This window comes from Pseudomonas sp. PWP3-1b2 (assembly GCF_049896045.1).
Taxonomy (GTDB): Bacteria; Pseudomonadota; Gammaproteobacteria; order Pseudomonadales; family Pseudomonadaceae; genus Aquipseudomonas; species Aquipseudomonas antarctica_B.
The window spans coordinates 74,584-186,809 of record NZ_JAFCTN010000004.1 but is presented as its reverse complement, the minus strand read 5'-3'; the positions used below and the strand labels follow the sequence as shown (position 1 = coordinate 186,809).

The 112,226-nt window shown below is 60.6% G+C and carries 113 protein-coding genes and 2 tRNA genes (2 of these 115 only partly in view); 68 read left to right on the top strand and 47 right to left on the bottom strand.

What is annotated here, in order from left to right:
• Positions 1-675 carry the 3' portion of a YoaK family protein gene (locus ACP7A2_RS04470; protein WP_426133256.1) on the top strand. Its footprint begins 30 nt before the window's first position, so the window shows 675 of its 705 coding nt (coding positions 31-705); its start codon lies off the left edge, out of view; the stop codon is at positions 673-675.
• A 145-nt stretch (positions 676-820) separates the two neighbouring features.
• Here ACP7A2_RS04470 and ACP7A2_RS04465 read toward each other — a convergent pair whose 3' ends face one another.
• From ACP7A2_RS04465 to ACP7A2_RS04450, 4 genes are all read right to left on the bottom strand, one after another.
• Positions 821-1,174, bottom strand: coding sequence for a hypothetical protein (locus ACP7A2_RS04465; RefSeq protein ID WP_426133255.1), 354 nt, complete (start codon positions 1,172-1,174; stop codon positions 821-823).
• Positions 1,175-1,346: 172 nt separating this feature from the next.
• Positions 1,347-1,658 carry an AzlD domain-containing protein gene (locus ACP7A2_RS04460; RefSeq protein ID WP_348058277.1) on the bottom strand — a complete coding sequence of 104 codons (312 nt, stop codon included), beginning with the start codon at positions 1,656-1,658 and terminating at the stop codon, positions 1,347-1,349.
• A complete protein-coding gene (locus ACP7A2_RS04455; protein ID WP_426133254.1) occupies positions 1,655-2,350 on the bottom strand; it encodes an AzlC family ABC transporter permease in 696 nt (231 codons plus the stop codon). The genes ACP7A2_RS04460 and ACP7A2_RS04455 overlap by 4 nt, the downstream gene beginning before the upstream one ends.
• Positions 2,351-2,421: 71 nt before the next feature.
• Complete coding sequence (locus ACP7A2_RS04450; protein WP_348058285.1) at positions 2,422-2,637, bottom strand: hypothetical protein; 216 nt, start codon at positions 2,635-2,637, stop codon at positions 2,422-2,424.
• A 176-nt stretch (positions 2,638-2,813) separates the two neighbouring features.
• On the opposite strand from ACP7A2_RS04450, the gene ACP7A2_RS04445 reads away from it, so the two are divergent.
• The 10 genes from ACP7A2_RS04445 (at position 2,814) to ACP7A2_RS04400 (ending at position 11,757) form a co-directional block, all read left to right on the top strand.
• Positions 2,814-3,170, top strand: coding sequence for a metalloregulator ArsR/SmtB family transcription factor (locus ACP7A2_RS04445; protein ID WP_426133253.1), 357 nt, complete (start codon positions 2,814-2,816; stop codon positions 3,168-3,170).
• A gap of 19 nt (positions 3,171-3,189) precedes the next feature.
• Entirely contained in the window at positions 3,190-4,473 is a 1,284-nt protein-coding gene (locus ACP7A2_RS04440; RefSeq protein ID WP_426133252.1) for an arsenic transporter, read from the top strand.
• Positions 4,474-4,486: 13 nt separating this feature from the next.
• Positions 4,487-4,957: an arsenate reductase ArsC gene (locus tag ACP7A2_RS04435; protein ID WP_426133251.1), complete on the top strand. Its 471-nt coding sequence runs from the start codon at positions 4,487-4,489 to the stop codon at positions 4,955-4,957.
• A gap of 9 nt (positions 4,958-4,966) precedes the next feature.
• Positions 4,967-5,656 (top strand): arsenical resistance protein ArsH, encoded by a 690-nt coding sequence (gene arsH / locus ACP7A2_RS04430; RefSeq protein WP_426133298.1) that lies wholly within the window; start codon positions 4,967-4,969, stop codon positions 5,654-5,656.
• A gap of 48 nt (positions 5,657-5,704) precedes the next feature.
• Positions 5,705-6,316: a LysE family transporter gene (locus ACP7A2_RS04425; RefSeq protein ID WP_426133250.1), complete on the top strand. Its 612-nt coding sequence runs from the start codon at positions 5,705-5,707 to the stop codon at positions 6,314-6,316.
• A 320-nt stretch (positions 6,317-6,636) separates the two neighbouring features.
• A complete protein-coding gene (locus tag ACP7A2_RS04420; RefSeq protein WP_348060593.1) occupies positions 6,637-6,930 on the top strand; it encodes a hypothetical protein in 294 nt (97 codons plus the stop codon).
• A 235-nt stretch (positions 6,931-7,165) separates the two neighbouring features.
• Positions 7,166-9,880, top strand: coding sequence for a magnesium-translocating P-type ATPase (gene mgtA, locus ACP7A2_RS04415; protein WP_426133249.1), 2,715 nt, complete (start codon positions 7,166-7,168; stop codon positions 9,878-9,880).
• Between the two features lie 65 nt (positions 9,881-9,945).
• Complete coding sequence (locus tag ACP7A2_RS04410; protein WP_375064600.1) at positions 9,946-10,293, top strand: DUF2493 domain-containing protein; 348 nt, start codon at positions 9,946-9,948, stop codon at positions 10,291-10,293.
• An 18-nt stretch (positions 10,294-10,311) separates the two neighbouring features.
• Positions 10,312-11,133: a hypothetical protein gene (locus ACP7A2_RS04405; RefSeq protein ID WP_426133248.1), complete on the top strand. Its 822-nt coding sequence runs from the start codon at positions 10,312-10,314 to the stop codon at positions 11,131-11,133.
• 96 nt (positions 11,134-11,229) lie between these two features.
• A complete protein-coding gene (locus tag ACP7A2_RS04400; RefSeq protein ID WP_426133247.1) occupies positions 11,230-11,757 on the top strand; it encodes a DinB family protein in 528 nt (175 codons plus the stop codon).
• Between the two features lie 284 nt (positions 11,758-12,041).
• Here the strand turns inward: ACP7A2_RS04400 and ACP7A2_RS04395 are convergent, their stop codons facing one another.
• Complete coding sequence (locus ACP7A2_RS04395; RefSeq protein ID WP_426133246.1) at positions 12,042-12,611, bottom strand: hypothetical protein; 570 nt, start codon at positions 12,609-12,611, stop codon at positions 12,042-12,044.
• 222 nt (positions 12,612-12,833) lie between these two features.
• On the opposite strand from ACP7A2_RS04395, the gene ACP7A2_RS04390 reads away from it, so the two are divergent.
• Both ACP7A2_RS04390 and ACP7A2_RS04385 read left to right on the top strand, forming a co-directional pair.
• Positions 12,834-12,920, top strand: a tRNA-Leu gene (locus ACP7A2_RS04390).
• 18 nt (positions 12,921-12,938) lie between these two features.
• A complete protein-coding gene (locus ACP7A2_RS04385; protein ID WP_426133245.1) occupies positions 12,939-13,541 on the top strand; it encodes a glycine zipper domain-containing protein in 603 nt (200 codons plus the stop codon).
• A gap of 322 nt (positions 13,542-13,863) precedes the next feature.
• Here ACP7A2_RS04385 and trpC read toward each other — a convergent pair whose 3' ends face one another.
• The 3 genes from trpC to ACP7A2_RS04370 form a co-directional block, all read right to left on the bottom strand.
• On the bottom strand, positions 13,864-14,661 hold the full coding sequence (gene trpC / locus ACP7A2_RS04380) for an indole-3-glycerol phosphate synthase TrpC (protein ID WP_426133244.1): 798 nt from the start codon (positions 14,659-14,661) through the stop codon (positions 13,864-13,866).
• A 146-nt stretch (positions 14,662-14,807) separates the two neighbouring features.
• The gene (gene treS, locus ACP7A2_RS04375; RefSeq protein ID WP_426133243.1) at positions 14,808-16,874 is read right to left on the bottom strand and encodes a maltose alpha-D-glucosyltransferase; all 2,067 of its coding nucleotides are present in this window, start codon (positions 16,872-16,874) and stop codon (positions 14,808-14,810) included.
• Positions 16,875-16,932: 58 nt separating this feature from the next.
• Positions 16,933-17,967 carry a helix-turn-helix domain-containing protein gene (locus tag ACP7A2_RS04370; protein ID WP_426133242.1) on the bottom strand — a complete coding sequence of 345 codons (1,035 nt, stop codon included), beginning with the start codon at positions 17,965-17,967 and terminating at the stop codon, positions 16,933-16,935.
• Between the two features lie 76 nt (positions 17,968-18,043).
• Between ACP7A2_RS04370 and ACP7A2_RS04365 the strand changes: the two genes are divergently transcribed.
• Positions 18,044-18,796, top strand: coding sequence for an SDR family NAD(P)-dependent oxidoreductase (locus tag ACP7A2_RS04365; protein WP_426133241.1), 753 nt, complete (start codon positions 18,044-18,046; stop codon positions 18,794-18,796).
• A 5-nt stretch (positions 18,797-18,801) separates the two neighbouring features.
• On the opposite strand, the gene ACP7A2_RS04360 is transcribed toward ACP7A2_RS04365, so the two are convergent.
• Entirely contained in the window at positions 18,802-19,593 is a 792-nt protein-coding gene (locus ACP7A2_RS04360; protein WP_426133240.1) for a helix-turn-helix domain-containing protein, read from the bottom strand.
• Positions 19,594-19,803: 210 nt separating this feature from the next.
• Here ACP7A2_RS04360 and ACP7A2_RS04355 point away from each other — a divergent pair, with 210 nt between their 5' ends.
• Genes ACP7A2_RS04355 through ACP7A2_RS04345 form a run of 3 tightly spaced genes read left to right on the top strand, consistent with a single transcriptional unit; the run spans position 19,804 to position 23,021 of the window.
• On the top strand, positions 19,804-20,730 hold the full coding sequence (locus ACP7A2_RS04355) for a 4-hydroxyproline epimerase (protein WP_426133239.1): 927 nt from the start codon (positions 19,804-19,806) through the stop codon (positions 20,728-20,730).
• A gap of 34 nt (positions 20,731-20,764) precedes the next feature.
• On the top strand, positions 20,765-21,712 hold the full coding sequence (locus ACP7A2_RS04350) for a dihydrodipicolinate synthase family protein (protein ID WP_426133238.1): 948 nt from the start codon (positions 20,765-20,767) through the stop codon (positions 21,710-21,712).
• A 49-nt stretch (positions 21,713-21,761) separates the two neighbouring features.
• Positions 21,762-23,021: an NAD(P)/FAD-dependent oxidoreductase gene (locus tag ACP7A2_RS04345; protein ID WP_426133237.1), complete on the top strand. Its 1,260-nt coding sequence runs from the start codon at positions 21,762-21,764 to the stop codon at positions 23,019-23,021.
• Between the two features lie 44 nt (positions 23,022-23,065).
• On the opposite strand, the gene ACP7A2_RS04340 is transcribed toward ACP7A2_RS04345, so the two are convergent.
• The 4 genes from ACP7A2_RS04340 to ACP7A2_RS04325 form a co-directional block, all read right to left on the bottom strand.
• The gene (locus ACP7A2_RS04340; protein WP_426133236.1) at positions 23,066-23,980 is read right to left on the bottom strand and encodes an ADP-ribosylglycohydrolase family protein; all 915 of its coding nucleotides are present in this window, start codon (positions 23,978-23,980) and stop codon (positions 23,066-23,068) included.
• Between the two features lie 42 nt (positions 23,981-24,022).
• Positions 24,023-25,006, bottom strand: coding sequence for a GlxA family transcriptional regulator (locus tag ACP7A2_RS04335; protein ID WP_426133297.1), 984 nt, complete (start codon positions 25,004-25,006; stop codon positions 24,023-24,025).
• Positions 25,007-25,676: 670 nt separating this feature from the next.
• On the bottom strand, positions 25,677-26,285 hold the full coding sequence (locus tag ACP7A2_RS04330) for a LysE family translocator (protein ID WP_426133235.1): 609 nt from the start codon (positions 26,283-26,285) through the stop codon (positions 25,677-25,679).
• A gap of 268 nt (positions 26,286-26,553) precedes the next feature.
• Positions 26,554-27,018 carry a hypothetical protein gene (locus ACP7A2_RS04325; protein ID WP_426133299.1) on the bottom strand — a complete coding sequence of 155 codons (465 nt, stop codon included), beginning with the start codon at positions 27,016-27,018 and terminating at the stop codon, positions 26,554-26,556.
• Positions 27,019-27,330: 312 nt separating this feature from the next.
• On the opposite strand from ACP7A2_RS04325, the gene ACP7A2_RS04320 reads away from it, so the two are divergent.
• Positions 27,331-27,591 (top strand): hypothetical protein, encoded by a 261-nt coding sequence (locus tag ACP7A2_RS04320; protein ID WP_426133234.1) that lies wholly within the window; start codon positions 27,331-27,333, stop codon positions 27,589-27,591.
• A 219-nt stretch (positions 27,592-27,810) separates the two neighbouring features.
• On the opposite strand, the gene ACP7A2_RS04315 is transcribed toward ACP7A2_RS04320, so the two are convergent.
• A complete protein-coding gene (locus tag ACP7A2_RS04315; protein WP_426133233.1) occupies positions 27,811-28,152 on the bottom strand; it encodes a hypothetical protein in 342 nt (113 codons plus the stop codon).
• Between the two features lie 504 nt (positions 28,153-28,656).
• On the opposite strand from ACP7A2_RS04315, the gene ACP7A2_RS04310 reads away from it, so the two are divergent.
• Positions 28,657-28,905 carry a DUF6124 family protein gene (locus ACP7A2_RS04310; protein ID WP_426133232.1) on the top strand — a complete coding sequence of 83 codons (249 nt, stop codon included), beginning with the start codon at positions 28,657-28,659 and terminating at the stop codon, positions 28,903-28,905.
• A 108-nt stretch (positions 28,906-29,013) separates the two neighbouring features.
• Here ACP7A2_RS04310 and ACP7A2_RS04305 read toward each other — a convergent pair whose 3' ends face one another.
• The 4 genes from ACP7A2_RS04305 to ACP7A2_RS04290 form a co-directional block, all read right to left on the bottom strand.
• Positions 29,014-29,820 (bottom strand): hypothetical protein, encoded by an 807-nt coding sequence (locus ACP7A2_RS04305; protein ID WP_426133231.1) that lies wholly within the window; start codon positions 29,818-29,820, stop codon positions 29,014-29,016.
• Positions 29,817-31,121, bottom strand: a complete 1,305-nt coding sequence (locus tag ACP7A2_RS04300) for an AAA family ATPase (RefSeq protein WP_426133230.1) — start codon at positions 31,119-31,121, stop codon at positions 29,817-29,819. The genes ACP7A2_RS04305 and ACP7A2_RS04300 overlap by 4 nt, the downstream gene beginning before the upstream one ends.
• A 287-nt stretch (positions 31,122-31,408) precedes the next feature.
• Positions 31,409-31,482, bottom strand: a tRNA-Cys gene (locus ACP7A2_RS04295).
• A 212-nt stretch (positions 31,483-31,694) separates the two neighbouring features.
• Positions 31,695-33,974, bottom strand: a complete 2,280-nt coding sequence (locus tag ACP7A2_RS04290; RefSeq protein ID WP_426133229.1) for an acylase — start codon at positions 33,972-33,974, stop codon at positions 31,695-31,697.
• 238 nt (positions 33,975-34,212) lie between these two features.
• Between ACP7A2_RS04290 and ACP7A2_RS04285 the strand changes: the two genes are divergently transcribed.
• Complete coding sequence (locus ACP7A2_RS04285) at positions 34,213-34,593, top strand: fe2+ zn2+ uptake regulation protein (protein WP_426133228.1); 381 nt, start codon at positions 34,213-34,215, stop codon at positions 34,591-34,593.
• 15 nt (positions 34,594-34,608) lie between these two features.
• Here ACP7A2_RS04285 and ACP7A2_RS04280 read toward each other — a convergent pair whose 3' ends face one another.
• A complete protein-coding gene (locus ACP7A2_RS04280; protein WP_348056680.1) occupies positions 34,609-34,803 on the bottom strand; it encodes a hypothetical protein in 195 nt (64 codons plus the stop codon).
• 186 nt (positions 34,804-34,989) lie between these two features.
• Between ACP7A2_RS04280 and ACP7A2_RS04275 the strand changes: the two genes are divergently transcribed.
• Positions 34,990-35,127, top strand: coding sequence for a hypothetical protein (locus tag ACP7A2_RS04275; RefSeq protein WP_176159829.1), 138 nt, complete (start codon positions 34,990-34,992; stop codon positions 35,125-35,127).
• 111 nt (positions 35,128-35,238) lie between these two features.
• Here ACP7A2_RS04275 and ACP7A2_RS04270 read toward each other — a convergent pair whose 3' ends face one another.
• Genes ACP7A2_RS04270 through ACP7A2_RS04250 form a run of 5 tightly spaced genes read right to left on the bottom strand, consistent with a single transcriptional unit; the run spans position 35,239 to position 39,654 of the window.
• Positions 35,239-35,985, bottom strand: a complete 747-nt coding sequence (locus ACP7A2_RS04270) for an ABC transporter permease (protein WP_375064849.1) — start codon at positions 35,983-35,985, stop codon at positions 35,239-35,241.
• Positions 35,986-36,005: 20 nt separating this feature from the next.
• Positions 36,006-37,205, bottom strand: a complete 1,200-nt coding sequence (locus ACP7A2_RS04265; protein WP_348056675.1) for an ABC transporter substrate-binding protein — start codon at positions 37,203-37,205, stop codon at positions 36,006-36,008.
• Complete coding sequence (locus tag ACP7A2_RS04260; RefSeq protein WP_426133227.1) at positions 37,192-37,995, bottom strand: ABC transporter ATP-binding protein; 804 nt, start codon at positions 37,993-37,995, stop codon at positions 37,192-37,194. The genes ACP7A2_RS04265 and ACP7A2_RS04260 overlap by 14 nt, the downstream gene beginning before the upstream one ends.
• Entirely contained in the window at positions 37,992-39,053 is a 1,062-nt protein-coding gene (locus ACP7A2_RS04255) for an acyl-CoA dehydrogenase family protein (RefSeq protein WP_426133226.1), read from the bottom strand. Before ACP7A2_RS04255 ends, ACP7A2_RS04260 begins: the two co-directional genes overlap by 4 nt.
• 40 nt (positions 39,054-39,093) lie before the next feature.
• Entirely contained in the window at positions 39,094-39,654 is a 561-nt protein-coding gene (locus tag ACP7A2_RS04250) for a carboxymuconolactone decarboxylase family protein (RefSeq protein WP_426133225.1), read from the bottom strand.
• Positions 39,655-39,756: 102 nt separating this feature from the next.
• Here ACP7A2_RS04250 and ACP7A2_RS04245 point away from each other — a divergent pair, with 102 nt between their 5' ends.
• The gene (locus ACP7A2_RS04245; protein WP_426133224.1) at positions 39,757-40,662 is read left to right on the top strand and encodes an AraC family transcriptional regulator; all 906 of its coding nucleotides are present in this window, start codon (positions 39,757-39,759) and stop codon (positions 40,660-40,662) included.
• Here ACP7A2_RS04245 and ACP7A2_RS04240 read toward each other — a convergent pair.
• Positions 40,659-41,570 carry a LysR family transcriptional regulator gene (locus tag ACP7A2_RS04240; RefSeq protein WP_426133223.1) on the bottom strand — a complete coding sequence of 304 codons (912 nt, stop codon included), beginning with the start codon at positions 41,568-41,570 and terminating at the stop codon, positions 40,659-40,661. The genes ACP7A2_RS04245 and ACP7A2_RS04240 overlap by 4 nt on opposite strands.
• Positions 41,571-41,688: 118 nt before the next feature.
• On the opposite strand from ACP7A2_RS04240, the gene ACP7A2_RS04235 reads away from it, so the two are divergent.
• The 20 genes from ACP7A2_RS04235 to ACP7A2_RS04140 all read left to right on the top strand — a co-directional run bounded on the left by ACP7A2_RS04235 (position 41,689) and on the right by ACP7A2_RS04140 (position 67,884).
• A complete protein-coding gene (locus tag ACP7A2_RS04235; protein ID WP_426133222.1) occupies positions 41,689-42,684 on the top strand; it encodes an aldo/keto reductase in 996 nt (331 codons plus the stop codon).
• A 141-nt stretch (positions 42,685-42,825) separates the two neighbouring features.
• Positions 42,826-44,820, top strand: coding sequence for a methyl-accepting chemotaxis protein (locus ACP7A2_RS04230; RefSeq protein WP_426133221.1), 1,995 nt, complete (start codon positions 42,826-42,828; stop codon positions 44,818-44,820).
• A gap of 90 nt (positions 44,821-44,910) precedes the next feature.
• On the top strand, positions 44,911-45,369 hold the full coding sequence (locus tag ACP7A2_RS04225; RefSeq protein WP_426133220.1) for an SRPBCC family protein: 459 nt from the start codon (positions 44,911-44,913) through the stop codon (positions 45,367-45,369).
• 99 nt (positions 45,370-45,468) lie between these two features.
• A complete protein-coding gene (locus tag ACP7A2_RS04220; RefSeq protein WP_426133219.1) occupies positions 45,469-45,915 on the top strand; it encodes a DUF411 domain-containing protein in 447 nt (148 codons plus the stop codon).
• Between the two features lie 3 nt (positions 45,916-45,918).
• Complete coding sequence (locus ACP7A2_RS04215) at positions 45,919-46,362, top strand: YqaA family protein (RefSeq protein ID WP_426133218.1); 444 nt, start codon at positions 45,919-45,921, stop codon at positions 46,360-46,362.
• A 44-nt stretch (positions 46,363-46,406) separates the two neighbouring features.
• On the top strand, positions 46,407-47,408 hold the full coding sequence (locus ACP7A2_RS04210; RefSeq protein WP_426133217.1) for an alpha/beta fold hydrolase: 1,002 nt from the start codon (positions 46,407-46,409) through the stop codon (positions 47,406-47,408).
• A 26-nt stretch (positions 47,409-47,434) separates the two neighbouring features.
• A complete protein-coding gene (locus ACP7A2_RS04205; protein ID WP_426133216.1) occupies positions 47,435-48,388 on the top strand; it encodes a D-2-hydroxyacid dehydrogenase family protein in 954 nt (317 codons plus the stop codon).
• 600 nt (positions 48,389-48,988) lie between these two features.
• On the top strand, positions 48,989-50,545 hold the full coding sequence (gene glgA, locus ACP7A2_RS04200) for a glycogen synthase GlgA (protein ID WP_426133215.1): 1,557 nt from the start codon (positions 48,989-48,991) through the stop codon (positions 50,543-50,545).
• A gap of 20 nt (positions 50,546-50,565) precedes the next feature.
• Positions 50,566-52,311 (top strand): malto-oligosyltrehalose trehalohydrolase, encoded by a 1,746-nt coding sequence (gene treZ / locus ACP7A2_RS04195; protein WP_426133214.1) that lies wholly within the window; start codon positions 50,566-50,568, stop codon positions 52,309-52,311.
• The gene (gene malQ / locus ACP7A2_RS04190; RefSeq protein WP_426133213.1) at positions 52,308-54,392 is read left to right on the top strand and encodes a 4-alpha-glucanotransferase; all 2,085 of its coding nucleotides are present in this window, start codon (positions 52,308-52,310) and stop codon (positions 54,390-54,392) included. Before treZ ends, malQ begins: the two co-directional genes overlap by 4 nt.
• Positions 54,389-57,133 (top strand): malto-oligosyltrehalose synthase, encoded by a 2,745-nt coding sequence (locus ACP7A2_RS04185; RefSeq protein WP_426133212.1) that lies wholly within the window; start codon positions 54,389-54,391, stop codon positions 57,131-57,133. Before malQ ends, ACP7A2_RS04185 begins: the two co-directional genes overlap by 4 nt.
• A 23-nt stretch (positions 57,134-57,156) precedes the next feature.
• Positions 57,157-57,411, top strand: a complete 255-nt coding sequence (locus ACP7A2_RS04180) for a DUF2934 domain-containing protein (protein WP_426133211.1) — start codon at positions 57,157-57,159, stop codon at positions 57,409-57,411.
• A 176-nt stretch (positions 57,412-57,587) separates the two neighbouring features.
• Positions 57,588-59,747 carry a glycogen debranching protein GlgX gene (glgX, locus tag ACP7A2_RS04175; RefSeq protein WP_426133210.1) on the top strand — a complete coding sequence of 720 codons (2,160 nt, stop codon included), beginning with the start codon at positions 57,588-57,590 and terminating at the stop codon, positions 59,745-59,747.
• Position 59,748: 1 nt separating this feature from the next.
• Complete coding sequence (locus ACP7A2_RS04170) at positions 59,749-60,747, top strand: acyl-CoA dehydrogenase family protein (protein ID WP_426133209.1); 999 nt, start codon at positions 59,749-59,751, stop codon at positions 60,745-60,747.
• A complete protein-coding gene (locus ACP7A2_RS04165) occupies positions 60,744-61,502 on the top strand; it encodes a PIG-L deacetylase family protein (RefSeq protein WP_426133208.1) in 759 nt (252 codons plus the stop codon). Before ACP7A2_RS04170 ends, ACP7A2_RS04165 begins: the two co-directional genes overlap by 4 nt.
• Positions 61,499-62,098 (top strand): SAM-dependent methyltransferase, encoded by a 600-nt coding sequence (locus ACP7A2_RS04160; protein ID WP_426133207.1) that lies wholly within the window; start codon positions 61,499-61,501, stop codon positions 62,096-62,098. The genes ACP7A2_RS04165 and ACP7A2_RS04160 overlap by 4 nt, the downstream gene beginning before the upstream one ends.
• Positions 62,095-62,754 carry a glycosyltransferase gene (locus tag ACP7A2_RS04155; RefSeq protein ID WP_426133206.1) on the top strand — a complete coding sequence of 220 codons (660 nt, stop codon included), beginning with the start codon at positions 62,095-62,097 and terminating at the stop codon, positions 62,752-62,754. The genes ACP7A2_RS04160 and ACP7A2_RS04155 overlap by 4 nt, the downstream gene beginning before the upstream one ends.
• A 175-nt stretch (positions 62,755-62,929) precedes the next feature.
• A complete protein-coding gene (locus ACP7A2_RS04150; protein WP_426133205.1) occupies positions 62,930-63,691 on the top strand; it encodes a PIG-L deacetylase family protein in 762 nt (253 codons plus the stop codon).
• Positions 63,692-64,007: 316 nt separating this feature from the next.
• Positions 64,008-65,501, top strand: coding sequence for a methyl-accepting chemotaxis protein (locus ACP7A2_RS04145; RefSeq protein WP_426133204.1), 1,494 nt, complete (start codon positions 64,008-64,010; stop codon positions 65,499-65,501).
• Positions 65,502-65,727: 226 nt separating this feature from the next.
• Positions 65,728-67,884, top strand: a complete 2,157-nt coding sequence (locus tag ACP7A2_RS04140; protein WP_426133203.1) for a TonB-dependent siderophore receptor — start codon at positions 65,728-65,730, stop codon at positions 67,882-67,884.
• Positions 67,885-68,029: 145 nt separating this feature from the next.
• On the opposite strand, the gene ACP7A2_RS04135 is transcribed toward ACP7A2_RS04140, so the two are convergent.
• The gene (locus ACP7A2_RS04135) at positions 68,030-68,278 is read right to left on the bottom strand and encodes a hypothetical protein (RefSeq protein ID WP_426133202.1); all 249 of its coding nucleotides are present in this window, start codon (positions 68,276-68,278) and stop codon (positions 68,030-68,032) included.
• 108 nt (positions 68,279-68,386) lie between these two features.
• On the opposite strand from ACP7A2_RS04135, the gene ACP7A2_RS04130 reads away from it, so the two are divergent.
• From ACP7A2_RS04130 to ACP7A2_RS04120, 3 genes are all read left to right on the top strand, one after another.
• Positions 68,387-68,701: an ester cyclase gene (locus ACP7A2_RS04130; protein WP_426133296.1), complete on the top strand. Its 315-nt coding sequence runs from the start codon at positions 68,387-68,389 to the stop codon at positions 68,699-68,701.
• Between the two features lie 246 nt (positions 68,702-68,947).
• On the top strand, positions 68,948-70,324 hold the full coding sequence (locus tag ACP7A2_RS04125) for a pyridoxal-phosphate dependent enzyme (protein ID WP_426133201.1): 1,377 nt from the start codon (positions 68,948-68,950) through the stop codon (positions 70,322-70,324).
• Positions 70,321-71,487: a cystathionine gamma-synthase gene (locus ACP7A2_RS04120; RefSeq protein ID WP_426133200.1), complete on the top strand. Its 1,167-nt coding sequence runs from the start codon at positions 70,321-70,323 to the stop codon at positions 71,485-71,487. The genes ACP7A2_RS04125 and ACP7A2_RS04120 overlap by 4 nt, the downstream gene beginning before the upstream one ends.
• Before the next feature lie 192 nt (positions 71,488-71,679).
• On the opposite strand, the gene ACP7A2_RS04115 is transcribed toward ACP7A2_RS04120, so the two are convergent.
• Positions 71,680-73,878 (bottom strand): OsmC domain/YcaO domain-containing protein, encoded by a 2,199-nt coding sequence (locus ACP7A2_RS04115; RefSeq protein ID WP_426133199.1) that lies wholly within the window; start codon positions 73,876-73,878, stop codon positions 71,680-71,682.
• A gap of 608 nt (positions 73,879-74,486) precedes the next feature.
• Here ACP7A2_RS04115 and ACP7A2_RS04110 point away from each other — a divergent pair.
• On the top strand, positions 74,487-75,041 hold the full coding sequence (locus ACP7A2_RS04110) for a cysteine hydrolase family protein (protein ID WP_426133198.1): 555 nt from the start codon (positions 74,487-74,489) through the stop codon (positions 75,039-75,041).
• A gap of 9 nt (positions 75,042-75,050) precedes the next feature.
• Here ACP7A2_RS04110 and ACP7A2_RS04105 read toward each other — a convergent pair whose 3' ends face one another.
• Together ACP7A2_RS04105 and ACP7A2_RS04100 are read right to left on the bottom strand one after the other, a co-directional pair.
• Positions 75,051-75,512, bottom strand: coding sequence for an NUDIX hydrolase (locus ACP7A2_RS04105; protein WP_426133197.1), 462 nt, complete (start codon positions 75,510-75,512; stop codon positions 75,051-75,053).
• Positions 75,513-75,539: 27 nt separating this feature from the next.
• A complete protein-coding gene (locus ACP7A2_RS04100) occupies positions 75,540-76,169 on the bottom strand; it encodes a TetR/AcrR family transcriptional regulator (RefSeq protein ID WP_426133196.1) in 630 nt (209 codons plus the stop codon).
• A gap of 71 nt (positions 76,170-76,240) precedes the next feature.
• Here ACP7A2_RS04100 and ACP7A2_RS04095 point away from each other — a divergent pair, with 71 nt between their 5' ends.
• Positions 76,241-77,107, top strand: coding sequence for an aldo/keto reductase family oxidoreductase (locus ACP7A2_RS04095; RefSeq protein ID WP_426133195.1), 867 nt, complete (start codon positions 76,241-76,243; stop codon positions 77,105-77,107).
• 43 nt (positions 77,108-77,150) lie between these two features.
• Here the strand turns inward: ACP7A2_RS04095 and ACP7A2_RS04090 are convergent, their stop codons facing one another.
• Complete coding sequence (locus ACP7A2_RS04090; RefSeq protein WP_426133194.1) at positions 77,151-77,579, bottom strand: bleomycin resistance protein; 429 nt, start codon at positions 77,577-77,579, stop codon at positions 77,151-77,153.
• The gene (locus ACP7A2_RS04085; protein ID WP_426133193.1) at positions 77,576-78,019 is read right to left on the bottom strand and encodes an HIT family protein; all 444 of its coding nucleotides are present in this window, start codon (positions 78,017-78,019) and stop codon (positions 77,576-77,578) included. The genes ACP7A2_RS04090 and ACP7A2_RS04085 overlap by 4 nt, the downstream gene beginning before the upstream one ends.
• Positions 78,020-78,165: 146 nt before the next feature.
• Here ACP7A2_RS04085 and ACP7A2_RS04080 point away from each other — a divergent pair, with 146 nt between their 5' ends.
• The gene (locus ACP7A2_RS04080) at positions 78,166-79,518 is read left to right on the top strand and encodes a PBS lyase (RefSeq protein ID WP_426133192.1); all 1,353 of its coding nucleotides are present in this window, start codon (positions 78,166-78,168) and stop codon (positions 79,516-79,518) included.
• Between the two features lie 15 nt (positions 79,519-79,533).
• The gene (locus tag ACP7A2_RS04075; protein WP_426133191.1) at positions 79,534-80,178 is read left to right on the top strand and encodes an aspartate/glutamate racemase family protein; all 645 of its coding nucleotides are present in this window, start codon (positions 79,534-79,536) and stop codon (positions 80,176-80,178) included.
• Between the two features lie 17 nt (positions 80,179-80,195).
• Here the strand turns inward: ACP7A2_RS04075 and ACP7A2_RS04070 are convergent, their stop codons facing one another.
• The gene (locus tag ACP7A2_RS04070; RefSeq protein WP_426133190.1) at positions 80,196-80,906 is read right to left on the bottom strand and encodes a glutathione S-transferase; all 711 of its coding nucleotides are present in this window, start codon (positions 80,904-80,906) and stop codon (positions 80,196-80,198) included.
• 142 nt (positions 80,907-81,048) lie between these two features.
• Between ACP7A2_RS04070 and ACP7A2_RS04065 the strand changes: the two genes are divergently transcribed.
• Positions 81,049-81,612 carry a TetR/AcrR family transcriptional regulator gene (locus ACP7A2_RS04065; RefSeq protein WP_426133189.1) on the top strand — a complete coding sequence of 188 codons (564 nt, stop codon included), beginning with the start codon at positions 81,049-81,051 and terminating at the stop codon, positions 81,610-81,612.
• On the opposite strand, the gene ACP7A2_RS04060 is transcribed toward ACP7A2_RS04065, so the two are convergent.
• Complete coding sequence (locus ACP7A2_RS04060; RefSeq protein ID WP_426133188.1) at positions 81,599-83,107, bottom strand: FAD-dependent oxidoreductase; 1,509 nt, start codon at positions 83,105-83,107, stop codon at positions 81,599-81,601. The genes ACP7A2_RS04065 and ACP7A2_RS04060 overlap by 14 nt on opposite strands.
• Before the next feature lie 64 nt (positions 83,108-83,171).
• Here ACP7A2_RS04060 and ACP7A2_RS04055 point away from each other — a divergent pair, with 64 nt between their 5' ends.
• The gene (locus ACP7A2_RS04055; protein ID WP_426133187.1) at positions 83,172-83,639 is read left to right on the top strand and encodes a MarR family winged helix-turn-helix transcriptional regulator; all 468 of its coding nucleotides are present in this window, start codon (positions 83,172-83,174) and stop codon (positions 83,637-83,639) included.
• Between the two features lie 187 nt (positions 83,640-83,826).
• Here the strand turns inward: ACP7A2_RS04055 and ACP7A2_RS04050 are convergent, their stop codons facing one another.
• Both ACP7A2_RS04050 and ACP7A2_RS04045 read right to left on the bottom strand, forming a co-directional pair.
• On the bottom strand, positions 83,827-84,603 hold the full coding sequence (locus ACP7A2_RS04050; RefSeq protein ID WP_426133186.1) for a nucleotidyltransferase domain-containing protein: 777 nt from the start codon (positions 84,601-84,603) through the stop codon (positions 83,827-83,829).
• Complete coding sequence (locus tag ACP7A2_RS04045) at positions 84,600-85,079, bottom strand: AAA family ATPase (RefSeq protein WP_426133185.1); 480 nt, start codon at positions 85,077-85,079, stop codon at positions 84,600-84,602. The genes ACP7A2_RS04050 and ACP7A2_RS04045 overlap by 4 nt, the downstream gene beginning before the upstream one ends.
• Before the next feature lie 262 nt (positions 85,080-85,341).
• Between ACP7A2_RS04045 and ACP7A2_RS04040 the strand changes: the two genes are divergently transcribed.
• From ACP7A2_RS04040 to ACP7A2_RS04030, 3 genes are all read left to right on the top strand, one after another.
• Entirely contained in the window at positions 85,342-85,656 is a 315-nt protein-coding gene (locus ACP7A2_RS04040) for a hypothetical protein (RefSeq protein WP_426133184.1), read from the top strand.
• An 89-nt stretch (positions 85,657-85,745) separates the two neighbouring features.
• Positions 85,746-86,159 (top strand): DUF2231 domain-containing protein, encoded by a 414-nt coding sequence (locus tag ACP7A2_RS04035; protein WP_426133183.1) that lies wholly within the window; start codon positions 85,746-85,748, stop codon positions 86,157-86,159.
• On the top strand, positions 86,156-87,448 hold the full coding sequence (locus ACP7A2_RS04030; protein ID WP_426133182.1) for a PQQ-dependent sugar dehydrogenase: 1,293 nt from the start codon (positions 86,156-86,158) through the stop codon (positions 87,446-87,448). The genes ACP7A2_RS04035 and ACP7A2_RS04030 overlap by 4 nt, the downstream gene beginning before the upstream one ends.
• Before the next feature lie 45 nt (positions 87,449-87,493).
• Here the strand turns inward: ACP7A2_RS04030 and ACP7A2_RS04025 are convergent, their stop codons facing one another.
• Together ACP7A2_RS04025 and ACP7A2_RS04020 are read right to left on the bottom strand one after the other, a co-directional pair.
• Positions 87,494-88,897 (bottom strand): MFS transporter, encoded by a 1,404-nt coding sequence (locus ACP7A2_RS04025; RefSeq protein ID WP_348057683.1) that lies wholly within the window; start codon positions 88,895-88,897, stop codon positions 87,494-87,496.
• A 143-nt stretch (positions 88,898-89,040) separates the two neighbouring features.
• Positions 89,041-89,571: a GNAT family N-acetyltransferase gene (locus tag ACP7A2_RS04020; protein ID WP_426133181.1), complete on the bottom strand. Its 531-nt coding sequence runs from the start codon at positions 89,569-89,571 to the stop codon at positions 89,041-89,043.
• Between the two features lie 152 nt (positions 89,572-89,723).
• Between ACP7A2_RS04020 and proP the strand changes: the two genes are divergently transcribed.
• Positions 89,724-91,226, top strand: a complete 1,503-nt coding sequence (gene proP / locus ACP7A2_RS04015; RefSeq protein WP_426133180.1) for a glycine betaine/L-proline transporter ProP — start codon at positions 89,724-89,726, stop codon at positions 91,224-91,226.
• A gap of 52 nt (positions 91,227-91,278) precedes the next feature.
• Positions 91,279-91,782 carry a GAF domain-containing protein gene (locus ACP7A2_RS04010; RefSeq protein WP_426133179.1) on the top strand — a complete coding sequence of 168 codons (504 nt, stop codon included), beginning with the start codon at positions 91,279-91,281 and terminating at the stop codon, positions 91,780-91,782.
• On the opposite strand, the gene ACP7A2_RS04005 is transcribed toward ACP7A2_RS04010, so the two are convergent.
• A complete protein-coding gene (locus ACP7A2_RS04005; protein WP_426133178.1) occupies positions 91,760-92,680 on the bottom strand; it encodes an AraC family transcriptional regulator N-terminal domain-containing protein in 921 nt (306 codons plus the stop codon). The genes ACP7A2_RS04010 and ACP7A2_RS04005 overlap by 23 nt on opposite strands.
• Before the next feature lie 166 nt (positions 92,681-92,846).
• On the opposite strand from ACP7A2_RS04005, the gene ACP7A2_RS04000 reads away from it, so the two are divergent.
• Positions 92,847-93,869, top strand: a complete 1,023-nt coding sequence (locus ACP7A2_RS04000; protein WP_426133177.1) for an alpha/beta hydrolase — start codon at positions 92,847-92,849, stop codon at positions 93,867-93,869.
• Positions 93,870-93,928: 59 nt separating this feature from the next.
• On the top strand, positions 93,929-95,116 hold the full coding sequence (locus ACP7A2_RS03995) for an MFS transporter (RefSeq protein WP_426133176.1): 1,188 nt from the start codon (positions 93,929-93,931) through the stop codon (positions 95,114-95,116).
• Here the strand turns inward: ACP7A2_RS03995 and ACP7A2_RS03990 are convergent.
• The gene (locus ACP7A2_RS03990) at positions 95,109-95,882 is read right to left on the bottom strand and encodes a helix-turn-helix transcriptional regulator (protein WP_348057673.1); all 774 of its coding nucleotides are present in this window, start codon (positions 95,880-95,882) and stop codon (positions 95,109-95,111) included. The genes ACP7A2_RS03995 and ACP7A2_RS03990 overlap by 8 nt on opposite strands.
• A gap of 145 nt (positions 95,883-96,027) precedes the next feature.
• Between ACP7A2_RS03990 and ACP7A2_RS03985 the strand changes: the two genes are divergently transcribed.
• Entirely contained in the window at positions 96,028-97,239 is a 1,212-nt protein-coding gene (locus ACP7A2_RS03985; RefSeq protein WP_348057671.1) for an MFS transporter, read from the top strand.
• Positions 97,240-97,360: 121 nt separating this feature from the next.
• Here the strand turns inward: ACP7A2_RS03985 and ACP7A2_RS03980 are convergent, their stop codons facing one another.
• Complete coding sequence (locus ACP7A2_RS03980; RefSeq protein WP_426133175.1) at positions 97,361-97,666, bottom strand: DUF2834 domain-containing protein; 306 nt, start codon at positions 97,664-97,666, stop codon at positions 97,361-97,363.
• Positions 97,667-97,749: 83 nt separating this feature from the next.
• Between ACP7A2_RS03980 and ACP7A2_RS03975 the strand changes: the two genes are divergently transcribed.
• Both ACP7A2_RS03975 and ACP7A2_RS03970 read left to right on the top strand, forming a co-directional pair.
• Positions 97,750-98,538: a helix-turn-helix domain-containing protein gene (locus ACP7A2_RS03975; protein ID WP_426133174.1), complete on the top strand. Its 789-nt coding sequence runs from the start codon at positions 97,750-97,752 to the stop codon at positions 98,536-98,538.
• 55 nt (positions 98,539-98,593) lie between these two features.
• Entirely contained in the window at positions 98,594-100,303 is a 1,710-nt protein-coding gene (locus ACP7A2_RS03970) for an amidase (protein WP_426133295.1), read from the top strand.
• A gap of 648 nt (positions 100,304-100,951) precedes the next feature.
• On the opposite strand, the gene ACP7A2_RS03965 is transcribed toward ACP7A2_RS03970, so the two are convergent.
• The 3 genes from ACP7A2_RS03965 to ACP7A2_RS03955 are packed head-to-tail and all read right to left on the bottom strand — an operon-like array spanning position 100,952 to position 102,382.
• A complete protein-coding gene (locus ACP7A2_RS03965; RefSeq protein ID WP_426133173.1) occupies positions 100,952-101,689 on the bottom strand; it encodes a CPBP family intramembrane glutamic endopeptidase in 738 nt (245 codons plus the stop codon).
• A gap of 7 nt (positions 101,690-101,696) precedes the next feature.
• Positions 101,697-102,167, bottom strand: coding sequence for a RidA family protein (locus ACP7A2_RS03960; protein WP_426133172.1), 471 nt, complete (start codon positions 102,165-102,167; stop codon positions 101,697-101,699).
• Positions 102,164-102,382: a DUF6434 domain-containing protein gene (locus tag ACP7A2_RS03955; RefSeq protein ID WP_426133171.1), complete on the bottom strand. Its 219-nt coding sequence runs from the start codon at positions 102,380-102,382 to the stop codon at positions 102,164-102,166. Before ACP7A2_RS03955 ends, ACP7A2_RS03960 begins: the two co-directional genes overlap by 4 nt.
• Before the next feature lie 258 nt (positions 102,383-102,640).
• On the opposite strand from ACP7A2_RS03955, the gene ACP7A2_RS03950 reads away from it, so the two are divergent.
• Positions 102,641-103,072, top strand: coding sequence for a nuclear transport factor 2 family protein (locus ACP7A2_RS03950; protein ID WP_348057665.1), 432 nt, complete (start codon positions 102,641-102,643; stop codon positions 103,070-103,072).
• An 11-nt stretch (positions 103,073-103,083) separates the two neighbouring features.
• On the opposite strand, the gene ACP7A2_RS03945 is transcribed toward ACP7A2_RS03950, so the two are convergent.
• The gene (locus ACP7A2_RS03945) at positions 103,084-104,409 is read right to left on the bottom strand and encodes a PLP-dependent aminotransferase family protein (RefSeq protein ID WP_426133170.1); all 1,326 of its coding nucleotides are present in this window, start codon (positions 104,407-104,409) and stop codon (positions 103,084-103,086) included.
• 90 nt (positions 104,410-104,499) lie between these two features.
• On the opposite strand from ACP7A2_RS03945, the gene ACP7A2_RS03940 reads away from it, so the two are divergent.
• Positions 104,500-105,390: a DMT family transporter gene (locus ACP7A2_RS03940; RefSeq protein ID WP_426133169.1), complete on the top strand. Its 891-nt coding sequence runs from the start codon at positions 104,500-104,502 to the stop codon at positions 105,388-105,390.
• Here the strand turns inward: ACP7A2_RS03940 and ACP7A2_RS03935 are convergent.
• A complete protein-coding gene (locus ACP7A2_RS03935; RefSeq protein ID WP_426133168.1) occupies positions 105,387-105,941 on the bottom strand; it encodes a YceI family protein in 555 nt (184 codons plus the stop codon). The genes ACP7A2_RS03940 and ACP7A2_RS03935 overlap by 4 nt on opposite strands.
• 121 nt (positions 105,942-106,062) lie before the next feature.
• Here ACP7A2_RS03935 and ACP7A2_RS03930 point away from each other — a divergent pair, with 121 nt between their 5' ends.
• Positions 106,063-106,557 (top strand): PaaI family thioesterase, encoded by a 495-nt coding sequence (locus ACP7A2_RS03930; protein WP_426133167.1) that lies wholly within the window; start codon positions 106,063-106,065, stop codon positions 106,555-106,557.
• 44 nt (positions 106,558-106,601) lie between these two features.
• Positions 106,602-107,489 (top strand): YghX family hydrolase, encoded by an 888-nt coding sequence (yghX, locus tag ACP7A2_RS03925; protein WP_426133166.1) that lies wholly within the window; start codon positions 106,602-106,604, stop codon positions 107,487-107,489.
• Positions 107,490-107,865: 376 nt separating this feature from the next.
• On the opposite strand, the gene ACP7A2_RS03920 is transcribed toward yghX, so the two are convergent.
• Positions 107,866-109,050 (bottom strand): DUF2252 domain-containing protein, encoded by a 1,185-nt coding sequence (locus tag ACP7A2_RS03920; protein WP_426133165.1) that lies wholly within the window; start codon positions 109,048-109,050, stop codon positions 107,866-107,868.
• A 109-nt stretch (positions 109,051-109,159) separates the two neighbouring features.
• Here ACP7A2_RS03920 and ACP7A2_RS03915 point away from each other — a divergent pair, with 109 nt between their 5' ends.
• Positions 109,160-109,735 carry a DUF1349 domain-containing protein gene (locus ACP7A2_RS03915; protein ID WP_426133164.1) on the top strand — a complete coding sequence of 192 codons (576 nt, stop codon included), beginning with the start codon at positions 109,160-109,162 and terminating at the stop codon, positions 109,733-109,735.
• Between the two features lie 9 nt (positions 109,736-109,744).
• On the opposite strand, the gene ACP7A2_RS03910 is transcribed toward ACP7A2_RS03915, so the two are convergent.
• Positions 109,745-110,623 carry a LysR family transcriptional regulator gene (locus ACP7A2_RS03910; RefSeq protein ID WP_348057649.1) on the bottom strand — a complete coding sequence of 293 codons (879 nt, stop codon included), beginning with the start codon at positions 110,621-110,623 and terminating at the stop codon, positions 109,745-109,747.
• Positions 110,624-110,755: 132 nt separating this feature from the next.
• Between ACP7A2_RS03910 and ampC the strand changes: the two genes are divergently transcribed.
• Positions 110,756-111,898, top strand: coding sequence for a class C beta-lactamase (gene ampC, locus ACP7A2_RS03905; protein ID WP_426133163.1), 1,143 nt, complete (start codon positions 110,756-110,758; stop codon positions 111,896-111,898).
• A 214-nt stretch (positions 111,899-112,112) separates the two neighbouring features.
• On the top strand, positions 112,113-112,226 hold the beginning of the coding sequence (pnuC, locus tag ACP7A2_RS03900) for a nicotinamide riboside transporter PnuC (protein WP_426133162.1). Its footprint extends 450 nt past the window's final position; 114 of the gene's 564 nt are visible here — the first part of the coding sequence; its start codon is at positions 112,113-112,115; the stop codon falls past the right edge of the window.

The following is a 112,226-nucleotide window of genomic DNA, read 5'->3' as shown; positions in this document are numbered from 1 at the left end:
AATGCCGCACTCGCCCATCGCCAGCGATGGCGCGGTCGGGTGGGTTTGATGTCTGTGGCCAGCCTCTCGGTGCTTGCCGGCATGACCGATGCGATCGGCTTTATGGCCAGCGGCGACTTCGTTTCGTTCATGAGCGGTAACACCACGCGCCTGGCGGTGGCGATCAGTGCGGGTGACCTCGGCCTGACCGGCCGCTTGCTGTTGCTGGTGGCCACCTTTGTCGCAGGCAACGCATTGGGTGTGGTGGTCAGCCGCGTCAGCCGGCGGCATGCCCTGCCCTTGCTGTTATGCATTGCGGCGCTGTTGTGCGGCGGCGCGTTGTGGCCCCGCGCCGATGCCTTGCCGGCCTTGCTGGCGGCGATTGTAGCCATGGGCATGCTCAATGCCGCCGTGGAAGAGGTCAACGGCTTGCCGGTGGGCCTCACTTACGTCACGGGTGCGCTGTCACGCTTTGGTCGAGGGTTGGGGCGCTGGATGCTGGGGGAACGCCGCAACGGCTGGCGGGTGCAGTTGATACCGTGGGGCGGGATGTTTGTGGGCGCGGTGATCGGCGCGGTGCTCGAACAGCACCTGGGCCTGAGCGCGCTGATGGTCAGTGCCGGGTTGGCGGCTCTGCTGGGGTTGGTGTCGCTGAAGATTCCGCGTCGCTGGCACTTGGGTTACATGCCGCGATAAGCCGGAAAAGATGCTCGCCCGACGATTCGGCCTCGACGTCCATGTACCGGTAAAGAGCTATCACCTCGGGCGAGCGGGATGAATCATAAGCCAATGCCCGGCGGCTGTCCCGCCGGGCTTTTCCGAAAAACACTTAGGCAAAGTATTACAGGCAGGTCGCGAGTGCAGCTTGGCGACGCATGGCCGGCATCGTTTGTTGGGCGGCGTAGTACTTGACGGTAGAACCGGTGCCTGCGCTTCGCACGTCGGCAAAATAGTCGCCGCCGGTGGTGTACACCGTGAAACCGCCGGTTTCGAGCGGTTCCTTGAAGCCGCCGGCGTCAACGCCGAAGACGGCTTCGTCCTGCCAGCCAAACTGGATGCATTGGGCAACCACCAAAGGCGCCTTGTCCGACGCCAGGGTCTTGTAAGGCTGGCCGGCGCGCGCTTCTTTCATTTTCGAGCCTGCGCAACCGCTGAGTGCTGCCAGTACCAACGCGCCAATCACTACTTTGTACATGCCATCACTTCCTTGAAAAAAACGCGACTGTACCACCGCTGAGGGGCCGTCTGAGGCCTGCATAAACTTTCTTTCACTGTGAGCGCCGAGCCCGCCGCCTATAGTTGGCAGGCTCATTTTTAAGAAGTCTCCCTTCTGCCCGCTCTCCCGCGGGCTTTTTTTCGCCTGCGTTTCACAGCCACCAGCGCAACAGATAGAACAGCGCCATGCTTAGCAGCACGGTGATCAGCACGCTGCGCGTCCAGAACATCAGCGCCACTGCGCACACACCCGCCAACAAATAGGGGTTTGCCGGGCTGAGGTTAAGCCTGTGGTCGGCGAGAAAAATGATCGGCCCGCAAATCGCCGTGAGCATGCCCGGCACGGCAAAGCCGAGAAACTCCCGCGCGCCACGGTTCAGGCGCACCGGCAGGCGCGGCTCGATAAACAGGTAACGGTTGAGAAACACCACCAGCCCCATGGCCACAATCATGCTGTAGATCATCGCTGCCCAACCCCCAAACGCTTGCAGGCATAACCTGCGCTCATGCCCAGTACGCCCGACACCACCACTGCCGATTCCCAGTGCCAGTAGCTCAACCACACTGAAAACAGCAGCGACACCGCAACGCACACCACAGTGGGCACATCGCGCACCACCGGGGTAATTAGGGCGATAAAGGTGGCGGCAATGGAAAACTCCAGCCCCAACTGATCAAGCCCGGGAATGCTCTTGCCAAGCACGATGCCGGCCAGGGTAAAGAGGTTCCAGGCGATATAAAACGTCAGGCCCACGCCGAGGGCATACCAGCGGTTAAAGGTTTCACGGTCGTAGTGGTTGACCAGCGCAAAGAATTCGTCGGTCAGCAAAAAGCCCAGGCTCATGCGCCATCGGGTGTTCAGAGACGACAACGTCGGGCGCATGTGCATGCCATACAGCAGATGCTGGGAAGTCAGCAGCAAGGTGGTCAGCACAATCGAAATCAGGCTGGCGCCGCTTTTGACCATGCCGATAGCCACCAACTGCGCGGCACCGGCAAACACGATGGCGGATAAACCCTGGGCTTGCAGCGGGCTGAATTGCGCATCAATGGCCATGGAGCCGGCAAGCAGCCCCCACGGCGCGCAGGCCAGGGATAACGGAGTGACGGCAATCGCGCCGCGGGCGAACGCGTAATGCGGTACGGCAGTGGGCATGGAGACAGCTCATCGACAGACAGTCGACAAGCATGCCAGCGTCACTCGGGGCTTGTCTTGAATGATATTGCTCAGGCCAGCTTTACCGACACCTGTTCGACGCAATCGCGCGCTACGCGCAGTTCGTAGGCGTCCTGGTTGAGCCGGTGAATGGTGTTGAGCAGGCGTTGGCGCAGCACCTCATCGCCTAGTTTTTCGACGGCACGCATCAGGTCAAACGCCGCAGTTTCGTTATTGTCCGCGACGGAGTCGAGGGTCTTGCGCAGGTTGCGAGTGGCACGGGTCACGCGAATTCTTCCTTCTTCAGCAATGGGCGGGACTTTAGGACATTCATGTTTCATTTTAATTTCAAACACTTGTGGCCGACTGACGGTCATTTGATCCACGTCAGAAAAATTAAGGATTTGACCTACATATATGGGTATCCGTATATTCGAAACTCCATATATAAGCAGCCTTGGCCATGCCTGATCTCTTCTCCCCGCCCACCGTGTTCAAGTGCCTGGCCGATGCCACCCGGGTGCGGCTGACGCTGTTGATCCATCGCGAAGGCGAACTTTGCGTCTGCGAACTGATCCATGCTCTGGACGACAGCCAGCCCAAAATTTCCCGGCACCTGGCGCAACTGCGCAGTTGCGGGCTGTTGCTGGATCGCCGTCAGGGACAATGGGTTTACTACCGTATCAACCCGGCACTGCCCGCCTGGGTGATTCAGGTGCTGGACACCACCCTGCAAGCCAACCAGCCATGGTTGCACAGCGACGCGCAGCGTCTTGATGCAATGGGCGACAGACCACAACGGGCCAGCACCTGCTGCTGAACCATCGGAGCGTTTATTCATGCTTGTCGCGATTGCGATTTTTATCTTCACCATCGTGTTGGTCATCTGGCAGCCCAAGGGCCTGGGCGTAGGCTGGAGCGCAACGCTGGGCGCAATCCTGGCCCTGGCGTGTGGCGTGATCAGCTTTGCCGATATTCCCGTGGTCTGGCACATCATCTGGAATGCCACCGGCACCTTTGTCGCGCTGATCATCATCAGCCTGCTGCTGGATGAAGCCGGGTTTTTCGCCTGGGCCGCGCTGCACGTGGCGCGCTGGGGGCGCGGGCGAGGCCGTCGGCTGTTTGCCTATATGGTGCTGCTGGGCGCGCTGGTGTCGGCGTTGTTTGCCAATGATGGCGCGGCGTTGATCCTCACGCCCATCGTCATGTCGATGCTTTTGGCGCTGAGGTTTTCCCCGGCGGCCACGTTGGCCTTCGTGATGGGCGCGGGGTTTATCGCCGATACCGCCAGCTTGCCGTTGGTGGTGTCGAACCTGGTGAACATCGTTTCGGCGGACTATTTCAAGATCGGCTTTAACGAATACGCCGCGGTTATGGTGCCGGTGAACGTTGTCAGCGTGGCTGCAACCCTCGCGGTATTGCTGTGGTTTTTCCGTCGCGACATTCCCCGGACCTACGACCCTGCCGACCTCGACGACCCCGCCAGTGCCATCCACGACCGCGCCACCTTTCGCGCCGGCTGGTGGGTACTGGGCATTCTGCTGGTAGGCTGTTTTGCCCTGGAGCCGCTGGGCATTCCCATCAGCGCGATTTCCGCCGCGTGTGCTGTGCTGCTGCTGGTGATCGCCGCCAAAGGCCACACCATTTCCACGCGCAAGGTACTCAAAGACGCGCCGTGGCAGATCGTGGTGTTTTCGCTGGGCATGTACCTGGTGGTCTACGGCCTGCGTAATGCCGGGCTGACCACGTATCTCGCCACCTGGCTCGATACCTTCGCCACCTACGGTGTGTGGGGCGCGGCCATGGGCACCGGGGTGCTGACGGCGCTGCTGTCTTCGGCCATGAACAACTTGCCGACGGTGTTGATCGGCGCACTGTCCATCGAATCCAGCCACGCCGTGGGCGTGGTCAGGGACGCGATGATCTACGCCAACGTGATCGGCAGCGACCTGGGCCCGAAAATCACTCCCATCGGTAGCCTCGCCACCTTGCTGTGGCTGCATATCCTGGCGCGCAAAGGCATCACCATCACCTGGGGTTACTACTTCAAGGTCGGCATTGTGCTGACCTTGCCGGTGCTGTTGATTACCCTGGCCGCCCTCGCCCTGCGCCTGAGTGTCTGAAGGAGAACCCGCAATGAAAGTCTTGTTCATGTGTACGGCCAACAGCTGCCGCAGCATCTTGTCAGAAGCACTGTTCAATCATCTGGCGCCACCGGGGTTTGAGGCGATCAGCTCCGGCAGCTTCCCCAAGGGCCAGGTCTTGCCCCGCAGTTTGACCGCCCTGAAGGCGGCCGGCATCAGCACCGACGGGCTGTACAGCAAGGGCAACGACGCGTTTGAAGGCAGCCCGCCGGACGTGGTGATCACCGTGTGTGACAAGGCCGCCGGTGAGGCTTGCCCGGTGTATTTCGGGCCGGCACTGAAGGCGCATTGGAGCCTGGAAGATCCGTCTGACGTTCAAGGCGACGAGGAAAGCCTCAACGCCGCGTTCACCGCGACCATGGCCATCATCACCGCCCGCTGCGAGGCGTTTTTCGCCTTGCCCTTTGCCCGCCTCGGCCCTGTTGAACTGAAGGCTGAACTCGACCGCATTGCGCGGTTGTAGCCGGAGACGCTGATGACTACCCTCCCCAACCTCGACACACGCCTGTCAACGCCCTTGCACACCGGCTCCACCCACGCGCCGCGCATCCTGCTGTTGTATGGCTCCAACCGGCCCCGCTCATTCAGCCGTTTGCTGGTGGAGGAAGCGGCGCGCCTGTTACGCCACTTCGGTGCCGACACACGCATTTTCAACCCGTCGGGGCTGCCGTTGCCGGACGATGCCCCAGGCGATCACCCCAAAGTCCAGGAACTGCTGGACCTCATGCAATGGTCCGAAGGCCAGGTCTGGTGCTCACCGGAACGTCACGGCTCGATGTCGGCGGTGTTCAAGGCCCAGCTGGACTGGGTACCGTTGGCACTGGGCGCCGTGCGCCCTACCCAGGGCAAAACCCTGGCGGTGATGCAAGTGTCTGGCGGTTCGCAATCCTTTAACACCGTCAACCAATTGCGCGTGCTTGGCCGCTGGATGCGCATGTTCACCATCCCCAACCAATCCTCAGTGCCCAAAGCCTTTATGGAGTTCGACGATCAGGACCGCATGAAGCCTTCGGCGCTTTATGATCGCGTCGTCGATGTGATGGAAGAACTGGTGAAGTTCACCCTGATGCTGCGCGATCGTCCGGACCTGGTCGACCGCTACTCGGAGCGCAAGGAAAGCGCGGATGAGCTGTCACAGCGCGTCAATCAACGGTCGATCTGATCACCTGAGTCGTCGTATGCTCTCGCACTTTCTCGAAGGGACGCGGGCATGTTGACGATCTTTTTCTACGCTCTGGTATTCGGTTTTGTGTTTTGCCTCTCCCCCGGCGCGGTGCTGGCGGAGACGTTGCGCCGTGGCCTGCTTCACGGTTTTACGCCAGCATTGATGGTGCAATTCGGCTCACTGGTGGGCGATGCGGTCTGGGCAGTGATTGGCCTGACGGGCATTGCGCTGCTGATCCAGCATGATGCGGTGCGTGTGCCGCTGACCATCGTGTGCGCGGTGTACCTGGCCTGGCTGGGCGTGCGCAGCCTGATCGATGCCTGGCACTTGCCGGCAGCCGACAGTGCGCCGGCTGGCACCGGGCAGAATGCGCTGGCAGTCGGCGCGGCGATTTCCCTGGCCAACCCGAAGAACATCGTTTACTGGGGCGCACTTGGCAGCGCCTTGTCCGGGATCGTCGGCACAACGCCCAGCCATGGGCAAACGCTGATGTTTTTTGCGGGCTTCATGCTCGCGTCGGTGCTGTCGTGTTTCCTTACCGCCGCGCTGGTCAACCTGCTGCGCAAGAACGCATCGCCGTTGTGGCAACGGGTCAGTTACGGGACCTGTGGGATGGTGTTGTTATATCTCGCTGTTCTGGCCGCTCAGGGGATATGAAGTTATATATTGCGCGCAACTTCATAGTGCAGCGTGTCTGAATAGAGTCTGAACACCCGGCACTTTAATTAATCATCCGTTGACATTTTGTAACGGTCTGAGTAGATTGCCCCTGCCCGCAACTGGGGCCTTTTTTAAACCTCACAAAAGAAGCCAATGGACACAGTATCTAGTCGCTGTCCGAGCACCGCATCAGCGGGCGTCGGGCGCCAAACCCAGAATATGACAGGACTCGCCTTCCAGGTCCGGTAAGCTGCGCTAGAGCTCGATGCTCCACCGTAACTGCCTCACCGGTCGCTCGTCCGGTCCCGAGGTGTGTTATGACCTTTCAATTAATTGTTTTGCCCGATATACGCACGCTCGCCGCAGCCCTGCGCGCCAAGCTGTGCCGCGAGCCTGTAGGCTTTTCCCCTACCCGCTCGGCCTTTGCTGCACCTTCCCTGCACGTGCGACCAGCTCCCCCGCTGGCGCATTGGCGTGTCTGCCCGGACAGCGGCCACCTGCTGCAACATTGGGACCACGCCGACCCTCAAGACCCGCAGAGACCTCAGGTTTCCATGCGGGCTCAAGCCAGCCTGATGTTCACGTTATACGTGAGCGCCCGGGCCGCTTAACCTCGCTGGAAACAGCAACTTTCTGATAAACAGTCTGGAGTTCTTTATGAACATGTCCAGTAGTAGCCCGCTGCGCGCTAGTTAACTAACGCGTCAGCAGCGGGCCCTGCAGAAGTTATATCAACACCTTATTTAAACCGATCGCGAAGTCCGCGGCTCGGCATGCTTTCGCTCGCCTGTAGTCAGGTAAGTACCGGGTATGTTTTGTCGAGAATTGGCGACAGGAGTACAGACAATGAGCGCCGTAAAAAACACGCCACTGCACAAGAAAAATGGCACCGACGCCGACACCAAGCTGTCGATGCGTGCTGCCCGCGAAGCCCAGAATGGCCTGTCGGCCACCCTTGCCAATGTGCGCGCAACCACCGACGGCCTGACCGAGCTGGACGCCTCGGCGCGCCTGGCACGGGAAGGCCATAACGAAGTGGCCCACGACAAGCCGCCTCACGCCATCGTCCAGTTCCTGCAGGCACTGAACAACCCTTTCATCTACGTACTGCTGACCCTCGCCGGCATCAGCTTTGTTACCGACTATTGGTTGCCGCTGCAAGCCGGTGAAGAAGTCGACCTGACCAAGGTCATCATTATCATGACCATGGTCCTGCTCAGCAGCCTGCTGCGGTTCTGGCAGGAACACCGCTCGGCCAAATCCGCCGAAGCCTTGAAAGCCATGGTGCGCACCACCGCCACCGTGCTGCGCCGCGAGCAAGTGGGCGCACAGCCCATCCTGCGTGAAGTGCCGATGCGCGAGCTGGTGGCGGGCGATATCGTGCAGTTGTCGGCAGGCGACATGATCCCGGCCGATATCCGCCTGATCGAATCCCGTGACCTGTTTATCAGCCAGGCCGTGCTCACCGGCGAAGCCTTGCCGGTGGAGAAATACGACACCCTCGGTGACGTGACGCAAAAATCCGCCTCCTCGATGGCCGCCGACCAGGGCAACCTGCTCGACCTGCCAAACATCTGCTTCATGGGCACCAACGTGGTCAGCGGCCGCGCCAAAGCCGTGGTGGTTGCCACCGGGCCGCGCACTTATTTTGGCTCGCTGGCCAAGGCGATTGTCGGCTCGCGGGTGCAAACCGCCTTCGACCGAGGGGTGAACAGCGTCAGCTGGCTGCTGATCCGTTTCATGCTGGTGATGGTGCCGATCGTGTTCCTGCTCAATGGCTTCTCCAAAGGCGATTGGGGCGATGCCTTCCTGTTTGCCCTGGCGGTTGCGGTGGGCCTCACCCCGGAAATGCTGCCGATGATCGTCAGCGCCAACCTGGCCAAGGGCGCAACGGCCATGGCCAAGCGCAAAGTGGTGGTCAAGCGCCTCAACGCGATCCAGAACTTCGGTTCGATGGACGTGCTGTGCACTGACAAGACCGGCACCCTGACCCAGGACAAAATCATCCTTGAACACCACGTCAACGCCCTTGGCCAACGGGATGACGCGGTACTGTCCCTGGCCTGGCTGAACAGCTTTCACCAGAGCGGCATGAAAAACCTGATGGACCAGGCGGTAGTGCAGTTCTCGGCGCAGAACCCGAAGTTTCAGGTGCCGTTTGCCTACAGCAAGGTCGATGAATTGCCGTTCGACTTTGTGCGCCGTCGCCTGTCGATCGTGGTCAAGGATGCCGCCGGCGACCAGCTGCTGGTGTGCAAAGGGGCTGTGGAGGAGATGCTGAGCATTTCCACGCACATGATGGTGGCCGGCGAAGCCGTGCCGCTGGATGATCGCCGCCGTGAGGAGTTGCTGGCCCTGGCCAACGACTACAACGAGGACGGCTTCCGCGTGTTGGTGGTTGCCACGCGCAATATCCCCAAGGCATTGGCACGCCAGCAGTACACCACCACCGATGAACGCAACCTGGTGATCCAGGGTTTCCTGACCTTCCTGGACCCACCGAAAGAAACCGCAGGCCCGGCGATTGCGGCGCTGCAACAGATTGGCGTGGCGGTCAAAGTGCTGACCGGCGACAACGCCGTGGTCACCAGCAAGATTTGCCGCCAGGTCGGCCTGGAACCCGGCCAGCCACTGCTGGGCGTGGAAATCGAAGCGATGGACGACGCCACGCTGATGCGCCGCGTGGAAGAGCGCACGGTGTTTGCCAAGCTGACGCCGCTGCAGAAATCCCGGGTGCTGAAAGCCCTGCAGGCCAACGGTCACACGGTCGGTTTCCTCGGTGACGGCATCAACGATGCGCCGGCGCTGCGAGATGCTGACGTGGGCATCTCGGTGGATACCGCCACCGACATCGCCAAGGAATCGGCCGACATCATCCTCCTGGAAAAGAGCCTGATGGTGCTCGAAGAAGGCGTGCTCAAAGGCCGCGAAACCTTCGGCAACATCATGAAGTACCTGAACATGACCGCCAGCTCCAACTTCGGCAACGTGTTCTCGGTACTGGTCGCCAGTGCGTTCATCCCGTTCATGCCGATGCTTGCCATCCACTTGCTGCTGCAAAACCTGATGTACGACATCTCCCAGCTGGCCTTGCCGTGGGACAAGATGGACAAGGAATACCTGGCCAAACCACGCAAGTGGGACGCAAAAAACATTGGCCGCTTCATGATCTGGATCGGGCCGACGTCGTCGATCTTCGACATCACCACCTTTGCACTGATGTGGTACGTGTTCAGCGCCAATAGCGTGGAAATGCAGACCCTGTTCCAGTCCGGCTGGTTTATCGAAGGGCTGCTCTCGCAAACCCTGGTGGTGCACATGCTGCGCACCCGCAAGATCCCGTTCTTCCAAAGCACGGCCGCCTGGCCGGTATTGATGATGACCGCCATCGTCATCGCACTCGGGATCTACGTGCCGTTCTCGCCGCTGGGCACCCTGGTTGGCCTGGAGCCGCTGCCGCTGGCGTACTTCCCATGGCTGGTTGGCACCCTGCTGGCCTACTGCTGCGTGGCGCAACTGATGAAAACGATCTACATCCGCCGCTTCAAGCAGTGGTACTGATCTCCCCCGCCGTTTAAACGGTGGCGGCCGCCCGGCCGCTGCCGTGCACTACAAGGATTTGACCCATGCGCGTGTTGATCTGTGCAGGTCGTCATTACGCCGACACCAAAAGGTCCCGCCACGTGCTGGACGCTTACCACCGCCTGCGCCCGGTGCAGGTTTTGATCCACGGCGGCAACCAGTTCCTCGGCAGCGACATTGAGGAATGGGCCCGGGAAATGAGCATCGACGTGGTGCGCTACCCGCCCAACTGGCAACGCCACGGCAAGCAGGCAGAACGCCAGCGCAATCATTTCATGCTGACCGACAGCCGCCCCGATGTGGTCATCGCCCTGCCGGGTGGTGACGACACATCCGAGCTGGTCTGCCAGGCCACCGCCAGCGGCATTCCGGTGCTGACCGTAGAAAGCTGAATTCAAGCGAGGTGCATCATGCACAAAAAACATACCCCGATTCAAAAGGACGGGTTCGCCAAATACCGTGCGCGTCACTATCGCGGCGCGCGCAATACCTTGTTGCTGCTGCCACCGGCCAAGCGCCGCGCACTGCAACGTAACCTGATCTTTATCGGCGTCACCCTGGGCCTGATATTGCTGACCGCACTGTGTTCCAAGGCTTACGCCGCTGGCGGTGCCTATGTGGTGGATGACGGCGCGGTCAATGCGCCGGGCGAATGCAATGTGGACGCCTGGTACACCGCCAATCGGCATCAAGGCAACGTTCATAACCAAGCCCTCAACCCGGCCTGCACCTTCAGTGCATTGCCATCGGTGCAATGGAGCGCGGCACTGTCGCGCGCCAGCGAGGCCGGAGACGCCGAAACCCAGGTCAGCCCGCAAGTGAAGGCGCAGGTGTGGTCGCGGGAAGATCTGGGCCTGCAACTGGCGGTGTCTGCAACCGGGCATGTCGCGCTGGACCGCCAACATGCCTTCGACGGCGCAGACCTCACGGTGCCGCTGACCTGGCAACCCGTGCAAGCGCTGCGCCTGAACTTCAATGGCGGCTGGGCCCACGCCTACAACGGTGGCGAGCAAACCCACCGCCTGACGTGGGGCACCGGGTTTGAATATCAGGTAGCGGACGCACTTACGCTGATCGGTGAGCGCTACGGCCAGGAAGGCGGCGACCAGGCGTGGCAGGCCGGGCCGCGATTCCATCTGGGTACGCTGGTGGATGTGGATGTGGTGGTCGGGCAAAGCCTCAGTGGCGAGCGCAACAGATGGTTGACCACCGGCGCCACCGTGCGCTTCTAGGACTTGGCAACCATAGCCCGCCGCTGCGGGAACACCATGACCGCCGGGCGGGCACGCTTTATGATGGCGTTCACGCGCCATTGAAGGAGAACACCGGTGAACCGCATCGAGCACATTACGCTGCTGGCAGACTACAACGCCTGGATGAACCGCAAGGTGTATGACGCGGCTAGTACGCTGACGGACGCAGAGCTGAGCGAGGATCGACAGGCGTTCTTCGGCTCGATCCTCGGCACGCTGAACCATCTGACGCTGGGTGACACCGTCTGGCTCAAGCGCTTTGCCACGCACCCGGCTGGCTTCTCGGCGCTGGCACCGTTAAGTGCTGTCGACATGCCGACAGACCTCAAACAACTGGCCTTCGCCGATATCCGCGAGCTCACGGCCCGGCGCCTTTGGCTGGACCCGCTCATCACTGAATGGGCCCGCGACCTGCGTGAATCAGACCTGGACCATCATCTGCACTACCACAACATGCGCGGCATGGCGGCCGACAAACCGTTCTTCGGCCTGCTGATGCATTTTTTCAACCATCAAACCCACCACCGGGGCCAGGCAACGACGCTGCTGAGCCAGGCGGGCGTGGACGTGGGCGATACCGACTTGCTCGCGCTGATCGACTGAACTCAGCGTGCGCTGAATTCGGCATAGGCCTGCATCAGGCGCGGGCAACTGCTCAACGCTTTCAATGGCCAGGGTTAGACCAAACACAATCCCTGTGGCGAGCGGGCTTGCCCCGCGCTGGGTTGCGCAGCGACCCTAAAAGGAGAAATGCGGTGAGTCAGGCACTCTGTGGCGGCTGTTCTTGGGGTCGCTGCGCAACCCAACGCGGGGCAAGCCCGCTCGCCACAGGGTACTCGTCGCCTGTTCTACCTAAGGACCATTAAGGGGTGGCCCTCAGGACAAAGTTATTTGACCTTGCTACTCAGCGTATCAAGGCTGCGTTTGAGATCGTCCAGGCTGCGTTTTTGCTCCTCAATGCTGCGTTTCTGATCACTGGCTTCGCTTTTGAGTTGGGACAGTTCACTGGAACTGGAGCTTGAACTGGAACTTGAGTTTCGCTTCAAGTCATCCACCTCACTTTTCAACTTGTCGATGACACTCTTCTGATCCGCGACCGTGCGCTTCAAATCGGAGAGCTGACTGTCGCTGGCACTTGAACTGGACCCGTCCTTGCGCTTGAACTCATCAAAATAGCGCGCCTGCTCATCCAGCTTGCCTTTCAAACTCTGCAGTTCGTAGTTGTCGCTTTTCTGTGCCTCCAGCAATTTTTCGAGATCGCCCACGCTGAACGTGCTGGTGGACAACACGCGCTTGGCGCCCTCTGAAGAACTGGTCGTAAACTTGTCATTACTGCCTGGCCCGAAACTGCCCCACTGCACGTCACTCTCCGCCTGCGCCGTATTCACGCCCATGGCGACAAACAGCCCTATTACGCTTGCAGCAATCATCCAAGAAGGCTTGCGAACACTGAGCATCAACTGATTCCTTTCGAAACTGCCGGGATGGCATATCGCTATGACTGGAATTCCGAGAACTTGTTCCCGCGCGCAAAAAATCCTCGGCAGTGCGCCAACAGGTTTATGTAGATCACTGATCTATCACGCTTTTTCAGCAGCAGATTTGTGCAAACGCGCCTCTCGACCTTGCATCGATGCGCCTGGGTCTATATATTCCCAACCCTGCTTCACCGCGCTACCGCCCGAATGGCGAAACTGGTAGACGCATGGGACTTAAAATCCCCCGCTCGTAAGGGCGTGCCGGTTCGATTCCGGCTTCGGGCACCATACATATCAAGGGCTTGCATGAGTTATCTCATGCAGGCCCTTATTGTTTGTGCTTCGTTACCCTCTATTCTCGTCTCCCCCACCGCCCATCAAACTCCGACGGCTTACTCACCAATCTGTTCTAATCTGAACGGTGGGCGTGCTTCAAACCGTGAGCGCCTGCTGGCAACCTTCAGAGGCACAAAAAAAATGAAAATGACACTTCCGACCCTGGCACTGGGCATCCTGATTTCGCAAGGCGCGATGGCCGCAGGAGATGGCACCGCAGCGCTGGGCGGCGGCGTGGGTGGCGCATTGGGCAATATCGTCGGCCAACAAATGGGCGGATCGACCGGCGCTGCTGTCGGTGCAGGTTTAGGTGGAGCAGCTGGCGGCGCGGTTGGCGCTCAAAAGGGCAATAAAACCGAAGCTGCCATTGGTGGCGGGCTGGGTTCTGCGGGTGGCTCACTCATCGGCAATCGCCTCGGCGGCGCAACCGGGTCAACCATCGGTGCAGGTGTCGGTGGAGCCGCGGGCGGCGCGTTGGGCAATAACCTGGCGGATGACGAGAGCGGTCATCGGTCCGGTGGCGGCAAGCATAAAGGCAACAACAAGCACAAACACAAGAACAAACACGATTGATGGGTTGATAACCACCCGGCAAAAGGCCCACTGCATGTGGGCCTTTTCATGCCATCAACGCTAGGCTCTCGAAAAAAACCACATCACAAAGGCGACGGCGGCCACCCAGCCGAGCGTTAGCAGAAATGAAAGACCCGCAAGCCGCTTATCCATGTTTACCCGTCGGCAGATTAATTGATCGCACTACGATCATTTGAGTGCAAGAGTAGTTCAGCCGCGCCATTCCTTCTCGACAAGGCGCCTGAAATCACCCGCACTCCCCGAAGCATTGCGCTGAACGGTCAATAAGCGCTTCAGGTGTTGCCTGCGAGCGTTGTGGCGCTTAAGCGTGGCCGCTCAACAGCGTGCGGGTTGCCGCTGCCACATCCTCTTGGCGCATCAGGCTTTCACCCACTAGGAAGGTGTTGATACCAGAGCCTTTCAGGCGCTGGCAGTCCGCATGGCTGAAGATGCCACTTTCGCCGACCAGAAATTTGCTTGCCGGCACCATGGATGCCAATCGCTCGCTGACCGACAGGCTCACTTCAAAGGTGCGCAAATTGCGGTTGTTCACCCCCAGCAACGGCGAGTTGAGTTTCAGTGCGCGCTGCAACTCGGCTTCGTCGTGCACTTCCACCAGTACATCCATGCCCAGGTTCATCGCCAGGCCTTCGAACTCGGCGGCCTGGCCGTCGCTCAATGACGCCATGATCAGCAGGATGCAGTCCGCCCCCCAGGCCCGCGCTTCGTAGACTTGATAGCCGTCAAACATGAAGTCCTTGCGCAATGCGGGCAGGCTGCAGGCGTTACGCGCCTCGATCAAAAATTGCGGTGAGCCCTGAAAGCTTGGCGTGTCGGTAAGCACCGACAGGCAGGCGGCGCCGCCGTCTTCATAGGCCTGTGCCAGCGCCGGTGGGTTGAAGTCTTGCCGAATCAGCCCTTTGGACGGGCTGGCCTTCTTGATCTCCGCAATCAAGCCAAACGCCCCGCTGGCTTCCTTTGCCTTCAAGGCACTGTAAAAACCTCGGGTCGGGGGTTGGTCCAGGGCCATGGCCTTGATGTCCACCAAGGGAATCGCCGCCCTGGCGGCTGCAATTTCCTCAAGTTTGTAGCGTTCTATCTGTTCAAGAATGTCGCTCATGACCAAGCCTTTGTCAGTGGGATTGCGTTGACGCACAGAGCCATGGGAAAGGCACGGTACGGCATGCCCGCAATACAGAGCGGTCAGCCTACCGTGGTTGTGTTCGAAAGTCGGCACGGCGGCGCCGTGCCAACAGAAACGCGCAACTACACCATCGGTGAATTACTCACCACCCGCAGCGCCAGGCCTTCATACGCATCCAGCGTGATGGTGAATTCACCCTCCGCGGTCAGGTCGCCTTCCACCCGTTCATTGATGATGTCCACCACCGGCCCTGGCGCAATGTTGGGCAGGTGCAGGGTTTCGGTGATCGGCGTGGCGCCGAAGTTCAGCGCGGTGATTTGCGTGCCCTTCCCGGCTGGCAGCTCGTGAACCATGATCAGCAAGCCAGGATGCTCGACATCCGGCACCTGAATCTGTCGGCTGGCAGCAATCCCGTAGGCGCTGCGCACGGCGAGGATTTTCTGCAACTGCGAGGCAAACGATTCCGGGTCCTGTAGCTGGCGGTTCAAACTGCCGTACAAGGTTTTGGCGCGCGGCATCTGGCCTGCCGACAGTTCCGCTTCAGGGTTCAGGTCCACCAGATCGTAGGCACCGCGATGTATCCAGCGGGTATCGCCGTCTGCCATCAGGTGCGCAACGTCGTCTGCCGCCAACGGCAGTGCGCCGACCAGGTCCCAGCCCGACAACGCAAACACACCGGGTTGCATGGCGTTGTACATCACCAACAGCAAATGAATCTGGCGAATCTGTTGAATATCCGCCGCTGTAATCGCATCCAGATCCCGAATGCCCAGTGCCGCCGTGATGATGCTGGCGGTGGTGCAGGACACGCCGTTGGTTACGAACTTGAGGTTATAGGGCGCCTGTTCACCGGCCAGGCGCTCGTACATCTGCTCGCGAATATGCTCGCGCAAGATGTTGCCGGGGAAGGTTTGGCCCTGATAGAGGTAGCTGTCGTGGGCGTGCAACGTCCAGAAGTGCACCAGTTCAAGGGTCAGCTCGTCGTGGTTTTGCAAGGCGTGAATCAGCGAGCCGGGATCAATGCCCTGGCTGTGCATTTCGCGCAGCATCAGGCGCAAAAACTCAGTGTCGCCCATCAGCAAGGCGTGCTGGTACGCCGGACGCGTGATGAAGTCGTAGGACAGGTCGGCGCCGCCATGGGACATCGCGGCGATGTCATCGACGGTGAGGTTCAGCTCCTGAAAGCTGAAGCCGCCGGCTTTTCGAATTGCGCCGCCGAGCAACTGGTTGCCGGTGATCGACAGAGGGTGGCTTTCCGACCATGCCGTGCCATCCAGCTTGCGCTCCACGCCGAGGAATCCGTTGGCATCGAGGCGCAGGATCTTGGCGCCCATCACATCAATGGCGTGCAAGGCGTCGCCAATGATCATCTGCTGCGCGGCAAACGAAGGGTCGAGCCAGTTCAGCGACGGCTGGCCTTCCTTGAAGTAATGCAGGTACACCCAACGGCGCGGCTTGCCATCCACGCCCATTACCACGGGCGTCGCGCTCCAGTCGGTTTCCTTGACGCCGGGCTCGAAGAAAATCACCCGCTGCAACTGGCCGACGATGTAATGCTTGTCGCGCAGTGTATCCACCTGCAAGGGGCTGAGGTTCTGCGCGTCACGCCCCTCGGCGACTTCAGGCAACAGCGGCCAGTCTTCCTCGCGGATTTCCACCATGTGGTAGAGGCCGGGATAGTCTTCATACGCCATCTCGGCCAGACGGAAGTCCGCGCCCTTGCCGGTGTGCGACGGGATCACGTCGTCGATGATCACCGAGTTGTGCGCCGCCGCCATGCGCGTCAGCGCCTGCAACTGCGCCTCGGTGCCCAGCTCGGGGTCGATTTCAAAGCTGATGCGGTCGAAGTTGCCGTCGATGGTCGGCGTATGCCGCGTGCCGGACAGCCCGCCGGACTTTTTCAACGGGCCGTTGTGAATGCCCTGGATACCGATCTTCGACAGCGCATGCCACAGGCTTTCATCGCCCAAGGCTTCCAGCACCGTGCCGCCTTCACGCGTAACAATCGCCGCGGGATACGCGGTGAACCAGACAGACGACAACGCCGTGGCATCACGCGGCCGAGTATGCGCATAAGGCTGCTGCCACAGCCGCCCCTGCCCGGAATAAAGCTTGGCCCGCTGGCGCGCAGCGTTGAGCATGGATTGTTGCACCAGCCAGTTCACATGATCGTTGTCAGCCGCCGTCATAAGCTCAATACCTGTCTCGTGAAAAGGATATTCGTAAGCATAGGAGGGGCGGCGGGGGCTATTCGTTGCATTGCAATGGTGACTGTTGGCGATACTCGCGCGGAGTCACCCCGTTATGGCGCCGAAATACCTGGGCAAAATGGCCGGGGCTGGCATAGCCCACGTCGAGCGCGATCTCGATAATGCTCATGGATGTAACGGCCAACAGCTGTCGAGCCTTGGCCAAACGTAATTGAATGAAGTATTGGGACGGCGAGCAGCCCGTCGCCCGATGGAACAGACGACTGAAATAAAAATCGCTGAGGCCCGCCGCGGCTGCGAGTGTGCCCAGGTTGAAGCGGCTGTCGAGGGATGACTCCATCAAGGTAATGACACGTTGCAGCCGATAAGCCTGCAACGCGCCTTTGGGTTTCACGTCCACCTCGGCGCGGTAGGTCCTGACCAGATGCACGCCGAGCGCCTGGGCAAGGCCGGCGGCATAAAGCGTGCTCGGCGTGTCTTGTTGGATCAGCTCTTCATAAAGGCCGGTGACCAGCCGGGCCAGCTGCTTGTCGCTGGCGCCTGAGACATCGCGCAGGCGCACCAGATGGGCCTGCTGATGCAGGCTTTCCCGCGCGGCCACCTCCAGCAAGCGCTGGCTCAGGTAAAGATGGACCACTCTGAACGCGGCCTCACTCAGCGTTTGCCAACGCAGTTCATAAGGTTCGTCAGTCATGGTCAGGAAGAAATCACCCGCGCCTACGTCGCTCATGCTCCATTCCCGCCCCGCTTCGCGCTCCTGTACCCGCGCGCGTCCCGAGAGCACCAATACGAGCAAAGGCTCTGCCACCGCCGGCACCACGATGCTTTGCGTGGCATCGCAGTGGGTATAGACCTGAATCTGAACATCCGGATGCAGCCAATGGCCCGTGCTCTCAACGGTGCTTAGGGCAAACAACTCAGGCATCTGGCGGGCGGCAATTCGCGCGGGCCGAGTAACACCATTGATTGGGCCATCGCGGGTCATGTTGAATAAATGTCCTGGCGCGCGTCGTTTGTCATGGAGAAAAAAGCAATATCGCAACAGTTCGACAAGACCACGCCAGATGCTCATCGGTCAAGGGCGCAGAGTGGCTCACGCTCATCGCATAAGCGTATGAGCCCCTTTGAACCCAATGAGGTGCCCTGCAATGAGCGTTACCCTCCAGGAATTTTCAGGAAAAGTTGTGCTGGTCACCGGTGCAGCCAGTGGCATAGGTCGCGCAGTTGCGTTGTTGATGCACGAACGTGGCGCAAGTGTCATTGCCGAAGACAAAAACCCGACAGTCGAATCATTGGCCCGGCCGGGGTTGATACCGCTGATTGCCGACATTACTCAGGATGGCGCGGCTGAACATGCCGTGGCCACGGCCATCGCCCATTTCGGGCGCTTGGACATTTTGGTCAATAACGCCGGAATCATCATCAACAAGCAGGTGATCGACATGACGAGGATGGACTGGGAGAGCATCCAGGCTGTGAACGTGACGGCCGCATTTTTGCATTCCCGGGAGGCGGTCAAAGCCATGATTCCGAATAACGCGGGCGCCATTGTGAACATCGCCTCTTACGCAGCCTATCAAGCATTTCCGACCATAGCGGCCTACACCGCCTCCAAGGGCGCATTGGCACAACTCACCCGCACCCTGGCGCTGGAGGTCATCGACCATGGCATTCGCGTGAACGCCGTAGGCTCCGGGGACGTAATCACCCGGATTCTCGACAGCGTGGTCGAAGACGGCGCTGCATTCCTGGCGCGACACGGGGAAACAACGCCGATAAAACGTGCCGCTCAACCCCGAGAGATTGCTGAAGTCGTGGCGTTTCTTGCCTCAGACCGCGCGTCTTACCTGGTGGGTTCGGTGGTGATGGCTGACGGCGGCATGAGCGTGATTGCGGGCTGAACGCGTCAGGCGCTCACTGACTGACCGCCCGCCGTTGCCTGGCGATATTGCCTTGGCGTAAATCCCGTCAAGGCCTTGAACTGCCGGGTAAACGCGCTGTGATCGGTGTACCCGCATTGCAGCGCCACTTCGGTGATCGGCAGCGCGGTGTGCAGCAACCGGTGCGCATGCTCCAGGCGGACTTTTTGGATCATCTGCCGAGGCGTGAGGTGAAACACGCGCTTGCAGTAGCGCTCCAGTTGCGCCACGGAAATGCCGGCGATGCGCGTCAGCTCACTGAGGGTGACGCGGCGGTTGAAATGCTTGCGGATGTGTTCATCCACGGCGGCCAGGCGCTGATACGCCGGGTGCGTTTCGCTGGCCGTTTGCAGGTCTACCGAAATGCCCGCCAGGCCGATGATCTGACCCTCGTCGTTGTACAGCGGCCATTTGTGGGTCAGGCACCAACCGGGTTCGCGAGTGCCGTAGAGGTGCAATTCAAGCTGGTCTTCCAGCACAAAACCCTGCTCCAGCACACGCCGGTCCTGCTCGGTATACCCCGGCCCCAGTTGCGCCGGGAACACTTCCGCGCTGGTCTTGCCCAGCAGCGGTTGCAGCTGCTTGAGGCCGCAGCGCTGCACCAGCGTGCGGTTGGCGAGAACATAGCGGGCGTCGAGGTCCTTGATAAAGACCGCCGCATTGGGGATCACATCCAGCATCGGCAACAACTGCACCACGCCGGCCAACAGCTGCTCGATGCTGTGGGGGCGATGGGTCTCACTCCCTTTGCAAAGGGTCGCAAACGCGCTCTGCAACATCACATCAACCTCCGCTTTTTTGAGCAGATTGCTCCATGCCCGAGGCCCTGTCGAGGGCGGCACATTGTGCTGAATTCGTCATCCATACCCACGCAACACATCAATCGTCGCGCCGCTCGCCGGTTCAGGATAGGGCCATTCCTGGTTGCACGGCGGTTTCGCCATGTTGTTGCCGGGCATCGTGTAGTGCGAACACAGAGGGAGCGTTTTATGAAGCGGTTGCACGTTATCGACTCCCACACCGGCGGCGAACCCACGCGCCTGGTGCTGGATGGTTTTCCGAAGCTCGTCGGCCACAGCATTGCCGATCAGCTGGCAAACCTGCGCACCCATCACGATCAATGGCGCCGCGCCTGTTTGCTGGAGCCGCGAGGCAATGATGTGCTGGTCGGCGCGCTGTACTGCGAGCCAGTCACGCCCGGTGCGACGTGCGGGGTGATCTTCTTCAACAACGCCGGTTACCTCGGCATGTGCGGCCACGGCGCCATTGGCCTGGTGGCATCCTTGCACCACCTGGGTCGCATCAAACCCGGCGTGCACACCCTCGACACGCCGGTCGGCCCGGTCGCCGCGACCCTGCACCCGGACGGCGCCGTGACCCTGCGCAATGTGCCCGCCTACCGTTATCGCCAGCAGGTGCCGGTAGAGCTGCCCGGCCATGGCGTGGTCTACGGCGATATCGCCTGGGGCGGCAACTGGTTTTTTCTGGTCTCGGACCACGGCCACAGGCTGCAGATGGATAACGTCGACGCCCTCACCGAATACACCTGGGCGATGCTCAAGGCCCTCGACACTCAAGGTATCCACGGTGCGGACGGCGCGTTGATCGACCATATCGAGCTGTTCGCCGCCGACGCCAGCGCTAACAGTCGCAACTTTGTGATGTGCCCCGGCAAGGCCTACGACCGCTCGCCTTGCGGCACCGGCACCAGCGCCAAACTCGCCTGCCTGGCCGCCGATGGAACACTTGAGCCGGGCGAGTCGTGGGTCCAGGCGAGCATCACCGGCAGCCGCTTTGAAGGCCGCTATGAATGGGACGGCGAACGCGTCATCCCGTACATCACTGGCCGCGCGTACATGACCGCCGACAGCACGCTGCTGATCGACGAGCAAGACCCTTTCGCCTGGGGCATCTGAGCCTCGCCTTATTTCACGTATTGGAGTCAGAACAATGAGCGACGCCATTTTCACCGGCTGCATCCCCGCGCTGATGACCCCGTGCACCCCGCAGCGCACGCCGGACTTTGACGCCCTCGTGTCCAAAGGCCGCGAATTGGTCGATATCGGCATGAGCGCCGTGGTGTATTGCGGCTCCATGGGTGACTGGCCGTTATTGACTGAAGCCGAGCGCCAGGAAGGCGTGGCGCGCTTGGTGGCCGCTGGCGTGCCGACCATCGTCGGCACCGGCGCGGTGAACAGCCGTGAGGCCGTGGCCCATGCGGCTCACGCGGCGAGCGTCGGTGCCCATGGGTTGATGGTGATTCCGCGAGTGTTGTCCCGTGGCGCTTCGGCCACCGCGCAAAAGGCGCATTTTTCGGCGATTCTCAAGGCCGCGCCAAACCTGCCAGCGGTGATCTACAACAGCCCGTACTACGGCTTCGCGACCCGCGCCGACCTGTTCTTCGAGCTGCGCCGCGAACACCCCAACCTCATCGGTTTCAAGGAATTCGGCGGCGCCGCCGACCTGCGTTACGCGGCGGAACACATCACCTCCCAGGACGATAACGTGACGCTGATGGTCGGCGTCGATACCCAGGTGGTGCACGGCTTCGTCAACTGCAACGCCACCGGCGCCATCACCGGCATCGGCAACGCCCTGCCCCGCGAAGTGCTGCACCTGGTGGCCCTGAGTAAACAAGCCGCCAAGGGTGACGCCAGGGCTCGGCGCCTGGCGCGCGAGCTGGAGGCCGCATTGGCGGTGTTGTCCTCCTTCGACGAGGGTTGCGACCTGGTGCTGTATTACAAACACCTGATGGTGCTCAACGGCGACAAGGGCTATGCCCTGCACTTCAACGACACCGACGTGCTCAGCGATGCCCAGCGCCGCTACGCCGAAAACCAGTACGCGCTGTTTCGCCAGTGGTACGCCACTTGGTCGGCTGAACAGAACGCCGCCTGACCCTGCGCGCTGCTGGCAGCTTGCTCGACGGCCAGAGAGAGGCCACGCCATGCCCGATTCGCCCCCTGTAGACATCGCCGTTGTTGGCGCCGGCATCATCGGCGTCGCCTGCGCCCTGCAATTGGCGCGTCATGGTTTGCGCGTGATTGTGCTCGACCCGCAGGCGCCGGGCATGGGCGCCTCCTACGGCAATGCCGGGCACCTGGCCACCGAGCAAGTGTTCCCGATTGCCGACATGTCGATCCTCACGCGCCTGCCCGGCATGCTCATGGACCCCATGGGCCCGCTGCGCCTGGACTGGAAATACCTGCCCCGCGCCCTGCCCTGGTTTGCGCGCCTGTTGCTGAACCTGCGACCGGCCAGTTACCAACGCACTGTGGCAGGCCTTCGTGCGCTGAATGAAGCCAGCCTTGGCGCGTGGCAGCGCTTGCTGCAGTCCTTTGATCGACCGCAGTTGCTGCGCGAAGACGGTTCGCTGCTGGTGTTCGAGCGCGCCGACTCCCGCGAAGCCATCGACGCTCTGCAACAACGCATGCAACAGCAAAATGTGCCGGTGGAATTCTGGTCAGGCGAGGCCGTGCGCGAAGCGGCGCCGCCGTTGAGCGAACGCATCAAGGGCGGGCTGTTCTTCCCGGGTACCGGCCACTTTCTCGATCCGTATCAGGTGGTGCGCGAGCTGGTAGATGCCGCCAAAGCCCACGGCGTGCAGTTTCTAAAGCAGCGCGTGCTTGAGGGGCGCGTTGAGGACACTGGCGTCTCGCTGAGGACCGATCTGGGTGTATTAAACGCGCGCCAGGTGCTGATCGCCTGCGGCGCCCACTCGGCCAAACTGACCGCTGAACTCACCGGCAAAAACGTCCCGCTGGACACCGAACGCGGCTATCACCTGATGCTGCCCCACGAGCGAGATCGCCTGCCGTTTGCCGTCACCTCCCTGGAGCGCAAATTCATCATGACGCCCATGACTGGCGGCTTGCGCCTGGCCGGCACCGTCGAATTCGCCGGGCTTGAGCGTCCTGCCGACATGCGACGCGCTTGGCAATTGCACCGGTTGAGCCAGGGGTTGTTCAGGCAAGACCTGAGTGCAGAAGGCGCGACGCCGTGGATGGGGTTCAGGCCGTCATTGCCGGACTCACTGCCGATTATTGATCGGGTGTGCGATGGCAAGGTGCTGCTTGCGTTTGGGCATCAACACCTGGGTTTGACCCAGGCAGCAGTCACGGCGCAGATGGTGGTGCAGTTCGTTGCGCCTCCACCTTCGTTTTCGGACCTGCCCGCGCCGGCACCGTTTAAATTGAATCGCTTCTGAAAAAAGCCACGTTTGGCCCCACACCCGATCGTTCCCGCGCGGTTTTATTGACCGGCTGAAGCCGCACGCAATAAACCATCGGCCATCTCTTGAATCTCATCGCGCATCCAGAGCTTACCCAGCCAGCCTTCCGGAATCCCTTGCATCGCATAGTGCGCGCCAGCCAGTTGCCCCACGATGGCCGCCGTAGTATCGGCGTCATCACCCAGGTTCGTGGCCAGCAGTACGGCTTCTTCAAAGCTCTCGGTGTGGTGAAAGCACCAGAACGCGGCTTCAAGAGATGCCACGGCATAGCCTGAACCGCGAATTTCGGCGCTGGGTTTATGCCGGTATTCGCCGCGGGCGATGGCCGCGACTTTCGGTGCCGCCGAGGTTGAGTCAGGGAAGTGCAACACCAAGTCCTTGGCTGCGCCGCTCAAGGCATTGCCAATCGCTTGCGCCAGCAACAGGCAACACTCGATCGCCTCCAGCGCCGCATGGGTGGTACGCGAACTGTCGGCCGTAAACTGACGGATCCTTTCCCGGTCAGGAAAATAGAACAGCACCACCGGCGCCAGACGCATCATCGAACCGTTGCCTGCGGAATAAGGGTCAGTCGAGCCGGCAAACGGGTTGCCGCTCTCCTGAAATACCGCCAGGGCCTCACGCACCGTCATGCCAATATCGAAGCACTCACCGGTTGAGCTGAGGTAGCCCCACTTCCACCAGTTCAGATACCGCGTCATCTGGTCGGCCGCATCGCAACCCTTTTTACTCAGCAGGCTTTCGGCGAGGCAAAGCGCCATGGAAGTGTCGTCGGTCCATTGACCGGGCTTGAGGTGGAAAGGCCCCGCGCCGACCATGTCAGTGACCGGTTCAAACGTCCCGCGCGGCTTGAACTCAACCGTGGTGCCCACGGCGTCACCGCAGGCCAGCCCCAGCAGGCTGCCGCGATAACGATCTTTAAGTGAAATGGCCATTGGCTCTCCCTGATAAAAACGTCCAGATAAACAGCGCCCATCCTACTTCACCAGCCGCTTTTCCTTTGAAGGGCGATAGCCAAAATAGGCGCTGTAACACTTGCTGAAATGACTCGGCGAGACAAAACCGCACGCCACCAGCACATCCACCTGTGACAGCTCCGTGTGCTGCAACAGCCGCCGCGCTTCGGTCACGCGCAGTTCCATGTAATAGCGCTGCGGTGTAGTACCCAGTTGTTCCTTGAACAGCCGCTCCAGCTGGCGTCGGGAACGGCCGGCGTAGACCGCCAACTGGTCCAGCTCCAGCGGTTCCTCCAGGTTGGAATCCATGAGTTTCACGACTTCGCGCAGGGGCGCGCTGACGCAGACGTTTTCCGTGGGCTTGATGCGCCGGTAGCGGGACTCTTCAAACGACAGAATATCTTCGATGCCTTCGACCAGTGCCTTGCCGTGCAGGCTTTTGATCCAGTCGAGCGCCATGTGGAACGCCCCCGACGGGCTGGACGCGGTCAGCCGGTCGCGGTCGATCACATACGGCTCGCTGGTCACTTGCGCGGCCTTGGCCACTTCCGCCAGCGCCGGGCGGTGTTCGGGGTGGATGGCGCACCGGTAGCCTTGCAACAGACCGGCGCGGCCGAGGAACCACGAGCCGTTCCAAAGGCCAGCGAGGCCCACGCCGTGTTCGGCGGCGCTGCGCAGCAGTTGGATCAGCTCGTCAGCCGCCTTGAGTTCGGTGCGAAAACCACCGCAGATCACCAGCAAGTCGAGGTCGTGCAACGCCGACGCGTCCAGGCGCGCATCGGGGCGAATCACCAGGCCAAGGTCGCTGATCACTTCGCCCTCGCCGCAGCCGAACGTGCGCGTGGCGAACAGCTCGGGGCGCAGCAGGTTAGCGGTGATAAGGGTGTCGAGGGTTTGGGTGAATGCGGGCAGGGAGAAGTGTTCGAGCAGCAAAAAGCCGACGCGGGTCACCGGCGACGGCTGCTGGGGGTTGTCATTGAGGTAGCGCAAGTTCTTGCCTTGCATGCCACCGCTGAACTGGCGTCTTTCCATCGAGGGTCAGCCCACGCTTATTGTTAGTGCAGTGGGCGCCATCTTAGAGGATTGCTGTACCAAAACGGCGAAAACGTGGCACCAAACCGATTTAGCGTGAGTCGATACTGTTGAAGGCTGATCTTGATAAACACAGGCGCCACTCAGGCCCGCAAGCCAGCGGCTACAACCCCATCTGATACGGTTTTTTCTTTTCCATCTGCGTCTGTATTGAAATCTGTTCCTGGCGGACAATAGCGCCATTCCCGACACCCATGTCGAGCGCGACAGGACGTTTCCTGCCGCCCCTTCCCCTCGGAGGCCTTATGACCAAGATGGCAATTTTCCTGTTCAGCTTTTTAGTGCTGACCATCGGTATCGGCTTGTTGGCGACCATTTCGCCGGTCTAGCCAGCCCTGGTAGACACAGGCGAGAGTACCCGTGGCGAGCGGGCTCGCCCCGCGTTGGGCTGCGCAGCAGCCCCAAAACCTGCGGCCGCAGAACGCCTGACTCACCGTATTGTTCGCCCTTAACGGGCTCGTATCAGCCAGATGTGGCCTGCTTCCAAAGACCCTGAAAAGGGCTGGCCGGTCTAGCGAAACGTCCAGTGGGTAAGGCCAGTGCCGCCGTGGTCAATCTCGGCACCTGGCTATATAGAATGGCGTCAGCTGGCAAACAGCATCGGGTACAGCGACAGCACCAGTAACCCGGCCATCGACAGGTTGAACAGTCTCAACCAGCGCGGTTCGCGCAACACATTGCGCAACCCACTGCCACAGCCGACCCACACGCAAACACTCGGCAGGTTGACCAGCGCAAACACCAGGGCAATCACCAGCACGTTGGTCACGTAGCCTTCGGCCTGCGTGTAGGTGGTGATGGCGCCCAACGCCATGATCCACGCCTTGGGGTTGACCCACTGGAACGCCGCCGCGCCGAGAAACGTCATGGGTTTGCCCTGAGCATCACTGCCCTCGGACAGGCCGCCCGACGTCGCGATCTTCCACGCCAGGTACAGCAAATACGCCGCGCCCACATACCGCAACACCGTGTAGGCCCACGGAAACACCTTGAACACTTCGCCCAGCCCCAGGCCCACCGAAATCACCAGCAGCATAAAACCAATGCTGATCCCCAACGCATGGGGCATCGACCGGCGAAACCCGAAGTTCACGCCCGAGGCCAGCAGCATCGTATTGTTGGGCCCAGGGGTGATCGAGGAAACGAAGGCGAACAGCACAAAGGCTGACAGTAAACCTGTAGACATAAACATGGCGCGGCATCCAAACGGTAGTGTTATGCCTGCGACAGTAGTGGCTTATGGCGCCCGCTGCCCCGTACAGCTAGGGGCGGATCGAGGCATACACTTTGTGCTGGTCGAGCTGCGCGCGGATCGACCGGGGCGTACGCGAGTTTTTCGCCAGCGGCCTGGTATTCGAGGCGCGCCATAGAGCGCGATTCCCGTTCGGTCCGGTCAGGGACAAAACGGCTCCCGGTGCACGCGCCGGGAACCGTTTGGGTTGACGGGCAGCGCCCAACCGTCAGTTCTGTGGCCGTTGCTTGGTCGAGTCCAGCTCGGCCTTTTTGCCGGTACTGATTTCAGTGATCTGCGCCGACTTGGCAATGGCCATGTCGAACGTGTCCTGCATCTTGGCGATGGCGTCGGTCGCCGTGCCATTCAGCCCGCCATTAGCGGCCCAGTCGAAGTTCCATACGCCCGACAGGTTGTCGGCGCCGGCCACGTCGTGGGTTTCGATGGCGGTGAACACGTCCGGGTGGCGCTCCATGTACTTGGCAGCGTCGGAAACGTCGGTTGGCACCTTGCCCGACGCGTTATTCGCGAGTTGCGTCAGGTCCTGCTTGTTAATGGCCGACTTGCCCGACTGGCGCATGTAATCGGCAATCACCTTGCTGGACTTGGCAATGTTCAACTTGTCGTCGAACGAAGACGGTGAGGACTTTGGCGTGTTCGACCCGCCAGCCGCGGGCGTTACGGTAGTAGACATCGGCGCTGCTCCCTCGATGAAACGAATGAAATCGTCGTGCTGACGATACCCCGACGCGGACGTTAGCATGGGCAAAGGGCCATTCCATGGGGCTTCACAACATTTCACAACGGCAGGCCGATTTTCGCGGCGTTTTCGGGGGTTAAACCTGACCAAATTACCTTGTGCGATCGCTGTCTGGGGGCGCAACGGGCCATTAGCGGTATCGCCCTCCTCAAATGAATACAATGGTGGGAGCTGCTCATACGCCATCGCCCGGTTAACGGGTAGCCTGGCAAACCGATACCTTTTGATGTGACGGGTGGGAAACCAATGGAAAAATTGATACACGGCCTCGACGGGCCCAGAACCGCCCAACAGGAACTGTTTTATGACCTGGACGACGCAGCGGCGGTGGTTGGCTGGTCGGTGGTTGAACTCACCGCCCTCGCCGCCGGCGCCCAAAGCGCGAAAGGCGCGGTGGCGATGTTGAAGATTGTCGCGTTGCTGACAGCGCAACAGGCGAAGCTTGCGGTGTATGCAGGCGAAGTGAAAAGTCAGCGCATTATCAGGGCTGAGGCTGATGGCGATTGATATCAATAGAGTGATAGACGCAAGAGCTATGAATCACAGCGTGGCACTGCCAAGCTGAAGACGTGCACGCCAGAAAAGTACCTGTCTAAAGTGTCCGCGCGACAGCTCGGGCTGGAGCAAGACTTCGTTCAGTTTTTGGGTTTTGACGACTGAAAGGGTTGATAAGCATAAGGCTCGCAATGTGCGAAGTGCCGAGCGAAATCTATAGATAGTTGGCTATCAACGCTGATCGATTTCAATTTTCTGCGTTGGATCAGGGCTGTACTTTTGACGTTTCAGCTGTGGGTCGCCTTTGGCCAAACAGAAGAAAAATATCTCCGCCTCTCCGCAACCGCCATGCAACGCGCATTCACTCGATTGCATATGGTCAAGCAAGATCTCACGCCCCTGTGATTCGCAAAATACGTTCGCCTCTTTCAACGCCTGACCTTTTGCTGATGCCGGGCCGCCGAGAGGGACCCGAGTTGAGATGGTATAGGTGTCGGGGCCAACTTTGATGGGGCCGCTGTCTGCACACGCGGAAAGCGTCGCTGCAATTAAAACTACTAACGAGATTTTCATGCCCATCCCCTTAAAAAATTGACTGTACATGGCACCTAGCCAGTCCGCTTCATGATTTTCTTTTTTTAGAGGCTTTTTGCCGCCCGGCGGGGCTTCGGATCTTTCCCACAACCTGTCGAGGTTGAGGCATAGGAAGCAAGTTCGCTAGGATCCGGCGTCGCAGTAAATCCTGTGGCCGGGTGTCGCAACCTGACGTAATCTGAGGCGCGGTAGCGCCATAGCTCTGAGCAGGCGCTTTTTTTATGCCTGCTCACCGCATCTATGGTGGACCGTGTGAGGCGGGCGTATGCCCGGCCGGTTTCCTCAGAGACTGGTTTGCGACCCTCGCACGGTCCACCACCCAACCGTGTCGCAACGGCGGTGGTGGCCTCTAAACTTTCTGAGGGTACAGAGGATGTTTTCTACGCACCGAAGCTACCGAGTTATTGATGTCGGTTTCGCAACAGGTCAATGGCACCAAGTCGTGAATGCTCATACGATGCAAGCTACGCTGGAGCGTTACTTATGAAAACCCGTTCTGATGAGGATGACTTTCTCCCCAGTGTTTTTAACGTAAAGCCAGGTTTGAGTTCTGAAGAAGCACTCGTGAATGCGAGTGAGATTCTGGCTTCAGCATCGGTGATGGCTAACGAACAGGCATTCGCTTTGACCGGAACGCAGCGCTTTCAGACATTCGGATTGGCGCAACTGGTTGAGAGTTCGCGACTTCTTGTGAATGATGCGCTTGAGAAGTTGACCCCTACACACACTTAATTATTGATTACGATACAGGCAACAATGGGGCAGAACATCAGTTATCAATTGATAAACTGTGTTTCTGCACCCATTTTTCGTTCGCACATCTATTTAGACTGCTTTCTGTTACCAATTATGAGCTTCTGGCGCCAAGCCGAATAAACGTTGAAGGTCAGGTCTCAGCAGATGGGATCTTTTCATCTCTAACCACACTGCTGGATTTGCCATAGCGTTTAATGCGACAATCAGCGAGTTAAGCTCTAAAATACTAGCACCGTCATCCCGCGCGGTTATATACTCAACTAAGCGCGCCCGATATGAACCAAAAGCCACTCTTCTCGCCTCGACCAGCACATCTCGATTATTTAGTGCAAGTAACTCACAGGTATAAGTCGCTCTCACCTCCTTCACAGTCCCTGGCGCCGCAATAGCCACAAAATTAAACGTATCGATGATATCAAGCCATAAATATTCTTGTGGATCTTCAGCCCGAGGATTAATAAGAGCGTGAATACCAGAGGCAGGTAAAATTACAGGATCATTTTTCCCCCTTCCCACATGAACAAGCAGACCCGCCTTTGAGATGATTGCATACTTACTACTTTTCGGACCGTTGCAAGCGCCACAGGCGTATAAATAATTTGCCCAATCGAAAACCAAATCTGGGTATAAATTTTTGGGAGCTATATGCTCCACTTCATCCGCAACAGAGTCCTCACAATAGCAGCACCTACGAGGTCCGGCGCACATCTGTGCCAGCAAACCGCGAATGGCCTTAAAGACAGAATTTTTCGCGACGTTGTATGACTTAAATTTTGATTTGGCCGCAGTTACCCGGTCTGCGTAGCTAGGAATGGCATTAACTTGCGCTTGATAAATAGCAAGCCCGTCTAAGGTTGACTTTGGTGGATTTGCTTGAGGTAAAGGAATCATTCCACCTCCAGCCCAGATCGAGACGCGACCGACGCCGTAGTAGGCATTGAGGATCGAAGGTGAACTAACCTAGCTTTGTCATCAGCTGTCAATTCGCCCATCGCTTGCTTTCTGTTGAGATTTGCCAATTCCAACAGCAATGTTTTCGAGGTATCAGAACGAGTTACATTAGACCCAAAATAGGATGTATCGTAAGCTTCTAGAATATTTCCGAACACAAGACGTTTCAGTGCATCGCCCTCTATCCTACCTCCAACTTCGTCGGTTCCCGGAGTCGGAAGTCGCCAGACGCTACCGTGCTCAGCAGCCTGACAAATTATCGGGCTATGAGTAGTGACGATGAATTGAAGACGAGGGAATACTTTCAAAAACCAAGGAGCAATTCGTCGCTGCCACGAAGGATGTAAATGAGCATCAACCTCGTCAATTACAACAATACCTGGTAGATTGATCACTCCACTGCTGATCTGTCGACTTATTACCTCTTGCCCATAGCTGATTGATAATTGACGAATCAACTCAAATGTCAAACTCAATATGGACCGATAGCCATCACTTAAAAGATCAACACTTACTTCGTAACCATTTCCATCTATAAAATTAATCTCTTCTGAGCTGATTTTTGACAATTTCGATCCGTGTGGCAACAACCCTCCATTATTTACAAATGTTATCAAATTATCCAGAAAATCGGACTCATCACTTTTTTCTAGCTGCTTCACATGAAGTGATTTTAACCACTCCAGACACTCTGTTAGCGCAATATCTTCCCCAAAAGCCGTCAAATGGGGTGCGAGTCGAGGATTGGTATAAAACATGCGCTCGTAGTCACGATTACCTCCGGTAAATCGCCTAAACGGTCCAAAAGAGGCGGAGAACCAGCCTCGACTGCGGCCCCAAAGTGCCCGCTCCAAACCTTTGGAACAATGCGTCCCTATCTGCAAAATTGCTCCAGTACTTAGCGCCTCATCATTCGACGCAATCACGATTTCACAAATCAGCTTTCTAACTGGAGCTCGTCCTTTGTTGGTAATTAGATCTACCTTTTTGTCCCAAACTAGCCGTGCTGTTACGCTAGCGTTCTCATAACCTCTTCGTAACCAAGTACTCCAGTCTTGGCGCAATGCGCGGGCCTCAGCAGGGCCAGCCAGTGTTAGGGCAAGGGCCTTTACAAAACTTGATTTTCCGGCACCGTTATCTCCTATTATAACATGCCACCCCCAAGGTTTATCTTCAGGAACTTCAAATACAAACTTGTCGTGTGACCTTATGCCGGAGATTTCTAGTTTTGTAATATACATATGAACATCCGACTCCTGGGTCTATTTGAAATTTCTGTGCTAAGCCCATAGTAACCATAGCTTCATCACATCGAAAAGGTATTAATTTCATGCAATGTCCAAGGTACCGAAAAAGCCTCCCTACGACGGTGATCAAAAAATGCTGTCTGCAGGCACACATTATGCGGAGTGAAATTTCCCAATCGCAATGAGGGCTAAAGCAAAGGGCACGGTTCATACTTGTGGGAGGTACTTTCCTTCGCCCAATAAAAAACCCCATAGGCCATTGGTCTATGGGGTTTCAAGAGTGGAGGCCGAGGTCGGAATCGAACCGGCGTAGGCGGATTTGCAATCCGCTGCATAACCATTTTGCTACTCGGCCTCAAACGATGAATGCCCTGACTGCAGACATTTACCGCGTATAAACTTGAGTGGGCTCTGTGGAGCTACCTCTACTCTAACTCATTGAATACAATGAAGTTTTTAATGCTTCGTTGCGTTCGATGGGCGCCATTATGTACTCATTTGCTTTTGCCTGCAACCCCTTGATTTCAAAAATATTTCGTAGCGACATCAAGGGTTTGCGTGGCTGCCCTACTCCTTGATGAGCTGTTGTTGGTACTGCGGGTCGGCCTTGATTTGGGCGTCGGTGAAGGGCAATGGGCGCAGTTTTTTCTCGGAAAATGCCTGGGTTTGGTCTTTGGCGTATTTCGATGCGGGGTTGCTGGATTCGGAGAATGCCAGTACGCCAATGGCTTGCGGGCCTTTGTCGTCGAAGGTGACGATTTGCAGGTAACTGCTGCCGCTGACGACTTCGCGTTTGCCGTCGGGGCGGGGCACGGTTTGCATGGCGTTGTAGATGCCCAGTTCTTGCGGGCCGCCGTGGATGGGCATGTCGCCGGCCACCTGGATGTCGCCCCAGCGGGTTGCGCCGAGTTTGGCGACGTCGGCTGCGGACGCCAGCATGGCGTCGCGCAGGGCTTCGGCCACGGGTTTGCGGTCGATGGCCAGGCCGCTTGGCGTCGTCAGGGGGTGTGCGGGATCGAAGGCGACTCGCCAGGCGTCGGGCATTTGCTGAAGGTGTTCCACCAAGTTGATGAAGTGCACCAGGCCTACGCCGCTGTCGAGGTTGGCGCGCTGGTCCCAGCTTTTCAGGCTGTTGCACACGGGCTGCAACGCTGCGGCGTCGGCGCCGAGGTGTTTGGCGCAGAATTCCAGCAGGTCGGGCATGACTTGGCCGGCGAGGTACACCTCGTTGTCCATGACCATGTTTTGCAGGTCGGCCACGCCTATGGGCTGTTTGTCCAGGGATTGCAGGCGCTGCACGGCAAAGCGGGCGCGCGGGCCGAGGCCGATGTGGTCCTGGCTGATCACCGGGGAAAAACCGGTCAGCGGCGCCTTGGGGTTGGCCAGCCACGCGGAGTCGTTGGAGTGCTGCACGTAGTCGGTGCGTTCCAGTTGCGGCAATTGGTCGGCCGGGAAGATGCCGGCCTGGGCGGCGCGCGGGTCGATGTCCCAGGCGCAGGCACTGCGGGCGCCGTCGAGCATGATCATCTGCAGGCCCGCGCGCGGGTCGCTGCATTGCGCAAGTTTGGCGGCGCTGACGTTGGGCACCACCGACAGGTTCATGTACAGGCTCTGGCCCAGGTCATCGGCCGCCACGGTGTTGACCCACGGGATGCCTTGCAGGGTGTGCACCGAAGTTTGCAGTTCCTTGAGGTCTGCCGCGCGGTTCATGGCGTACCACTGCTGCAACACGCGGTCGTTGCCCAGGTTGGCGTCGCGCAGGCTGAACGCGTAGTGGTTGTCCCAATCCAGCTTGCCGGGCCATTGCACCACGGGGCCGAATTGCGAACTGTAAACCGTGTGGGTCACGTCTTTAAGGCTGCCATCGGCTTGTTTGACCTGCACCGTGACCGGGGTTTGAGCCATGGCGATGGACTTGCCGTCGAGCAAGTAGTGCGTGGAGTCCTTGGGGTCAAGGGCCAGGCGGTACAGGGTGAAATGCTTCGAGGTGTCGACGGTATGGGTCCAGGCCACGTGCCTGTTAAACCCGATGTTGATCACCGGCAAGCCCGGCAGCGCGGCGCCCATCACGTCCAGTTGGCCGGGGATGGTCAGGTGCATCTGGTAAAAACGCATGCCACCCACCCACGGAAAGTGCGGGTTGGCCAGCAGCATGCCACGGCCATTAAACGAGCGATCACGGCCGACAGCCACGGCGTTGCTGCCACGGTCTAGGGTGAATCGTTGCTGATTAGCGGCGGCCAGCGCAAACGCAGCGCTGCCCGGTTGAACGCTGGCGGTGGCGTGCGGCGGTGTTGCGCCAACCAAGGCTTCGGCGAATTGACCTACGCCACCTTCTACCAGCAGCCGACGTGTCAGCTTCACCAGGTCCTCAGTCACAAGCGGCCGCACCCACGCGGCCTGGCACTGCTGGGGCGCGCCCTGCTCTTTCAGATAACGGTTGTAACCCGCCACATAGCCTTCGATGCGCTGTTGAATCTGCGGGGTCTGTGCCTTCCAGAACGCGTTGATCGCGTCGGGCGTATTCAGCCAGGTGAAGAACACATCGCTGGCCAGGTTGTTGCGCCCTTCCAGGGTGCCCTGCTCCGGGCCGAAGAACCTGGCGCGTTCGCCGTTCACGGTGACCACTTCGTTGGCCAGCAGGCACAGGTTGTCCTGGGCATAGGCATAGCCGATGCCGAAACCCAGGCCTCGCTCATCGTTGGCGCGAATGTGCGGCACGCCGTACGTGGTCCGGCGAATTTCGGCCGATGCCGGTGCCGCCGGCTCCCGCGCCGACGCGGCAACGCTCAAGCCCAGCATCACACCGGCCACACATACCCTGGACAACCCGTTGGCAATAATCACGCAAGCTCCACAGTCAAATTGAACACCCTCGTACGGGGCAGTTACCCCACCGTAAGGACGCAATGGACCGAGAATAATTTAGCCGCTGCACGGGTTTATTTAAGACGGGCGCGATGTGACAAAACCGATACCGACAAAATTTCTACATTCGCCGCTTCATGATTTTGCTCGCTCGTTCGTCTTATTAATCAAGAGCGCCATCATTTTCCTGATCAGGCTCTGATAAGGAGTTTTTTGCATGTACAACTCGCAACTGCCCACGGACGGACATTCATCCGCTGCCGACGCCGGTTTTGGCGGCGGCGCCCAGGCGTTCGGCAATACGCCCGAACGTCATGGCAACGGGCGTATTCGTCACTTGCTCAAATGCTTCGGTTTGCGCACCAGCCTGATTCGGCTGAAGGTCATCGATGCCCTGCTCACCGCGGCAGACAACCAGCGCACCCTGGGCGTACGTGGCGTACACAGCCATTTACTCGCGCTGGGCATTCCGTTGTCGTTTCTCAGTGTGCGTGAAGTGCTCAAACGCTTGTGCAGCGAGGGCGTGATCACCCTCAATGCCGATAAAAGCTACAGCCTCCATGAAGAGGCTGCCAAAGTGCTCGACGGTCGCGCCTGACTCGAGCACTGGAGGTCAGAAGTTCGGCTTGACCTTGCGGCGCATGATGCCGTTGATCACTACCACGGTCACCGCCACGGCAATGGCGATGTACTGGAACGTTTTCTCGCTGATAACCCCGGTGTTCTGCAGGTAGGACAGGCCAAACATCGTCGCCAGTACGGTCAGGGCGATCAGAATCGAATACTTAAAACGCTGCTTTTGGGTCATGACGGGTTCCTGAACCTTGAGAATGTATCCACTGTGTATCGCCAACCATGCCAAGCACATACCCGATGGGCGGGATGGATGGGGGTCGGCAGGGTCGTATGTTACAGGCGATGTAAAAGTTTGGCTCGCACCACGCTTGACCGACGTCGCCGGATTGACCCTGTGAGTACCTTAGAGGATTTCGAAATGTTACGTCGAATCACACTGCTGATTCCCTTGCTGATCATGCTGAGCATGAGCGGCTGCTTCTTTTTCCCACACGGCGGCGGTGGCGGCTGGCATGACCACCGCTATGACGGCGGACCTGGCTACGAACGCCGCTGATCGGTTGGCAACGATCGATACGGTGGAGGCCATCAGGCCTGTGTAGAGCCGTAGACACTGCCAAACCCCGGCAGCCCTGAAACCCTTTTCAGGGCTGCTCAATAATACGCCTTACCCGCCATGCACCCAACGCTGGTGCAGCCACCGCGCCAACGCATCCAGCGCAAACCCCAACAACCCGATCAACAACACCATCGCCATCAGCTCCGAATAGGCCAGCCGGTCACGCGTGTCGAGGATGTAGTAGCCGAGCCCCGCGCTCACGCCGAGCATTTCGCACGGCACCAGCACGATCCACAAAATCCCGATAGCCAGGCGTACGCCGGTCAACACATGCCCTGTCACCCCGGGAATAATCACCCGGCGCAAGGTTTCCCAGCGTGTGGCGCTCAGGCTTTTGCTCAATTGCAGCCAGCGCGGGTCCAGCTGACGCACGCCGGCGGCGGTGTTAAGCATGATCGGCCACACGGCGGCAAAGGCCAGCAGGAAGTAGATCGGCTGATCGCCGACACCCATCAGCATCACCACGATGGGCATCCACGACAGCGGCGAAATCATCCGTAAAAACTGAAACGCGGGCGTGGTCGCCGCCTCCAGGTTGCGCGAACTGCCCACCAGCAAGCCCAGTGGCACCCCGACCAACAACGCCAGAAACAGGCCGACGAATATGCGCTTGAGGCTCACGGCAATGTGCAGGTACAGCTCGCCACGGCCCATCAATTCCCACAGGCTGCCAAAGGTGGCGGCGAGCGAGAAGCGCGCCGACAAGCCGTCGGCATCGCCAAACATTTTCACCCCCAGCCACCACAGCACCAGCAAGCCTGCCAAGCCGCTGATGCCCAGCAACCAGCCGGGCAATGCGACGGTTTTGCCGTTGTTCAAACGCCAATCTCCTCGTGCCGTTCATAGCCGTCCGGCAACCCAAAGGTCTTCATGCCGCCCACGGCCTCGATGGCATTGCGCACGAAGCGGTCGTCCACCAAGTCTTTGGCGACGAACGCCGGGTCGAGGTCGGCGAGAAATTTCTTGTCGCCTTCGATCAAGGTGTCCTTCAAGCGGCGCACCAGTTCCTCGGTGTAACTGGGGAATGGGTAAGGCTGGAAATCAATCCGGTGTTCGTCCCAGTTCGCGTGTTGAATCGCGCCGTCAGCCAGGTAAGCGGCACGGTCGCTGGCGGCCGGGGCCAGCACTTTGCTCAACACTGGCTCGGCATGCGGCGTGTAGCGGTTCGGGCCGTCCTTGGACAGCAGCTTCACCGCTTCTTCGCGGTTGTCGCGTGTCCACACCTGAGCCTTGACGATGGCATTCACCACCTTCTGCGACCACTCGGGGCGCTGGGTTAAATCCTGCTCGTGCATGAACACCACGCAGCACGCGTGGTTGCGCCATACATCGCCGGTAAAGCGCTGCACGCGACCGACCTTGAGGTTTTCCGCGAGGGCGTTGAACGGCTCGGCGACGATGTAACCGTCGATGCGCTTGCTGGCCAGGGCCGGCGGCATGTCGGAGGGCGGCAATACGATCAGGTTGACTTCGTTGGCCGCGATCTGCGAGCCGACGGCGCGCGCCACAGGCGTCAGGCCGTTGTCGCGGAACAGTTGTTGCACCACCACGTTATGAATCGAATACCAGAACGGAATCGCCACCGACTTGCCGCCCAGTTGTTTCACGTCGCTGATGCCCGGAGACACCGTCAAGCCCGAACCGCCCACGTGGTTCCAGGCCACCACTTTGGCCGGGACTTTACTGCCATAACGCGCCCACACGGTCATCGGCGACAGCAGGTGAATCACATTGACCTGGCCTGAGATAAACGCCTCGATCACCTGCGCCCAACTGCGCAACAGCACCGGGCGTTCGGCCTTGATGCCTTCGGCTTCGAACAGGCCATTGTTATGCGCGACCAGCAGCGGCGTGGCGTCAGTGATCGGCAGGTAACCGATGCGCACCGGCGCGTCCGGCTCGCTGGCCGCGCGGGCTTGCAGGCTGCTCAACAGCGGTAAGGCACCGGCGGCGCTGAGTACCGCCGACAGTTTGAGAAAATCACGGCGCGAGTGGGTCAGGTCATCCAGACACATGGCTGGGCTCCAGCAATTGAGAGGGGTTGGGTTGAGGGCGGCTCGCCTGCCGTAAGGTTTTCAGAATCTCGATACGCAGTGCGCCGATGGCTTCAACCTGTTCTTCACGCGGTTGCGGCAGGTCGATACGCCATTCACCCAAGGTCCGCGCCGGGCGGTTACCCAGTAGCAGCACGCGGTCAGACAACAGCAGCGCTTCATCAATGTCGTGGGTGATCAGCACGGCCGCCGAGCCTTGTTGGCGATTGACCTCTAGCAGCAGGTGCTGCATGTCGGCGCGGGTCACTTCGTCCAGCGCGCCGAACGGTTCATCCAGCAACAACACTTGCGGCTGACGCGCCAGGCAGCGCGCCAGTGCAGTGCGCTGGGCCATGCCGCCGGAGAGCTGCGCCGGGAATTGATGCCGGGCGTGTTCCAGGCCCACGGCCGCGATGGCCTGGTCGACGCGCTGGCGCCGTTGCTCGGGACTCAACGAGGGTTGGCGGGCGAAATCCAGGCCGAACGCAACGTTCTTTTCAAGGTTCAGCCACGGCAACAGGCTGGGGTCTTGAAACGCCACCGCCACCCGTGGGTGCGGGCCGTTCAGCCACTCGCCGAGCACCTGCACGCTACCGCCCTGCGGCGCCTGCAAACCTGCGAGCACCCGCAACAGGCTCGATTTGCCGACCCCGCTCGGGCCGAGGATCGACACCACTTCGCCGGGCTGCAGGTGCAGGTCAAAGCCCTCCAGCACCGGCCCGCTGGTGTACCCCAGGCAAACCCCCTGGGCGCTTAATACCGCCTGGCTCACAGGTTGGCCTGGCGTTGCAGTTCGGTGCGCAATTGCACCAGGCTTGGCGTGACGATCGGCACAAACGCCGACTCGCGCCAGCGCCGCGCAAACCCGCTGCCGTGGGCGGTGAGGTAAGCCTTGCCGCCGCTGGCTTGCAGCTCAAGTTGCACGGCGCTCGCGGCGGTTTCCGCCAAAGCAATGCGCAGCTTGAACAGCGGCACCGGCTCTGCGGCAAAACGCCCGGCCAACAGGCCGTTCTTCAGCTCGGTAGTCAGGTGATCAAGGGTGACGCGCAACGCTTCCAGCTCTTCACGCAAGACCGTGCGGCTGGCGCCCAAGTGGTTGGCCACCTCTGCCAACGAGCGGCGCGCCAGGCCAATCGACATCCCGCATTGCAACCCCAAAAACGCCGGGCGTACCGCTGGCAGAAACTTGCGCGCGTCCTCGTGCAGCAACCAGTCACGGCTCAACTCCACGCCTTCAAGCCAGAGCGCCGCAGTATTGCTTGACTGCAGCCCCAGCAGTTCCAGGTCACGGGAGCGTTGCAAGCCTGCCACCGAGTCGGGCAGTGCCAGAATAAATGGCGCGCCGCCTCCGGCATGCTCAATGGCGACCGCCGCGACAAACCCGTTCTTGCGCAGGTTGGTCACCCAATGCAGGCGGCCATTGAGGGTCCAGCCATCCTGTGTCGGTTCAGCGCTGATTTGCAGGGTCTCGATGCCCGACAGAAATTTCATCGCGTTCGACAGCCCGGTCGCGCCCGCCAGCTTGCCGCTGAGCAAGTCCGGCAACAGTTGCTCACGCAGCCGCTCATTCGGGCTTTGCAGCAGGTATTCGATAAACGAGCGCTGGCCCCAGCACACAAACGCCGCCGCCAGGGAATGGCTGGCGACATTGGCGATGGCGTCCACCGCGCCGGTCACGTCACCGCCCAGGCCGCCGAGCGCTTTGGGCACGCCGATACGTAATACATTGGCCTCTGCCAGCCTTGGCAGCACTTCCTGTGGATCGCAACTGCCCACATCCAGGGCCTGCGCTTGAACATCGAGCCAACGGCTCAAGATTGGGTCAAGCATTCATGTTTCTCCTTTTTGCAGCAGGTGGGCAGACGCCCGTTCAGCCAGCCGGTTGTTCCCAACGGTATTGCGCCAACTCCGGGTTCAGCGGCGTACGGGCAAACACGTTAGCGAAGTTACACAAGGTTGCCAGGCTCACGCCCAAAATAACTTCCAGGGCGTGGCCGTCGGTGTAGCCCGCCGCGCGGAACGCTTCGAAGCCCTCATCGCTGACGTCGCCACGGGTGGCAATTACTTCACGGGTGAACGCGGCAAGCGTCTCGTAGCGCGCGTTTGGCAGTTCGCCGCGCTGGCGCAGGGCGTCAATCACCGCTTCGGGCAACTTGGCCTTGTTGCGCGCCACGGCGGTGTGGCCGGCCACACAAAAGTCGCAGCCGTGGGTGGTCGCGGCAATCAATTGCACCACCTCACGGTCGGCTAGGCTGAGGTCGGATTTGGCATTGATGCCGGACACGGTGATGTAGGTTTCCAGCGCAGCCGGCGCATTCGCCAGCACGGCGAGCAGGTTGGGAATGAAGCCCGAGCCCTTCAAGGCATTTTCCAGAAACGGCTTGGCGGCTTCCGGCGCGGTGTCAGGGGTCAGTAACGGTACACGGGACATGGAGTAGTCTCCTGAGGGGTTCGTGCAGCCAGTCTGTTGGTTATAAAAAAACGCCTCAATAGGCTAAAGTAGCGATTACTTGCTCTTGAGTCTTTCCTTTAGATGAATTCGTCCAGTGCACTTGTCGATTGGTTATTAGACAGCCTTGAACTCAACACCAGTCTGTTCCACGTAGGCCGCTATTGCGGCGATTGGCATGCGAGCACCCACGGTTTGGCCAGTGCGAGTTTTCACCTGATCGTGCAGGGCGAATGCTGGCTGCATATCGACGGTGAATCGACCCCACAGCGCCTTAACAATGGTGACGCGGTGTTTCTGCTGCGTGATTTGGCCTACCGGCTTTCCGGAGAACCGACGGCGGCGGGCGCGCAGGAATGCCCTCGGCGCCCGATGCAGGCGCTGGACAGCAGTGCGAACGACGGTGTGGGGTTGGTCTGCGGGTTCTTTCATTTCCAGTCCGGCTTGTCGGCAATGATCGTCGACACCCTGCCCGCCTGGATCATCCTGCGTGCCGGCGACCCGTCGTTGACCGCCGCGCGCAACCTGTTCGAATTGATCCTGCAAGAATGCGAGCGCGCGCCCGCGCCCTCTTCCGCATTGCTCGAACGCCTTTGTCACCTGCTGTTTCTGTATGTGCTGCGCCAACAGGTGCTCGACAACACGGACCTCGGCGGCCTCGCGGCATTGGGCCGGCAACCGGCATTCGCAAACCTGCTGGAACAGTTGATCGAGCGCCCGGCAGACGCCTGGACCCTGGAAAGCATGGCGGCCTGCACCGGGCTGTCACGTTCGGCGTTTTTCAAACGCTTCAATGAGCTGTGCGGGCAATCGCCGGGGCAAGTGCTGCTGATGATGCGTATGCGCCACGCCTGCGAACTGTTCAAGAAAGACCAGACCGTGGCGCAGGTAGCGCTGGCGGCGGGCTACCAATCGGTGGCGGCATTTACCCGCGCCTTTCACAAGGTCACCGGGCAACAGCCAGGCGCCTATCGCAAGGCCCAGGCTTAACGCCGCAAGCCGGTGCCAGGCGTGGCGCAGAGTTCCACCAGCCAGTCGATAAACACCCGAACCCGCTGTGACAGCTGCCGATGGGGCGGGTACAACGCCGTCAGTGCCATGTTCGGCGGCGCATGCCCGGCCAGCACTTCCACCAGTGTGCCTTGGGCCAGTTGCCGCCGGGCGTGATAGTACGGCGCCTGGATCAACCCATACCCCGCCTCGCATGCGGCGAAGTAACCGTCGGCACTGTTGACCGCCACCACCTTGGGCAAATTGACCTCGCGCAGCTCAGTGCCGACCTGGAATTCCAGCCCGAAACGTTTGCCGGTGGAACTGGAGACATACTCAACCATCTGGTGCCCATTCAGGTCGTCCAGGGCAGCGGGCAAGCCGAAGCGCTCAAGGTAACTCGGGCTGGCCAGGGTCAACTGGTCCATCATCGCCAACGGCCGTGCGACCAGTGATTCGTCCAGGGCTGGCCCGCCGCGCAGCACACAGTCGACGCCTTCGCGAATCAGGTCCACGGTACGGTCATTGAGGCCGATTTCCAGCTCGATCTGCGGGTAGCGCGCGGTAAACGCCGGGAGCGCCGGAATCACGATCAACCGGCCGATGCCCGAGGGCATGTCGATGCTCAGCGTCCCGCGCGGGTTCTGGCGGCGGGTCGAAAACACCGCCTCGGTCTCTTCCAAATCGGTGAGCAACTGCACGCAGCGCTGGTAATAGGCCGCGCCGTCGAGGGTCGGGCTGACCTGGCGCGTGGTGCGTTGCAACAGCTGCACGCCGAGGTGGGCTTCCAGCTGCTTGATCAGAATCGTCACCGACGCCCGTGGCAGTTGCAGGCTGTCGGCCGCCTTGGCAAAACCACCCAATTCAACAATCCGTGTGAACACGCGCATCGCGTTAAAACGGTCCAAGGGCCGACTCCTCAGGGATTATTTAGATTTTACGAACAGTGATAGTGCTTTTAGCCGGTTTATCCCGCTTTTGTCGAGGATGACAATGGAGGTCTTCCTACCCACCGGAGCTTTACCCATGCACACCCGTCAACTCGGTAAAAACGGCCCCCTCGTCAGCGCTATTGGTCTTGGCTGCATGGGCATGACCGATTTCTACACCACCGGCACCGACACCACTGAAGCCGTCGCCACCCTGCACCGCGCGCTGGAGTTGGGCGTCAACTTTCTCGACACCGCCGATATGTATGGCCCGCACACCAATGAAGCGCTGATCGGCAAGGCGATTGCCGGCAAACGCGACCAGGTCTTTCTGGCGAGTAAATTCGGCATCGTGCGCGACCCGGCGAACCCGGCGCTGCGTGGCGTGAATGGTCGCCCGGACTACATCCGCGCAGCCATCGACGGCACCCTGCAACGCCTTGGCGTAGAAACCCTGGATTTGTATTACCAGCACCGTATCGACCCGGACGTGGCCATCGAGGAAACCGTGGGCGCCATGGCCGAACTGGTTAAACAGGGCAAAGTGCGTTACCTGGGCCTGAGCGAAGCGTCCGCCGCGACACTGGAACGCGCGCACAAGGTGCACCCCATCAGCGCGCTGCAAAGCGAATACTCGCTGTGGAGCCGCGATCAGGAGGACAACGGCTGCCTCGCCGCCTGCCAGCGCCTGGGCATTGCGTTTGTGCCTTACAGCCCGCTTGGCCGAGGGTTTCTGACCGGCGCACTGAAAAGCCCGGACGACTTCGATGCCGACGACTACCGCCGCTTCAGCCCGCGCTTTCAGGGCGATAACTTTGCGAAAAACCTGCTGCTGGTGAAACAGGTCCAGGCACTCGCGGCGGACAAAGGCGTGACCGCCGGCCAACTGGCGCTGGCCTGGGTGTTGGCTCAGGGCGATTACCTGATCCCGATTCCCGGCACCAAGCAACGCAAATACCTGGAAGAGAATGTGGCGGCGGTTTCGTTGACCCTCAGCGCGACGGAACGGGCGGCACTTGACGCGATTTTCCCCGCCGATGCCACTGCGGGCCTGCGTTACCCGCAGGCAGTCATGGGCATGCTGAACCGCTAACCGCAGCGTTCAGGGGTGCCCGCCCGGGTGCCCCTGAATTTGTTGCAGTCTGGTACCTCAAGCTCTACCCGTCCGAGCCGATAGCCCGACGAAGCTCTAACAAAGCCGCGTCGACAATAAACGCTTCGTAAGGACGGCCCCATGCCCCCACTGCGCTCTATCCAAGCCCGCTATACCCTGTTTCTGGTGCTGTTCGTCCTGGTGTTAATCGTGTTGACCGTCGTCGGCATCGGCCAGTTGGTTGCGCCCCAGTTGCGCCACACTGAAGAACAGGTGGTGCTCAACCGCGTCGCCGAGGTGGCCGAACAGATCAAGGGCGAACTGAACAAGGTTCAGGCCCAGCAACGCAGCATCACTCAAACCATCCCCTTGCTCGACAGCGACGCTATCGACAAGGTCCTGCCTGGCCTGGTGGACCAGTACGGCGAACTGAAAGTGTTCGGCGGCGGGATCTGGCCGCTGCCTAATCAGCGCGCTCAGGGGCGCAACAAATTCAGCACGTTCTGGCACCGCGATGCCTCGGGCAAGCTGGCGGTCAACACGTTCTGGAACAGTGACGCTGCGCCCAACTACTACGACCAAAGCTGGTACAAAGGCGGCCTCGCCTCGCCCCGCGGCCAGTGCGCCTGGGCGGCGGCTTACAAGGACGACGCCAGCCAGGAGCCACGCACCAACTGCGCAATGGCGATCCAGCGTGACGGCGCCGCGTATGGCGTTGCCACCATTGACGTGACCCTGGGCTTCTTCAATGACCTGGTGGCCAGCAAAGAGAAAGACATCGGCGGCCAAATGCTGATCGTTGAAGGCGACGGCAAGATCATCAGCAACAGCTCGCGCATCAGCAGCCCGGTGGTGTTGAAAAACGTCAGCGAACTGGCCGGCACGTCGGCGTTTGCCGCCCAGGTCAGCAAAGCCCTGGCCCAGCGCGACAAAGGCCTGCAACGTACTGAATTCGACAATGCGGGCGTGGCCAGCACCTTCTACCTGCGCCCGATCGAAGGCACGCCGTGGTTCCTCGCCACCGCCCTGCCTACCTCGCTGATCACCGCCCAGCGCGATGACGTGCTCGGCACCCTGGCGATGTTGCAGATTCCGATGGTGCTGTTGCTGGTGCTGCTGGCCGCCTATGCCATTCGCCAATTGGTGCAGCGCATGCGGTCGCTGAAGACCAATATCGACGCGTTGTCTGCCGGCGATGCCGACCTGACGCGGCGCATCACCATTCGCGCCGAAGATGAACTGGGTGCCATTGGCCATTCGGTGAACCACTTTATCGTCTACCTGCAAAACATGATCGGCGAAGTGACCCAAGCCACGGCGGCCATGTCGTCGGGCCTTGAGCAGCTGCAGCGGACCTCGGCCCATACCAACCAGATCCTGGTGCGGCACGCCTCGGAGACCGATCAGACGGTCACCGCCATCACCGAAATGAGCTCCACCGCTGACACCGTGGCGCAAAATGCCGCCGAAACGGCGGCCTTCACCCAGCGCGCCAATGAGCACGCCGACCGCTCCCGTGTGGTCGTGGGTGAAGCGTCAACCAGCGTCAGCGCGCTGATCGGCGAAGTGTCCAGCGCCACCCACACCGTAGAAGCCATGCGCCAGGACGCCGCGCGTATTACCGAAACCCTCGGGGTGATCGGTGCAATCGCTGGCCAGACCAACCTGCTGGCCCTCAACGCCGCGATTGAGGCGGCACGTGCCGGTGAGCAAGGCCGTGGGTTTGCGGTAGTAGCCGATGAAGTGCGTGCGCTGGCCGCACGGACCCAGGCCAGCACCTCGCAGATCAACGAGATGCTTGCGCGCCTGACCACCGGGGTGAGTTCTTCGGTGACCGCGATGGAAGCCACCCAGGCCAGCTGCCAATCGGCAGCAGACGCCACGGCGCGGGTGAACTCCGGGCTGGACGAAATGGCCGGCTCCGTGAGCCATATCAACAACCTCAGCACCCAGATCGCCACGGCGGCCGAGCAACAAAGCGCCGTTACCGAGGAGATCAACCGCAGCATGGTGCAGATCCGACATATGGTTGAGGAATTGGTGGAAAGCGGCCATGCCACTGAAACCAATACCCGCAGCCTGATCGATGCCAATGGCCAGGTGATCACGCTGATGAGCCGTTTCAAGGTGCGCTGATAAATGACTGAGACACTCCCGTGCAATGCGCGGGAGTGGGTCTATTCTGAAAGTTCTCAGGACAAGATCTCGCCACACAGGAGGTGTGTCATGCGCGCTGTGGAGCAGTCGACCCGCTTGGAGCGGATCAGCCAGGAACGCTTTATTGAGGCCCCCATCGAGGTGGTATACGACTACGTCACCCAGCCCGACCGCTGGCACGAGTGGCACCCCACTTCCCTCGGTGCCGACACCGGCACTACCGGCCCCCTTGCGGCCGGCATGCGGTTTACCGAAATTATCGACCTGCTCGGCGTGCGCGTCCCCATGAGTTATCGGGTGCAAGTGGCCCAACCGCCGCAAGAATTCAAAACCGTATTCACGTCCGTTGCCGTCGACGGCTCCATTCATTATTTCCTGCAACCCCATCGCGGCGGGACGCTGTTCAAGCGCGTATTGATCTACCAAACCGAACTGCAACTCGTCACCTTGCACGGGCGCATGGTCGAGCTGTCCGCCATCGCGCTGAGCCAGCTCAAGCAACGACTGGAAAACACTCACTTCGTATAATTTGGAAACATTACCGGCACACCGCTCCTTCTGTGGGCGCTGGCTTGCCTGCGATGAGGCCGTCATGATCGCGCCCTATTCCGACTCCCGAGCCCTCCCATGAAAACCCCATTGCGACTGGCCCTGCTCACCGCGTTATTTACCACCACCCTGGCCCAGGCCGCTGACCTGATCCCCATCGACGTGCACCGCGACGCCAACTGCGGCTGCTGCAAAAAGTGGATCAGCCACCTGGAAAGCAACGGCTTCAAGGTCAATGACCACGTGGAAGCCGACATGAGCGCGGTCAAACAGCGCCTCGGCGTCGCGCCACGCCTGGCTTCGTGCCACACCGCCGTGATCGACGGCAAGTTCGTCGAGGGCCATGTGCCTGCCGAACAAGTACTGGCACTGCGCAAACGTGATGACTTGCTCGGCATTGCCGCGCCGGGTATGCCGATGGGCTCGCCGGGCATGGAAGTGGACGGCCCAGGCGATGCCTACCAGATCATTGGGTTAACGCGCGAGGGTAAAGACGTCGTCGTGGCTGATTACCCGGCTCACTGATCGATGCTGGCAGGTTACCTGGGGCTGTTTGTTGCGGCCTTCGGCGCCGCGACCCTGCTGCCTTTGCAGTCAGAAGCCGTGCTTGTGGGGCTGTTGCTCAGCGGGCATTACAGCCTGCTGTGGTTGTTGATCATCGCAACAGTTGGCAATGTTTTGGGCTCGGTGGTGAATTGGTGGTTGGGGCGCTGGGTTGACCATTTCAAGGGACGGCGCTGGTTCCCGGTCAGTACCCGGCAGCTCGATACGGCCCGCAAGCACTACGAGCGCTGGGGGCATTGGACGCTGCTGCTGAGTTGGGTACCGATCATTGGTGACCCGCTGACGCTGGTGGCCGGTGTAATGCGTGAGCCGCTATGGCGGTTCTTGCTGCTGGTCACCCTGGCCAAGGGCCTGCGCTACGGCGTACTGGCGGCCGTGACCCTGCAGTGGGTGTTAATCCCCACTTAATCCACTCGCAACAGCATCCGGGGCATTCTTATCGGAGCCCTTTCATGCCTACCATCCGTGCTTTTTGCATCGCCGGCCTGCTGGCGGCCAGCGCCGCTCCCGTGTTCGCCGCCACTTACGGCCCCGAACTTCAGGGCTTCCAATACCCCTACCCGGTTGAACATTTCAGCTTCCAGTCCCAGGGCAAATCCCTGCAAATGGGTTACATGGACGTCCCGGCCAACGGCAAGGCCAATGGCCGCGCCGTGGTGTTGATGCACGGCAAGAATTTTTGCGGCGCCACGTGGGATGCATCGATCAAAGCCCTGAGCGATGCCGGCTACCGGGTAATCGCGCCCGACCAGATCGGCTTTTGCACCTCCAGCAAGCCTGAGCATTACCAGTACAGCTTTCAGCAATTGGCGATCAACACGCATCAATTGCTGGAAAAACTCGGCATTCAAAAGGCCACCCTCGTCGGCCATTCCACCGGCGGCATGCTCGCCACCCGTTACGCACTGCTCTACCCCACGCAGACCGAACAGCTGGCGCTGGTAAACCCTATCGGCCTGGAAGACTGGAAAGCCCTGGGCGTGCCTTACCGCAGCGTTGATCAGTGGTATGAACGCGAATTAAAGCTGAGCGCCGAGGGCATCCGAAAATATGAACTGAACACCTACTATGTGGGACGCTGGAAACCCGAATACGACCGCTGGGTCGACATGCTCGCCGGCCTGAACAACGGCCCGGGGCATACCCAGGTCGCGTGGAACTCGGCGTTGATTTACGACATGATCTTCACCCAGCCGGTGTACTACGAGTTCAAGGATTTGCAGATGCCGACCCTGCTGTTGATCGGCACCGCCGACACCACTGCGATTGGCAGCGACATCGCGCCGCCAGCGGTCAAGGCAAAGCTCGGTCACTACGACGTACTGGGTAAACACGTGGCGAAGCTGATCCCCCATTCAACCCTGGTGGAATTCCCGGGCCTGGGGCACGCGCCGCAGATGGAAGAGCCGGCTCAATTTCATAAAGCGCTGTTGCAGGGCTTGAATGCCCTTTAATCCAACCTTTTTCGAGGCACGCGTGCATGTCGGTACAGATCGCAGTCATTGATGATTGGCAAGGTGTGGCCAGTGGTGTGGTGGACTGGTCGGTGTTGGCCGCCGTCGGGCACGTGCACTTCCTTGATGATTACCCGGCGGATACCGCCACGATGAGCGAGCGTTTGAAGGGGTTCGAAGTTATCTGCGTGATGCGCGAGCGCTCTACATTCGACAAGGCGTTGCTGCAGGGCTTGCCGAACCTCAAACTGCTGGTCACCGGCGGCATGCGCAATGCTGCCATCGACATCCCGGCCGCCAAGGCATTGGGCATTCAGGTGTGCGGCACCGACAGCTATAAGCAAGCTGCCCCCGAGTTGACCTGGGCGCTGATCATGGCCTCCACGCGTAACTTGCTCGCCGAAGCCAATTCCCTGCGCGCCGGCAACTGGCAGGTTGGCCTGGGTGGCGATTTGTACGGCAAGACCCTGGGTATCCTCGGGCTGGGCAGTATTGGTCAGAAGGTTGCGCAGTTTGCGCAGGTGTTCGGGATGCGGGTCATCGCCTGGAGTGAAAATCTCACGCCCGAGCGGGCAGCCGAGTCGGGCGTGACGTGGGTCAGCAAGCAGGAATTGTTTGAGCAGGCCGATATCCTGACGATTCACCTGGTGCTCAGCGACCGCAGTCGCGGCTTGGTGGACGCCGAGGCGCTGGGCTGGATGAAGCCCACTGCGAGGCTGGTGAACACTGCGCGCGGGCCGATTGTGGATGAGCAGGCGCTGGTGGCGGCGCTGTCCGCCGGGCGCCTGGCGGGGGCGGCGCTGGATGTGTATGGCGAAGAGCCGCTGCCGGTCGATCATCCGTTCCGTCGTTTGCCGAACGTGCTGGCCACGCCCCACGTGGGCTATGTGAGCGAGCAGAATTACCGGCAGTTTTATCAGCAGATGATTGAGGATATTCAGGCGTGGGCAGATAACGCGCCCATTCGTGTGCTCGGCTAACGGGCGGCAAGCTGCACTGTTAAGGTGAGCGTTGCACCTGTGGCGAGCAGGCTTGCCCTGCGTTGGAGTGCGCAGCGCTGCTGGATGGGCTATTGCGGTGCATCGGATAGATTGGGTGCGACTTTTGGGGCTGCTGCGCAGCCCAACGCGGGGCAAGCCCGCTCGCCACAGCAAGCCCGCTCTCCACAACAAGCCCGCTCGCCACAGCAAGCCTGTTCACCAGGGTAAGGCTGCTGGCGATAGGAGCGCCTCAGCTCATAACCAGTGCCTCTGACCTTAAAATATTTTTGTCCTACAAAATCCTCTTGAAAACCTTACAGGCGCTGGGATCTGTCCTAGACTCATGGCCGATGGGTCCGTGCCAAAACAAAAACCCCGCAAAAAATCGAAACTTTCCAACTCTGCCGTAGGTCCAGTTTTAGGTAAGGCGTGCGCGTTCGGAATACACCGGGTGCCCGCCCATCCAAACTATTTCTGTTTGACGTGCAACTGGCATAAGCCTTGCCAGATCTGCACAGCGCTTGCGCGCCTGGCCGCAGGATGCGGTCTTCGGAGCTAATGGCAGCGGGCCATTAGCCCACCAAAATGTGGGAGTGCAGTATGATCAGTGCCGCTTTAAATACTCAGGGAGAGCGTGTTAGTCAGCCGGTAGGGGGGCCTACTTCCTTGGCCGACCTGCCCAACACTGTGCGGCCGATCGTGAGTCAGAACCCGAATCGCAAGAAGGTGCTGTTTGTTACCTCCGAGTTTGCCGACCTGGTAAAAACCGGTGGTCTGGGCGACGTGTCCGCCGCCCTGCCCCGCGCCATGGCACATTTGCACGATGTGCGCGTGCTGATCCCGGGCTACCCGCAGGTAATGGAAAGCGACAACCCGATTCATATCATCGGTGAGCTGGGCGGCCACGCCGCGCTGCCGCCGTGCAAGATCGGGCGCATGGACCTCAAGGACGGCCTGGTCATCTATGTACTGATCTGCCCTGAGCTTTACGAGCGCGAAGGCACGCCCTACGGCGCCAACAACGGTCGCGACTGGCCGGACAACCATATTCGCTTCGCCCGCCTGGGCCTGGCTGCCGCTGATATTGCCGCCAACCTGGCGCAAATTCATTGGTGCCCGGACCTGGTGCACGCCCACGACTGGCCGGCTGGCCTGGCCCCGGCGTACATGCACTGGCGCGGGTCGCGCACGCCCACCTTGTTCACTATCCATAACCTGGCCTACCAGGGCGTGGTTAGCCTGGGGTGCACTCCCGAGCTGGGTATCCCGCCGCATGCCTTGCAACAGGAAGGCATGGAGTTCTACGGCAAGATGTCGTTCCTCAAGGCCGGCATGGCGTACTCCAGCCATATCACTACGGTGAGCGCCACGTACGCCCAGGAAATCACCACCCCCGAATTCGGCTGTGGCCTGGATGGTTTTCTCGCCAGCAAGACCCAGCAAGGTCTGCTCAGCGGTATCCCCAACGGTATTGAAGACAGCTGGGAAACCTCGACCGACCCGCACCTGATGCACAACTTCAATATTGGCGACTGGGAAGGCAAGGCCATCAACGCCGCGCACGTGCGTGAATTGTTTGGCCTGCATGACTCCACTGGCCCGCTGTTCGCTGTGGTGTCACGCCTGGTCTACCAGAAAGGCCTGGACCTGACCGAAGCCGTTGCCAGCTTTATTGTTGAGCAAGGCGGTCAAATCGCGATCATCGGTCGCGGTGAGCCAGAAGAAGAGCAAGCCATGCGTGAGCTGGCGTTGCGCTTCCCCGGCCAAGTGGGTGTGCGTATCGGCTTCAATGAAACCGATGCCCGCCGCATGTTCGCCGGCAGTGACTTCCTGCTGATGCCATCGCGCTATGAGCCGTGTGGCTTGAGCCAGATGTACGCCCAGCGGTTCGGCTCGCTGCCGGTCGCACGCAACACTGGCGGTCTGGCCGACACCATTGAAAATGGCGTCACCGGCTTTTTGTTCAATGAATCCACAGTCGACAGCTATAAAGAAGCGCTAACCCGCGCCTTTAAGGTGTTCGGCTTCCCAGGCCTGCTCAACGCCATGCGTTCGCGCGCCATGACTCAACCGTTTAACTGGAGCCAGGCGGTAGAACCCTACGCCGAGCTGTACGAACAACTGGTGGCTAAAGCACTGGGGAAATCCGCTAAATAATCAAAGGGAGGTCTCTATAGATGCCGTTAAGGACTCTGGAAACCTGGCCCCACGGCGCAATTATGCTGGACGCGCAACACACGCGTTTCGCCTTGTGGGCGCCAGACGCGTTTTATGTCAGCGTTGAATTGGAAGACGGCAAATCGTTCGCCATGCTGCCTCAGGCAGATGGCTGGTTCGAAACAGAAATACAGTGCCCGGCGGGCACGCGCTATCGCTACAACATCGACGGCGAGATGGATGTTCCCGACCCAGCCTCCAGGGCTCAGGCCCTGGATGTGCATGGTTGGAGCCTGGTCGTCGACCCGCTCGCCTACCAATGGCGACACAGCAACTGGCAAGGCCGCCCGTGGCACGAGGCGGTCATCTACGAACTGCATGTGGGCGCGCTGGGTGGCTATGCCGGCGTCGAAGCTCAGTTGCCTCGCCTGGCAGAAATGGGCGTGACCGCGATTGAGCTGATGCCATTGGCGCAGTTTCCCGGTGTTCGCAATTGGGGTTACGACGGCGTGCTGCCCTACGCGCCTCAAGCCTCGTATGGCACCCCCGAACAACTCAAACACCTGATCGACAGCGCCCATGAACACGGCCTGGCGGTGATTCTTGACGTGGTCTACAACCACTTCGGGCCCGACGGTAACTACCTGGGCCAGTACGCCAAAAACTTCTTTGAAGAAGACGTGCACACGCCGTGGGGCGCGGGGATTGATTTTGATCGCCGGGAAGTGCGCGACTTTTTCCTCGATAACGCATTGATGTGGTTGCTCGAGTACCGCTTCGACGGCCTGCGCCTGGACGCGGTGCACGCCATCGACAACCCGGGGTTTCTGAAGGAGCTGGCCCAACGCGTGCGCAAGCAGGCCGACATCGGCCGCCACGTGTGGCTGGTGCTGGAGAATGAATTCAATCAGGCCAGCTTGCTCGAGCATGATTTTGACGCGCAGTGGAACGACGACGGCCATAACGCCCTGCACGTGCTGCTTACCGGCGAAACCGATGCCTATTACAACGACTTCGCCAAAGACACCACGGCCAAGCTGGCGCGCTGCCTGAGCGAGGGCTTTATCTATCAGGGCGAAACCACCCGCCACGGGCATGTACGCGGCGAACCCAGCGGGCATTTACCGCCGAGTGCTTTCGTGCTGTTTTTGCAGAACCATGACCAGATCGGCAATCGCGCCTTCGGTGAGCGCCTGCACCAACTCTGCTCGCCCCAGGCGCTGAAAGCGGCAACCACACTGCTGCTGCTGTCGCCCATGATTCCGATGATGTTCATGGGCGATGAGACCAACGCCGCTGAACCTTTCCTGTTTTTTACCGACCACCACGGCGAACTGGCGGAGGCGGTGCGCGAAGGCCGTCGCAACGAGTTTGCCGACTTTGCCGCGTTCCAGGACCCGGAGCGGCGTGAACGCATTCCTGATCCCAACGCCTTGCCGACGTTTCTGCAATCGGCGCCGAAGTTTGTCGAAAATGAACATACCCAGTTTTATCGTCAGCTGCTGGGCCTGCGCCACCTGCATATCGTGCCGCACGTGCCTGGCAGCGTGGCACTCGGGGCGCAGGTGCTGGCCGACGGCGCCGTCAGCGCCCGCTGGCGCCTGGGCAACGGCAGCGTGCTGCAAATCGACTTGAACCTGGGCGCCGAACCGCTGAACTTCCCGGCGCCGCCCCATCTGTTATTTACGACGCCTGCCGGTGATGAGGCGCAGTTGGCGCCGTACAGCGCGCGCGTCGCCCTATCCCCTGTTGGAGAGCACTCTTGAGCGAAGCGAACCTGGAAATTCTCGCCAGCCGCGCGGGCCTGGCCGTCGATTGGATTGACGCCAATGGCCGCCTGCAACACGTGAAGCCCGACGCCCTGCGTGCCGTTCTCAAAGGCCTGGGCCACCCGGCCGAGACTGACGCCGAGATCGACGCCAGCCTGCTCGAACTGGAACAGGTGCAACAAGACAAACACCTTCCGCCCCTGTTGACTATCGACAGCGGCGAAAGCCTCGACCTGGCGCGCTACTTCGAACCCGACACGCTGTGCCGGGTCAACCTGGAAAACGGCGAAACCCTGGAGTTGCGCCTGGACGGCGATGCGGTGTTGCCGGGCATCGTAGCCCTGGGCTATCACCAGGTGCATATCGGCGACCAAGACTTCACCCTCGCCGTGGCGCCTACCCATTGCTACAGCGTGGCTGAAGCGGTCGACACCCAAACCGCCCGCGCCTGGGGCCTGAGCGCGCAACTGTATTCGCTGCGCCGCCTCGGTGACGGCGGTTTTGGCGACACCCTGGCGCTTGAGCATCTGGTCCGTTCCGCCGCCGAGCGCGGTGCCGACGCACTGGCCATCAGCCCGATGCACGCGATGTTCAGCGCCGACCCCGAGCGCTACAGCCCGTATTCACCCTCCAGCCGGCTGTTTCTCAACAGCCTGTATGCGTCGCCCGCCTGCATCCTGGGTGAACGCGAAGTGCGCAACGCCATTGAGGCAGCCGGGTTGGCGGATGAGCTGCACACGCTGGAACAGCAGGCCCTGATCGACTGGCCCGCTGCGGCCAAGGCCAAACAACGCCTGCTGCGCGTACTGTATGAAGACTTCCGTCACGGCGGGCATCCGCAACAGGCCGACTTCCTGAGCTTCCGCCAGGCCGGTGGCGAAGCCCTGGAAAACCATTGCCGTTTCGAAGCCGTGCAAGCGGTGCGCGCGGCCGCCGGTGAAGACCTCGACTGGCGGCACTGGCCCGAAGCATGGCGCAACCCGCAAAGCCCGGCGCTGGTGCAGTTTGCCGAGGAGCACCGTGACGAAATCGGCTTTTTTGCCTTCAGCCAGTGGTTGATCGCGCGCAGCCTTGCGCGCGCGCAACAGGCGGCACGCGGCAGCGGCATGGGCGTTGGCTTGATTGCCGACCTCGCCGTGGGCGCTGATGGCGGCGGCAGCCAGGCGTGGAGCCGTCAGGATGAATTGCTCGCCGACCTCACCGTCGGCGCGCCCCCCGACATTCTCAACCGCGCCGGCCAAGGCTGGGGCATTTCCGCGTTTTCGCCCGAAGGCCTCAAGCGCAATGGTTTTCGCGCCTTTATCGAAATGCTGCGCGCCAACTTCGCCCACGCCGGCGGCCTGCGCATCGACCACGTGATGGGCCTGCAACGGCTGTGGGTGATTCCGATGGACGCTTCGCCCCGCGAAGGCGCCTACCTGTATTACCCGGTGGACGACATGCTGCGCTTGCTGGCGCTGGAGTCTCATCGTCACCAAGCCATTGTGCTCGGCGAAGACCTCGGCACCGTGCCGGATGGCCTGCGCGAAAAACTGATCGGGCGTTCGATTCTGGGCATGCGCGTGCTGCTGTTCGAACAAGGCAACGACGGCCAGTTCAGGCCGATCCTCGACTGGCCGGACAACGCCCTGGCAACCACCAGCACCCATGATTTGCCGACCCTCAACGGCTGGTGGCACAGCCGTGATATCGAATGGAACATTCAGCTCGGCTTGATCGATGCGCCGACCGTGGAGCAATGGAGCGAGCACCGTTTGCGCGAACGCCAGGCGCTGCGCCAGGCCTTGAGCCAGGACCCGCAGAATTTCGTCGACGAGATTCGCAACGAGACCGACCACATGATCGACGCCAGCGTGCGCTACCTCGGCCACACCCGTGCGCCGCTGGTGCTGCTGCCGCTGGAAGATGCCCTGAGCCTTGTGGAGCAACCCAACTTGCCAGGCACCACCGACACCCATCCCAACTGGCGCCGACGCCTGCCGGGCGAAGCCGCGAGCCTGCTCGACAATGACAATGCCGCCCGCCGCCTGGAACTCCTGGCCGTCGCGCGCAACCAAGCCCATGAGCGTGACCGATGAAAGCTGTTCCCCTGCGCGCTACCCAGCGCCTGCAATTCCATAAAGGTTTTACCCTGGACGATGCGGTACCGCTGGTGCCGTATTTTGCTCAACTGGGCATCAGCCACCTGTATGCCTCGCCCCTGCTCAGCGCCCGCGCCGGCTCCATGCACGGTTATGACGTGGTGGACCCGACAACGGTGAACCCCGAGTTGGGCGGTGAACCGGCGCTGCGGCGCCTGGTTGCAGCGCTGCGCGAACACCAGATGGGGCTGATTCTGGATATCGTCTCCAACCATATGGCCGTGGGCGGCGCGGATAACGCGTGGTGGCTCGACCTGCTGGAATGGGGGCGATTGAGCCCCTACAGCGAGTTTTTCGATATTCAGTGGCACTCGCCCGACCCATTGCTCAAGGGCCAATTGCTGATGCCGTTTCTGGGCAGTGATTACGGCGAAGCCCTGCAAACCGGCACCCTGACCCTGCATTTCGATGCCGCCCACGGCTCGTTTTACGTTGAGCATTACGAGCATCGCTTCCCGATTTGCCCGCGGGACTATGCGGCGATTCTGGGTACCGATGAATTGCTCAAACCGCTGGCCGAGCGCTTCACTGCCCTCACTTATCAAGACGACGCCTACCACGAAGCGGCGTGGCTCAAGCAAGCGTTGGCCGAGCGTGCAACCGAGGTGCTGCCGGCCATCGAAGCGCGGCTGCGCGAGTTTGACAGTCGTCAACCCGAGGGCTTCAAGCGCTTGCATCAATTGCTCGAACAGCAGACTTACCACCTCGCCAGTTGGCGCACGGCGGCCGACGACATCAACTGGCGGCGCTTCTTCGACGTCAACGAACTGGGCGGCCTGCGGGTTGAACGCACCGCCGTGTTCGAAGCCACCCATGGCAAGATTTTCCAGTTGATCAGTGAAGGCCTGGTGGATGGCCTGCGCATCGACCATATCGACGGGCTGGCTGATCCGCGCGGTTATTGCCGCAAGCTGCGCCGCCGCGTGGACTCACTGTCACCTGCGCGGCACTTGCCGATCTTCGTCGAGAAAATCCTCGGCGAAGGCGAAACCCTGCGTGAAGACTGGCAAGTGGATGGCACCACCGGTTACGAGTTCATGAATCAGCTGTCGCTGCTGCAACATGATCCCGCCGGTTTCGAACCCCTCGCCGAACTGTGGACGCGCCACAGCGAACGGCCTTCGGCGTTTATCGAAGAAGCCCGGCTGGCGCGCCAGCAAATCCTCAATGGTTCCCTCGGCGGCGACTTTGAAAGCGTGGCCCAGGCCCTGCTGCAAGTGGCCCGTGACGATGTGATGACCCGCGACCTGACCCTCGGCGCGATCCGCCGGGCGTTGCAGGAGCTGATCGTGCACTTCCCGGTGTACCGCACCTATATCAGTGCACGCGGCCGCAGTGCAGCGGACGACGTGGTTTTCCAGCAAGCCATGCAAGGCGCGCGCAGCACCTTGGGCGAAGGCGACTGGCCGGTGCTCGACCACCTGGAGAAATGGCTCGGTGGTCAACCGTGGCGTAACCGCCCGGTGGGCCGTGAACGCAAGATCCTCAAACATGCCTGCGTGCGCTTCCAGCAACTGACGTCACCCGCCGCTGCCAAGGCGGTGGAAGACACTGCGTTTTATCGCTCGGCGGTCTTGCTGTCACGTAATGACGTGGGCTTCAGCACCGAGCAGTTCAGTGCGCCCGTGGCCGAGTTCCACGCCATCAACAGCCAGCGCTTGGAGAGCTTCCCCGACAACCTGCTGGCCACCGCCACCCACGACCACAAACGTGGCGAAGACACCCGTGCGCGCCTGGCCGTGCTCAGCGAGTGCGCCCCGTGGTACGTCGAACAGGTTGAGCACTGGCGCACGCTGGCGGCGCCTCTGCGAACAGACCCCGATAGCCCCTCTGCGGGCGATGAGCTGATTCTTTATCAGGTATTGCTCGGCAGCTGGCCGCTGGACCTGAACCTTGAGGGCTATCAGGAACGCCTGTGGCAGTGGCAGCAAAAAGCCCTGCGCGAAGCCAAATTACAGAGCAGTTGGAGTGCACCGAACGAGGCGTATGAAAAAGGCGTCGAAGCGTTCCTCTCGCGCCTGCTACTGGACGAAGAAGGCCGGGCCTTGCGCAACGCCCTGGCCGAGGCCGCTCAGGCTATCGCCCCGGCGGGTGCCCTGAACGGGCTGGCGCAAACCTTGCTTCGCATGACCGTGCCGGGCGTGCCCGACTTGTACCAGGGCGATGAGTTCTGGGACTTCAGCCTGGTCGATCCGGACAACCGCCGCCCGGTGGATTTCAACGCACGGCAACGGGCGCTGAACACCCCGCCGGACATCGACGAACTGCTGTTCAACTGGCGCGACGGGCGCATCAAGCAGGCGCTGATCGCCCAGGTGTTGGCGTTGCGAGCAGCCGACCCCGAACTCTTGCACAGCGGCAGCTACACACCGCTGGAAGTCATCGGCAAACACGCAGAAAACGTCGTCGCCTTTTGTCGCGAACACGCGGGCAAACGCCTGCTGGTGATAGTGCCGCGCTGGCCGCACAGCTTGCTTGAAAACGGTGTGCTGCCGCGCATCGATGCCCAGGTTTGGGGCGATACGCGGGTGAAATTACCGTTCGCCGCCACAACGCAAAACTGGAAGGGACTTTTTCAAACAGGCGCAGTCACACCAGACAAGGAGCTGCTGATCAGCACTGCCCTGGGGGATTTCCCGGTCAATGTCTTTATCAATCCTGATGATCAAGAAAGCTGAAAATTTCTGTGAGGAGCATTGTGATGAGTACTGAAGACAAACGTATTCGCGAGTTGGCACATCAGATCTGGGAATCGGAAGGCAAACCCCATGGTGAAGATGCCCGCCACTGGGACATGGCGCGCAAACTGGCAGAAGCCGAAGCGCTGACGCCGAGCAAGCCAAAAGCGGCTGCCAAGCCCAAAACCGCACCCAAGCCAGCTCCCAAAGCCAAGCCCGCCGCCGCGAAGCCCGCTGCGCCGAAAAAGCCCAAGGCGCCACCCAAGCCCGCCGGCTAACCGACTATGCCCCTGTGGGAGCGGGCTTGCCCGCGATAGCGATGTTGAAAGTACCGCCGCTATCGCAGGCAAGCTCGCTCCCACAGGCATGATGCAATCCAAACGATTTTTGTCTGACGTACCGTCAGCACGGCCGCGTTCGGCCTGAAAAAGACCCTTGCAGGAGCAATTCAACAATGAGCAAACCCGAAAATAGCCAACCGACGCCGGAAAACGAGCCGTCGCGGATTCGTGAAGGTTTGCCCTTCCCCCTCGGCGCGACCTGGGATGGTCTGGGCGTCAACTTTGCACTGTTCTCGGCCAACGCCACCAAAGTGGAATTGTGCCTGTTCGATGACACCGGCGAAGTTGAACTGGAACGCATCGAACTGCCCGAGTACACCGACGAAACCTTCCACGGCTACCTGCCCGACGCCCACCCCGGGCTGATTTACGGCTACCGCGTGTACGGTGCGTATGACCCGGCCAACGGCCACCGCTTCAACCACAACAAATTGCTGATCGACCCCTACGCCAAACAGCTGGTGGGCGAACTCAAATGGTCCGAAGCGCTGTTCGGCTACACCATCGGCCACCCCGACGACGACCTCAGCTTCGATGAACGCGACAGCGCGCCGTTTGTGCCCAAGTGCAAAGTCATCGACCCCGCTCACACCTGGGGCAACGACCAGCCAGTGCGGGTGCCATGGGATCGCACGATCATCTATGAAACCCATCTGCGCGGCATCAGCATGCGTCACCCGTCGGTGGGCGAATCGGTGCGCGGTACCTGCGCCGGCTTGATGGAAGACGACGTGCTCAAGCACATCCGCCAGTTGGGTGTGTCGTCGGTGGAGCTGCTGCCGGTGCACGCTTTTGTCAACGATCAGCACCTGCTGCAAAAAGGCATGACCAACTACTGGGGCTATAACAGCATCGCGTTTTTCGCCCCGGACCCGCGCTACCTTGCCAGCGGCAAGATCGCCGAGTTCAAGGAGATGGTCGCGCACCTGCACGAAGCCAAGCTCGAGGTGATCCTCGACGTGGTCTACAACCACACCGCCGAAGGCAACGAGCGCGGCCCGACCCTGTCGATGCGCGGCATCGACAACGCCTCGTACTACCGCTTGATGCCCGACGACAAACGCTTCTACATCAACGATTCCGGCACCGGTAACACGCTGGACTTGAGCCACCCGTGCGTGCTGCAGATGGTCACCGACTCCCTGCGTTACTGGGCCACCGAGATGCACGTGGACGGTTTCCGCTTTGACTTGGCGACAATTCTTGGCCGCTACCGCGACGGTTTCGACGAGCGTCACAGCTTCCTCGTGGCGTGCCGTCAAGACCCGGTGCTGCGCCAGTTGAAAATGATCGCCGAACCGTGGGACTGCGGCCCCGGCGGCTACCAGGTCGGCAACTTCCCGCCGGGCTGGGTGGAATGGAACGACCGTTTCCGCGACACCGTGCGCGCGTTCTGGAAAGGTGACGACGGTCAGTTGGCGGACTTCGCTGCGCGCATGACCGCCTCCGGTGAGATGTTCAACCACCGTGGCCGTCGTCCGTACAGCTCGGTGAACTTCATCACCGCCCATGACGGTTTCACCCTGCACGATCTGGTGTCGTACAACGACAAGCACAACGAAGCCAACGACGAAAACAATCAGGACGGCAGCAACAACAACCTGTCCTGGAACCACGGCGTCGAAGGCCCGACCGAAGACCCGGAAATCAATGCGCTGCGCCTGCGCCAAATGCGCAACTTCTTCGCCACGCTCCTGCTGTCCCAAGGCACGCCGATGCTGGTGGCCGGTGACGAATTTGCGCGTACCCAGCACGGCAACAACAACGCGTATTGCCAGGACAGCGAAATCGGCTGGGTCAACTGGGACCTGGACGAAGACGGCAAGGCGCTGCTCAAGTTTGTAAAACGCCTGATCAAGCTGCGTCTGGCTTATCCGATCCTGCGCCGTGGGCGCTTCCTGGTGGGCGACTACAACGAGGATATCGGCGTCAAGGACGTTACTTGGCTGGCGCCGGATGGCAACGAGATGACCATCGAGCAGTGGCAAGACAGCCACGGTCGCTGCCTGGGCATGTTGATGGATGGCCGCGCCCAGGAGACCGGGATTCGCCGTGCCGGTGCAGATGCCACCTTGTTGCTGGTGGTAAACGCCCACCACGACATGGTCAATTTCCGCCTGCCGCCGGTGCCTGAAGGTGAGTTCTGGACCTGCATGCTCGACACCAATGCACCGGCCGTGCGTGGCCAGGAACGCTTTGAATTCGAGCATGAGTACGCCGTGACCGGCCGCTCCCTGTTGCTGTTTGAACTGCAGCGCGACGACGAGGTGTGACATGGCCCTGCATGGATTCCTTCAAGGCAACCGGGGCTACGCGGACACGCAAGCCCTGGGCGATGCCCTGAAGGCGCTTCAGGAAGAAGGCCTGGACCAGCTGCCGTTACCCGGCAGCGGGCAGACGCTGGCGCGGTTCAGCCGCCTGGCGCAAGTGGCCGGGCATGACCTGCGCCTGTGCAAGTTGTTCGAGGGTCACACCGATGCCCTGGCGATCATCGCCGAACTCGGCAGCCCATTGCCGCCCTTGGGTAGCACTTGGGGCATGTGGGCCGCCGAGCCACCCACCAACAAGGTGCGGGTGCGCCGTGATGGCCACCGGTTGATCGTTGACGGGTGCAAGGCCTGGTGTTCCGGGGCGGCGGTTGTCAGCCATGGGCTGTTGACCGCGTGGGACGAAGAGGACCACCAGCAGTTGGTCGCCGTGGAGATGCGCCAACCGGGCATCACCGTGACGGACAAAGGCTGGAACGCCGTGGGCATGGCCGCCACTGGCAGCGTCGAGATTGTCTTCGACGCCGCCCGGGGCATTGCGGTGGGCGGGCCGGGCGATTATTTGTCGCGCCCGGGTTTCTGGCAGGGCGGCATTGGCATCGCCGCATGCTGGTACGGCGCTGCGCAGCGTCTGGCCGAGGCATTGCGCGAGCAATGCAGCAAGCGTCCGGAGCCCCATGCGTTGGCGCATTTGGGCGCGGTGGACAGCGTGTTAAACAGTGCCGCGTGTGTGTTGCGCCACAGTGCTGAACAGCTCGACCGTGAACCCAAGGCAAACGCGCGGCGCTTGGCCCAACAGGTACGCGCCTCGATAGAAGACACGGTGGAACAGGTTATTCACCATGTCGGGCGCGCGGTCGGCGCAGGGCCGTATTGCAAGGACCCGCATTTCGCCCAGTTGATGGCGGACCTGCCGGTGTACGTGCGGCAAAGCCATGCCGAACGCGACCTGGCTGCCCTGGGCGAACTGGTCGCCGGCGAACCCACAGGAAGGTGGCAACTATGAAACCCAATCCCATTGTCGGCCAGGGCACGCCGCTGCATCAGTGGCAGTCTTCGTCGCACATGGCCGAGTTGCCGCACATCAGCGTCGAACAGTTGGTGCCCGAAGGCCATCGCGCGGTGATCGTGGCGCCCCATCCGGATGATGAAGTGCTCGGGTGTGGCGGGCTGTTGCAAGGCTTGGCCACGCTCGGACGCCCGATTCAACTGATTTCCGTCACCGACGGCAGTGCCAGCCACCCCGGTTCCAGGCGCTGGCCGGTGGAGCGCTTGAGCGTGGTGCGCCCGCAGGAGTCGGCGCAGGCGCTGCATCGCCTGGGCTTGCCGTTGCACAGTTTGAAATGGCTGCGCGCAGGTTTTTCCGACAGCCAGGTTGCCGCGCGGGAGCAAGAGCTGAGTGCGTTTATCGAGCGGCATCTCAAGCCCAATGACGTGCTGTTCACCACCTGGCGCGAAGACGGGCATTGCGACCACGAAGCCGTCGGCCGCGCCAGCGCCAAGGCAGCCCTTGCGGTAGGTGCCACGGTGTATGAACTGCCGGTGTGGACCTGGCACTGGGCAACCCCCGAAGACAGCCAGGTGCCATGGCACCGCGCGCGGAAGATCGCGCTGACACCCGAGGCCGTGGCGCGTAAACGTCACGCTATTCACGCGTTCGCCAGCCAGTTGGAAGGCGACCCGCAGATTGGCCTGCCGCCGGTACTCGCGCCCTATGTGGTGGAGCGCCTGCTGCAACCTTTTGAAGTGGTGTTTGTATGAGTGTTGCCACGCCCTACTTCGATGAGCTGTTCGCCGGCAATGACGACCCTTGGGCCTTTCGTCAGCGCTGGTATGAACGGCGCAAGCGTGCCATGACCCTCGCGGTGCTGACGCGCCCGCGTTACGCCTCGATTTTCGAGCCTGGCTGTGCCAACGGTGAACTGAGCGCCGAATTGGCCGCACGCTGTGATCGCCTGCTGTGTTGCGACACCGCCAGTGCTGCCGTCGAGTTGGCGAAAACCCGGTTACTGGGCTTTCCCCATGCCCACGTCGTGCAAAGCCGCTTGCCTGAACAATGGCCTCCCGGCCCGTTCGACCTGATCGTGCTGAGCGAGTTGTGCTACTACCTCGACGCCGATGACTTGAACACGTTGATCGACCGCGCCCTCGCCTCCTTGACCGATGACGGGCAACTGCTCGCCTGTCATTGGCGCCCCGCGATTCAGGGTTGCCCACAAACGGCTGAGCAGGTGCACGCCGCGCTTGAACAGCGGCTCGGGATGCACCATGTCTCGCAGCATCATGACAGTGATTTTCTACTCGACCTGTGGAGCCGCGACGGCACCTCGGTCGCGACCCATGAGGGCTTGCGATGATCGGCATTCTGATCCCGGTGCACAATGAAGAAGCGCTGCTGGGCGAATGCCTGGAAGCTGCGTTGATTGCCGCCAGCCACCCTGGGTTACTCGGCGAAGCCGTGCAGATACTCGCGGTCCTCGACACCTGCAGCGATCGCAGTGCGGCGATTGCCCAGGCGTATCCGGTGCAGAGCCTGCACGTGCAGGCGCGCAATGTCGGGCAGGTGCGCGGCGTGGGCGCGCGGCATTTGTTGAACCAAGGTGCGCGCTGGATTTCCTGCACCGATGCCGACAGCCGTGTCGCCCCCGACTGGCTGGTGGCGCAGCTGGCACTGGGCGTGGATGCCGTGTGCGGCACGGTTACGGTAGACGCCTGGAGTGAGGGTTTCGACCCGGCCGCGCAGATTCGCTACAACCAGGCGTATCAGGCCCGGGATGGCCACCGGCATATTCACGGCGCCAACCTGGGCGTGAGTGCCAGCGCGTATGTGCAGGCCGGAGGGTTCGAGCCGCTGGCGTGCCACGAAGACGTGCAGTTAGTGCGTAACCTGGAACGTTGCGGTGCCTCGATTGCCTGGAGCCACACCCCGCAGGTCATCACCAGCGCGCGGCTGGATTGCCGCGCCGAAGGTGGCTTTGGCGATTACTTGAAAAGCCTGATGCACGCGACCTGAAAATTTTCCACGTTTCAATATGTGAAACTGACCAATCCTTGTCTATGCTGACTTCGCTTGCAGGCAATCCAGGGTTGGGTTGCCTCATGCCACCGCTGCGGAGTCTGCGGTGAATGAACAAGAGTCGTCCCGTCAACGGGGTACGACCCAGTGAATCGACAAGGATGCGACCCCCATGAAGCCTGCCTCCCTCAGCGACGGCCGCCGCGGTCCCGCGCAAATCTGGAACAGTGCGCCGCAGCTGGCGCAAATCCCTGCCATCACGCCCTCCTCACTGGTGCCCTCGGGTGCGCGCGTGGTGATTATCGCGCCCCATCCGGGTGATGAAGTACTCGCCTGTGGCGGGCTGCTGCAAATACTCAGCACCCTGGAGCACCCCTTGTTGCTGATGTCCATCACCGATGGCAGCGCCAGTCATCCGGGGTCGAGCGCGTGGCCGGCGAGCCGCCTGAGTGTGATTCGCCCTCAGGAAAGCGCCGAGGCACTGCGCCGCCTGGGAATGCCACTGCACAGTTTGAAGTGGATTCGGGGCGGCTTTCGCGACGATGCGCTGGCCGCCAGCGAGCAGCCCTTGAGTCAATTTATCGCGCGCTACCTGCAACCTGGCGACGTGGTGTTCACCACTTGGCGTAACGACGGCAATAACGACCATGACGCTGTTGGTCGCGCCAGTGCCAAAGCGTGCAGCCTGATAAATGCGCGGCTGTATGAATTGCCCATCTGGGCCTGGCACTGGCCGGCGCGCGAAGGCGCAGTCATTCCCTGGCAACGCGCGCGCAAAGTACGCCTCGACACCTGGAGCGTGGCGCGCAAACTGCACGCGGCCCATGCGTATGCCAGCCAATTGGTCGGCGACCCGGAGATCGGGCTCGCGCCAATGCTTGCCCAGGAGTTGCTGGAGCGTATGCGCGAGCCCTATGAGATTGTGTTTTCGTAAAAGGCCGCATGCGCCACTCGCCGCAACGGTGGGTGATAGGGACCTTCTGTTTTCGGATGTCGGCAGCCACCTGTGGCGAGCGGGCTTGCCCCGCGTTGAGCTGCGTAGCAGCCCCAAAACAGCCTACCGCTGAGTATCTGAAACACCGCATTCTTCTCTGGGGCTGCTGCGCAGCCCAACGCGGGGCAAGCCCGCTCGCCACAAGGGATCTGGCCCGTCTAAAGTCGCAAACCATGATGCCGATATGCTATTGCCTTCGCTGATGATGGCACGCTGCATGCTTTGATCCTGGCTCGACCACATGGAGTAAGAGTGAATGCCCGTCCGCACGCGATTCCTGGAGCACTACCGCAAGGCCGACCGCATCATGCTGGCGTTGATCTGGCTGATGTTTGTGTTCTCGCTGGGCCTGGCGTTCTGGCACGAGACGTTGATTGAATCAGTGATTGTCGGCGGTGGCACCAGTGTGGTGCTGACCGTGGCATACCGCGCGCTGGGTGGCTCTCGACTGATGCGCTGTTTACTGGGTGCCGGGCTGATGGTCATGGCCGCGCTGCACATCAATCAGGCACAGGGCGTGATCGAATCGCACTTCGGCATTTTCGCCCTGCTCGCAGTGCTGACGTTCTACCGCGACTGGCTGCCCATTGTGGTGGCAGCGGCCACCATCGCCGTGCACCACGTGGTGTTTCATGCCTTGCAACATCAAGGCTTTCCGGTGTTTGTGATGGACCATCACGGCGGCTGGAACATGGTGTTCGTCCATGCGTTCTACGTGGTGATGGAAACCGTCGCCCTGCTCTACCTGGCCATTCACAGCCAGCGCGATGCGGTCGAGAGCCAGGAAATGCTTGAGAAAATGCTCGCGGTGACCTCGCAGTTCACGGTGGAAACCGCCAAGGGTGAAGGCAAGGTGCATGTGTCTTTGGCCACGCGCTTCGATCACTTTTTGCAACAGATCACCCACTTGATCGACGGCGTCGCCCGCGACTCTCAAGGCCTCGGCCAACTCGGCCATGAACTGGCCAGTGCCAGCGGCACCCTGGAAACCGGCGCGCGGCATCAGTTGGCAGAGATTACCCAGATGACTGGCTCGATGCAGCGCATGGAGGACGCGATGGGTCACATCACGCTGCACGTTGAACAAGCGGTGGAACACGCCGGCAAAGCCAGCCAGCAAATCGCGCGCGGTCAGGAAAGTGTGGGCCGCGCGCAACTGGAAATCACCCAGTTGTCGTCGCGTATCAACGGCACTAACCAGACCGTGCAAGGCCTGGCGGCTCAGGCCGAACAAATCGGCTCGGTGCTTGAAGTGATCAGCAGTATCGCCAACCAGACCAACTTGCTCGCGCTCAACGCCGCCATTGAAGCCGCGCGCGCCGGGGAGCAAGGCCGGGGTTTTGCCGTGGTGGCCGATGAAGTGCGCAGCCTGGCGCAGCGCACGGCGGTGTCCACTCAGGAAATCAAACACATTATTGAAGGCTTGCAGCAAGGCAGCCGTCAGGCCGTGGAAGCCATGCACGACAGCCAGCAAGGCGTGGAGCGTTGTGTGCAGGACAGCCAGTTGGCGGTCGAAATGTTGCAGGCCGTGGGCGCTGATATTGCACACATCGATCAACTGAACGGGCGAATTGTCACCACAACGCGCGAGCAGACCACGGCGAACCTGGAGATTGTCGGGCGGTTGCAGTCCGTGCAGAGCATTGCGCAAAACACCGCCGACGATGTGGAAACCCTGGCGCGCAGCAGTGAGCGGCTGCCGCCGATTGCCGTGCGCCTGGATGCGCTGGGGCGCAGGTTTCATCCCTGAGGTTCAGGCGTCTGAGAATCTGGTGCGCGTTGACCGACTCGATATCGGTCGGCGTGTCGCCGCGATCGCCCTTCCCGGGAACTCCCAATCACTGAATAAGTGAAAAATTTGTTAACTATCTCTCTTGGAAGGCTTTTTTGGTCGGATCCAATCTGCCAAACTGATGCGAATAATTATCATCAACTTTATTATTCGCTAGGGAAAGCGTCCAGGGAGAGTCAGGTTCATGTCTGTGCAACAACACGGCGGCAAAGGGTTTTCACCTAATTTGATAGCCGCGGCTATCTGTCTTGCGACCTCACAAGCGGCCTTCGCCGCCGACGCTGAACCGGCAGCAGTGCTTGAATTGGGCGCCACCGAGATCACCAGCAGCCAGGCCCTGGGCAGCACCACCGAAGGCTCCGACTCCTATACCACCGGCTCGATGTCGACGGCCACCAAGTTACCGCTGACCCTGCGTGAAACCCCTCAGGCCGTCACCGTCATCACGCGCCAGCGCATGGATGACCAGGCCATGACCAACATCAACGACGTGGTCAAGGCGACGCCCGGGTTGTTCCTGAATTTTTCCAACGGTCCTGGCCGGCAGTCCTACACGTCGCGCGGTTTCGACATCGACAACCTGATGTATGACGGTATCCCGAGTGGCTACAACGGCGCTTCGGTGGGCGCGCAGCCGAACCTGGCGATGTTTGATCGCGTCGAGATCGTGCGCGGCGCTACCGGTTTGGTGACGGGTGCGGGCAATCCATCAGCGGCCATCAACCTGATTCGCAAGCGGCCGCTGGCCGAGCAGCAAGTCACGCTTACCGGCGCTGCCGGCAGCTGGGACGATTACCGTGGCGAAGTCGATGCCTCCAGCCCGCTCAACGACAGCGGCACGCTGCGAGGCCGGGTGGTCACCTCCTACCGCGACGCCAACAGCTTCATCGATAACGCAGAGGAAGATCACGGCCTGTTCTACGCGGTCACCGAAGCCGACCTGAGCGAAGACACCACCCTGACGCTTGGTTTCTCGAATCAAAAGGACAAGACCAACTACTTCTGGGGCTCCTCAATGGTCGGCCAGGACGGCCATCACCTGAACCTGCCGCGCTCCTACAACCCGGGCACCGGGTGGGAAAACAAGGACCAGGAAATCAACACCGTATTCGCCGAACTGCGCCAGCGCCTGGCCAATGACTGGAGCCTGCAGGTCAACGCCAACTACGCCGAGCAGAACGCTTTGTTCTCTGGCTCCTACCAGTCACGCTGGGTCAACAACACACTGGCCCGCACGGTTTACCAGGCTGCCTATGACGAAAACCAGGCCGGTGTTGACGCCTTCGCCAGTGGCCCGTTCCAGGCATTCGGGCGTACTCACGAACTGGTGGTGGGCGCCAGCAAACGTGTTTATGACATGACCACGCACAACTACAGCCCGTACGACCTGAATTGGCCGCTGAGTGCAGGCAAGCCAGACTTCACCCGCACTGATAATCAGCGCGAAGTCACCACCCAGGACGGCGTTTATGTCACCACCCGCCTGAGCCTGGCTGACCCGTTAAAGCTGATCCTCGGCGCGCGCCTGGACTGGTACGACTACGACAACCGGGATGGCGACGGCGACTACAAGGTCACGCGCAACCTCACCCGTTACGCAGGCCTGATCTACGAGCTGGACGACCACCATTCGGCCTACGTCAGCTACAGCGACATCTTCACGCCGCAAAGCGAAAAAGGCACCTCGGGCACTCCGCTAAAGCCCATCGTCGGCAAAAACTATGAAGTCGGCATCAAGGGCGAATACCTTGGCGGCGCGCTGAACGCGAGCGTGGCGCTGTTTCGCGTAGACCAGGAAAACCGTGCCGTATCAGTGGTGGTGCCGAACTGCCCGCAAGCCTCCTGCTCGGAAGCTTCCGGCGAAATTCGCAGCCAGGGTATCGACTTTGAACTGCAAGGCGCCCTGACCGAAAACTGGCAGGTCGGCGGCGGCTATACCTACGCCCGCACCCACACCATCAAGGACGCTGCCAACCCGCAGAAGGTCAACAAGCAGTTCGACACCGACACCCCCGAGCACCTGTTCAAAGTCACCACCCGCTACAACTTCCAGGGCCCGCTGGAAAAACTGCGCGTGGGCGGCAACGTGTCCTGGCAGAGTCGCATGTACAACGACTTGGTCCTCGCCGATGGCAGCACCTACCGCCTCCAGCAAGGTGGCTACGCCGTTACCGATTTGATGGCGGGCTATAAGGTCAGCAAACACCTGGACCTGCAGCTCAACGCCAACAACGTCTTCGACCGCCACTACTATCAGGCTATCTCCAACTCCGTGAGCTATGGCGGTGACTCATACGGCGCCCCGCGCAACATGATGATGACGGCCAAATACAGCTTCTGACAGGCATTGGCGCAAGGACGCGCCGGACTTCCCAGCGCAAGACTGGGCGATATATTGCGCTTGGCGCTTTGCCGCAACGGGTGGCTATGAAAAGGTATTTAAGCCGAAGAGAGCTAGGGCGAAACGCCCTAGCGGGTTGCAGATGTCACTTTTTCTTTTTTGCAGGCTTTTCGGCCTTTTCTGATTTCTTCGCCTTTTCTGGCTTGCTATCAGCTTTTTTTACAGATTTTTTGGGTTCGTCATCTTTCTTCTTGTCTTTCTTTTCAGAAGACTTCGAAAGAGTCGAGGCCGCTGCTGATTTCTTTTCAGGTGAAGACTTTTTGTCTTTCAAATCCTTGCTGGCTTTCGAAGCTTCACCTTTGCTTTTCTTGTCGTCTTTAGCCACGTTGAACACCTCTCGGAGTATGCCGTCATTGGCAAATCGCCCGTGGAATGACCCACACGCTAATCATTAGGCGGGTACCGTCAAAAGCCGTTCAATTTTTTTCAGAGGCGCCGCCAACTGGACTGGCAGCCCCAAGGCCCATCAAGGAGACCGTTGATGACTCGAAACGAACTCGCCGACCTGGTGTTTCGCATTCAGTTACTGGTCGCCGACCCACCCACCGTTGCCGCACGCTTGAACTTCAAGGTCAGCCCGCGCGGTGAATTTTTTGACCTTCCCATCAACGGCAAGACCGTTACCTTTGATGAAAACGTCTTCTACGAATTCGTCGATGGGAAAATTGCGCACGTCTGGTCAGTGATCGACAAAACGGCGATCGAAGCACAGCTTTCAGGGCCGCGTGTGGAGAACCACGTGAACCGGTTTGCCTGATCACTGCGGGTGATTCTGAGGTGACCATGGGGTCTACCAACTTCCAGAGCCTAACAAGGCCCTACCCTTGTGGCAGGCGGTGAAGATCTTATAAATGCCCATACCCGCTAACCGCCCTCATGCGCCAAAAAAAGACATCCAGCGGACCGCCCGGTTGCGACCGGCGTGATCCCGGCCTATGTTCCAAGCCAGGCCTTGTTTTTTGTTGTGCCCCGCCCTGTGCCCATTCTGAACCCAGGTGACGACATGCCCACGCTTCCCCGCCCCGCCGTCCTCGAACTGATCGGCAACACGCCGCTGGTGCGCGTCAGCCGTTTTGATACCGGCCTTTGTACGCTGTTTCTCAAGCTCGAATCGCAAAACCCCGGTGGCTCCATCAAGGACCGAATCGGTCTGGCCATGATTGACGCCGCCGAACGCGACGGCCGCCTGCGGCCCGGTGGCACCATTATCGAAGCCACCGCCGGCAATACCGGCCTGGGCCTGGCGCTGGTCGGTCGCGCCAAAGGCTATCGGGTGGTGCTGGTGGTGCCCGACAAGATGTCCACGGAAAAGGTGCTGCACCTCAAAGCCATGGGCGCCGAGGTGCATATCACCCGCTCCGACGTCGGCAAAGGCCACCCCGAGTATTACCAGGACGTGGCCGCGCGCCTGGCCAAGGGCATTCCCGATTCGTTTTTTGCCGACCAGTTCAACAACCCGGCCAATCCGCTGGCCCATGAAACAAGCACCGCGCCGGAGATCTGGGCACAAACCCAGCACGACGTCGATGCCATCGTGGTGGGCGTCGGCTCGGCCGGCACCCTCACCGGCCTGACGCGCTTCTTCAAGCGCGTGCAGCCAGAACTCGCCATGGTGCTCGCCGACCCGGTCGGTTCGGTGATGGCCGAGTACAGCCGCAGCGGCACGCTGGAAACCCCGGGGTCCTGGGCGGTGGAAGGCATCGGCGAGGACTTCATCCCCTCGATCGCCGACCTCTCCAGCGTGCGCCAGGCGTATTCCATCAGCGATGAGGAAAGCTTCGACCACGCCCGCCAACTGCTCAAGGCCGAAGGCATTCTCGGCGGCTCGTCCACCGGCACCTTGCTTGCTGCCGCCTTGCGCTATTGCCGCGAACAGACCGAACCCAAGCGCGTGGTCACGTTCGTCTGCGACACCGGCACGCGCTACCTGTCCAAGGTCTACAACGACCAATGGATGAACGACGCGGGCCTGCTGCAATACAAACATTACGGCGACCTGCGCGACTTGATCGCGCGGCGCTTCGAAGACGGTCGTGTGATCAGCGTGAGCCCCGACGACACCCTGCTCACCGCCTTCCAGCGCATGCGCCTGGCGGATGTCTCGCAACTGCCGGTGCTGGTCGACGGTCAGAAGCTGGTGGGTGTGATCGATGAATCCGACATCCTGCTGGGCCTGCACCACGACGCGGCTGCTTTTTCCACGACGGTCGCCAGCGCCATGACCGACACCCTGCAAACCCTGGCGCCGGGCGCCAGCCTGGCCGAACTGCAGGCCGAACTGGATCGCGGCCTTGTTGCCATCATTGCCGACGCTTCAGGCTTTCACGGCCTGATCACCCGCGTTGACCTGCTTAATCATCTACGGAGATCCCTTGCATGAGTCAGTCCGATAAAAGCGCGTTTGCCACCCGCGTGATCCACGCAGGGCAGTCACCCGACCCGACCACGGGCGCGCTGATGCCGCCGATCTATGCCAACTCCACCTACCTGCAAGACAGCCCCGGCGTGCACAAGGGTTTTGACTACGGGCGCTCGCACAACCCGACGCGTTTTGCCCTGGAACGTTGCGTGGCGGACCTGGAAGGCGGCAGTGCGGCATTCGCCTTTGCGTCGGGGCTGGCGGCGATTTCCACCGTGCTGGAACTGTTGGATGCCGGCGCGCACATCGTGTCGGGCAATGACTTGTACGGCGGCACCTTTCGCCTGTTCGACAAAGTGCGCCAACGCAGCGCGGGGCACCGTTTCAGCTATGTCGACTTGAGCGACCTGCAAGCCTTTGAAGCCTCACTGCAAGACGACACGCGCATGGTTTGGGTCGAAACCCCAAGCAACCCGCTGCTGAGCCTGACCGACTTGAGCGCCATCGCAGGCATCTGCCGTGATCGCGGCATTATCTGCGTGGCCGACAACACCTTCGCCAGCCCGTGGATTCAGCGCCCGCTGGAATTGGGTTTCGACATCGTGGTGCACTCCACCACCAAATACCTCAATGGCCACTCCGACGTGATCGGTGGCATCGCGATTGTCGGCCATAACCCGAACCTCGCCGAGCGGCTGGGCTTCCTGCAAAACTCGGTGGGCGCCATTGCCGGGCCGTTCGACGCCTTCCTCACCCTGCGCGGCGTGAAAACCCTGGCGCTGCGCATGGAGCGCCATTGCAGCAATGCCCTGGACCTGGCGACCTGGTTGGAACAGCAACCGCAGGTCGCGCGGGTCCACTATCCGGGCCTCGCCTCCCACCCGCAGCACGCGCTGGCTAAAAAGCAAATGCGTGGCTTTGGCGGCATGATTTCAGTGGACTTGAACAGCGACCTGGCCGGTGCCACGCGCTTTCTGGAGAACGTCAAAATCTTCGCCCTGGCCGAGAGCCTTGGCGGCGTTGAAAGCCTGATCGAACACCCGGCGATCATGACCCACGCAAGCATTCCGGCGGCAACGCGGGCGCAATTGGGCATTGGTGATGGGCTGGTGCGGTTGTCGGTGGGGGTTGAAGATGTGGAAGACCTGCGAGCAGACCTGGCCCAGGCATTGGCGTCAATTTAACCCGGTCGCCCAAACAATAGAGATCCAATGTGGGAGCGGGCTTGCTCGCGAATGCGGTATGTCAGTCGCTGAATGTGTTAACTGACACACCGCATTCGCGAGCAAGCCCGCTCCCACATTTGGAGTGTGGTGCGGCAGGTGAATCTCGGCTGGCCGCCATCGCAGGCAAGCCAGCTCCCACAGGGTTTTGCGTCAGGCTGAAGTGATGTTTGCCCGCGCACTGTGGAGTTTTTTGTAGCTGTCGATCAGGCGCAAATGCCGGTCCAGCCCTTCCAGCTTCATGCTGGTCGGTGTCAGCCCGTAGAACCTTACGCTGCCGTTGACCGAGCCAATCACTGCATCCATCCGCTCGTTGCCAAACATCCGGCGGAAATTGACTTCGTAATCGTCCAGCTCCAGGTCGTCGTCCAACTGCATCTCCAGCACCGCATTCATGGCCTGATAAAACAGGCCACGGTCGGCGGTGTTGTCGTTGTACTGCAGGAACATCTCCACGCACTCCTTGGCCTCTTCGTACTGCTTAAGGGCCAGGAAAATCAGCAGTTTCAATTCCAGAATGGTCAACTGACCCCACGCCGTGTTGTCGTCGAATTCGATGCCGATCAGGGTGGTGATGTCGGTGTAGTCGTCCAGCTCGCTTTCGATCAGGCGCTCGACCAACGCGTGCAGCTCATCCTCGTCGAGGCTGTGCAGGTTGAGGATGTCAGCGCGGAAGAACAGCGCCTTGTTGGTGTTGTCCCAGATCAAGTCGTCTATCGGGTAAATTTCCGAGTAGCCCGGCACCAGGATCCGGCACGCCGTTGCGCCGATGTGTTCGTACACCGCCATATAGGACTCTTTACCCATCCCCTCCAGAATGCCGAACAGCGTCGCGGCTTCCTGGACGTTGGAGTCTTCACCTTCGCCCGAGAAGTCCCACTCGACAAACTCATAGTCCGACTGGGCGCTGAAAAAGCGCCACGACACCACACCGCTGGAGTCGATAAAGTGCTCGACGAAGTTGTTCGGCTCAGTCACCGCCTGGCCTTCGAAGGTCGGCTGCGGCAGATCGTTCAAGCCTTCAAAGCTGCGGCCCTGAAGCAATTCGGTGAGGCTGCGTTCCAACGCGACTTCCAGGCTTGGGTGCGCACCAAACGAGGCAAACACGCCGCCGGTGCGCGGGTTCATCAGGGTCACGCACATCACCGGGAACTCACCGCCCAGGGACGCATCCTTGACCAATACCGGGAAACCCTGAGCTTCCAGGCCCTGAATGCCCGCCAGAATGCTCGGGTACTTCGCCAGCACGTCGGCCGGCACGTCCGGCAGCGCAAATTCGCCTTCGATGATTTCGCGTTTCACCGCGCGCTCGAAGATCTCCGACAAGCACTGCACCTGGGCTTCGGCCAAGGTATTGCCCGCGCTCATGCCGTTGCTGAGGTAGAGGTTTTCGATCAGGTTGGACGGAAAATACACCACCTCACCGTCCGACTGGCGCACAAACGGCAGCGAAACAATGCCGCGTTCTTCATTGCCCGAATTGGTGTCGTACAGGTGCGAGCCACGCAGCTCGCCCTCGCGGTCGTAGATTTTCAGCAGGTAAGCGTCAAGGATTTCACTCGGCAGCTCATCTTCAGGCCCAGGCTTGAACCAGCGCTCGTCCGGGTAATGCACGAACGGCGCGTTGGCCAATTCTTCGCCCCAGAACTGGTCGTTGTAGAAGAAGTTGCAGTTCAAACGTTCGATAAACTCGCCCAGCGCCGACGCCAGCGCGCCCTCTTTGGTCGCGCCCTTGCCATTGGTGAAGCACATCGGCGAATGCGCGTCGCGGATATGCAGCGACCACACGTTCGGCACGATATTGCGCCACGAAGCGATCTCGATCTTCATGCCCAGGCCAGCCAAAATGCCGGACATGTTGGCGATGGTCTGCTCCAGCGGCAGGTCTTTACCGGCAATGTAGGTGCCCGCCTGCGACGTCGACGCGGGCATCAACAGCGCCTGCGCATCGGCGTCGAGGTTTTCGACTTCTTCGATCACAAACTCTGGACCGGCCTGCACCACTTTCTTCACGGTGCAACGGTCGATGGAACGCAGGATGCCCTGGCGGTCCTTGTCCGAAATGTCTGCGGGCAGCTCGACCTGGATCTTGAAGATCTGGTTGTAGCGGTTTTCCGGGTCGACGATGTTGTTCTGCGACAGGCGAATATTGTCGGTTGGGATGTTGCGGGTGTCGCAGTACAGTTTTACAAAGTACGCCGCGCACAATGCCGACGAAGCCAGGAAATAATCGAACGGCCCCGGTGCCGAACCGTCGCCCTTGTAGCGAATCGGCTGGTCGGCGATCACCGTGAAATCGTCGAACTTGGCTTCAAGTCGAAGGTTGTCGAGAAAGTTGACCTTAATTTCCATGCGGGCACACCAGAATAACGAGCTAAACAAAATGGCCGCCATTATGAAGATTTTCGCCGGGAAGTCTCAGGGTTTTCCGACTCGGCTGCCGATCGGTGCTACTTTTCACCCACCTCACCTGTCAGACAGCGGCCCATGTCCATCACTTGCAACCTCCTCGCCGCCACCCTGCTGTGGCGAGCGGGCTTGCCCCGCGTTGGGCTGCGAAGCGGCCCCAATGAGTCAACGCGGTGAATCAGGCATTCTTCAGCGCCTGATTTGGGGCTGCTTCGCAGCCCAACGCGGGGCAAGCCCGCTCGCCACATGAAGCCGCTCGCCACAGTAAGTCCGCTCGCCACAACACCAACACTCACTTCAACTCAGCCGATCGCAGGTGTTTTTCCACCCGATTCAACACATCGCCATACAGCGTCTTGATGGGCGAAATCATGTCCGAAGTGCTGACCGGAACGCTTGGCAAATTCGATATATTCGCCGGCTGCAAGCACATCAAGTACTGCTGAGTAATGTGTGCGGCAACCCGATGCTGGCAGCGAGAATGTGGTAGCACCAGATGCTCAAAAAGCGATGCTGAGATAGAGTGCTTCACCCCATCAAAGGAGTGAACCATGACGCCGCTGGACACTAACGCAGCACTGCTGATCATCGACATGCAGAAAGGCATGAACCAGCCGAAACTCGGGCGGCGCAACAACCCCGAGGCCGAGTTGCGGATGCAAGCACTGCTAAGCGCATGGCGCCAGGCTCAGCGCCCTGTCGTGCATGTGCGGCATATCTCGCGCACACCTGGTTCGGTATTTTGGCCGGGCCAGCCGGGCTGTGAATTTCAGCCAGCCTTGCAGCCCCTCGAACATGAACACGTGGTCGAGAAAAACGTTCCGGATGCGTTCACTGCCACCGGCCTGGAACGCTGGTTGCACGCGCGTGCAATCAAGCAACTGGTGATCGTTGGCGTGATCACCAATAACTCCGTTGAGTCCACGGCGCGTTCGGCGGGCAACCTGGGGTTTGACGTGATCGTCGCCGCCGATGCCTGCTATACGTTTGATCAAGCCGACTTGTCGGGCCGGCTCTGGGCTGCCGAGGAGGTGCATGGGTTGTCGCTGAGTAACCTGGCAATGGACTACGCCAGGGTGCTGCAGGCCCGTGAAATACTCGCTTGAACCACAGGCTCAGGCGGTGGGTGCAAATACCCCGGCCTGCTCCAGCATGTCGATCAGCGTTTGGGGAAAAACCGTGTCCTGGGTCGCTCGCAATTGCTGAACGGTCCACCAGTGGTGAGCGGCCATAACCTGGGTTTCTTCGGGCGTCCATCCGGCGTTTGAAAGCACTTCGCTGTCCGCGTGAACCACAAAATACCGCTCAACGGCCAACACCGTTTCGCCGTTGGGCAGCTTCATGGGAAAGCTGCTCTCGGCCAGCGAGGCGCCAACCTGATTGACCACGATGCCGGTCTCTTCGCGCAACTCACGCATCGCCGCGTCCTCGAAACTCTCGCCGTCCTCGACGCCGCCACCGGGCGTGGCCCAGTAGTTGTCACCCGCCAGCGCGCCTTTTGTGTGAACAAACCGGAACAGGAGCACTGCGTTAGAGGGGCTGATGACCAACAGTCGTGCTGCTTTTCGCTCGCGCATGTAAACGATGCCTTCCTTGAGAGTGGGTTATTGCGGGCAGTGGGCTTGCAGGTACGCTTTCAAGAGCAGCGTGGTCTGCTGTTCAATACCGGCTTCGAACGCAGGCGACCCATTGCCCTCGAGCAGTGTACGCACAGGGCCGACGATGGCACTGAGGGCAATCGCAGCGGTCAGGGAAGGGTCTTCAAACTGCGCATCCGTTGCGCTCGCCAACATCTGCGCGATTGCGTCGACCATGCGCCTGTTGTTGCGTGCCACCAACTCTGCCCCGCCCCGCTCCGCCGCGATCGCGTACAAGGCCTTGGACGCGGGCGGGTCTTGCAGTTTGATCGTAAGCAACGCCGAAACCAGGCCGCTGGCCATGTGTGCGACAGGCCGCCCATGCTGCCGCAAGCACGCCTGTTCAACTGTCTCGGTGACGGTAGTCAGGCGTTTTTCCAGGATGGCGGCCAGCAGCGCGTCGCGGTTGGGGTAGTACTGATACAGGCTGCCAACCGACATACCGGCCCGCTCCGCCACCCGCGTGGTTGTGCAGCGCAGCAGCCCCTGCTGGGTCAAAACCTGAAGGGTTGCGGTGTGCAGCGCCTCGACCGTTGCGGTGGACCGCGCCTGAACCGCTGATTTCCTTGGCTTCAGGGACGTTTTCAACGTGCGCATGGAATGCGAATTCTCAAATCTGAAGGATCCTTCATATTAGAGCCTTACTCAGGTGAAGCAAGGTGACACAGATGACTCGTTTGGCAAACAGCGGCACATTCTCCCTTGGCGACCGCGACGTGCATCGCATCGGCTACGGCGCAATGCAACTGGCTGGCCCCGGCGTGTTCGGCCCGCCGAACGACCGAGAGGCCGCGCTGGCCGTGCTGCGCGCGGCGGTTGCAGCCGGTGTAAACCATATCGACACCAGTGACTTTTACGGACCGCATGTCACCAATCAGCTGATCCGCGAGGCCCTGCACCCGTACAAGGACGACCTGACCCTCGTCACCAAGATCGGTGCCCGGCGAGACGATCAAGGCGGCTGGTTCCCTGCCTCGTCGAAAGCAGAACTGACCCAGGCCGTGCACGACAACCTGCGCAACCTTGGGCTGGACGTGCTGGATGTGGTCAACTTGCGCTCGACCTACAACCTGATGGGCCCGGGTGAAGGCTCGATCGAAGCCTCATTGAGCGTACTGGCCGAGTTGCAACAGCAGGGCCTGGTACGCCACATCGGCCTCAGCAATGTCACACCGACACAGGTGGCCGAGGCGCGCACCGTGGTCAAGTTCGTTTGCGTGCAAAACCTCTACAACATTGCCCATCAGCACGACAACGCACTGATCGACGAGTTGGCGCGTGACGGGATCGCCTATGTGCCGTTCTTCCCGCTGGGCGGCTTTACGCCCGTTCAATCGTCCACATTGTCAGGCGTGGCGCAACGGCTGGGGGTGACGCCCAAGCAATTGGCGCTGGCATGGCTGCTGCGCCGGTCACCGAATATCTTGCTGATCCCGGGCACCTCTTCGGTTGCTCACTTGCACGAAAACCTTGCGGCAGGCGAGTTGGAAATACCCGATGACGCCTTTGCCGAACTGAACGCTGTCGCCGTCTGATGCGCACCAAGGGGCAGACCTGCGTCTGCCCCGTCTGCGGATGTCAGACGGACACCCGCCTTTCCCCGAGCCGTTCAACCAGCCGCACGAGGTAGCCATCCGGGTCCTGGACCAGGCATTCACGCTGCCCCACTTCCACCTGGTCCGCCCTGTACCAAACATCCTTGCACGCTTTAAACAGCGGGAACCCAGCTTGCTCCAGCCGTTGAATAACCGGCTGCACCGCCACCACATCAATCTGCAGATTCATGCCGCGCCCGAAAGGTCTCTCCAGCGCGCCGGTCACCCATTGGTTCGCGTCGGCCTCCACTTGCTCCAGCATCACTTGCGCGCCCTCCAGATCGAGGTAGGCAAAGCCCTCCTCCAGGCGCTGGTAAGCCACCTTGAACCCCAAAAAAGCCACCCAGAACTCAAGGCTTTTGCTCAGGTCCGTCACCATCAATTCAGGCACCAGCCTGTTTCTTTGCATCATGCGCCGGCTCCCGCAGAGAGCAGCGCTGCGATTTTCTTGCGCAGGTCCCCGTGGAGTTGCTCTGCGTAAGGTGGGGCATTTTTCCAATCGTAGAACCACGCAGGCATCGTGCGTTTATCGTCCGGCTCCGAGGCGTAGCGAGGGAAAATATGGCAGTGCAACTCCGGTTCCGAATTACCCAGAATCTCGTAGTTCATGCGCAAGGCGCTGGTAGCCGCCAACACTGCGTCGCCGAGTCGGGCCATATCGAGCAAGTAGGTCACGCGGGCTTGCGTGTCCAGATCATTCAGGCTGGCAACCACTGGGTCGGGCAACAACAGGCAGTAACCCGGCAAAAACTGCACATCCCCCATCACCGCCCACCCGGAGGCCATGGAGCAAATGACTTTATCGTTGGCGCCGTTTCGGGCCAGTTCTACGCGTTCCGTGATCAGGGGCATGATTGTCCTCAGATAAGCCTAGTGCCGACGGCATATTACCCAGGTTAGCGGCAGCTCGGCTGATCAGACGTATGGGTGAAGCAGCTGTGGTCTTGAGGTAAAGTGCCAACCCATTCAAAGGTATCAACGCACAGAAAGGATTTCACGTGAGCACACCTCAGGATTGGCTGAATAGGCTCAAGAACCCACAAGCACCGGAACCTTCCTGGGCGGATCATCGTCGCAATGAAGCGTTGGCGGTACTTGCGCAGGCGCAGAGTGAGGGTCATTGGGTAGAGCTCAGCCGCCATCACAATGGTTTCATTCGAGAAGTTGCTGTGCGCGAACTGTGCAGTCAAACCTCTCCCGAAGCGTTGGCCGCGTTGACTGAACGATTGAACGACTGGGTTCCACAAGTTCGCGAACTGGCATCTGCAGGGTTAGAGCGCTACCTATGCGCAGCCCAGGCCTCGGCGCTGCTCTATGTGCTGGAACCCGTGATGGCCCTGGCGGCGCGCCAGCGAGTCGATCATGGTCCAACCCTCGCCGCTATTCGGGCAGTTTTGCAATCGACGCAGGTCCGCGATCAAGTCCACGCGCACTTCCTGTCACGGCAAGGTAAAGCGGCGTGCTATTTGTTTTCGCTGCTACTCGAAAAAACCTCTGAACCGAAGGACCTTTTACGCGCCGCCCTGGCCCACCGGGAGTTGAATGTTCGTTTGCAAGCCGTATCGGTCTGCAAGACGTTGCCCGCTGAAACAGCTTCGCCACTGCTGCTTGAAGCGTTAGCACGTCCGGGTGCCAAAGTACGTGTTTGCGTGCTGAACGCCTTGCTGCCTAAGCTCGCAGACCCAGTACCGGTCCTGCATAACGCCTTGCTGGATGCCTCCCCTGCCATTCGTAACCTCGCACGCTGGGCGGCCCCCCGTCACGGTATGGATGCACGTGAGGTCTTTGATCAACGAGTGGCTCAGGACATACCCCACGCAAAGCGCGACTGGCTTGGCGTGCTGGGTCTCGCGGGCGAATTGGGTACCCAACTCCCTGACGCTTGGGGCGCGCTAGCGCTGGCCTCAGCCTACGCCACGGTGCGGCAATCTGCCGTTCACCTGTTAGGAGACGATTCGTGCCCCGCCTTATTTGCGGCCCTTGAAGACTCCTCGCCCAAGGTATTCCGCACCTCGATCGCTCGGCTGGACAAGCAGCCTTGGGCCCGAGTGAGCGCCCAATTGTGCGCAAAACTCGACAGCGATTGGCATCACCTGCCAACGCCACGCCGCGAAGCAATTTTCCAACTGTTCCCCGCCTGGCAGCAAGTCGCCTATCTGCTGAGACGCCTGGACTGCGGACTCGGTGTGCAGGCCTACTGGTTACGCCAAGTGCATGAGTGGCTTGACTGCCAATACCAAATAGTCGACCCGGTCACGACGAGGACCGAGCGCACAACGCTGATCAACAGGCTTAAAGCCCTGGCTGTGGAAGGCCTGATTAACAGTGACCACGTTTCCCGCGTTACCTGAGTGAGCCCACGGACCATGAGAATAACCTGCCTTCACACCGCAGCCAGCAACATCGGCGTATTCGAGAGCGCAGCCGACTCACTGGGGATCACTGCGGATAGTCTGCGTCACGAAGTACGTACGGATCTGCTGGGCGCAGCCGAACTGGCCGGTGGCCTAACCGAGGAAATCGCTCAGTCAACGGTTGCCGCGCTGCTGGCGCTGACTCACCACGCTGACGCCGTCGTGCTGACGTGTTCTACGCTGGGCCCCGCAGTTGCCAGCGCCACTCGAAGCACCCAAGTGCCGATTTTGCGCACCGATGAAGCGCTGGCCATCGATGCTGTCCAGGCAGGCGGAAAAATCGTGGTGCTGTGCGCCGTCGAAACAACCCTGGAACCCACCTCACGCGTGTTCCAAAAGGCCGCACTGCAAACAGATGCCTCTGTCGACGTAAGACTCGTCCCCGGCGCATGGGCGTTGTTCAAAGCGGGTGATAACGAGGGTTACTTGTCGACCATCGCACGTGCCGCCGACCGCGCTTACGGTGAAGGCGCGTCCGTCGTCGCGCTGGGCCAGGCGTCAATGAGCGGCGCAGCCAGCCGTGTCACCGCTGGCCCGACGCCGCTGACCAGTGCACTGGCCGGATTGAAAGCGGCTTTAAAAGCGCTTGAGCGCTGATGCGTAAAGCGCGTTTATCAGCTCGCCCGGTGTTGCTGGTCGCCTTCTTCAACCATCCCGCGCCATGCCTGAACGCTGGCGCGCTCATTCATCCGCGCCTGCCACTCCAGTAGCGCTGTGCATTCATCCGGCACTGGCAATTTCACCAGCGCGGCGAAAATCAGGCCGCCGAGCAGCGCAATATCGGCCATCGAGAACGCATTACCTGCGACAAACGGCCGGGTTTTCAGCAGGCCATCGAAATAGCGCATGCCTCGAATCGCCTTGTCGCCCATGCGCTGGCCCCATTCGGCGTTCTGGTACAACTCGACCTCTGGCCCCAGGCCAGGCGTTGCGTGGTGGAAATACACACTGACGGCGTCCATCAATTCAAGCTCGGCGCGCCGGGTCATCATATGGATCAGGCCGTGCTCGAGCGGGCTTGTGCCGGTCAGCGTCGGGTGGCCGTCCAGGGTGTCCAGGTAGTGCGTGATCGCGGTGCACTCGGCAATCAGGGTGCCGTCTTGCAGCCGTAACACGGGCAGCGTGCCGGAGTAGTTCAGGGCCAGAAAAGCAGGCTGCTTGTGCTTGCCTTCCCACAAGTTGATGGACACAAATTCCGTGCGGTCCAGCAGGCCTTTCTCGGCCAGCGCGATACGCACCCGAGCCGGATAAGGGCCGTTGTACCAGTCGTAGATTTTAAACAATGGCGCTTGGGAAACGTCGGAGTGTGGCTGTTGGTGAGTCATGATTTTTCTGCCTACCTGTCAAGTGGTAGGTAGAGATTGGAAGCTTTATTCGGGCTTGTCAACAACTACCTACCAATTGGCAGGTAAGCGTTCATGGGGGTAGAATCCGCCTACGCGACTCAATGAATCGAGGAATCAGGCCGTGAGCGAAAACGCCCGGGAAGCCATTCTGGAGGCTGCCAAAGCGGCAGGTCAGCATTTGGGCTACAGCGGAATTAATTTCCGCAGCATCGGCGAAGCCGTGGGGATCAAGAACGCGAGTATCTATTACCACTTCCCCAGCAAGGCCGACCTTGGCGCCGCCGTCGCCAGGCGCTATTGGGAAGATGCCGCCGCAACGCTTGAAGCAATCCGTCAGGAAAACCCGGACCCGCTGCACGGCCTGCGGCGCTATCCCGATATCTTTCGGCACTCACTGGAAAACAACAATCGGTTGTGCCTGGCCAGCTTCATGGCGGCCGAATACCAGGACCTGCCCGACCCCGTGAAACGCGAGGTGCTGGCGTTTGCCGATATCAACATCGCGTGGCTGACGGCGCTGCTCACCGAGATGGAATGGGGCAGTGCCGAGCTCTGCCAGCGCCGCGCCCGGGCCATCTACACCGCCATCGCCGGCGCGCAGTTGGTCGCTCGCACGCGTGCCGACATGAGCCTGTATGACGAACTGGTCCAGAGCTATCAGGACGCGGGGCTTATTCCGGCATGACGGCTGTGAGGCCTGCTTGCGTAAGGTAGCCCTCCAACCGTTGGATTTCGTCGGAGGCGACGATCGCGCCGATGTAGCCATCCGGGCGAACCAGCACCAGGTCACCTGCAGCCAGGGCGTAGGCGCGTTGAACCTGGCCCAAGTCGTCGATCACGTCGCCTTGCGGGCCGACGTGGTGGATCTGCAACCCAGGCCGAGGCGACACAGCGCCCGGTGTAGCGCCGTAATTTAACAGCGTCCAATGCGAGCCCTGAAACATGTCGAACAACCGCAAGGAGGCCCCGCAAGCACCGCGCAGCCTTGCATCGGGCGCTCGGTCGCCGGCACACACCCTGCCGTCACGCGCCGTTTGCGTCAGGGTCATGGACGATTTCGGGTAGCCAATATCCAGCTGAAACACTTCTTTGCCCCGGCGCATGTCGCCGCGACTCGCGTTATCCAGCAGTTTGCTCGCCAAACCGAGCACCGACGCCGCCACTGGGCGCCGCTCCTCTTCGTAGCTGTCGAGCAACGCCTCTGGCGCACCGCCCGCCACTGCCGCGAGTTTCCAGCCGAGGTTGTAGGCGTCCTGCACGCTGGTATTGAGCCCCTGGCCTCCGGTCGGCGGATGAATATGCGCGGCGTCGCCCACCAGAAACGCCGGCCCGACGCGGTACCTGTCGGCCAACCGCGCGTTCATACTGTAGGCTGACGCCCACGACACCCCATGCACCTGGATGTCTTTGCGACCGGTGCGCTGGGCCACTATCGCGGCCAGCCCCCCGGCGCTGAGGTCGACGTCGGCGTCCAGGGGCACCGGCGCCTGAATCTGGAACAGCCCGGTGCGCGCGAGTGGGCAAATCATGATCTGGCGCTGACTGTCGCCTTCGCCGAAACGGTGCCAGTAGTCCGCGCAAAGGCCGGACAACTGCACATCCGCCACCAATGCGCGCACGCCGAGGGTTTTGCCGGGAAAGCCGATATCCAGCGCATGCCGCACAAAGCTGCGGCCGCCATCCGCACCCACCAGCCAGCGTGCCCGCAGGGTTTGCGGGCCGTTGTCTGTCATCAAATGCGCGCTGACGCCGTCAGCGTCCGGCTCAAACCCAACCAGTTCACACCCGAAGGCTGGCCGATGGCCCAGCTCCAGCAAACGCTCGCGCAGCACCTGCTCGGTCAGAAATTGCGGCACCATCAATGGCTGCGTGTAAGGCTCGGACGACGTCGCGGCAGTGTGCTCGATGGAATCGGCGTCAATGTAACTGCCATCGTCGCGGTAGCGTCGCTCAGTCGGATAGACTCCACCCATTGCAAAAAGGCGGTCGAGTACGCCCAGGTCTTCGAAAATTTCCTGGGATCGGGGCTGAATACCTTTGCCACGGGAACCATGGAAAGGCTGGTGATTTTTCTCGATCAGACGAAAGCGTACGCCGCGTCTGGCCAGGTCGATCGCCAGGGTCAAACCGGCCGCACCGGCACCACAAATCAGAACATCGACAGCGTATCGTGCGTTCATCAGGACCACCTATATGTGCAATACGCACATATTAAGAGGAAGGCAAACAGTGTCAAGAAAAAGCGTGCAAAAAGCACATATAAGCGCTCAGCTGCGCGACTTGCATGGGTCGCTGGTTGAGATTGTCGGGGTAATGAACCGCCCCCAGCGCGATGAGGCGATGGTGCGGGAGGCCGGAATTGCCCTGGACCGCGCGCTGTTCCCATTGCTGGTGCTGGTTGAACGGCTGGGACCGATTGGTGTGGTGGAGCTGGCTGACCGCGTGGGCCGCGACTACACCACGGTCAGCCGCCAAGTGGCGAAACTGGAGACCCTCGGTTTGATCTTGCGCCAGGAAAGCGCGGTTGACCGTCGCGTGCGCGAGTCGGTCATCACCGAAAAAGGTAAAGGTATGACCGACAAGGTTGACGAGGCACGCGAGCGCATGGGCGTGTCGATCTTCTCCACTTGGGACGAAGGCGACTTCGACAACCTGGTGCGTTTGATGCGCAAGTTTGCCGATGAGATCAAGGACGACTCGATCCTGCGCTGAAAAGCGCAGCGTCGAAAGGCCTATGGTGGAGAGCGGGCTTGCCCCGCGTTGGGCTGCGAAGCAGCCCCAAAACCAGACGCTGCGTAATCCGGGAATTGCGGGGATTCTGGTAGGGGCTGCTACGCAGCCCAACGCGGGGCAAGCCCGCTCGCCACGACAAGCCCGCTGACCATCCGCGCGTCCCTCGCTACTTCTGTTGTAAAACCATCCAGGCCACAAAGGTCTTAAGGCGCGCCACGAACGCTTCGCCCTCGGCACTGGGGTTGCGGGCTTCAAACAGAAAGAACGCAATCTGGATGCGCATCGCCGGGTAATGCTGGACGAATAACGCCACGTGTTCTTCCAGGGTGTGTGGCCAGCCCGACGCGTCTTGCGCGCGCAGTGTGTGCGTCGCGCGAATCAGCTTGCGTGAGGCTTCGCGCTCCAGGGTAAGCCGTTGCTCTGCGGACTCGGCCTGTTCAATGCGCGAGCAGTACGCCGACAGCACGTGTGCGAAATCACCATTGAGCGCCAGGGCGATTTCCCGCGATGGGCGAAACCGCTCAAATTGCACTGAGAGGTCATCCCCCCACACACATCGGCAATGATGCTTGAGCCAAAAGCCCCATTTGTTCGCGTGTTCGGGTGCCAGCACTTCGTCGCGGTGGCCAATGTCGACATCGATTTTGGTCACTTCCGGGTGCCGTTTCTGCAGCGCCAGCCGGGTCAGTTCCAGCGACTCGAGCACCTGCGAATCCGGTGGGTCGCGCAGCACCAGTGTGAGGTCGAGGTCTGAACCACCGGCGCTCGCATCACCCCGCGCCACGCTGCCGTAGAGGTAGATGCCTTCCAACCCCAATGCAGGCTGGGAAAGGCTCTGGCACACATCCTCCAGCAGCGACTGGAATTCAGGTTGCACCGGGCCATCGGCAATGCTGAGGACGTAGCCATCGGCGTCGACGCCTGCTGGGTGTTGGTTATTCATGGGTGATGCACCTCAATCACCAAGCCTTCCTCCTCAGTCGGCACACAGAAGTGCTGCGTAATCAGATCGAACTCGGCATCGGTGGCGGCAAAGTCATGTTGACCACCCGCATTGCGCGCGTGCAGCCGGGCACGGCACGTGGCGTCGTCCAGTTCAAGGTAGTGCAGGCGGTGCGGCACTTCGGCCGACTGCGCCAAACCCAGTAGCCATTCGCGGTTGGCCCGTGTGTTGGCAGGAACATCCAACACCACGCTCACGCCGGACCGCAGCAGGTCTATCACCAGCGGCCCCAAGACCCCGCGAACCCGCTGGGCGCTGCGCACGTAGTCAGCGATGGACAGGATCTCGCCGGGATACAGCTGCGCCAGCCAAGCGTCTTCGCTGAGCACAATGGCGGCGTGTTCGGTTGCGAGGGTGTTGGCGAGGGTGGATTTGCCGGAGGCGATCTTGCCGCAGAGCAGGTGCAGGGTGGGCATGGGGCGGTTCCTTTTGTCAGGTGAAGGAGCATGACCTCCGATGCGCGCGGGCGCAACGACCTCCCCCGCCTCGGGTTCACTCCACAGATGCCATCTGTAAATTAAGTTGAATCCTGATTTTGGCCGGCGGTCACCTATAAGGACGACAACGTAATGGAGGTTGCGATGAACCTTGCAATGACACTCTTCAGCCTGTTTGCCGGTTGGCTGGCAATCATGATGTCGATGATGTGGGGCGTGTTGCGTGTGGTACGCCGGCACCATGATTAACACGCCGGACGGCCGCTACTTCATCGTCAAGGGCCAGTTGTGGCGCTGCACCAACCCTGCATTGGAAGAAGCTGAGCGCCAAAGGTGGGTAAACGCGCTGATGGACGCGCGTCGGGCGGTGAAAGCCGCCAAGGCCAGCGGCGATGCCAGCGCCTTGAAGGACGCCAGGCGCGATGTGCAACAGGCCAAGGTCGCGCTGGGCGAACGCGGCCCCGTATGGTGGAGCGATGGCAGCCCGGATTTCAATCGCTGCCAGGTTAAAAATACGCCGTACGCGGGCTGGTTCGAAAAACATTTCGACACGTAACCTGGGTGAACTTTCTTACACGCCCAAGGCTCATCTCCTATGCGCTGCCCCGACCCCAGGGGCGTTGTACAACAAGGAGCCGCCATCCCATGTCCACCCTTCTCGTCTACCGCCACACACCCGGGCCGCTGCATGCGACCCTGCTCGCCGGCACCGTGCCATTGTTCCTCGGTGCATTGCTCAGTGACATTGCCTACACCCAGACCTTCCAGATTCAATGGGCTAACTTCGCCTCCTGGCTGATCGCCGGCGCGCTGGTGTTCGCAGGTTTTGCGTTTTTGTTTGCGCTGGTCAACTTGCTTCGCGCTGAACGCAAAGCCGGGCAGCGCACGTTGTATGTGCTGTTGCTGTTGGCGACCTTTGTGCTCGGGCTGATCAACGCTTTTCAGCATGCCAAGGACGCTTACGCTGCCATGCCAGCAGGTTTGGTGCTCTCGGTGATCGTCACCGTGCTGGCGCTCGCCGCCACCTGGACCGGCCTGCGTTCGGGAGGTGCCAAATGAAAACGTCCAACACTCTGACCCTGTTAAGCGCCGCACTGTTGTTGACCGCCTGCGGTGGCGAAGGTGACAAGACTCAGGCTCGCGGCCCGGACCCCAAGCTGCCGGAGCAACAAAGCAGCCTGTTGCCGAGCATGAAAATTGCCGAACCTGCTCCCTGGGGCGACCAGAAGCCCAGGGTTCCGGAAGGTTACAGCGTGACCGCCATCGCCACCGACCTGGCCATCCCGCGCCAGACACTGGTACTGCCCAACGGCGACATTCTGGTGGCAGAAGGCCGCGGCGGCAGCGCGGCCAAGCTCAAGCCCAAGGATGTGATCGCCAGCCTGATCAAGGCTGAAGGCAACACCAAGGTCAAAAGCGGCAACCGCCTGACCCTGCTGCGCGATGCCGACGGTGACGGCACGTACGAGCTGAAAACCGTATTCGCCGACAACCTCAATGCGCCCTACGGCCTGGCGTTTGCGAACGGCAAACTCTACGTGGCCAACCAGGACGCGCTGGTGAGCTTCGACTACGCCGACGGCCAGACCAAAGCCAGCGGCCCGCCGAGCAAGATCACTGACCTGCCCGCGCAGATCAACCACCACTGGACCAAATCTCTGGCCATCAGCGCCGATGGGCGACAGTTGTATGTGGGCATCGGCTCCAACAGCAACGTCACCGAACGCGGCATGGAAGTGGAAATCGACCGTGCGATGGTCTGGCAGATAGACGCAGCCAGCGGCGCGCACAAACCCTACGCCACCGGCCTGCGCAACCCGACAGCGCTGACCATTCAACCCGGTTCCGGGCAACTGTGGACAGTGGTTAACGAACGCGACGAACTGGGCCCCGACCTCGTTCCCGATTACCTGACCTCCGTGCGCGAAGGCGCATTCTACGGCTGGCCTTACAGCTACTGGGGCCAGAACGTCGACCCGCGCGCCCAACCGCAGAACCCGGCAAAAGTCGCCGCCGCCATCAAGCCCGATTACAGCCTGGGCTCCCACGTGGCGGCATTGGGCGTGGACTTCTCCATTCCCGAGATGGGTGAGAAATTTGCCGACGGCGTGTTTGTCGGTGAACACGGCAGCTGGAACCGCGACAACCCGGTCGGCTACAAGGTGATCTTTGTGCCGTTCAGCAACGGCAAACCTTCGGGTGAACCGATCGATTTTGCCACCGGTTTCCGTGGCGATGACGGCAAGACCCGTGGGCGCCCGGTGGGCGTCACTGTGGATCCGAAAGGTGCGCTGATCATTGCCGATGATTTGGCCAACACCGTCTGGCGCGTCACACGTAACCACTAAGCGTCCAACCTTCCCGCGCTGCTCGGCAGCGCGGGAACTCATCCCTTACAAGTCAGTGATTTCCTTGTGGCGCGGCACCAGTGCCTTCATCACGCTCCATGCCACCAGGTACGCCAGCGCGCAGATCGCAAACATGATCATGTAGCCGGTGTGAATGTCATTGATGGACTTGTAGTAGTCGAACACCCAGCCGCCGATCTTGGTCATTACCACTCCGCCCAAACCGCCGGCCATGCCGCCGATACCGACCACCGACGCCACGGTTTTCTGCGGGAACATGTCGGACACGGTGGTGAAGATGTTGCACGACCACGCCTGATGCGCCGAGGCGCCCACGCCGATCAGCAATACCGGCACCCAGAAGCTGATGTAACCAAACGGTTGCGCCAGCAACACCACCAACGGGAACAACGCGATCACCAGCATGGCTTTCATACGGCCGTCATACGGTGCGTCGCCACGGGCCATAAAGTAGCTGGGGAACCAGCCGCCGCCGATGCTGCCAACCATGGTCATGCTGTACAGCACGGCCAGTGGCATCACGATGTCTGCGCCTTTCATGCCGTACTGCGCTGACAGGTAGGTCGGCAGCCAGAACAGGAAGAACCACCACACGCCGTCGGTCATGAACTTGCCGAAGGCAAACGCCCAGGTCTGGCGGTAGGTCAGCAGCTTGAACCAGGACACTTTCTTCACGGCTGTACCGGCAGGCGCAGGCGTGAATGGCTGTACGGTCTGGTCGCTGCGGATGTAGGCCAGTTCTTCAGCCGACAAGCGTTTTTGCTGATCGGGCGTTTGGTACAGCGCCGACCACACGGCCACCCAGACAAAACCGAGCATGCCGATGACCATAAACGCGGCTTCCCAGCCCCACATCCCGGCAATCAATGGCACGCAAATCGGCGCCAGGATCGCGCCGACGTTGGCACCGGAGTTGAAAATACCGGTGGCCAGGGAGCGTTCTTTCTTGGGGAAGTATTCGGCAGTCGCCTTGATCGCGATGGGGAAGTTACCCGCCTCGCCGATTGCCAGCACAGCGCGTGACAGCATGAAACCGGCAATCGACACCGGAATCACCGCCAGGCCGATCGCACCGCTTACCGCCGCGATGCCCTCGCCCATCGGTACCGCGAAGGCATGCATGATGGCGCCCGTGGACCAGATACCAATCGCCACAACGTAGGCGGCCTTGGTGCCGATCTTGTCGACAAAGCGCCCGGCGAACAGCATGGAAATCGCATAGACAAACTGGAACACCGCAGCAATGTTGGCGTAGTCGGTGTTGCTCCAGCCAAATTGCGTCGACAGTTGCGGCGCCAGCAGGCTGAGCACTTGGCGGTCGAGGTAATTGACGGTGGTGGCAAAGAACAACATCGCGCAGATGGTCCAGCGATAGTTGCCGACGGCCTGGCCGACGCGATGGGCGTTGATGGGCTCATTTAAATTCATGGCATCACTTTTTATTTTTGTTAGGTAGGACATATGTAACGTCATATGTCGTCGTACAACTGTGGCTTTTATATCGAGCTACCTAACCGGTGTCAATCGCAAAGATTGCCGCTAACTGAGGTACTGCTAGCCCTCGGAAATGATCAGGAAACTACAGTTGTAGGATGACAAAGCCTGAACACCAGGCTCGGCGGTTTGCCGGGTACATCATCCAGCTCGCCAAAGCGCTGCATGCCGAGCTTTTCCAGCACGCGGATAGAAGCTGCGTGATCTGGACGCACCAACCCGAATACCTCAGGCAAACCGAGGGTCTCAAAGGCCAGCACCAGCGCATCACGACCGACTTCAGTGGCGTAGCCCTGCCCCCAGGCTTCTACGGCGAACCGGTAGCCGAGGTTGATGCGTCGCTCGGTGAGATAGTTGAGTGGCGCCACGCCGCCAAAACCGATGATGTGTTCAGGCCGCGCCCTTAGCGCAATGGCCCACCAGCCATAGCCTTGAGACGCCCATTGTTCGAGCCAGCGATCCAGCAGGCGTTGCGCGTCAGCGAGGCCTGCCATCGGCCCGCCGGGGTTAAACAGGTTGGTCTGCGGATCGCCGAAGATCGCGAACAATCGATGCACGTCTCCGGGCACTGGCTGGCGATAGATCAGACGGGAAGTGGCATCGTGCATCGATTAACTCCTTCGAGGATGGCTAAAGCTGATCTCGCTGGCAAAAAAACGCAATTAGCGGTGAATTATTTCGTGTCGTCTTGTATCTGAACTGACAGAGCGGTGCCATCGCTGCGATGGCACCTCCCCTGTTCAGATTTAGAGTGGTCCGCATGAAATCACGTAAAAAAAGCGTCAATCCGATCGGATTGAAAGACATCACCATCGTCGACGATGCCAAGGTGCGCAAGGCGATTACCGCCGCCGCACTGGGTAACGCCATGGAATGGTTCGACTTCGGCGTCTACGGGTTTGTCGCCTATGTACTCGGCAAAGTGTTCTTCCCCGACGCTTCCCCGAGCGTGCAAATGATCGCAGCGCTGGGCACCTTCTCGGTGCCGTTTCTGATTCGCCCACTGGGCGGCCTGTTCTTCGGTTCATTGGGCGACAAATACGGGCGGCAGAAGGTCCTAGCCGCCACCATCGTGATCATGTCCCTGAGTACCTTCGCCATCGGCCTGATCCCCTCCTATGCCTCGATTGGCATCTGGGCGCCGATCTTGCTGCTGCTGTGCAAAATGGCCCAGGGCTTCTCGGTCGGCGGTGAATACACCGGCGCCTCGATCTTCGTGGCCGAATACGCGCCAGACCGCAAACGCGGGTTCCTCGGCAGCTGGCTCGACTTCGGTTCCATCGCCGGTTTCGTACTCGGCGCGGGCGTCGTGGTGCTGATTTCCAGCGTACTCGGCGAAGCGGACTTCGAGTCCTGGGGCTGGCGCCTGCCGTTCTTCCTCGCCCTGCCCCTGGGCATCATCGGCCTGTACCTGCGCCACGCTCTGGAAGAAACGCCAGCGTTTCAGCAGCACATGGACAAACTCGAACAAGGCGACCGCGAAGGCCTGACCCACGGCCCCAAAGTCTCGTTCAAGGAAGTTGCGACCAAGCACTGGCGCAGCTTGTTGACCTGCATCGGCATCGTCGCAGCGACCAACGTGACCTATTACATGCTGCTCACCTACATGCCCAGCTACCTGTCGCATAACCTGCATTACAAGGAAAACAGCGGTGTACTGATCATCATCGCAATCATGGTCGGCATGCTGTTTGTGCAGCCGTTCATTGGGTTTATCAGCGACAAGATCGGCCGCAAGCCATTCATCATTGCTGGCAGCGTTGGCCTGCTGTTCCTGTCCATTCCGGCGTTCATGCTGATCACCAGTGGCAAGATCGGCCTGATTTTCGCCGGCCTGCTGATTCTCGCGGTGATCCTCAACTTCTTTATCGGCGTGATGGCCTCGACGCTCCCCGCGATGTTCCCCACCCATCTGCGCTACAGTGCACTGGCGAGTGCGTTCAACGTCTCGGTGTTGATCGCAGGCCTCACCCCTACGGCGGTGGCCTGGATGGTTGAAAGCACTGGCGATTTGTACATGCCCGCCTATTATCTGATGGTGTTTGCCGTGGTCGGCCTGATCACCGGCCTGACCATGAAGGAAACCGCCAACAAGCCCCTGCGCGGCGCAGCACCGGCCGCCTCGGACATGGAAGAAGCGAAGGAATTGCTGCAGGAGCACCACGACAATATCGAGCAGAAGATCGAAGACATCGACGCCGAGATTGCCGAACTGGAAGCCAAGCGCCAGAACCTGGTGCAGCAACATCCGCGAATTAATTAAAGCCTGACGGTGCGTGTTGGCCCAGGCCACCACGTCATTGGAGTGTCACAGCATGGTTCCAAGTGTCATCGCAGCAAACGCGTTGCTCAGCGCCGATGAGCGCGCTGCCATCGCAGAAATCGAAGCGACCACCAGCATCCTGCAATTGGTCACCCGCTTGACCGGCATGCGTTTTGCCGGTATTGCCAAGTTCACCGACCTGGAATGGGTGGTGTGCTCGGCCTACGACCCCATGAACATGGGCATCAGCGCTGAGGATGTGCTGGATCTGGAAACCACCCTGTGCAGCGAATTCTGTATCAACCCCCAGGCACTGTTTATCCCGCAGATCAGCCAGGATGGCCGTTTTGCTACGCGCCCGGTGGTCAAGCGGTTCGAGATTGAAAGCTACGCAGGCGCGCCGATTTTCCTGCCGGATGGCCGTTTGTTCGGCGCCCTGTGTGCACTGGACTCAAAGGCCATGTTGTTTGATGACCCCAACCTGCCGGAAACCCTGAGCCTGTTCGCGCGGCTGGTCGGCTGTATTTTCTTCGCTAATCTATCGACTGGGCGCTGACACCGGCCTTGCCTCGCAATGCCGCAATATCGCGCCTGGGCGAATCACCAAACAACCGGCCATATTCGCGGCTGAACTGGGATGGGCTCTCATAGCCGACCGTGTACGCCGCCCCTGATACGTCCTGATGCTCATTGAGCATCAGCCTTCGCGCCTCGTTCAAGCGCAGCCATTTCTGATATTGCAGTGGGCTCATCGCCGTCAACTGACGAAAGTGATGGTGAAAGGTGGCCGCGCTCATCTGCACGCGCGCGGCCAGTTCGTCCACACGCAGCGCTGTGGCGTAATTGAGCTTCAGCCAGTCAATCGCCTTGGCAATCCGATAGCCGTGACCATCGATGGAGCAGATCTGGCGCAATCGGCCGGATTGGTCGCTCTGCAACAGACGATAGTGAATTTCGCGCTGGATCAACGGTGCCAATATCGGGATGGCTTCAGGCTCATCCAGCAGCGCCACCAAGCGTGCGAATGACGCGAGCATGCCCTCGGTGACCGTGCCAATCCCCACCCCTTTCAACACCTCTCGCTCGCGCTTGGGCGGCATCTCACTTTGGGCGATCAGCTCGGCGAGGATGCGCAGGTCCAGCTTGAAGGTAAGCCCCAGGCACGGTTGCTGCGCACTGGCGAGGAGCACTTCGGAGTTGGCGGGAATGTCCAGCGACGTCACCAGAAAGCGCGACGCATCGTACGGGTAGCCTTCACCACCGACCCACATTCGCTTCTCGCCCTGGGCGACCAGAACGATGCACGGCTCCACCATGCACACCACCGGCGTCGCCGGCTTGTCACGCCGATAAAACCCCAGGCCGGGGATCGGCATGGGGTAATCGCCGGGCGTGGCGATACGTGAGCCGATAGCTTGAATCAGCGCGGCGAGAGGCGTTTGGTTGATCGTCATAACAAGCCCTTTCGAATCTTTCCCGAACTTTACCCTGCCCGCGCACGCACGTCCCCCGGGCTGCAGCAAGAGTCAGAGGATCAGGCAAGTAATCCAGAGCAACGCACTACAGAACAGCGCTTGCGATGAGGAAAATGTGCAGACCCACCCCGCCAAGGAACCTTCAATGAAAGCCTTCATGCTCGCCCTGGGTTTGCTGATCACTTCTTTTTCTTCACTGGGAGCCGATATGTCCAACGGTGCCGACAACTTCTACACAAGCGAACAGGTGACCGTCGAAAAGGTCACCTTCAACAATCAATACGGCATGCAGGTGGCCGGCAACCTGTTCATACCCAAAGGTCTGAATCAAGCCGCCAAACAGGCCGCCATTATCGTCGGCCACCCCATGGGCGCCGTCAAAGAGCAGAGTGCCAACCTCTACGCCACCAAAATGGCCGAACAGGGTTTCGTTACGCTGTCCCTGGACCTGTCATTTTGGGGTGAAAGCGCAGGCACGCCGCGCAACGCCGTGTCCCCGGACCTCTACACTGAAGATTTCAGCGCCGCCGTGGACTTTCTCGGAACCCGCCCGTTTGTGGACCGCCAACGCATCGGCGTAATCGGTGTGTGCGGCAGTGGCAGCTTCGCGATCAGCGCGGCGAAAATCGACCCACGCCTCAAAGCCATTGCCACGGTGAGCATGTACGACATGGGCGCGGCCAACCGTGATGGCCTCAAGCACAGCGTGACCCAGGCGCAGCGCCAACAGATCCTTGTGCAAGCGGCCAATCAGCGTTATGTGGAATTTCAGGGCGGTGAAATCCTTTACACCGGCGGCACTCCGCTGACACTGACCGGCAACCCGATTGGCGATGAATTCTTTGACTTCTATCGCACCCCGCGCGGCGAAGTCACGCCTGCCGGCGCATCGGCACACACCACCACCATGCCGACGCTGACCAGCAATGTGAAGTTCATGAACTTCTACCCGTTCAACGACATTGAGTCGATCTCGCCACGCCCGCTGTTGCTCATTGCAGGCGCCAACGCGCACTCGCGCGAGTTCAGTGAAGAAGCCTACCGACGCGCTGCCGAACCCAAGGAGTTGGTGATCATCCCGGGCGCAGGGCATGTGGACCTGTATGACCGAGTCAACTTGATCCCCTTCGCCACCCTCACTGCTTTCTTCAAAAGCAACTTGAAATAACCGTCTCGGCCCGGGGCCTGCGTGAGGCCCCGGGTTTGGCGCAACACAGGATTCAACACATGCCCACTCATCCTCCCAAGCAGAACTGGGGCGCCGTGCTCGCCATGTCGCTGGCAGCGTTTGCACTGGTCGCCTCCGAATTCATGCCCGTGAGTTTGCTGACCCCGCTGGCGGCCGACTTGCATATTTCCGAGGGCCAGGCGGGCCAGGGCATTTCGGTGTCGGGGCTGTTTGCGTTGCTGACCAGCCTGGTGATTGCACGCATCGCCGCGCGCATGGAGCGCAGGCACCTGCTGGTCGGGCTCACGCTGCTGATGATCGTGTCTGGAACGGTGGTGGCGCTGGCGCCGAACTACCTGATTTTCATGCTCGGCCGAGCCTTGATAGGCGTGGCCATCGGCGGCTTTTGGTCGCTGTCGGCCGCCACTGCGATGCGCCTGGTACCGCAGGCCCAAGTGCCCCGCGCGTTGGCCATCGTCAATGGCGGCAATGCATTGGCAACCGTGGTTGCTGCGCCGCTGGGCAGTTTCCTCGGCGGGCTGATTGGCTGGCGCGGGGCGTTCTTCTGCGTGGTACCGGTGGCCGTGATCGCACTGGTATGGCTGCTGGTCAGCCTGCCCTCGATTAAACCGGGCAGCGGTGCAAAAACCGGCGGCGTGTTCCGCTTGATGAAGCAGGCGCCAGTCGCTTTGGGCATGTTGGCGGTGAGCGTGTTTTTTATGGGCCAGTTCATGCTCTTCACCTACCTGCGGCCGTTTCTTGAAAACGTCACTCGAGTCAGCGTGACGGAGTTGTCGCTGATGCTGCTGGTACTGGGCGTGGCCGGCTTTACGGGGACATGCCTGATTGAGCGCTGCCTGCACAACCAGCTCTACCGAACCTTGATTGCGATTCCGCTGTTGATGGCGCTGATTGCCTTGGCGCTGGTCGGATTCGGCGACTCACCGTGGATGACCACACTGTTGCTCGGCGCCTGGGGCCTGGTGGCCACCGCCGCGCCCGTGGGCTGGTGGACATGGCTGTCGAGGGTGCTGCCCGACGACGCGGAGGCCGGCGGCGGGCTGATGGTCGCCACTATCCAGTTGGCAATTGCCTGCGGCGCCACGGTGGGAGGGTTGGTGTTCGACCTGCGCGGCTTTCAGGCCACGTTCGAACTGAGTGCGGCGTGTCTGGGCGTTGCCGGGCTATTGGCCTATAGCGCCTCACGCCAGCCATCGCCAGCCTCGGCGTTTGTGCGCCCTACCTGAAAAACTGACTCGGTGTCTTGCCAAACTGTTTCTTGAACATGCTGGTAAAGGCACTCGGGCTTTCGTAGCCCAGTTCGATGGCTACATCGATGATCTTCTCCCCTACCGCGATGCGTTCCAGCGCCAACAGCAACCGTGCCTGTTGGCGCCACTGACCGAACGTCAATCCGGTTTCCTTGCGAAACAATCGCTGGATGGTTTTTTGGTCCAACGCCAGTCGATCACTCCAATCGGCCACCGTCGAAGCATCACCCGGGTCCGCCTGCCAGGCCAGGCAGATGGTATTGATGCGTACGTCGGCTGGCTGGGGAAGCGACAGTGGCAGCGCCGGCAGGATCGCCAGTTCATCCAGGATCAGGTGCATGATCCGCGCATCGCGGGAATCCTCGGCATATGGCGGTTTCAGGCTGACGGAGGCCTTGATCAGCTCACTGAGCAGCGGCGAGACGCTGACCGCCTTGGTCTCGGTAGGCAGGTTCGGGAAGCTGCCGGGGCGCACAAACACGCTGCGCATCTTCAACGTGCCCACGCACCGCAACGAATGGACTTGCCCGCTGGGCATCCAGAACCCGCGATTGGGTGGCACCGTCCACTGGTTCTGCGCCGAGTGCACCACCATCACGCCCTCGATGGCATACAGCAGTTGGTGCTTCTCGTGGCTGTGGTCCGGGATCACCCAGTTCTCGGGGTAATCGGTGGCGGAACTGATGACGGCCCAGTCGCCCTCATCGATCTCGCGCAGAAATGTATCCAGTGATTTAACCATTTCGCCCTTTTTGCGCTAGTTGTCGCCCGAATTTCGCGAGACAGGCATTTTCACTGAATTTAGCATAACCGTCGAAATATTTTGAAATGGGCAGACGGCTTAAGTACCGTCTGTCTTTGTTTGCTGCCTTGTATGGAATGCCTGCATGTCGACCCTGACCGCGTCACCCGCCGCTGCAACCACTACGCCCCAGATAAGCCCCTTGGTCATGCGCGTCTTGGGCGCCTGCGCCCTGGCGCACATGATCAATGACCTGATCCAGGCCGTGCTGCCCTCGATTTACCCGATGCTCAAGGCCAACTACGGGCTGAGCTTCACCCAGGTGGGGCTGATCACCCTGACCTTCCAGCTGACCGCCTCCCTGCTGCAGCCGTGGATCGGCTACCACACCGACCGCTATCCCAAGCCGTGGCTGTTGCCGGCGGGCATGATCAGCACCTTGATTGGCATTTTGATGCTGGCGTTTGTCGGCAGCTTCCCGATGATTCTGCTCGCGGCAGCGCTGGTAGGTGTTGGCTCCTCGACCTTCCACCCGGAAACCTCACGGGTCGCGCGTTTGGCCTCCGGCGGGCGTTATGGCCTGGCGCAATCGACCTTCCAGGTCGGCGGCAACACCGGCAGCGCCTTCGGCCCGTTGCTGGCGGCGGCGATCATCATTCCCTACGGCCAAAGCCACATTGCCTGGTTCGGGCTGTTCGCCGTGTTCGCCATTCTGGTGCTTTATGGCCTGAGCCGCTGGTACCGCAACCACCTCAACCTGTTCAAGCTCAAGAGCGGCGGCAAAGCCACTCACGGCCTGTCGAAAGGCCGCGTGACCTTCGCCCTGGTGGTGTTGGCCATGCTGGTGTTTTCCAAGTATTTCTACATGACCAGCCTGACCAGCTACTTCACCTTTTACCTGATTGAAAAATTCCAGCTGTCGGTCGCCAGCTCGCAGATGTACCTGTTCCTGTTTCTTGGCGCCGTCGCGGTGGGCACCTTCGCCGGCGGCCCGATCGGCGACAAGATCGGCCGCAAGAAAGTCATCTGGTTCTCCATCCTCGGCGCCGCGCCGTTCACCCTTGCCCTGCCCTACGTCGACCTCTTCTGGACTGCCGTCCTCAGCGTGATCATCGGCTTTGTTCTGGCCTCGGCGTTCTCGGCCATCGTGGTGTTCGCCCAGGAACTGGTGCCGGGCAATGTGGGCATGATTGCAGGTGTTTTCTTCGGTTTGATGTTCGGCTTCAGCGGGATTGGTGCAGCGTTGCTGGGCTTGCTCGCTGACAGCCACGGCATCGAGTACGTCTACAAGATATGTTCGTTCCTGCCGCTGGTGGGCATTTTGACGGTGCTGTTACCGTCGACAAAGGGCGTGTAAGCACGCCTCGCGTCTTTACCGAGGTTGAAGCCGTAATCGGTCGAAACGGTGGGAGCAAGCGGGCTTGCTCCCACATTTGGAGTTTCATCAGGCACACCGGTGCCGAAAGACCGGCAAAAAATCAGTCTTTCCTGAGCCCATTCACCACGATATAAAGCAACGGCCCAACTGACACAAACACCGCCGTCAGCAACAAATAAGGCAACACCGAACCCACAGACCGCCCCCGCGCCCGCGCATCCCGATACATCCACACACACGCCAGCACCGCCATCAGGTACAGGTCAATCACCACCTGCGCCGTGTCCGGCCGCGACATCAATTCCCGCCCAAACGCCAGCAGCGACTGCTCGGCGGTCAGCATCGTTGCCAGCGTGTACATCGAAAACCCGACCAAAGCGGTCAAGGCCATATAGGGTCTTTGCATGGTCTGCCCCCTGAAGTGAACGAGCCCCACATTAGTGATAGGGTTCAGCCCCTCGCAATGACCTCGGAGGTCATGAACACACCATGGACACCCCCGTTACCGCCGGCGACTACCTGCGCCAACTGCGCCGACACGCAAAGCTGAGCCAACTCGACCTGGCGCTGATCACCGGCGTCTCCCAGCGTCACCTCAGTTGCATCGAAACCGGCCGCGCCAAGCCAGGCCGGGGCACCTTGCACAATTTGCTGACGGCACTGGAAGCACCCCTGGAGCAGTGCAACCGTGTATTTCTTGCGGCAGGCTTTGCTCCGCGTTACTCAGCAACCCCGCTCGCGTCACCGGCCATGGCGGCGATACGCGAAGCCGTCAGCCATGTGTTGCACGCCAATAACCCCGCGCCCGCGATCCTGCTGGGCAGCCAGTGGGAAGTGCTGGCCGCCAATACCAGCACCGGTGTGTTATTTGAACTGGTCGGGATCAAGCCGGGTGCGGCGGACGGGCTTAACCTGCTGACCACTCTTCTGCAAACAGGCGGCCTGGGCGACCACCTGATAAACGCCGAAGAAATCCGCACATTGGCCTGGCAACGCGCCAGCCGCGAGGCGCTGACCAATCCGCAATTGGCGACATTGCTGGCGAGTTTGCCGGTGCCCGCCAACAACGAATTGCCAGAAGACATGCCGCCGCTGGTACTCACCCGTCTCCACTCCACTCGGGGCGAGCTGAACTTTCTGTCCACCTTCACCACCTTCGGCATGCCTCAGGACATCACGCTCAGCTCCCTGCGCATCGAACATCTGATTCCCGCAGACGAGGCCACGTGGCAAATCATGCGCGCCGCTTATGCGGACCATGCCGCGCTGGTTTTGTGAAATATCTGTACGTAGACTGCCGCCATACCTCCCACTTGAAGGCGGCGAAAAAAACCTGATGCAAGTTACCGAAGTCTCCATTGCCCAATTGCGCGCTGCGCTTGAAAGTGGCCAGACCACGGCCGTTGAACTGGTCCAGGCGTACCTCGCGCGGATCGATGCCTACGATGGCCCGCAGACCGCCACCGCGCTCAACGCCGTGGTGGTGCGCAACCCCGAAGCTCTCAAGGAAGCCGAGGCGTCCGATGCGCGCCGCGCCAGGGGCGAAACCCTGGGCCCACTGGATGGCATTCCCTACACTGCCAAAGACAGCTACCTGGTGAAGGGCCTGACCGCTGCATCCGGCAGCCCGGCCTTCGCCAAGCTCACCGCCCATCGCGACGCCTTCACCATCGAGCGCCTGCGCGCCGGCGGCGCCATCTGCCTGGGCAAGACCAATATGCCGCCGATGGCCAACGGCGGAATGCAGCGCGGTGTGTATGGCCGTGCAGAAAGCCCCTACAACGCAGACTTCCTGACGGCACCGTTCGCCTCGGGCTCGTCCAACGGCGCCGGCACCGCAACAGCGGCCAGCTTCGCCGCGTTCGGCCTGGCGGAAGAAACCTGGTCCAGCGGGCGCGGCCCGGCGTCCAACAATGGCTTGTGTGCCTACACGCCGTCGCGTGGGGTGATCTCGGTGCGCGGCAACTGGCCGTTGACGCCGACCATGGACGTGGTCGTGCCGTACGCGCGCACCATGGCCGACCTGTTGGAAGTGCTCGACGTGGTGGTCGCTGAAGACCCCGACACCCGTGGCGACCTGTGGCGCCTGCAACCCTGGGTGCCGATCCCGAGCGTGGCCTCGGTGCGCCCGGCGTCGTATGCTGAGCTGGCCGTCAACAGCGAAGCCCTCGCCGGCAAACGCTTCGGCGTGCCGCGCATGTACATCAATGCTGACCCGGCTGCGGGCACCAGCGAAAAGCCCGGCATTGGCGGCCCGACCGGGCAAAAGATCCACACCCGCGCCACGGTGATCGACCTGTGGCAAGCCGCACGCCAGGCACTTGAAGCCGCCGGCGCTGAGGTCATCGAGGTGGATTTCCCGCTGGTCTCCAACTGCGAAGGCGACCGCCCCGGCGCGCCGACGGTGTTCACCCGTGGCTTGGTCTCCAAAGCGTTTCTGCACGATGAATTGTGGGAACTGTCGGCCTGGGCGTTCGATGACTTCCTGCGCGCCAACGGTGACCCGACGCTGAACCGCCTGGCGGATGTAGACGGGCCGAACATTTTCCCCCACGACCCCGGCACCCTGCCCAACCGCGAAGACGACCTGGCCGCCGGCATGGACGAATACGTGCGCATGGCCGAGCGTGGCATTACGCCGTGGAACGAGATCAGCACCCTTCCCGACGGCCTGCGCGACCTTGAACACACCCGCCGCCTGGACCTGGAAGACTGGATGGATACGCTGGGGCTGGATGCCGTGCTGTTTCCAACCGTGGCCGATGTGGGCCCGGCGGATGCGGATGTCAACGAAGCCTCGGCTGATATCGCCTGGAGCAACGGCGTCTGGGTCGCCAACGGCAACCTCGCCATACGCCACCTCGGCGTGCCGACAGTCACCGTACCGATGGGCGTGATGGCCGACATCGGCATGCCGGTGGGGCTGACATTTGCCGGGCGTGCTTATGACGATTCGGCGCTGCTGCGGTTTGCATCGGCATTCGAAGCCACCGGCAACAAACGCCAGATTCCTCCGCGCACACCGCCGCTGTCAGCGGGCTGAATAAACTGGAGAAAAATGTGGGAGCTGTCCATCAGTGATATTGATGCTGGCTGACCCTGCGCCATCGCAGGCAAGCCAGCTCCCACCTTCGATTGTATTCCAAGTCAGGGACAGCAGGCCGAATGCGGGCAAAATGTGGGAGCTGGCTTGCCTGCGATAGCGGTCCATCAGTGACATTGTTACTGGCTGACCCTGCGCCATCGCAGGCAAGCTAGCTCCCACCGTTGATCGTATTCCAAGTCAGGGACAGCAGACCGAACGCGGGCAAAATGTGGGAGCTGGCTTGCCTGCGATAGCGGTCCATCAGTGACATTGTTACTGGCTGACCCGGCGCCATCGCAGGCAAGCCAGCTCCCACCTTTGATCGTATTCCAAGTCAGGGACAGCAGACCGAACGCGGGCAAAATGTGGGAGCTGGCTTGCCTGCGATAGCGGTCCATCAGTGACATTGTTACTGGCTGACCCTGCGCCATCGCAGGCAAGCCTGCTCCCACCTTCGATCGTATTCCAAGTCAGGGACAGCAGACTGAACGCGGGCAAAATGTGGGAGCTGGCTTGCCTGCGATAGCGGTCCATCAGTGACATTGTTGCTGGCTGACCCTCCACCATCGCAGGCAAGCCAGCTCCCACAGCCGCCTGTATTTAAAATCAGGTGATGAGGGGCACGGCAATCAGCAATATGGCTGTGCCGTGGGCAAGCATTGCCGCCAGCACGCCGTAGCGCATGCGCACCAGTGCACACGCCAACCCTTCAACCAGGGTAAACAGCAGCACCGGCCAGCCCAGTTGCGTCACGCTCAGTGCCAGGAACGTGTGGCACGCCGCAAACGCCACACCGCTGATCAACGCCGCCCGCAAGGGGGTAATTTGCTGCTCCAGGTAACCCTGCAAAAACCCGCGAAACAACACCTCTTCCAGCGCATTGGCGCCATAGGCCAACACCACCATGCCCGGCAGCCAGACCCAGTAACCATGAATCGCCGCCCCCTCGATGCCCTGGTAAACCCGCAATGGCACGCCGATCAAACACCCCACCGCCAGCCCCACGAGGATGCCAACGGCCGGGTTGCCGACCGTCCAGCGCATCAGCCGCCACAGCTCCGGCGCGAGCCGTGAGAGCAGCATGATCAGCACCACTGAAAGCCCGCCCAACATCGCCAATACAAAGGCGTTGGCGCTGAACGCGACCTGCACTTCGCGGCTGAGCGCCCACATACCCAGCGGCGTCATCACGTCGCGCATTAACACAAACGCCGCCAGCAAAATCATAATGCGCAGCGCTGTCATCGACCTGGGCGTGAGTGCAAACCACAGGCCAAACAGCAACAGGCCCGGCGCCAACGTGACGCCGTAGTCGGTCAACTCCGCCATACCTTGGGTAATCATGGGCCACTCAGCCGTGGGAGACGGCGATCATGTCGATCTCCACCGCCGCCGATTTCGGCAACTGCATCACCCCCACCGACGTGCGCGTATGCGCCCCGGCGTCGCCCAGAATTTCATGCAACAGGTCCGACGCGCCATTCGCCACTTCACTCTGCTGATCAAAATCTTCAGCACTGCGCACATACACGGTGATGCGCGGGATAGCCTTGACCTGATCGAGTGAACCCAGCGCCTGCTTGAGCAGCCCCAGGCAGCGCAATGCGCTGATACCGGCGGCGATTTGCGCCTGTGCCAGGGTCAGGCTGTCGCCCACTTTGCCCGGCAACACAATGGTGTCGCCCACACGCGGGATCTGGCCGCTGACGTACACATGGTTGCCGTCGCGAACCAGCGGCGTGTAGTTGCCGCCGATCTTGAATTCGTCCAATTGATAGCCGATGCGCTGCTGCACAGCCTGGTATTTTTCATCGCGGGTCATGGTGTTGGTTCCGAATGTCGACGTTGCCACTCATCCACGACATCACCCAGGGTCTTCGGCACGCCGTTGCGAATCCAGGCCATAAAAGGCCGGTCGAACTTAAACCGGGGACCGCAGTGTTCAAGCATGAAACGGCGCACGTTTTGGGTGTTTTTGTAGTGGGGAGTCACCGGGGTGGCGCGCGTGATGGGTGCGCTGTGCCAGTCAAATTCCATTTTGTCCCTCCGGCGGTTTGTTATTTTGGCGATAGCATAGCGATGAGCCAGGGGTGCAGGAAGCCAAGGAGAGGCCCGGCAGCAAAAAATAGATGTGTTGAGACGTCGTACAAGAAAAGCCGCCGCTTAGAACACCTTTAAGGCCAACCTTTTCAAGATATTTCGAAATTTCACTTTCCTTCCCCATTGGAAATATTGCATGGTTGTACGACGACTCAAGTGGTCGTCTACGCCCCCAACAAGAATAAGGAAACACCCATGCAAAACGTCAAAGTGCTGATCGGTTTTCTGTGCCTGTTCACCGGCTACGTCGCCGCTGCGCCGGCCCCCGCCGAGAAAGAGGTGGCCCAGGCGGTCGACCAACTGACCCAAGCCATGCTGCACCTGGACCTCAAGCAGTTGCATGCGCTGACGTCCGAGAAACTCACCTACGGCCACTCCAGCGGCAAAGTACAGAACAAAGCGCAATTCATCGCTGACCTGGAAACCCACACCAGCGCTTTTAAAACCCTCGAAATGCAAAACCAGACCATCACCCTGGACGGCGATACCGCCCTGGTGCGTAACCATTTTCACGCGCTGGCGGTGAACAGCGGCGTCGACACGCCTACCGACATCGACAACTTCCAGGTATGGCAGAAGCAAAAAGGCAAATGGATCCTGATCGGCCGTCAGGCTTACAAATACTGATTACGCCCGACTCACCACGCCACCACCCCGCGCACCTTCACCAGCGCCTCGCGCAAAGCCGGCATTTCGACCGAGCCTAGCGCCAGGCGCAACGCATGGGGCACGTACGCCGAGACCGCAAAGGGCTCGGCGGTGGACACCGAAATGTTCTGCCGCTGCAACGCCATCGCAATCTGATCCGCCCGAGCGTCTTCCGCCAAGGGCAGCCACAGAAAGTACGATGATGGATGACTGATGTAATCCACCCCGTTCAATACCTGTGCCGCCAGCGCCTGCCGCGCCTGGGCATCCGCGCGTTTCTGCGCCTCCAACTGCGCGACAGTACCGTCCTCGATCCAGGCCACGGCGATGGCACTCATCACGCCGGGCACGTTCCAGGTGGTGGCCATGATCGTGCGTTCCAACCGTTTCACCCACGCCGCCGGCGCCGCGATAAACCCGACCCGCAAGCCCGTGGCAACGCTTTTGGACAGCCCACCGACGTACACCGTGCATTCCGGCGCCAGGGTGGCGAGCGGCGGTGGCGCATCGGCGGCGAGAAACGCGTAGGCCGCGTCTTCAATAATCATCAGGTTGTGCTGGCGGGCGATTGAAACCAACGCCTCACGTTGCGGCAGGCTCATCACCCAGCCGAGCGGGTTATGCAAGGTGGGAATGCTGTACACCGCGCGCACCGGGCGCTTGCGGCACAGGCTGCGCAGAAATTCCAGGTCGGGGCCGCCGGGCGTGACCGGGATGGCGACGATTTCCAGGTGCAGGGTTTCAGCCAGCACCTTGAAACCTGAATACGTCAGGGCATCCACGGCGATCACATCACCGGGTTTGAGCAGCGCCATCATCGTCACCGCCAAACCGTGTTGGGCGCCACTGACCACCAGCACCTGTTCGCCATCCACCATCAGCCCGCGACTCAACAGGTGCCGCGCCACGGCCGCACGCTCGTGCAAGCGGCCGGCATGAGGCTGGTAACGCAGCAGGGCTTCAAGGTCGCCGGACAGCGCCAATTGGCGCAACGCTGTGCGCAGCAAGTCAGCCTGGCCGGGCAGCGAGGGGTAATTGAAATTGAGGTCAAGCATGCCCGTGGCCAGGCGCATCTGCCCACTGCCCTGCCCCGGCGGCAACGCGATTTCACGCACGAACGTGCCACGGCCGGTTTCGCCACTGACCAGGCCCATGGCCTCAAGCTCGGTGTACACGCGGCTGGCAGTCACCAGCGCCAGGCCGTGGTCGGCGGCCAATTGGCGGTGCGTCGGCAGGCGCGTACCGGGCGGCATCTGCCCCGAGCGGATAGCTTGAGCAAACGAGTCGACCAGGGTTTTGTAACGAGCGCGAGGCATGGGCGATGTATCCATGACAATTTTTTGATTGTCTTAATCTTCAACCTTAGGATGCCGGGCACGCAACTCCTCTTTTTCAGGCCGCCGCCCATGCAACGCACGTCACGGATCAACACGCTGGACGCCAGCGCTCAAGGCTGGATCAACGGCTTTATCGGCGTGGTGATTTTCAGCGGCTCATTACCGGCCACGCGCCTGGCGGTGATGGAGTTCGACCCGGTGTTTCTCACCATGATCCGCGCCGCCATCGCGGCGGTGTTGGGGCTGTGCCTGCTGGGGCTGTTCAAGGAAAACCGCCCTGCGCGTAATCAATGGGCATCGCTGGTGATCGTCGCGCTTGGCGTAGTGATTGGTTTCCCCCTGCTCACCGCCCTCGCGCTGCAATACGTCACCTCGGCGCATTCCATCGTGTTTGTCGGCCTGCTACCGCTGGCCACGGCGCTGTTTGGCGTGCTGCGTGGCGGTGAGCGGCCGCGCCCGGTGTTCTGGCTGTTTTCCGTGCTGGGCAGTGGGCTGGTGATGGCATATGCCTTCGCCCAGGGCCTGAGTGCCGCGCCCGCCGGGGATTTACTGATGCTGCTGGCGATACTGGTGTGCGGCCTTGGCTACGCCGAAGGTGCCAGGCTGTCGCGCAGCCTGGGCGGCTGGCAAGTGATTTGCTGGGCGCTGGTGGTGTCGTTGCCGGTGGTGGCGCCTTTTAGCGTGTTGCTGGCGCCGTCGAGTTTTACCGGCATCAGCCTGCCCGCCTGGCTGAGCCTGGGTTATGTGGCGCTGTTCAGCATGTTGATCGGCTTTGTATTTTGGTACCGCGGCCTGGCTCAGGGCGGTATTGCCGCTGTTGGCCAACTGCAGTTGCTGCAACCGTTCTTCGGCCTGGCGCTGGCGGCGGGCCTGCTGCACGAACAGGTGAGCCCCGGCATGCTGCTGGTGACCGTCGCGGTGATCGGCTGCGTGGCCGGCGCGAAGCGGTTCGCCCGCTAGCGTTGTGGCGCGACCATCTTGAATTTGATGTTGATGTCATTCGACACCACGCTGTTACCAGCCCATTCCCCCTCGCCGATCTTGAAGTCGCCGCGCTTGAGGATCAGCTCACCGTCGAACACACCGATGCCGCTTTGCTCCTTGAGCACCACGTTTACGTCCACCGGGCGCGTGGTGCCTTTGATGGTCAGATTGCCGCTGATCCTGAAGTGGTTATCGCCCAGCGCCGTGACGCCCGTGGACTCATACACGCCCACCGGGTAAGTCGCGGTATCAAACCAGGAGGCGCGCTGCAGTTCGTCGTTCGCGTCGGGGCTGCCGGCATCAATACTCGCCAGCTGGATCTTCAGCAACGCATGCCCCGCCTCGGGCTTTTGCGTGTCGAAGGTCAACGTGCCTTCGAACTCGCTGAACGTGCCATACACGCGCTGCCCCAATTGCTTGTAGGTAAAGCTGATCTGGCTGGCGGTGCGGTTGACGTCGCGGTATTCCACCGCATGGGCGCTGGTGCAAAAACCGAGAAGGATGACCAGGTAAACGAAAGGCTTCATGCAACGCTCCATAACGGGCAGGACACAGGTACTGAGCTAACACCTCATACCGGGGGTTTATTCACATTTGGCGCGTGTCCTGCTACACAGAGTAGTCGCCCCGGAATAAAAAGGACTGTGTATGCACAGCGCTTCGCTACAGGACATTGCCGCGCCGCAAGGCGTCTGCTACGGCTGCGGAAGCAGCAACCCGCACGGCCTGCACATCAAGAGCTATTGGGATGAAGACCGCATTCACCTGATCGCCGAGCACCAGCCGCAACCCCAGTACAGCGGCTGGCCCGACCTGGTTTACGGCGGCTTGATCGCCATGTTGGTCGACTGCCATTCGAACTGGACCGCCATGGCCTATCACTATCAAGCCGAAAACCGCGAGCCCGGCAGCCTGCCGCGCATCGACTGCGTCACCGGCAACCTGGGCATCAAATTCATCAAACCGACGCCCATGGGTGTACCACTGACCTTGCGCGCGCGGGTCGAAGGCGACGTAGGGCGCAAAACCCGCGTGGTCTGTGAGGTGTACGCGGGCGATGTACTGACCGCAATTGGCGACTCGGTGTTCGTGCGCGTCGACACCCGGCACTTGTCGGACGCCGCCCATGGCCGCGAGGGCTGAACCTGGTCTACATTGATTGCCAACGCTAATCGAGGATTGCACCGATGACTCGTCTCACCGCGAAAGACTTTGCTCCCGAACTGCTGGAACTCTACGACGGCTACGCCCACGGCAAGATCAACCGCCGCGAATTCCTCGACCGCGCCGCGCTGTTCACCTTTGGCGGCCTCACCGCCTCGGCGCTGCTCGCCTCACTGAGCCCCAACTACGCGCTGGCTGAACAGGTCAAATTCACCGACCCGGACATCGTCGCCGACTACATCACCTACCCCTCGCCCAAAGGCAACGGCACCGTGCGCGCCTACCTCGTGCGCCCGGCAAACGCCGCCGGCAAATTACCCGCCGTGGTGGTGGTGCATGAAAACCGTGGCCTGAACCCCTACATCGAAGACGTCGCCCGACGCCTGGCCAAAGCCGGCTTTATCGCCCTGGCGCCCGACGGTTTAACCTCCGTGGGCGGCTACCCCGGCAACGATGAGAAAGGCGTGGAGCTGCAACAGAAAGTCGATCCTGAAAAACTCATGAACGACTTCTTCGCCGCCATCGAATGGCTGATGCACCACGACAGCAGCACCGGCAAAGTCGGGATCACCGGCTTCTGCTACGGCGGCGGCGTCACCAATGCGGCCGCAGTGGCGTACCCGGAGTTGGGCGCGGCGGTGTCGTTCTATGGGCGGCAACCGGACGCCAAGGACGTGCCACGCATCAAGGCGCCGATCATGCTGCATTACGGCGAGCTGGACACGCGGATCAACGAAGGTTGGCCGCCCTATGAAAAGGCGCTGAAAGCGGCGGGTACAACGTACGAGGCGTATGTCTACAAGGGCGCCAACCACGGCTTCCACAACGACTCGACGCCCCGGTATGACGAAACGGCAGCCAATCTGGCTTGGGACCGAACCCTGGGCTGGTTCCGCAAATACCTGGCCTGAAGGTTATCTAACTGTGGGAGCTGGCTTGCCTGCGATAGCGGTATATCAGTCAACTATGTGCTAACTGACCCACCGCTATCGCGGCATAGGTATCTACACAACTCGAGCTAGACACTTAAACACCAGTAGGTAGAGCTCGTGGCGAGCGGGCTTGCCCCGCGTTGGGTTGCGAAGCAGCCCCAGTAAAGAAGAACGGTGTATCAGACTACTTCGTAGTGGCTGGTTCTGGGGCTGCTACGCAACCCAACGCGGGCGGTGCGACGATTCGACAAGCCCGCTCGCCACAGAGAGATTCGCCAGCCTCTAAAAGTTGTGTAGATACCTATGGCCATCGCAGGCAAGCCAGCTCCCACATTAATCTTCAGTGCCTTGCAGGTCAGTGTTCCAGCGCATACCGCCGGCAATGGTTGAGGTAGCCCTGCTCATGGCTGCCCACCAATTGCACCACGCTGGTCCATAGCCATGACGGCGCATCCAGTTGACGGGAGCGGTTTTCCTGCAGCACGGCCATCCAGTCTTTGCGGGCCGCGCGGTCCATTTGCCGGGCATGGGCGATGCCGACGACGCGGGCGAGGTAGCCGGCGGCGTGCATGGCGTCAATTTCGCTCAACTCATCCAGCTCAAGTTTCATGTCCTGGGGCAATAATTCGCGAATGAAAAAACCGTGATCCAGAAACCGTGTGGCCAGCATGCGCTCGCCCAGGCCCGGTGACAGTTGGCGTGCGCCCTCCACTACCCGACGGCTGTTGTCCCGAGGCATCTTTGCCCGTGCAGTGCGGGGTGCGGCGGCGCCGACGGCTTCCTTGATGTCGATCAGGCAGTATTCCTGATCGTCCTTGTCGCCCACGCCGAGCAAGGCGGCGTAGCGCAACAGGCCAAGTGAACTGCAGCCCTTGACCCAATACGCCGAGTCGAGCAGTTCGACCCTGGCATCTTTGGGACGGCCCTTGAGTGAGGTGACCAATTGATGGAGTTCATCAGACGCGCAGAGGGTTTTGAGCGCGGCCTTTTCGGCGCGGGACATCGACCAGAAATGCTTGCCCAGGGGAATCGTCGGGCGCACGTTTTCAATACGTTCCTGCGCCAGGCTTTTCCAGGTGCGCTCCACCGCACTGCGCATGCTGGCCTTGACCTGGGACGGGCGCGGCGGCGCTTCGTCGGGCTTATCCTTGAAGGCTTGTTCGTAGCCCACCATCATTTCTTCGAGCATGCGCGCCGTGGTCACGCCGGGTAAATCCGAGCCACGCGCGGCGGTGGCCAGGGACAGTGCCAGGCGCACCAGGTCGTGGGCCGGGTTGCCGATTACGGTTTGATCGAGGTCGCGGATATGCATGTCGATGCGGCCCTTGGTGTCACCCGTCGGGCCGAGGTTGCCAGCGTGGCAATCTCCGCATATCCAGATCGCCGGGCCGTGGGGTAAACGCCGGCCGGACTGGCTGTGCAGCCATTCGTAGAATTGCACAGTGCTGCCACGCACATAGGCGTGGGCGGAGCGCGCCATCTTCAGGTTTCGCAATTGCGTGAGGTGGGGAATGCGGTCAGCGGGGCGCGGGGTCTTCATGGATGAACTCAGTGCTGGAGAAACGGTAGAGCACTGGCGTCAGGCAAATGTTTCATTATATTTCAGAAATAAGCAGCAAAAATCCTCTTAATCACAAGGAGCTTGCCCCATGTTTGAACAGGCCACCTGGCTTAATCCGCCTCAGCAATGGACCCGCAGTGATGATCGACTCACGGTCACCACCGACGCCCACACCGACTTCTGGCGCGAAACCCACTACGGTTTCACCCGCGACAACGGCCATTTTTTGAGTATGCAGACCGCGGGCGATTTTACCGCCCAACTAAAAATCGAGGCCAGCTTCGAGCATTTGTACGACCAGGCCGGGTTGATGGTGCGAGTGGATGAAGCGCACTGGGTAAAGATCGGCGCGGAACTGTCCGACGGTACAACGCTGTTGAGCAGCGTGCTGACCGACGAGGTTTCAGACTGGGCCACTGGCACATTCCCCGGCGACCCGCAGGCGTTCTGGATTCGGGCGACGGTGACTAAAGGCGTGTTGCGCGTGCAGGTTTCAGTGGACGGCGTGCACTGGCCGCTGGTGCGTCTGGCGCCGTTCAAGGTCGCGGCGTCCTATCAGGTCGGGCCTTATTGCTGCACGCCTGAACGCGGCGGCCTGGAGGTGAGCTTTTCCGAATGGCACGTGAGTGCGCCCAATGGCAAGGCCCTGCACGACCTGTCCTGACCGAGCGCGTCAGGGTTGCGTGGATGCGGCTTGCAACCACCCCTTGAACGCCGTCATCGCCGAGGTTTCCGCCCGCGACTGCAAACGTGTCAGCCAATAGCTGCCGGTGGTAATACCGACGTCGAACGGCTGGCGAATCCCGTCACTTTCCAGCTGGCGCGAGAACATCATCGCTGGCGCCAAGGCCACGCCGATGCCTTGCAGTGCGGCTTCCATCATCGCCAGCGACGAGTCGAACATAACGCTGCGCGGTACAGGAGTGTCGGCGGGCAAGCCGGCAGCCTGGAACCATTGCGTCCATTCATCGGCGCGGTAGGAGCGCAGCAACGTGTGTTTCAGCAAGTCGGCCGGTGTGTGCAGTTGTTCGGCAATCGCAGGTACGCACAGTACCGTCAACGGCGCCTCCAGCAGTACGCAGGCGTCGGTGCCATGCCAGGCGCCGGCACCGAAACGAATCGCGTAGTCGAGGCCTTCCGCGGCCACGTCTACCCGGTTGTTGTGGGTGGACAGGCGCAAGTCGATAAACGGATACCGCGCCTGAAAGTCCGGCAAACGCGGCAGCAACCAGCCCACGGCAAACGTGCCTACCGCGCCCACCGTCAGCACTTCGCGATAATGCCCGCCCTCGAACTGGCTGAGGGTTTGGGCGATGCGATCAAACGACTCACGCACCACCGGCAGCAACGTCTCCCCTTCGCTGGTGAGCATCAGGCCGCGTGGCAAGCGTTTAAACAGGGTGACATTGAGTTGCGCCTCCAGGCTTTTCACCTGATGGCTGACCGCCGCCTGGGTCACGCACAATTCGATAGCCGCCCGCGTAAAGCTTAAATGGCGGGCCGACGCCTCAAAAGCGCGCAAGGCATTGAGGGGCAAATGGGAACGCAGCATGCTGAGCCCTTAAATTTTCTAATGGCAGGTGCGAGATATGATCGTTTGCCCCACGCACAAAAGCCACTTAGATTTGCCACGCCTGCGCAGGCCTTGATCGTCAGTACATTCTTTACAGGGAAGCGAACCACCATGAAACACAACCTACAAAAAATGCTGATGTCGGCGTTATTGCTTGCGTCCGGCAGTTGCATGGCAGCCACTGACTTGCGCACGCTGGTCGACGGCCGCATTGAACCGCTGATGAAGCAGCAAGCCATCCCCGGCCTGTCAGTTGCCGTGGTGCACAAAGGCCAGGTGCAATACTTTAATTACGGCGTCGCCGCCACCGACACCCAGCAGCCGGTGACCGAAGACACCTTGTTTGAAATCGGCTCGGTGAGCAAAACCTTCACCGCCACACTCGGCGGTTATGCCCAGGCCACCGGGAAACTCAAGCTGTCGGACACCGCCGTCGAGCACTTGGCCAGCTTGAAGGGCAGCACCCTTGGCAACATCAGCCTGTTGCAGTTGGCGACCTATACCGCCGGTGGCCTGCCCTTGCAGTTTCCCGATGCCGCCGACAACGCCGCGTCCATGCTCGGTTACTTCCAGCAGTGGAAACCCACATTTGCCCCCGGCACGCAGCGCCTGTATTCCAACCCGAGCATTGGCCTGTTCGGCTACCTGGCCGCACACAGCCTGGGCCAGCCGTTCAACGTTGCCATGGAGCAGACCCTGTTGCCGAAACTGGGGCTGAAGAACACTTACGTCAGCGTGCCTGCCGACAAATCAGCCCAGTACGCCCAAGGCTACGACAAGGCGCAAAAGCCCGTGCGCGTCAGCCCCGGCGCACTGGACAGCGAAGCCTACGGCATCAAGACCAGCACCCAGGACATGGCCCGCTATGTGATCGCGAACATGCACCCGGACACCCTGGAAAAACCGCTGCAACAAGCCATCGCCGCCGCCCACACCGGTTATTACACCGTCAATGGCATGACCCAGGGTCTGGCGTGGGAGTCCTACCCGTATCCGGTCACGCTGCAAGCGTTGCTGGAGGGCAATTCGACCGAAATGGCCATGCAGCCGCACACGGTCAATTGGCTGACACCGGCCAAGGCGCAAACGGCTGACGTGCTGTTTAACAAAACCGGCTCTACCGGCGGGTTTGGCGCCTACGTGGCGTACGTGCCGAGCAAGGATATTGGCGTGGTGATCCTGGCGAACAAAAACTACCCGAATGCGGAGCGGGTCAAGGTGGCTCATGCGATTTTGAGCGCGCTCAACGAGTAAAGCCGAACAAACATCAACTGTGGGAGCGGGCTTGCCCGCGATGAGGGTGTGTCAGCCAGTACATCGGGCAACTGACACACCGCCATCGCGGGCAAGCCCGGCTCCCACCTTGTTTTGCGGCGTGGCTTAGATCCCCAGCCCACCTCCGACAGTGTGAAGATCCACCACCTCTGGTTACAATCACCGCCCTCTACAACTCCTCCAAGGAACCACCATGTCCGGGCTTGAACTGTTCGCCGCCGCCCTGGGGGTGATTGCTGTCTGGCTCACGGTCAAACAAAACCCATGGTGCTGGCCTATCGGCCTGGTCATGGTGTTGCTCTACACC

Coding starts and splice junctions, on each gene's coding strand:
- ACP7A2_RS04465 (WP_426133255.1), bottom strand. CDS start 1,174: ATGTACAAAGTAGTGATTGGCGCGTTGGTACTGGCAGCACTCAGCGGT.
- ACP7A2_RS04460 (WP_348058277.1), bottom strand. CDS start 1,658: ATGATCTACAGCATGATTGTGGCCATGGGGCTGGTGGTGTTTCTCAAC.
- ACP7A2_RS04455 (WP_426133254.1), bottom strand. CDS start 2,350: ATGCCCACTGCCGTACCGCATTACGCGTTCGCCCGCGGCGCGATTGCC.
- ACP7A2_RS04445 (WP_426133253.1), top strand. CDS start 2,814: ATGCCTGATCTCTTCTCCCCGCCCACCGTGTTCAAGTGCCTGGCCGAT.
- ACP7A2_RS04440 (WP_426133252.1), top strand. CDS start 3,190: ATGCTTGTCGCGATTGCGATTTTTATCTTCACCATCGTGTTGGTCATC.
- ACP7A2_RS04435 (WP_426133251.1), top strand. CDS start 4,487: ATGAAAGTCTTGTTCATGTGTACGGCCAACAGCTGCCGCAGCATCTTG.
- ACP7A2_RS04425 (WP_426133250.1), top strand. CDS start 5,705: ATGTTGACGATCTTTTTCTACGCTCTGGTATTCGGTTTTGTGTTTTGC.
- ACP7A2_RS04420 (WP_348060593.1), top strand. CDS start 6,637: ATGACCTTTCAATTAATTGTTTTGCCCGATATACGCACGCTCGCCGCA.
- mgtA (WP_426133249.1), top strand. CDS start 7,166: ATGAGCGCCGTAAAAAACACGCCACTGCACAAGAAAAATGGCACCGAC.
- ACP7A2_RS04410 (WP_375064600.1), top strand. CDS start 9,946: ATGCGCGTGTTGATCTGTGCAGGTCGTCATTACGCCGACACCAAAAGG.
- ACP7A2_RS04405 (WP_426133248.1), top strand. CDS start 10,312: ATGCACAAAAAACATACCCCGATTCAAAAGGACGGGTTCGCCAAATAC.
- ACP7A2_RS04395 (WP_426133246.1), bottom strand. CDS start 12,611: ATGCTCAGTGTTCGCAAGCCTTCTTGGATGATTGCTGCAAGCGTAATA.
- ACP7A2_RS04385 (WP_426133245.1), top strand. CDS start 12,939: ATGAGTTATCTCATGCAGGCCCTTATTGTTTGTGCTTCGTTACCCTCT.
- trpC (WP_426133244.1), bottom strand. CDS start 14,661: ATGAGCGACATTCTTGAACAGATAGAACGCTACAAACTTGAGGAAATT.
- treS (WP_426133243.1), bottom strand. CDS start 16,874: ATGACGGCGGCTGACAACGATCATGTGAACTGGCTGGTGCAACAATCC.
- ACP7A2_RS04370 (WP_426133242.1), bottom strand. CDS start 17,967: ATGAGCATCTGGCGTGGTCTTGTCGAACTGTTGCGATATTGCTTTTTT.
- ACP7A2_RS04365 (WP_426133241.1), top strand. CDS start 18,044: ATGAGCGTTACCCTCCAGGAATTTTCAGGAAAAGTTGTGCTGGTCACC.
- ACP7A2_RS04360 (WP_426133240.1), bottom strand. CDS start 19,593: ATGTTGCAGAGCGCGTTTGCGACCCTTTGCAAAGGGAGTGAGACCCAT.
- ACP7A2_RS04355 (WP_426133239.1), top strand. CDS start 19,804: ATGAAGCGGTTGCACGTTATCGACTCCCACACCGGCGGCGAACCCACG.
- ACP7A2_RS04350 (WP_426133238.1), top strand. CDS start 20,765: ATGAGCGACGCCATTTTCACCGGCTGCATCCCCGCGCTGATGACCCCG.
- ACP7A2_RS04345 (WP_426133237.1), top strand. CDS start 21,762: ATGCCCGATTCGCCCCCTGTAGACATCGCCGTTGTTGGCGCCGGCATC.
- ACP7A2_RS04340 (WP_426133236.1), bottom strand. CDS start 23,980: ATGGCCATTTCACTTAAAGATCGTTATCGCGGCAGCCTGCTGGGGCTG.
- ACP7A2_RS04335 (WP_426133297.1), bottom strand. CDS start 25,006: ATGCAAGGCAAGAACTTGCGCTACCTCAATGACAACCCCCAGCAGCCG.
- ACP7A2_RS04330 (WP_426133235.1), bottom strand. CDS start 26,285: ATGTTTATGTCTACAGGTTTACTGTCAGCCTTTGTGCTGTTCGCCTTC.
- ACP7A2_RS04325 (WP_426133299.1), bottom strand. CDS start 27,018: ATGTCTACTACCGTAACGCCCGCGGCTGGCGGGTCGAACACGCCAAAG.
- ACP7A2_RS04320 (WP_426133234.1), top strand. CDS start 27,331: ATGGAAAAATTGATACACGGCCTCGACGGGCCCAGAACCGCCCAACAG.
- ACP7A2_RS04315 (WP_426133233.1), bottom strand. CDS start 28,152: ATGAAAATCTCGTTAGTAGTTTTAATTGCAGCGACGCTTTCCGCGTGT.
- ACP7A2_RS04310 (WP_426133232.1), top strand. CDS start 28,657: ATGAAAACCCGTTCTGATGAGGATGACTTTCTCCCCAGTGTTTTTAAC.
- ACP7A2_RS04305 (WP_426133231.1), bottom strand. CDS start 29,820: ATGATTCCTTTACCTCAAGCAAATCCACCAAAGTCAACCTTAGACGGG.
- ACP7A2_RS04300 (WP_426133230.1), bottom strand. CDS start 31,121: ATGTATATTACAAAACTAGAAATCTCCGGCATAAGGTCACACGACAAG.
- ACP7A2_RS04285 (WP_426133228.1), top strand. CDS start 34,213: ATGTACAACTCGCAACTGCCCACGGACGGACATTCATCCGCTGCCGAC.
- ACP7A2_RS04280 (WP_348056680.1), bottom strand. CDS start 34,803: ATGACCCAAAAGCAGCGTTTTAAGTATTCGATTCTGATCGCCCTGACC.
- ACP7A2_RS04275 (WP_176159829.1), top strand. CDS start 34,990: ATGTTACGTCGAATCACACTGCTGATTCCCTTGCTGATCATGCTGAGC.
- ACP7A2_RS04265 (WP_348056675.1), bottom strand. CDS start 37,205: ATGTGTCTGGATGACCTGACCCACTCGCGCCGTGATTTTCTCAAACTG.
- ACP7A2_RS04255 (WP_426133226.1), bottom strand. CDS start 39,053: ATGCTTGACCCAATCTTGAGCCGTTGGCTCGATGTTCAAGCGCAGGCC.
- ACP7A2_RS04250 (WP_426133225.1), bottom strand. CDS start 39,654: ATGTCCCGTGTACCGTTACTGACCCCTGACACCGCGCCGGAAGCCGCC.
- ACP7A2_RS04245 (WP_426133224.1), top strand. CDS start 39,757: ATGAATTCGTCCAGTGCACTTGTCGATTGGTTATTAGACAGCCTTGAA.
- ACP7A2_RS04235 (WP_426133222.1), top strand. CDS start 41,689: ATGCACACCCGTCAACTCGGTAAAAACGGCCCCCTCGTCAGCGCTATT.
- ACP7A2_RS04230 (WP_426133221.1), top strand. CDS start 42,826: ATGCCCCCACTGCGCTCTATCCAAGCCCGCTATACCCTGTTTCTGGTG.
- ACP7A2_RS04225 (WP_426133220.1), top strand. CDS start 44,911: ATGCGCGCTGTGGAGCAGTCGACCCGCTTGGAGCGGATCAGCCAGGAA.
- ACP7A2_RS04220 (WP_426133219.1), top strand. CDS start 45,469: ATGAAAACCCCATTGCGACTGGCCCTGCTCACCGCGTTATTTACCACC.
- ACP7A2_RS04215 (WP_426133218.1), top strand. CDS start 45,919: ATGCTGGCAGGTTACCTGGGGCTGTTTGTTGCGGCCTTCGGCGCCGCG.
- ACP7A2_RS04210 (WP_426133217.1), top strand. CDS start 46,407: ATGCCTACCATCCGTGCTTTTTGCATCGCCGGCCTGCTGGCGGCCAGC.
- ACP7A2_RS04205 (WP_426133216.1), top strand. CDS start 47,435: ATGTCGGTACAGATCGCAGTCATTGATGATTGGCAAGGTGTGGCCAGT.
- glgA (WP_426133215.1), top strand. CDS start 48,989: ATGATCAGTGCCGCTTTAAATACTCAGGGAGAGCGTGTTAGTCAGCCG.
- treZ (WP_426133214.1), top strand. CDS start 50,566: ATGCCGTTAAGGACTCTGGAAACCTGGCCCCACGGCGCAATTATGCTG.
- ACP7A2_RS04185 (WP_426133212.1), top strand. CDS start 54,389: ATGAAAGCTGTTCCCCTGCGCGCTACCCAGCGCCTGCAATTCCATAAA.
- ACP7A2_RS04180 (WP_426133211.1), top strand. CDS start 57,157: ATGAGTACTGAAGACAAACGTATTCGCGAGTTGGCACATCAGATCTGG.
- glgX (WP_426133210.1), top strand. CDS start 57,588: ATGAGCAAACCCGAAAATAGCCAACCGACGCCGGAAAACGAGCCGTCG.
- ACP7A2_RS04170 (WP_426133209.1), top strand. CDS start 59,749: ATGGCCCTGCATGGATTCCTTCAAGGCAACCGGGGCTACGCGGACACG.
- ACP7A2_RS04165 (WP_426133208.1), top strand. CDS start 60,744: ATGAAACCCAATCCCATTGTCGGCCAGGGCACGCCGCTGCATCAGTGG.
- ACP7A2_RS04160 (WP_426133207.1), top strand. CDS start 61,499: ATGAGTGTTGCCACGCCCTACTTCGATGAGCTGTTCGCCGGCAATGAC.
- ACP7A2_RS04155 (WP_426133206.1), top strand. CDS start 62,095: ATGATCGGCATTCTGATCCCGGTGCACAATGAAGAAGCGCTGCTGGGC.
- ACP7A2_RS04150 (WP_426133205.1), top strand. CDS start 62,930: ATGAAGCCTGCCTCCCTCAGCGACGGCCGCCGCGGTCCCGCGCAAATC.
- ACP7A2_RS04145 (WP_426133204.1), top strand. CDS start 64,008: ATGCCCGTCCGCACGCGATTCCTGGAGCACTACCGCAAGGCCGACCGC.
- ACP7A2_RS04140 (WP_426133203.1), top strand. CDS start 65,728: ATGTCTGTGCAACAACACGGCGGCAAAGGGTTTTCACCTAATTTGATA.
- ACP7A2_RS04125 (WP_426133201.1), top strand. CDS start 68,948: ATGCCCACGCTTCCCCGCCCCGCCGTCCTCGAACTGATCGGCAACACG.
- ACP7A2_RS04120 (WP_426133200.1), top strand. CDS start 70,321: ATGAGTCAGTCCGATAAAAGCGCGTTTGCCACCCGCGTGATCCACGCA.
- ACP7A2_RS04115 (WP_426133199.1), bottom strand. CDS start 73,878: ATGGAAATTAAGGTCAACTTTCTCGACAACCTTCGACTTGAAGCCAAG.
- ACP7A2_RS04110 (WP_426133198.1), top strand. CDS start 74,487: ATGACGCCGCTGGACACTAACGCAGCACTGCTGATCATCGACATGCAG.
- ACP7A2_RS04105 (WP_426133197.1), bottom strand. CDS start 75,512: ATGCGCGAGCGAAAAGCAGCACGACTGTTGGTCATCAGCCCCTCTAAC.
- ACP7A2_RS04100 (WP_426133196.1), bottom strand. CDS start 76,169: ATGCGCACGTTGAAAACGTCCCTGAAGCCAAGGAAATCAGCGGTTCAG.
- ACP7A2_RS04095 (WP_426133195.1), top strand. CDS start 76,241: ATGACTCGTTTGGCAAACAGCGGCACATTCTCCCTTGGCGACCGCGAC.
- ACP7A2_RS04090 (WP_426133194.1), bottom strand. CDS start 77,579: ATGATGCAAAGAAACAGGCTGGTGCCTGAATTGATGGTGACGGACCTG.
- ACP7A2_RS04085 (WP_426133193.1), bottom strand. CDS start 78,019: ATGCCCCTGATCACGGAACGCGTAGAACTGGCCCGAAACGGCGCCAAC.
- ACP7A2_RS04075 (WP_426133191.1), top strand. CDS start 79,534: ATGAGAATAACCTGCCTTCACACCGCAGCCAGCAACATCGGCGTATTC.
- ACP7A2_RS04070 (WP_426133190.1), bottom strand. CDS start 80,906: ATGACTCACCAACAGCCACACTCCGACGTTTCCCAAGCGCCATTGTTT.
- ACP7A2_RS04060 (WP_426133188.1), bottom strand. CDS start 83,107: ATGAACGCACGATACGCTGTCGATGTTCTGATTTGTGGTGCCGGTGCG.
- ACP7A2_RS04050 (WP_426133186.1), bottom strand. CDS start 84,603: ATGAATAACCAACACCCAGCAGGCGTCGACGCCGATGGCTACGTCCTC.
- ACP7A2_RS04045 (WP_426133185.1), bottom strand. CDS start 85,079: ATGCCCACCCTGCACCTGCTCTGCGGCAAGATCGCCTCCGGCAAATCC.
- ACP7A2_RS04040 (WP_426133184.1), top strand. CDS start 85,342: ATGATTAACACGCCGGACGGCCGCTACTTCATCGTCAAGGGCCAGTTG.
- ACP7A2_RS04035 (WP_426133183.1), top strand. CDS start 85,746: ATGTCCACCCTTCTCGTCTACCGCCACACACCCGGGCCGCTGCATGCG.
- ACP7A2_RS04030 (WP_426133182.1), top strand. CDS start 86,156: ATGAAAACGTCCAACACTCTGACCCTGTTAAGCGCCGCACTGTTGTTG.
- ACP7A2_RS04025 (WP_348057683.1), bottom strand. CDS start 88,897: ATGAATTTAAATGAGCCCATCAACGCCCATCGCGTCGGCCAGGCCGTC.
- ACP7A2_RS04020 (WP_426133181.1), bottom strand. CDS start 89,571: ATGCACGATGCCACTTCCCGTCTGATCTATCGCCAGCCAGTGCCCGGA.
- proP (WP_426133180.1), top strand. CDS start 89,724: ATGAAATCACGTAAAAAAAGCGTCAATCCGATCGGATTGAAAGACATC.
- ACP7A2_RS04010 (WP_426133179.1), top strand. CDS start 91,279: ATGGTTCCAAGTGTCATCGCAGCAAACGCGTTGCTCAGCGCCGATGAG.
- ACP7A2_RS04005 (WP_426133178.1), bottom strand. CDS start 92,680: ATGACGATCAACCAAACGCCTCTCGCCGCGCTGATTCAAGCTATCGGC.
- ACP7A2_RS04000 (WP_426133177.1), top strand. CDS start 92,847: ATGAAAGCCTTCATGCTCGCCCTGGGTTTGCTGATCACTTCTTTTTCT.
- ACP7A2_RS03995 (WP_426133176.1), top strand. CDS start 93,929: ATGCCCACTCATCCTCCCAAGCAGAACTGGGGCGCCGTGCTCGCCATG.
- ACP7A2_RS03990 (WP_348057673.1), bottom strand. CDS start 95,882: ATGGTTAAATCACTGGATACATTTCTGCGCGAGATCGATGAGGGCGAC.
- ACP7A2_RS03985 (WP_348057671.1), top strand. CDS start 96,028: ATGTCGACCCTGACCGCGTCACCCGCCGCTGCAACCACTACGCCCCAG.
- ACP7A2_RS03980 (WP_426133175.1), bottom strand. CDS start 97,666: ATGCAAAGACCCTATATGGCCTTGACCGCTTTGGTCGGGTTTTCGATG.
- ACP7A2_RS03975 (WP_426133174.1), top strand. CDS start 97,750: ATGGACACCCCCGTTACCGCCGGCGACTACCTGCGCCAACTGCGCCGA.
- ACP7A2_RS03965 (WP_426133173.1), bottom strand. CDS start 101,689: ATGATTACCCAAGGTATGGCGGAGTTGACCGACTACGGCGTCACGTTG.
- ACP7A2_RS03960 (WP_426133172.1), bottom strand. CDS start 102,167: ATGACCCGCGATGAAAAATACCAGGCTGTGCAGCAGCGCATCGGCTAT.
- ACP7A2_RS03955 (WP_426133171.1), bottom strand. CDS start 102,382: ATGGAATTTGACTGGCACAGCGCACCCATCACGCGCGCCACCCCGGTG.
- ACP7A2_RS03950 (WP_348057665.1), top strand. CDS start 102,641: ATGCAAAACGTCAAAGTGCTGATCGGTTTTCTGTGCCTGTTCACCGGC.
- ACP7A2_RS03945 (WP_426133170.1), bottom strand. CDS start 104,409: ATGCCTCGCGCTCGTTACAAAACCCTGGTCGACTCGTTTGCTCAAGCT.
- ACP7A2_RS03940 (WP_426133169.1), top strand. CDS start 104,500: ATGCAACGCACGTCACGGATCAACACGCTGGACGCCAGCGCTCAAGGC.
- ACP7A2_RS03935 (WP_426133168.1), bottom strand. CDS start 105,941: ATGAAGCCTTTCGTTTACCTGGTCATCCTTCTCGGTTTTTGCACCAGC.
- ACP7A2_RS03930 (WP_426133167.1), top strand. CDS start 106,063: ATGCACAGCGCTTCGCTACAGGACATTGCCGCGCCGCAAGGCGTCTGC.
- yghX (WP_426133166.1), top strand. CDS start 106,602: ATGACTCGTCTCACCGCGAAAGACTTTGCTCCCGAACTGCTGGAACTC.
- ACP7A2_RS03920 (WP_426133165.1), bottom strand. CDS start 109,050: ATGAAGACCCCGCGCCCCGCTGACCGCATTCCCCACCTCACGCAATTG.
- ACP7A2_RS03915 (WP_426133164.1), top strand. CDS start 109,160: ATGTTTGAACAGGCCACCTGGCTTAATCCGCCTCAGCAATGGACCCGC.
- ACP7A2_RS03910 (WP_348057649.1), bottom strand. CDS start 110,623: ATGCTGCGTTCCCATTTGCCCCTCAATGCCTTGCGCGCTTTTGAGGCG.
- ampC (WP_426133163.1), top strand. CDS start 110,756: ATGAAACACAACCTACAAAAAATGCTGATGTCGGCGTTATTGCTTGCG.